Origin of the sequence: Deinococcus ficus (assembly GCF_003444775.1) — a bacterium.
GTDB lineage: Bacteria > Deinococcota > Deinococci > Deinococcales > Deinococcaceae > Deinococcus > Deinococcus ficus.
Map to the genome: position 1 here is coordinate 1640736 of NZ_CP021081.1, position 112784 is coordinate 1753519.

General features: G+C 70.9%; 105 protein-coding genes (2 of these 105 cut by a window edge). 65 read left to right on the forward strand and 40 right to left on the reverse strand.

What is annotated here, in order from left to right; all coding sequences use genetic code 11:
• The 3 genes from DFI_RS08025 to DFI_RS08035 form a co-directional block, all read left to right on the forward strand.
• Positions 1-483: the 3' portion of a nucleoside/nucleotide kinase family protein gene (locus DFI_RS08025; RefSeq protein ID WP_043776689.1), read on the forward strand. 309 nt of this gene lie to the left of the window's left edge; 483 of the gene's 792 nt are visible here — the last part of the coding sequence; the start codon falls outside the window, past its left edge; it ends in the stop codon at positions 481-483.
• A complete protein-coding gene (locus DFI_RS08030) occupies positions 474-1598 on the forward strand; it encodes an enolase C-terminal domain-like protein (protein WP_244940252.1) in 1125 nt (374 codons plus the stop codon). The genes DFI_RS08025 and DFI_RS08030 overlap by 10 nt, the downstream gene beginning before the upstream one ends.
• Positions 1599-1679: 81 nt before the next feature.
• Complete coding sequence (locus tag DFI_RS08035; RefSeq protein ID WP_027461710.1) at positions 1680-1943, forward strand: hypothetical protein; 264 nt, start codon at positions 1680-1682, stop codon at positions 1941-1943.
• A 66-nt stretch (positions 1944-2009) separates the two neighbouring features.
• On the opposite strand, the gene DFI_RS08040 is transcribed toward DFI_RS08035, so the two are convergent.
• From DFI_RS08040 to map, 6 genes are all read right to left on the reverse strand, one after another.
• Positions 2010-3365 carry a S8 family peptidase gene (locus DFI_RS08040; RefSeq protein ID WP_027461711.1) on the reverse strand — a complete coding sequence of 452 codons (1356 nt, stop codon included), beginning with the start codon at positions 3363-3365 and terminating at the stop codon, positions 2010-2012.
• A gap of 78 nt (positions 3366-3443) precedes the next feature.
• The gene (locus tag DFI_RS08045) at positions 3444-4550 is read right to left on the reverse strand and encodes a polyamine ABC transporter substrate-binding protein (RefSeq protein WP_027461712.1); all 1107 of its coding nucleotides are present in this window, start codon (positions 4548-4550) and stop codon (positions 3444-3446) included.
• Complete coding sequence (locus DFI_RS08050; protein ID WP_027461713.1) at positions 4547-5374, reverse strand: ABC transporter permease; 828 nt, start codon at positions 5372-5374, stop codon at positions 4547-4549. Before DFI_RS08050 ends, DFI_RS08045 begins: the two co-directional genes overlap by 4 nt.
• Entirely contained in the window at positions 5371-6198 is an 828-nt protein-coding gene (locus DFI_RS08055) for an ABC transporter permease (protein WP_022801820.1), read from the reverse strand. The genes DFI_RS08050 and DFI_RS08055 overlap by 4 nt, the downstream gene beginning before the upstream one ends.
• A gap of 10 nt (positions 6199-6208) precedes the next feature.
• Positions 6209-7339 (reverse strand): ABC transporter ATP-binding protein, encoded by a 1131-nt coding sequence (locus DFI_RS08060; RefSeq protein ID WP_027461715.1) that lies wholly within the window; start codon positions 7337-7339, stop codon positions 6209-6211.
• A gap of 126 nt (positions 7340-7465) precedes the next feature.
• Positions 7466-8227, reverse strand: coding sequence for a type I methionyl aminopeptidase (gene map, locus DFI_RS08065; protein ID WP_022801819.1), 762 nt, complete (start codon positions 8225-8227; stop codon positions 7466-7468).
• An 80-nt stretch (positions 8228-8307) separates the two neighbouring features.
• Here map and DFI_RS08070 point away from each other — a divergent pair, with 80 nt between their 5' ends.
• The 3 genes from DFI_RS08070 (at position 8308) to DFI_RS08080 (ending at position 10364) form a co-directional block, all read left to right on the forward strand.
• Complete coding sequence (locus DFI_RS08070) at positions 8308-9159, forward strand: M55 family metallopeptidase (protein ID WP_027461716.1); 852 nt, start codon at positions 8308-8310, stop codon at positions 9157-9159.
• A 43-nt stretch (positions 9160-9202) separates the two neighbouring features.
• Complete coding sequence (locus DFI_RS08075; protein WP_043776690.1) at positions 9203-9637, forward strand: hypothetical protein; 435 nt, start codon at positions 9203-9205, stop codon at positions 9635-9637.
• A 265-nt stretch (positions 9638-9902) separates the two neighbouring features.
• Complete coding sequence (locus DFI_RS08080; protein ID WP_027461718.1) at positions 9903-10364, forward strand: hypothetical protein; 462 nt, start codon at positions 9903-9905, stop codon at positions 10362-10364.
• Between the two features lie 102 nt (positions 10365-10466).
• On the opposite strand, the gene DFI_RS08085 is transcribed toward DFI_RS08080, so the two are convergent.
• Positions 10467-11735, reverse strand: a complete 1269-nt coding sequence (locus DFI_RS08085) for an MFS transporter (protein WP_051307396.1) — start codon at positions 11733-11735, stop codon at positions 10467-10469.
• 338 nt (positions 11736-12073) lie between these two features.
• Between DFI_RS08085 and DFI_RS08090 the strand changes: the two genes are divergently transcribed.
• From DFI_RS08090 to dxs, 7 genes are all read left to right on the forward strand, one after another.
• Positions 12074-13255, forward strand: a complete 1182-nt coding sequence (locus DFI_RS08090; protein ID WP_027461719.1) for a sugar ABC transporter substrate-binding protein — start codon at positions 12074-12076, stop codon at positions 13253-13255.
• A 286-nt stretch (positions 13256-13541) separates the two neighbouring features.
• The gene (locus DFI_RS08095) at positions 13542-14957 is read left to right on the forward strand and encodes an ABC transporter permease subunit (RefSeq protein ID WP_420810878.1); all 1416 of its coding nucleotides are present in this window, start codon (positions 13542-13544) and stop codon (positions 14955-14957) included.
• Complete coding sequence (locus DFI_RS08100) at positions 14954-16324, forward strand: sugar ABC transporter permease (protein ID WP_027461721.1); 1371 nt, start codon at positions 14954-14956, stop codon at positions 16322-16324. The genes DFI_RS08095 and DFI_RS08100 overlap by 4 nt, the downstream gene beginning before the upstream one ends.
• A gap of 161 nt (positions 16325-16485) precedes the next feature.
• Entirely contained in the window at positions 16486-17298 is an 813-nt protein-coding gene (locus DFI_RS08105; RefSeq protein ID WP_027461722.1) for a hypothetical protein, read from the forward strand.
• Positions 17299-17535: 237 nt separating this feature from the next.
• Positions 17536-18216, forward strand: a complete 681-nt coding sequence (locus DFI_RS08110) for a PspA/IM30 family protein (protein ID WP_027461723.1) — start codon at positions 17536-17538, stop codon at positions 18214-18216.
• 126 nt (positions 18217-18342) lie between these two features.
• On the forward strand, positions 18343-19047 hold the full coding sequence (locus DFI_RS08115) for a hypothetical protein (RefSeq protein ID WP_027461724.1): 705 nt from the start codon (positions 18343-18345) through the stop codon (positions 19045-19047).
• A gap of 4 nt (positions 19048-19051) precedes the next feature.
• Positions 19052-20947 carry a 1-deoxy-D-xylulose-5-phosphate synthase gene (dxs, locus tag DFI_RS08120; RefSeq protein WP_081425665.1) on the forward strand — a complete coding sequence of 632 codons (1896 nt, stop codon included), beginning with the start codon at positions 19052-19054 and terminating at the stop codon, positions 20945-20947.
• Positions 20948-21003: 56 nt separating this feature from the next.
• Here dxs and DFI_RS08125 read toward each other — a convergent pair whose 3' ends face one another.
• The 11 genes from DFI_RS08125 to DFI_RS08180 form a co-directional block, all read right to left on the reverse strand.
• Entirely contained in the window at positions 21004-22299 is a 1296-nt protein-coding gene (locus DFI_RS08125) for a glutamate-5-semialdehyde dehydrogenase (RefSeq protein WP_027461726.1), read from the reverse strand.
• Between the two features lie 83 nt (positions 22300-22382).
• On the reverse strand, positions 22383-23393 hold the full coding sequence (locus DFI_RS08130) for a GNAT family N-acetyltransferase (protein WP_043776691.1): 1011 nt from the start codon (positions 23391-23393) through the stop codon (positions 22383-22385).
• Positions 23394-23530: 137 nt separating this feature from the next.
• Positions 23531-25189 carry an RNA polymerase sigma factor RpoD gene (gene rpoD / locus DFI_RS08135; protein WP_081425666.1) on the reverse strand — a complete coding sequence of 553 codons (1659 nt, stop codon included), beginning with the start codon at positions 25187-25189 and terminating at the stop codon, positions 23531-23533.
• A gap of 252 nt (positions 25190-25441) precedes the next feature.
• Entirely contained in the window at positions 25442-26644 is a 1203-nt protein-coding gene (locus DFI_RS08145; RefSeq protein WP_027461729.1) for a class I SAM-dependent methyltransferase, read from the reverse strand.
• A gap of 233 nt (positions 26645-26877) precedes the next feature.
• Positions 26878-28032, reverse strand: coding sequence for a phenylacetate--CoA ligase family protein (locus DFI_RS08150; protein WP_051307397.1), 1155 nt, complete (start codon positions 28030-28032; stop codon positions 26878-26880).
• 76 nt (positions 28033-28108) lie between these two features.
• Positions 28109-28975: an ABC transporter ATP-binding protein gene (locus DFI_RS08155; protein ID WP_108912943.1), complete on the reverse strand. Its 867-nt coding sequence runs from the start codon at positions 28973-28975 to the stop codon at positions 28109-28111.
• A 59-nt stretch (positions 28976-29034) separates the two neighbouring features.
• Positions 29035-30231 (reverse strand): ABC transporter substrate-binding protein, encoded by a 1197-nt coding sequence (locus tag DFI_RS08160; RefSeq protein ID WP_244940253.1) that lies wholly within the window; start codon positions 30229-30231, stop codon positions 29035-29037.
• 133 nt (positions 30232-30364) lie between these two features.
• Positions 30365-31438, reverse strand: coding sequence for a branched-chain amino acid ABC transporter permease (locus DFI_RS08165; RefSeq protein WP_027461732.1), 1074 nt, complete (start codon positions 31436-31438; stop codon positions 30365-30367).
• Positions 31439-31477: 39 nt separating this feature from the next.
• Complete coding sequence (locus DFI_RS08170) at positions 31478-32374, reverse strand: branched-chain amino acid ABC transporter permease (RefSeq protein ID WP_027461733.1); 897 nt, start codon at positions 32372-32374, stop codon at positions 31478-31480.
• Between the two features lie 19 nt (positions 32375-32393).
• A complete protein-coding gene (locus tag DFI_RS08175) occupies positions 32394-34412 on the reverse strand; it encodes an AMP-binding protein (protein WP_051307398.1) in 2019 nt (672 codons plus the stop codon).
• The gene (locus tag DFI_RS08180; protein ID WP_051307399.1) at positions 34409-35227 is read right to left on the reverse strand and encodes an ABC transporter ATP-binding protein; all 819 of its coding nucleotides are present in this window, start codon (positions 35225-35227) and stop codon (positions 34409-34411) included. The genes DFI_RS08175 and DFI_RS08180 overlap by 4 nt, the downstream gene beginning before the upstream one ends.
• 316 nt (positions 35228-35543) lie before the next feature.
• Here DFI_RS08180 and DFI_RS08185 point away from each other — a divergent pair, with 316 nt between their 5' ends.
• The 5 genes from DFI_RS08185 to DFI_RS08205 are packed head-to-tail and all read left to right on the forward strand — an operon-like array spanning position 35544 to position 40100.
• Positions 35544-37091 carry an AMP-binding protein gene (locus DFI_RS08185; RefSeq protein WP_027461734.1) on the forward strand — a complete coding sequence of 516 codons (1548 nt, stop codon included), beginning with the start codon at positions 35544-35546 and terminating at the stop codon, positions 37089-37091.
• 34 nt (positions 37092-37125) lie between these two features.
• Positions 37126-37791, forward strand: a complete 666-nt coding sequence (locus tag DFI_RS08190) for a winged helix-turn-helix domain-containing protein (protein WP_027461735.1) — start codon at positions 37126-37128, stop codon at positions 37789-37791.
• 1 nt (position 37792) lies between these two features.
• Positions 37793-38878, forward strand: a complete 1086-nt coding sequence (locus DFI_RS08195) for a sensor histidine kinase (protein WP_027461736.1) — start codon at positions 37793-37795, stop codon at positions 38876-38878.
• A 29-nt stretch (positions 38879-38907) separates the two neighbouring features.
• Positions 38908-39567, forward strand: coding sequence for a ribonuclease HII (locus tag DFI_RS08200; protein ID WP_043776692.1), 660 nt, complete (start codon positions 38908-38910; stop codon positions 39565-39567).
• Complete coding sequence (locus DFI_RS08205) at positions 39564-40100, forward strand: MOSC domain-containing protein (protein WP_027461737.1); 537 nt, start codon at positions 39564-39566, stop codon at positions 40098-40100. Before DFI_RS08200 ends, DFI_RS08205 begins: the two co-directional genes overlap by 4 nt.
• A 7-nt stretch (positions 40101-40107) precedes the next feature.
• On the opposite strand, the gene DFI_RS08210 is transcribed toward DFI_RS08205, so the two are convergent.
• Entirely contained in the window at positions 40108-40929 is an 822-nt protein-coding gene (locus DFI_RS08210) for a GNAT family N-acetyltransferase (protein WP_027461738.1), read from the reverse strand.
• 61 nt (positions 40930-40990) lie between these two features.
• On the reverse strand, positions 40991-42334 hold the full coding sequence (locus tag DFI_RS08215) for a M28 family metallopeptidase (protein ID WP_051307400.1): 1344 nt from the start codon (positions 42332-42334) through the stop codon (positions 40991-40993).
• Positions 42335-42414: 80 nt separating this feature from the next.
• Between DFI_RS08215 and lepA the strand changes: the two genes are divergently transcribed.
• The 13 genes from lepA (at position 42415) to DFI_RS08280 (ending at position 57250) form a co-directional block, all read left to right on the forward strand.
• Positions 42415-44235, forward strand: coding sequence for a translation elongation factor 4 (gene lepA, locus DFI_RS08220; protein ID WP_043776693.1), 1821 nt, complete (start codon positions 42415-42417; stop codon positions 44233-44235).
• Between the two features lie 189 nt (positions 44236-44424).
• Positions 44425-45519: a sensor histidine kinase gene (locus DFI_RS08225; RefSeq protein ID WP_051307401.1), complete on the forward strand. Its 1095-nt coding sequence runs from the start codon at positions 44425-44427 to the stop codon at positions 45517-45519.
• Complete coding sequence (locus DFI_RS08230) at positions 45516-46100, forward strand: response regulator transcription factor (RefSeq protein WP_022801786.1); 585 nt, start codon at positions 45516-45518, stop codon at positions 46098-46100. Before DFI_RS08225 ends, DFI_RS08230 begins: the two co-directional genes overlap by 4 nt.
• Positions 46101-46200: 100 nt before the next feature.
• Positions 46201-46743 carry a hypothetical protein gene (locus DFI_RS08235; protein ID WP_155864494.1) on the forward strand — a complete coding sequence of 181 codons (543 nt, stop codon included), beginning with the start codon at positions 46201-46203 and terminating at the stop codon, positions 46741-46743.
• Between the two features lie 63 nt (positions 46744-46806).
• Positions 46807-47988 (forward strand): pyridoxal phosphate-dependent aminotransferase, encoded by a 1182-nt coding sequence (locus DFI_RS08240; RefSeq protein ID WP_027461741.1) that lies wholly within the window; start codon positions 46807-46809, stop codon positions 47986-47988.
• A gap of 41 nt (positions 47989-48029) precedes the next feature.
• A complete protein-coding gene (locus DFI_RS08245; RefSeq protein ID WP_027461742.1) occupies positions 48030-48803 on the forward strand; it encodes an AIM24 family protein in 774 nt (257 codons plus the stop codon).
• 98 nt (positions 48804-48901) lie between these two features.
• A complete protein-coding gene (gene murG / locus DFI_RS08250; RefSeq protein WP_022801782.1) occupies positions 48902-50107 on the forward strand; it encodes an undecaprenyldiphospho-muramoylpentapeptide beta-N-acetylglucosaminyltransferase in 1206 nt (401 codons plus the stop codon).
• 88 nt (positions 50108-50195) lie between these two features.
• Entirely contained in the window at positions 50196-51641 is a 1446-nt protein-coding gene (gene murC / locus DFI_RS08255) for a UDP-N-acetylmuramate--L-alanine ligase (protein WP_027461743.1), read from the forward strand.
• Positions 51638-52588, forward strand: a complete 951-nt coding sequence (locus tag DFI_RS08260) for a UDP-N-acetylmuramate dehydrogenase (RefSeq protein WP_027461744.1) — start codon at positions 51638-51640, stop codon at positions 52586-52588. Before murC ends, DFI_RS08260 begins: the two co-directional genes overlap by 4 nt.
• Positions 52581-53318, forward strand: a complete 738-nt coding sequence (locus tag DFI_RS08265; protein WP_244940254.1) for a cell division protein FtsQ/DivIB — start codon at positions 52581-52583, stop codon at positions 53316-53318. Before DFI_RS08260 ends, DFI_RS08265 begins: the two co-directional genes overlap by 8 nt.
• An 11-nt stretch (positions 53319-53329) precedes the next feature.
• Positions 53330-54673, forward strand: a complete 1344-nt coding sequence (ftsA, locus tag DFI_RS08270) for a cell division protein FtsA (protein ID WP_027461746.1) — start codon at positions 53330-53332, stop codon at positions 54671-54673.
• A 141-nt stretch (positions 54674-54814) separates the two neighbouring features.
• A complete protein-coding gene (gene ftsZ / locus DFI_RS08275) occupies positions 54815-55882 on the forward strand; it encodes a cell division protein FtsZ (protein ID WP_027461747.1) in 1068 nt (355 codons plus the stop codon).
• Positions 55883-56095: 213 nt separating this feature from the next.
• A complete protein-coding gene (locus tag DFI_RS08280; RefSeq protein ID WP_027461748.1) occupies positions 56096-57250 on the forward strand; it encodes a branched-chain amino acid ABC transporter substrate-binding protein in 1155 nt (384 codons plus the stop codon).
• Positions 57251-57320: 70 nt separating this feature from the next.
• Here the strand turns inward: DFI_RS08280 and pfkA are convergent, their stop codons facing one another.
• The 4 genes from pfkA to DFI_RS08300 form a co-directional block, all read right to left on the reverse strand.
• A complete protein-coding gene (gene pfkA / locus DFI_RS08285; protein ID WP_022801775.1) occupies positions 57321-58367 on the reverse strand; it encodes a 6-phosphofructokinase in 1047 nt (348 codons plus the stop codon).
• Positions 58368-58460: 93 nt separating this feature from the next.
• Positions 58461-59375: a 16S rRNA (cytidine(1402)-2'-O)-methyltransferase gene (rsmI, locus tag DFI_RS08290; RefSeq protein WP_244940361.1), complete on the reverse strand. Its 915-nt coding sequence runs from the start codon at positions 59373-59375 to the stop codon at positions 58461-58463.
• 47 nt (positions 59376-59422) lie between these two features.
• The gene (locus DFI_RS08295) at positions 59423-59653 is read right to left on the reverse strand and encodes a hypothetical protein (RefSeq protein WP_022801773.1); all 231 of its coding nucleotides are present in this window, start codon (positions 59651-59653) and stop codon (positions 59423-59425) included.
• Entirely contained in the window at positions 59650-60078 is a 429-nt protein-coding gene (locus DFI_RS08300) for a hypothetical protein (protein WP_027461750.1), read from the reverse strand. The genes DFI_RS08295 and DFI_RS08300 overlap by 4 nt, the downstream gene beginning before the upstream one ends.
• Positions 60079-60237: 159 nt before the next feature.
• On the opposite strand from DFI_RS08300, the gene DFI_RS08305 reads away from it, so the two are divergent.
• The 9 genes from DFI_RS08305 to DFI_RS08345 all read left to right on the forward strand — a co-directional run bounded on the left by DFI_RS08305 (position 60238) and on the right by DFI_RS08345 (position 68045).
• On the forward strand, positions 60238-60678 hold the full coding sequence (locus DFI_RS08305; protein WP_022801771.1) for a 23S rRNA (pseudouridine(1915)-N(3))-methyltransferase RlmH: 441 nt from the start codon (positions 60238-60240) through the stop codon (positions 60676-60678).
• A gap of 57 nt (positions 60679-60735) precedes the next feature.
• Positions 60736-61392 carry a GNAT family N-acetyltransferase gene (locus DFI_RS08310; RefSeq protein ID WP_027461751.1) on the forward strand — a complete coding sequence of 219 codons (657 nt, stop codon included), beginning with the start codon at positions 60736-60738 and terminating at the stop codon, positions 61390-61392.
• 34 nt (positions 61393-61426) lie between these two features.
• Positions 61427-61945 carry a hypothetical protein gene (locus DFI_RS08315; RefSeq protein WP_051307402.1) on the forward strand — a complete coding sequence of 173 codons (519 nt, stop codon included), beginning with the start codon at positions 61427-61429 and terminating at the stop codon, positions 61943-61945.
• Between the two features lie 124 nt (positions 61946-62069).
• Positions 62070-62999: a phospho-N-acetylmuramoyl-pentapeptide-transferase gene (locus DFI_RS08320; protein WP_027461753.1), complete on the forward strand. Its 930-nt coding sequence runs from the start codon at positions 62070-62072 to the stop codon at positions 62997-62999.
• An 84-nt stretch (positions 63000-63083) separates the two neighbouring features.
• On the forward strand, positions 63084-64046 hold the full coding sequence (locus DFI_RS08325; RefSeq protein ID WP_027461754.1) for a class I SAM-dependent methyltransferase: 963 nt from the start codon (positions 63084-63086) through the stop codon (positions 64044-64046).
• A 64-nt stretch (positions 64047-64110) separates the two neighbouring features.
• The gene (gene abxC / locus DFI_RS08330) at positions 64111-64755 is read left to right on the forward strand and encodes a monothiol bacilliredoxin AbxC (RefSeq protein WP_022801766.1); all 645 of its coding nucleotides are present in this window, start codon (positions 64111-64113) and stop codon (positions 64753-64755) included.
• Positions 64756-65021: 266 nt separating this feature from the next.
• Positions 65022-65882: a hypothetical protein gene (locus DFI_RS08335; protein ID WP_051307403.1), complete on the forward strand. Its 861-nt coding sequence runs from the start codon at positions 65022-65024 to the stop codon at positions 65880-65882.
• A complete protein-coding gene (locus DFI_RS08340) occupies positions 65879-66283 on the forward strand; it encodes a DUF8082 domain-containing protein (protein WP_027461755.1) in 405 nt (134 codons plus the stop codon). Before DFI_RS08335 ends, DFI_RS08340 begins: the two co-directional genes overlap by 4 nt.
• Positions 66284-66377: 94 nt before the next feature.
• The gene (locus DFI_RS08345; protein ID WP_027461756.1) at positions 66378-68045 is read left to right on the forward strand and encodes a HAMP domain-containing protein; all 1668 of its coding nucleotides are present in this window, start codon (positions 66378-66380) and stop codon (positions 68043-68045) included.
• Positions 68046-68114: 69 nt separating this feature from the next.
• Here DFI_RS08345 and DFI_RS08350 read toward each other — a convergent pair whose 3' ends face one another.
• The gene (locus DFI_RS08350; RefSeq protein ID WP_027461757.1) at positions 68115-68891 is read right to left on the reverse strand and encodes a VOC family protein; all 777 of its coding nucleotides are present in this window, start codon (positions 68889-68891) and stop codon (positions 68115-68117) included.
• A 131-nt stretch (positions 68892-69022) separates the two neighbouring features.
• On the opposite strand from DFI_RS08350, the gene ruvB reads away from it, so the two are divergent.
• The 9 genes from ruvB (at position 69023) to DFI_RS08395 (ending at position 78705) form a co-directional block, all read left to right on the forward strand.
• Complete coding sequence (ruvB, locus tag DFI_RS08355) at positions 69023-70027, forward strand: Holliday junction branch migration DNA helicase RuvB (RefSeq protein WP_022801761.1); 1005 nt, start codon at positions 69023-69025, stop codon at positions 70025-70027.
• Between the two features lie 370 nt (positions 70028-70397).
• On the forward strand, positions 70398-72203 hold the full coding sequence (locus tag DFI_RS08360; RefSeq protein WP_027461758.1) for a DEAD/DEAH box RNA helicase: 1806 nt from the start codon (positions 70398-70400) through the stop codon (positions 72201-72203).
• A 282-nt stretch (positions 72204-72485) separates the two neighbouring features.
• Positions 72486-74177: a biosynthetic-type acetolactate synthase large subunit gene (gene ilvB / locus DFI_RS08365; RefSeq protein ID WP_043776818.1), complete on the forward strand. Its 1692-nt coding sequence runs from the start codon at positions 72486-72488 to the stop codon at positions 74175-74177.
• Positions 74174-74797 (forward strand): acetolactate synthase small subunit, encoded by a 624-nt coding sequence (gene ilvN / locus DFI_RS08370; RefSeq protein WP_022801758.1) that lies wholly within the window; start codon positions 74174-74176, stop codon positions 74795-74797. The genes ilvB and ilvN overlap by 4 nt, the downstream gene beginning before the upstream one ends.
• A 53-nt stretch (positions 74798-74850) precedes the next feature.
• Complete coding sequence (gene ilvC / locus DFI_RS08375; RefSeq protein WP_022801757.1) at positions 74851-75861, forward strand: ketol-acid reductoisomerase; 1011 nt, start codon at positions 74851-74853, stop codon at positions 75859-75861.
• A gap of 86 nt (positions 75862-75947) precedes the next feature.
• Positions 75948-76136: a hypothetical protein gene (locus DFI_RS08380; RefSeq protein ID WP_027461760.1), complete on the forward strand. Its 189-nt coding sequence runs from the start codon at positions 75948-75950 to the stop codon at positions 76134-76136.
• A 269-nt stretch (positions 76137-76405) separates the two neighbouring features.
• Positions 76406-77971 carry a 2-isopropylmalate synthase gene (locus tag DFI_RS08385; RefSeq protein WP_027461761.1) on the forward strand — a complete coding sequence of 522 codons (1566 nt, stop codon included), beginning with the start codon at positions 76406-76408 and terminating at the stop codon, positions 77969-77971.
• Positions 77972-77979: 8 nt separating this feature from the next.
• Positions 77980-78300, forward strand: a complete 321-nt coding sequence (locus tag DFI_RS08390) for an antibiotic biosynthesis monooxygenase family protein (protein ID WP_022801754.1) — start codon at positions 77980-77982, stop codon at positions 78298-78300.
• A gap of 27 nt (positions 78301-78327) precedes the next feature.
• Positions 78328-78705, forward strand: a complete 378-nt coding sequence (locus tag DFI_RS08395; RefSeq protein ID WP_027461763.1) for a hypothetical protein — start codon at positions 78328-78330, stop codon at positions 78703-78705.
• A gap of 61 nt (positions 78706-78766) precedes the next feature.
• On the opposite strand, the gene DFI_RS08400 is transcribed toward DFI_RS08395, so the two are convergent.
• From DFI_RS08400 to DFI_RS08415, 4 genes are all read right to left on the reverse strand, one after another.
• On the reverse strand, positions 78767-80461 hold the full coding sequence (locus DFI_RS08400) for a VanW family protein (RefSeq protein ID WP_027461764.1): 1695 nt from the start codon (positions 80459-80461) through the stop codon (positions 78767-78769).
• 156 nt (positions 80462-80617) lie between these two features.
• A complete protein-coding gene (locus DFI_RS08405; RefSeq protein WP_027461765.1) occupies positions 80618-81868 on the reverse strand; it encodes an aminotransferase class III-fold pyridoxal phosphate-dependent enzyme in 1251 nt (416 codons plus the stop codon).
• Positions 81869-81948: 80 nt separating this feature from the next.
• On the reverse strand, positions 81949-82830 hold the full coding sequence (locus tag DFI_RS08410) for a DMT family transporter (RefSeq protein ID WP_027461766.1): 882 nt from the start codon (positions 82828-82830) through the stop codon (positions 81949-81951).
• Between the two features lie 57 nt (positions 82831-82887).
• Entirely contained in the window at positions 82888-83532 is a 645-nt protein-coding gene (locus DFI_RS08415) for a pyridoxamine 5'-phosphate oxidase family protein (protein WP_051307404.1), read from the reverse strand.
• 20 nt (positions 83533-83552) lie between these two features.
• Between DFI_RS08415 and pdxR the strand changes: the two genes are divergently transcribed.
• Positions 83553-85025 (forward strand): MocR-like pyridoxine biosynthesis transcription factor PdxR, encoded by a 1473-nt coding sequence (gene pdxR / locus DFI_RS08420; RefSeq protein WP_027461768.1) that lies wholly within the window; start codon positions 83553-83555, stop codon positions 85023-85025.
• Between the two features lie 6 nt (positions 85026-85031).
• On the opposite strand, the gene DFI_RS08425 is transcribed toward pdxR, so the two are convergent.
• Positions 85032-86102: a M42 family metallopeptidase gene (locus DFI_RS08425; RefSeq protein ID WP_027461769.1), complete on the reverse strand. Its 1071-nt coding sequence runs from the start codon at positions 86100-86102 to the stop codon at positions 85032-85034.
• A gap of 39 nt (positions 86103-86141) precedes the next feature.
• On the opposite strand from DFI_RS08425, the gene apaG reads away from it, so the two are divergent.
• Both apaG and DFI_RS08435 read left to right on the forward strand, forming a co-directional pair.
• Positions 86142-86549: a Co2+/Mg2+ efflux protein ApaG gene (gene apaG, locus DFI_RS08430; RefSeq protein ID WP_051307405.1), complete on the forward strand. Its 408-nt coding sequence runs from the start codon at positions 86142-86144 to the stop codon at positions 86547-86549.
• Positions 86550-86592: 43 nt separating this feature from the next.
• The gene (locus DFI_RS08435) at positions 86593-87135 is read left to right on the forward strand and encodes a flavin reductase family protein (protein ID WP_027461771.1); all 543 of its coding nucleotides are present in this window, start codon (positions 86593-86595) and stop codon (positions 87133-87135) included.
• On the opposite strand, the gene mutL is transcribed toward DFI_RS08435, so the two are convergent.
• Both mutL and DFI_RS08445 read right to left on the reverse strand, forming a co-directional pair.
• On the reverse strand, positions 87129-88799 hold the full coding sequence (gene mutL / locus DFI_RS08440; protein WP_027461772.1) for a DNA mismatch repair endonuclease MutL: 1671 nt from the start codon (positions 88797-88799) through the stop codon (positions 87129-87131). The genes DFI_RS08435 and mutL overlap by 7 nt on opposite strands.
• Before the next feature lie 62 nt (positions 88800-88861).
• Positions 88862-90241, reverse strand: coding sequence for an FAD-binding oxidoreductase (locus DFI_RS08445; protein WP_027461773.1), 1380 nt, complete (start codon positions 90239-90241; stop codon positions 88862-88864).
• Between the two features lie 49 nt (positions 90242-90290).
• On the opposite strand from DFI_RS08445, the gene DFI_RS08450 reads away from it, so the two are divergent.
• Complete coding sequence (locus DFI_RS08450) at positions 90291-91382, forward strand: alpha-hydroxy acid oxidase (RefSeq protein WP_027461774.1); 1092 nt, start codon at positions 90291-90293, stop codon at positions 91380-91382.
• 6 nt (positions 91383-91388) lie between these two features.
• Here the strand turns inward: DFI_RS08450 and DFI_RS08455 are convergent, their stop codons facing one another.
• Complete coding sequence (locus DFI_RS08455) at positions 91389-91985, reverse strand: TetR/AcrR family transcriptional regulator (RefSeq protein WP_027461775.1); 597 nt, start codon at positions 91983-91985, stop codon at positions 91389-91391.
• A 71-nt stretch (positions 91986-92056) separates the two neighbouring features.
• Here DFI_RS08455 and DFI_RS08460 point away from each other — a divergent pair, with 71 nt between their 5' ends.
• Positions 92057-92659: an NAD(P)H-dependent oxidoreductase gene (locus DFI_RS08460; RefSeq protein WP_027461776.1), complete on the forward strand. Its 603-nt coding sequence runs from the start codon at positions 92057-92059 to the stop codon at positions 92657-92659.
• Positions 92660-92686: 27 nt separating this feature from the next.
• Here DFI_RS08460 and mutS read toward each other — a convergent pair whose 3' ends face one another.
• Positions 92687-95218 (reverse strand): DNA mismatch repair protein MutS, encoded by a 2532-nt coding sequence (mutS, locus tag DFI_RS08465; RefSeq protein ID WP_027461777.1) that lies wholly within the window; start codon positions 95216-95218, stop codon positions 92687-92689.
• A 594-nt stretch (positions 95219-95812) separates the two neighbouring features.
• Between mutS and DFI_RS08470 the strand changes: the two genes are divergently transcribed.
• Both DFI_RS08470 and DFI_RS08475 read left to right on the forward strand, forming a co-directional pair.
• A complete protein-coding gene (locus DFI_RS08470) occupies positions 95813-96103 on the forward strand; it encodes a 4a-hydroxytetrahydrobiopterin dehydratase (RefSeq protein WP_027461778.1) in 291 nt (96 codons plus the stop codon).
• Positions 96100-96570: an acyl-CoA thioesterase gene (locus DFI_RS08475; RefSeq protein ID WP_338030613.1), complete on the forward strand. Its 471-nt coding sequence runs from the start codon at positions 96100-96102 to the stop codon at positions 96568-96570. Before DFI_RS08470 ends, DFI_RS08475 begins: the two co-directional genes overlap by 4 nt.
• Positions 96571-96592: 22 nt before the next feature.
• On the opposite strand, the gene DFI_RS08480 is transcribed toward DFI_RS08475, so the two are convergent.
• Positions 96593-97213, reverse strand: coding sequence for a cyclase family protein (locus DFI_RS08480; protein ID WP_043776697.1), 621 nt, complete (start codon positions 97211-97213; stop codon positions 96593-96595).
• Positions 97214-97270: 57 nt separating this feature from the next.
• Here DFI_RS08480 and DFI_RS08485 point away from each other — a divergent pair, with 57 nt between their 5' ends.
• The 5 genes from DFI_RS08485 to DFI_RS08505 all read left to right on the forward strand — a co-directional run bounded on the left by DFI_RS08485 (position 97271) and on the right by DFI_RS08505 (position 101502).
• Positions 97271-98482, forward strand: coding sequence for an amidase (locus tag DFI_RS08485; protein WP_027461781.1), 1212 nt, complete (start codon positions 97271-97273; stop codon positions 98480-98482).
• Positions 98483-98501: 19 nt separating this feature from the next.
• Positions 98502-98945: a hypothetical protein gene (locus DFI_RS08490; RefSeq protein WP_043776699.1), complete on the forward strand. Its 444-nt coding sequence runs from the start codon at positions 98502-98504 to the stop codon at positions 98943-98945.
• Between the two features lie 26 nt (positions 98946-98971).
• The gene (locus DFI_RS08495) at positions 98972-99412 is read left to right on the forward strand and encodes a hypothetical protein (protein WP_027461783.1); all 441 of its coding nucleotides are present in this window, start codon (positions 98972-98974) and stop codon (positions 99410-99412) included.
• A gap of 97 nt (positions 99413-99509) precedes the next feature.
• Positions 99510-100889 carry a tRNA (N6-isopentenyl adenosine(37)-C2)-methylthiotransferase MiaB gene (gene miaB / locus DFI_RS08500; RefSeq protein WP_027461784.1) on the forward strand — a complete coding sequence of 460 codons (1380 nt, stop codon included), beginning with the start codon at positions 99510-99512 and terminating at the stop codon, positions 100887-100889.
• Between the two features lie 106 nt (positions 100890-100995).
• Positions 100996-101502: a hypothetical protein gene (locus DFI_RS08505; RefSeq protein WP_022801731.1), complete on the forward strand. Its 507-nt coding sequence runs from the start codon at positions 100996-100998 to the stop codon at positions 101500-101502.
• Positions 101503-101562: 60 nt separating this feature from the next.
• Here the strand turns inward: DFI_RS08505 and DFI_RS08510 are convergent, their stop codons facing one another.
• The 4 genes from DFI_RS08510 to DFI_RS08525 form a co-directional block, all read right to left on the reverse strand.
• The gene (locus DFI_RS08510) at positions 101563-103662 is read right to left on the reverse strand and encodes a 3-hydroxyacyl-CoA dehydrogenase NAD-binding domain-containing protein (RefSeq protein WP_027461785.1); all 2100 of its coding nucleotides are present in this window, start codon (positions 103660-103662) and stop codon (positions 101563-101565) included.
• 170 nt (positions 103663-103832) lie between these two features.
• Positions 103833-104267 (reverse strand): hypothetical protein, encoded by a 435-nt coding sequence (locus DFI_RS08515; protein WP_027461786.1) that lies wholly within the window; start codon positions 104265-104267, stop codon positions 103833-103835.
• A 39-nt stretch (positions 104268-104306) separates the two neighbouring features.
• Complete coding sequence (locus DFI_RS08520; protein ID WP_027461787.1) at positions 104307-105314, reverse strand: tetratricopeptide repeat protein; 1008 nt, start codon at positions 105312-105314, stop codon at positions 104307-104309.
• A gap of 57 nt (positions 105315-105371) precedes the next feature.
• On the reverse strand, positions 105372-107630 hold the full coding sequence (locus tag DFI_RS08525; protein ID WP_043776701.1) for a RelA/SpoT family protein: 2259 nt from the start codon (positions 107628-107630) through the stop codon (positions 105372-105374).
• Between the two features lie 471 nt (positions 107631-108101).
• Here DFI_RS08525 and DFI_RS08530 point away from each other — a divergent pair, with 471 nt between their 5' ends.
• Positions 108102-109037, forward strand: a complete 936-nt coding sequence (locus DFI_RS08530; protein WP_027461789.1) for a nucleoside hydrolase — start codon at positions 108102-108104, stop codon at positions 109035-109037.
• Between the two features lie 52 nt (positions 109038-109089).
• A complete protein-coding gene (locus DFI_RS08535; RefSeq protein WP_043776703.1) occupies positions 109090-110427 on the forward strand; it encodes an MFS transporter in 1338 nt (445 codons plus the stop codon).
• A gap of 80 nt (positions 110428-110507) precedes the next feature.
• Here DFI_RS08535 and DFI_RS08540 read toward each other — a convergent pair whose 3' ends face one another.
• On the reverse strand, positions 110508-111782 hold the full coding sequence (locus tag DFI_RS08540; RefSeq protein WP_211235336.1) for an acetyl-CoA hydrolase/transferase family protein: 1275 nt from the start codon (positions 111780-111782) through the stop codon (positions 110508-110510).
• A gap of 89 nt (positions 111783-111871) precedes the next feature.
• Between DFI_RS08540 and pdxH the strand changes: the two genes are divergently transcribed.
• Complete coding sequence (pdxH, locus tag DFI_RS08545; RefSeq protein WP_027461791.1) at positions 111872-112516, forward strand: pyridoxamine 5'-phosphate oxidase; 645 nt, start codon at positions 111872-111874, stop codon at positions 112514-112516.
• 66 nt (positions 112517-112582) lie between these two features.
• Positions 112583-112784, forward strand: partial view of a four-helix bundle copper-binding protein gene (locus DFI_RS08550; protein WP_051307406.1) — the 5' portion only. It continues 161 nt past the right edge of the window; only the first 202 of its 363 coding nucleotides appear in the window; the start codon lies at positions 112583-112585; its stop codon lies beyond the right edge, outside the window.

Genomic DNA, 112784 nt, shown 5'->3' on the forward strand with positions numbered 1-112784 from the left:
CTGGGCGAGCTGCTGGCCGACACGGCCGTGTGGGGCCGGGGGCCGGTGTTCGACGGGCTGCGCGGTCTGGAGGAGGTGCAGTTCGCGGCAGATCACTACCCGGCGTGGCGGTTCGTGGCGCTGGGCGCCCCGGACAGCGTGCGGGTCCGGAGGCTGCTGGGGCGCTCCGACGCTTTCGATCAGGTGACGGTGGCCGGGGGTGGAGCGGCGGCCGACCTGCAGACGCGGCTGCTGGCCCTGCCCGGCGTGCAGGATGTCTTTCACCCGGACGAGGTGCGGGCCCTGGCCGATCTGACCGGGGAGGGCTTCACGGCCGACGACGTGCTGGCCCGCGTGAAGATCGTGGTCTCTGAACGCCGGAACTACGATCCCTTCGGGGCGGAGGCGTTCCTGCGCACCCTCCCGCCGGAGCGGGCGCTGGTGCTGGACACCGTGGCCCTCCCGCCGGCCGGGGTGGCGCAGGCCGTGGAGGCGTGGCTGTGACCGGCGTGCAGGACAGCGACGTGCCGCGCAGCGGCGTGACGGTCGTGAGGGTGGAGGGCCGGCCCTTCCGGCTGCCGCTGACGTCCGCGCTCGCGTGGGGTGCGGCGTCCGTGCTGAACGTGGCCGAGCATGTGCTGGTGCAGGTCACCCTGTCGGACGGCAGCGTGGGCGTGGCCGAGGCGACGCCCCGCCCGACCATCTACGGCGAGACGACCGCCAGCGTGCTGGGCGCCCTCACATACCTGGGGGAACGCCTGCGGGGCGTGGACATTCAGGACCGCCCGGCGCTGGACGCGGCGCGGAACAGTCTGGTGAACAACCACACGGCGCGCGGGGCGCTGGACATGGCCTCCTGGGACGCCCGGGCCCGCAGCGAGGGCCGGACGCTGTTCGACACGCTGCTGGGGCCGCGGCGGCGCGTCCGGCCGAGTTTCATTCTCGGCATCGCCGCCCGCGCGGACATGCTGGCTGAGGCCGAACGGGTCGTGCAGGCGGGCATGCGCTGCCTGAAGGTGAAGGTGGGCCGGAATGCCGCGCAGGACCTGGAGGTCGTGCGGGATCTGCGCCATGCCTTCGGGGACAGTGTGCTGCTGTACGCCGACAGCAACGAGACGCTCACGCCCGAGTCGGCGCCGGCGGTGCTGGCCGCCCTGCGGGGCGAGGGCCTGCTGTACGTGGAAGAACCCCTGCCGGTGCGGCAGCTCCAGGCCCGCGCCGAGTTGAAGGCCAGCGGCGTGCTGCCCGTCGTGGCGGACGACAGCTGCTTCACCCCGGCGGACCTGGAACGCGAGCTCACCTTCGACACCTTCGACGTGCTGAACGTCAAGTCCGCCCGCAACGGCTTCACGGACGGCCGCACGATGCTCGCGCGGGCCGCGGCGCACGGCAAGCGGGGCATGGTGGGCAGTCAGGCCAGCACGGGGCTGGGCACCCTGCACGCTGCGCTGCTGGCCTCTCAGGCCGAGGTGACCGAGCCGTGCGAGCTGGGCATGGTCCTGAAGCTTCAGGATGACCTGCTGGACCGGCCCATCCGGTTCGAGGACGGCTGGCTGGATGTCCAGACGCTCCGGGACCATACCCTGGACCCGGCGAAGCTGGCGCAGTACGCCCTGTGAAGCGGGTGGCTGTCTGGGCAGCCGCATTAATCCCGGGGCGCCTGTCATGGTTAGTTCAGAATTCAGGAGCAATCATGAAGCATGGATCAAGAAATCCTCAACGCCCTCATTCTCCCGCTGCTGTTCAGCCTGGCCGTCGGGGTCTACGGTTTCGTCCGCATGCCCGAGAAACGCGGCCCGCTGCTCCTGAACCTGATGCTGCTGCAGCTCGTCGGCGTGTACGGCCTGCACCTGGAACACAGCACCACCCTGTTCGGCCTGCTCAGCGTGCACTGCGCGGCCGTGTTCATCATGCTGGTCCGTCACCTGCAGACGCCTGAACCGCTCCCCCAGCAGCACAGCTGAACCCGCGTCCAGAAAAGAAGCGCGCCGATCCCTGTGCAGGACGGCGCGCCTTTCTGTGCTTCGGGCTCAGCGAGTGGCGGCCCGCACCGCGGCGTTCGCGTCCAGCAGGGGCAGTCCGGCGCTGCGGTCCACGGTCTGCAGGATCAGTGCTTTCGTCTGCGCGGCCGTCAGCCCGGGGTTGGCGGCGCGCATCAGGGCGGCCACGCCACTCACCTGCGGCGCCGCGAAGCTCGTCCCCGCCACCAGGCCGTACCCGCTGGCGGGCATCAGGGCCGGGACCAGTTCCGCAGGCTTGCCGCTGCAGTCCCCGCCGGGCGCCACGATGAAGTTACCCGCCACGGCCGTCTGGGAGGCGTCAGGTTTGGCGCTGTAGCAGGCCAGCGTGCCGTTCGTGTTCCCGACGGCGCCCACCGAGATCACGGCCGGATGGCTGGCCGGGAAGAACAGGCCGACCCCGGGGGTGTTGCCGGCCGCGGCGATCACCACGGCCTGTTTCGCGGCGTCGGTCAGGGCGCTGCTGACGGCGGTGTCGGGGTTGGCGCCCTCGAAGCCCAGACTCAGGTTGATGACCTTCGCGCCGGCGTTCATGGCGCGTTGCAGGGCCTGCACGAGCTGAGTGGTGGAGCCCTCGCCGGCCGCGTCGAGCATCCGGATGGACAGCATGTTCGTGCCGCCCCAGGTGAGGCCGGTCACGGCCACGCCGTTGTTGGTGGCCGCGCCGATGATGCCGGTCACGCCGGTGCCGTGCCGGGCGTCGTCCTGGGTGGCGGCGCCGCTGGTCACGGTCTGGGGCGTCAGCAGGCGGCCGGTGAGGTCGTTGTGAGAGGCGTCCACGCCGCTGTCGATCACGGCCGTGACCACGCCCTGCGGGGTTTTGCCGCAGGCGGTCAGGAAGTCCCAGGCGGCGGGGGCCTTGATGCGGTTCAGGTACGTCTGCGTGACGCGGGTGCCGCTGATGGGCAGGCCGGCGTTCACACCAGGGTCGTTGGGGAGCGCCTGGGCGCGGTACAGGTAGTTCGGCTGCACGCGCAGGCCGGCGGCGTGCAGGCTGGCGGCGAAGGCGGCGTCGTCCCGGCCGGCCGGGGTCGCGGCGAGCCTCAGGCCGGGCACGATTTCCTGCACGGTCACGCCGGCCAGGGCACTCAGGCTCTGAGCGCTGAGAGTACCGGCGGCCGGGCCGAGGATCAGGACCTCACCGGGCACGTGCGGGGCGGTCCAGTCGGCGGTGACGGTTCCGGCCGTGAAGTCCGGCTGGAAGGGCAGGAGCGCGGCCTGCGCGCTGGGGCCGCTGCTGATGCCCTGCGGGCAGACGCTGCCGGCCGGCGGGACGGGCGTGGGGGTCGGGGGCGTGCCGCCGCTGCCGCCGCAGGCGGTGAGCAGCGCGGTCAGGGTCAGCAGGGTGGGCAGGGCAGCAGAGCGCATTTCCCCCGTATACCGTGTGGACCTGATCTGAGCATGAAGGGCCGCGCCGCCCGGTCAGAAGGTGGGCGGAACAGCATCTCAGCGGCTTTTCAGGTCGGTCCAGATGCGGTCGTAGATGCGGGGCGTGGTGCCGGGCGGCAGTTCGTCGATGAACTCCACCCGGCCGCTGCGGAAGTCCTCGTCGGTAGGCATGGCCCCCCGCTGGGTGAGGAGCAGAGGATCGAGGAGCGGCCGGGCGGCGCGGTTGGGGTTGCCGTAGTACGTGTAGTTGCTGATGGCTGCGCTCACCTCGGCGTTCAGGACGTAGTTCAGGAAGGTCCGGGCGAGGCCGGGGTTGGGGCTGCCGCGCAGGAGGACGAGGGTGTCGGTGCTGATGGTGGTGCCCTCCCGCGGGAGGAACACCTTCAGGCGGTCGTCCTCGGCGGCGCCCTGCAGCAGGTCCCCGACGTAGATCTGCCCCAGGTCGATCTGGGCGGCGAGAAGCTTGTTGCGGATTTCGGGGCCGCCGGCGAAGGACTCGAACCCCTTCTTGCGTACGGTTCGGCGCAGCAGGTTGCGGGCCTCGCGGAGTTCCTCGACGCGGCCCGTGTTCACGCTGTACCCCAGGTACTTGAGGGCCGCGCCGATCACCTCGCGCGGGTCGTCCAGCAGCGCGAACTTCACGCGGTCGTCCGGGCCGAAGATCAGCGCCCAGCTGTCCACGGGCGGGGTGTACCGGCCGGCGTTGTACGCCAGGCCGGTCGCGGCGAACTGGTACGGGATGGTGTACACGTTGCCGGGGTCGAAGTTGGGGTTCAGGAACCCGGCGGCGAGGTTGCCGAAGTTGCGCAGTTCCTCCTTCCCGACGGGTTGCAGCAGCCGGGCGCGGACCATGGTCTGCACGACGTAGTTGCTGGGGTTGGCGAGGTCGTAGCTGGCGCCGCCGCCCTGGAGTTTGGCGAGCATGCTCTCGTTGCTCTCGAAGGTGTCGATCACGACCTTCACGCCGTGGCTCTTCTCGAAGGTCTTCACGACGGCCGGGTCGATGTAGTCGGACCACATGAAGATCCGCAGTGTGCGGCCGTCGTTGCGAGCTGTCGTGACGGGGCTGGTGGTGCCTTCAGGGGTGGGCTCGCTGTCGGCCACGCGGTGGCAGGCGCCAAGGAGCAGCGCGCCGGCCAGCAGGGTCACGGAGAGGCGTCTCACCGGGACTCCGGACCGGGGCGGGCCGGGCGGGGCCGCACGAGAAGGTACGACACCACCAGCGCGCCCACCGTGAACAGCACGAGCAGGGTGCTCAGGGCGTTGATGTCGGGCGTGACGCCCTTGCGCACGGCGGTGTAGATCAGCACGGGCAGCGTGCGGAACCCGGAGCCGCTGGTGAGGTACGTGACCACGAAGTCGTCCAGGGACAGCGTGAAGGCCAGCAGCGCCCCGGCAAGGATGCCGGGCCGGGCGAGGGGGAAGGTCACCTTCCAGAACGCCTGGGTGCTGCTGGCTCCCAGGTCGTGTGCGGCTTCCTCGAGTTCGCGGCCGTACCCGGCGAGGCGGGAGCGGACGGTGAGGGCCACGTAGCTGAGCTGGAAGGTGACGTGGGCGAGCGTGACGGTCCAGAAGCCGTTCTCGTAGGTCCAGCCGAAACGTTCCAGGGCGCCGCGCAGCAGGGCGTAGAACATCAGCAGCATCACGCCCAGCACCACGTCCGGGATCACGATGGGCAGCACCAGCAGCGCGGTCAGGGCGGTGCGGTGCTTCAGGGTGTAGCGCCACAGGCCCAGGCCGACCAGGGTGCCGAGGGCGGTGCTGACCAGGGTGCTGAGGGCGGCGACGGTCAGGGTGTTCACCAGGGCCGCGCGGACGTCTTCGCGGGCGAACAGCACGCCGTACCACTTCGTGGTGAAGCCCGCCCAGGTCGCCCCGAACTTGCTGTCGTTGAACGAGAACGCGATCAGCACCAGGATTGGCAGGTACAGGAACGAGAAGGTCAGCCACGCCCAGACGCTCAGGAGGGGGTGGGTGCGGCGGGTCACAGCAGGTCCTCCAGGCGGCGGCGCCCGGCGAGGCGGGTATAGGCGAGGAGGCCCAGCAGCACCAGGCCCATGAGCAGGAAGCTCAGGGCGCTGCCGTACGGCCAGTCGCCGGCCTGCCCGAACTGGTTCTGGATCAGGTTGCCTATCAGGGCGGTCCTGGCGCCGCCGAGCAGGTCACTGACCACGAACATGCCCATCGCGGGAATGAAGGTGAGAAGTGCCCCGGCGATCAGGCCCGGCAGCGTCTGGGGGAACACGCCCGCCAGGAAGGCCCGGGCGGGCGGCGCGCCGAGGTCCTGCGCGGCTTCCAGCAGCCGCCAGTCCACCTTCTCCACGCTGGCGTACACGGGCAGCACGAAGAATGGCAGGAAAGCGTACACCATGCCCAGGAAGGTGGCCGTGACGCTGGGCACCAGGTCGAAGGGCCGCAGGATCAGGATCCAGGCGTATACGCGGATCAGGAAGTTCGTCCAAAACGGGATGATCAGGAGCAGCAGCAGCAGGCTCCTGCGCCGCTCGTCCTGCCGGGCGATGTAGAAGGCCAGCGGGTAGCCCATGACGGCGCACAGCAGGGTGCTGAGGGCCGCCAGCCACACGCTGCGCCACAGCACGCGAAGGTTGTCCGGCACCCACTCGCGGAACAGCGCGTCGTACCCGAAGACGCGCTGCCAGTTCTCCAGAGTCCAGGGTCCGCCGACCTGCGCGAGGTCCGTGCGGGTCAGCAGAGAGTACGCGAGCATGATGCCCGCCGGGACGATCAGGAACGCCGCGAGCCACAGCACGCCGGGCGCCAGGGTGCCCAGGAAGCGCCGCAGGGTCAGCACGGGCCGCCCTTCACTCGTCCTCCAGCAGCACCAGGCTGGCGGGCGGCAGGTGCAGCGTGACCGGCTCGCCGTACCCGAAGTCCTCGTCCGCGCCGATGTCGGCGTTCAGCTGGAAGGCGATCAGACGCTGGTCGCCGGCGTGCAGCAGGTACTGGTTCTCGGCGCCGGTGTACACGATGTCGTCCACGCGGGCGGCGAGGTCGTTGCCCCAGCCGCGCGCCTCGCGGCCCAGGCGGACCTTCTCGGGGCGGATGCTCAGGACCACGGCCTGCCCCAGGCTCAGGTGCGCGCCGTGCAGGGTGGTCAGGGGGCCGAGGGCGGTCTGCACGACCGCGCCGTCCGGCAGCACCTCGCGGACGGTGCCGGGAATCAGGTTGCTGCTGCCCAGGAAGTTCGCCACGAACGCCGTGCGCGGCCGCTCGTACAGATCCTCGGCGCGGCCGAGCTGCTCGACCCGGCCGCGGTTCATCACGGCGATCCGGTCACTCATGACGAGCGCTTCTTCCTGGTCGTGCGTGACGAACAAGAAGGTCATGCCGAGCGTCTCCTGCAGGTGCGAGAGCTCCACCTGCAGTTCCTTTCTCAGCTTGAGGTCCAGGGCGCTGAGCGGTTCGTCCAGCAGCAGCACCTCGGGTTCGTTCACGATGGCGCGGGCCAGCGCCGCGCGCTGCCGCTGCCCGCCGGACAGCTGATCCGGGCGGCGGCTGCCGAGGTCCTGGATGCGGACGGTGTCCAGGGCGCGGTGCACGCGCTCGCGGACCTGCGTGGCCGGCACGCGCTTTTGCCGCAGGCCAAAGGCCACGTTGTCGAACACGGTCAGGTGCGGGAACAGCGCGTAGTTCTGGAACACGGTGTTCACGGGCCGCCGGTGGGCGGGCACGCCCGTCATGTCCTGCCCGCCGATCATCACGGCGCCCGCGTCGGCCGCCTCGAATCCGGCGAGTATGCGCAGCAGGGTGGTCTTCCCGCAGCCGCTGGGGCCGAGCAGACTGAAGAACTCCCCGCGGCGGATGTCGAGGTGCACGTCGTCCAGGACGAGGGTGGCGGCGCTGCCGGGCGTGCGGAAGCTCTTGCTCACGCCGGACACGCTCACGGCGGCGTCCACGCTGAGTTCGCGTGGACGCTTGCCCCTGAAGATCACATCGCTGATGAGCGGGCCCTCCCCTGCGCGGAAAACCGGGTGTTGGTCGGCATACGGAAGGGAGTGTACGGCAGCCGCGCCCGGGGGCGTGCCGCGCCTGCGGCCGTGCCCGGTCAGGGAACCGGCTTACAGCGTCAGGATCTCGTGACCTCTGGGCGTGATCACCAGGGTGTGCTCGAACTGCGCGCTGGGGGTGCCGTCGGCGGTCTCGACCGTCCAGCCGTCGTCCAGCAGTCGGGTCTCACCGCGCCCCAGGTTGATCATGGGTTCCACGGTGAACACCATTCCGGGCTGCAGTTTCAGGCCGGTGTACTTGGCGCCGTAGTGGTAGATGGTGGGTTCCTCGTGCAGCCGCTTGCCGATGCCGTGCCCGGTGTATTCGCGCACCACGCCGTACCCGCGACCCTCCGCGAGGGTCTGGATGGCGTGCCCGATGTCGCCGGTGCGGTTGCCGGGGCGGCACTCCGCGATCCCGGCGTCCAGGCAGGCGCGGGTGGTGTCCACCAGGCCCTGCACCTCGGCGCTGACCTGCCCGACCGTGTAGGTGTAGCAGGCGTCGCCGTACACGCCGTTCATCAGCACGCCGATGTCCACGCCGATGATGTCGCCGTCCTTCAGTTCGCGCGGGCCGGGGATGCCGTGGCAGATGACCTCGTTCACGCTGGCGCAGATGGTGGCCGGGAAGGGGTTGCTGCGCGGGCCGTACCCCAGGTAGGCGGGGGTGGCGCCCGCAGCGCGGATGTGCTCCTCGGCGATCCGGTCGAGGTCCTTGAGGGTCGCGCCGGGTTTCACGAAGGGTTCCAGCACGCGGAAGGTGTCGGCGACCAGGCCGCCCGCGCGGCGCATCGCTTCGATCTCCCGGGCAGATTTCAGGGCAACGCGACTCATAACGAATGAGACTAACACGCGCCTGCCCCGCTGTCCCCCGGCTGGGTCGGTGACGTGAGCGGGCCCGTAGACTCGGGGGCATGAAGGTCGTGATCAGCGTGGACATGGAGGGCGTGTGCGGCGTGGCGTCCTGGGTGCAGGTCAGCCCCCCGGAGTTCGGCGGGCTGGTGAACGCCGGCGAGTACCAGGCGGCGCGGGAACGCATGACCCGCGAGGCGGGCGCCGCGGCCCTGGGCGCCCTGGCCGGCGGGGCGACGGGCGTGCTCGTGAATGATTCTCACGACACGATGCGCAACCTCCTGCCGGAGCTGCTGCCGGAAGGCGTGCGCTTCTCCAGCGGGAACGACAAGCCGCTGAGTATGGTGCAGGGCGTGGACGAGGCCGGCGTGGGCGCGCTGCTGTTCGTGGGGTACCACGCCCGCGCCGGCAGTCAGCGGGGCCCGCTGGCGCACACCTGGAACGGGTTCATCCGCAACGTGCGCGTGAACGGCGTGGACACCGGAGAGTACGGCCTGAACGCCCTGGTCGCCGGGCATTACGGTGTGCCGGTGGTGTTCGCCTGCGGGGACGACGTGGCCATGGGTGAAATCCGCGAGGAGCTGGGGGATCAGGTCGTGACTGTGGCCGTGAAGGAGGGCCTGAGCACGTACTCGGCCATTCACCTGCACCCTCTGGAAGCGCAGCGTCTGATCCGGGAGGGCGCGGAGCGGGCCGTGCGGGCTGCCCGGGACGCCCGGCCCTACACGGCCGCCTGGCCGGCCGCGTGCGAGCTGAGCTTCGACCATCAGGCCCGCGCGGACCAGTGCGAGCGGGTGCCCGGCGTGCGGCGCGTGGACGCCGTCACGGTCGGCTGGGACAGCAGCGACGCCCTGCAACTGTTCGGCATGTTCCGCATGCTGGCCCGGGTCGCGGACGTGCGCCTGAACGCCTGAGGTTCCGCCTGGACGACTCATGCGGGCCGGGTACACTGCGCGCATGAACGTGAGAACCGGAATGCTGTCCCTCCTGGCCCTGGCGGCCGTGTCCACGCCGGCGTCGGCCGCGGCGCTGTGGGCGGGCGGGAACGTGACCACCGCCGGCGCCGGCGTGCACGCCGGCGCGGCCCTGCTGCCCATCCCCTTCATCGGGACGCTGGGCGTGGAAGGCACCGGCGAACGCGCCTGGAATGCCGACACCTACCGCTTCGCGGCCGGCTTGACGCTGCGGGACCTGAACGTGCCGCTCACGAACGTGGACCTGTTCGCCACGCTGGGCGCCGAGGTCCTGACCGGCGCGGCCAGTGGCGCGCACGCCTACACCGAGGCCGGGCTGCGCGGGCCGCTGTTCGGACCGGCCGGCTGGCGGGTTTTCGGGCGGGCCTCCACGTCCGGGCAGTTCGGCGCCGGGCTGGGTCTGGAACTCCGCTTCTGACGCCTGCGATCAGCGGCATTGAGAGCCCCTCCACCGAGGGGCTTTGTTGTTGCTTGAAGGGTCGGAGTAGCGCATGCGTCCGGTTGTCCGGGCTTGGTGGACTTCACGTTCTTGAGGCAATCCAAATTTTTCCCGCCGGAAGGAATGGATAAATGGCGCGGTACCTGAGTTGTTCCGGGCATCACAAAGTCCGTCGTCCGATCGTCGCTGAAGATGCCAGGCATCCCGGCGACCGCCTTCCCGCTCACTTCCAGGAGGACTGTCCATGCCCACCCTCAGCTCTCGCCTGCCCCAGGCGGCCCTGCTTGCCCTCACCGCCCTTCTCGTCACGTCCTGCGGGAACAGCACGCCGCCCACCGCGGGCACTGGCGCAGAACCCGCCGCCGGCGTGCAGGCCTCCGAGCCCGCTCCCTCCGGCAAGCTGGTGATGGCCAGCGGCGCGATGGACCTGATCTACAAGACCGAGTTCGGCGGCGGCCGCTGCGTCCTCAAGCACTTCCGGGAGATCGGGACGAACAGCAACTACTTCGAGGTGATACACCGCAACGGCAACCGCGTTCGCCTGGACGTGAAGATGTGGACGCCGTACCAGACGGCGACCTGGGATTACAACGACAGCACCGGCTCGATCTACCGCGGGTACAGCTGGGCGCTGTCGCTGGCCGTGCATGCGGCCTGCAAGGTTGACGGTGCGTGGGTGGACGCGCCCGTCCGCCGCGTGAACTAAGAGCAGAAAAGGCGGGCAGGTGGGAGATCACTCCCCACCTGCCCGCCCTGCGTTTTGGGGTACGCGAAGCCCGCTCTCCCCTCCGCCTTTCAGTGCCCGCTTTCAGTGCCCAGCTGCCGGGGTGGCCTGCGGGATGGGCGGGCGGGTGAGCAGCATCAGACCCAGCAGGGCCAGCAGCACGGCGCCGCTGACCACGTATGGCGCGCCGATGCTGACGTGCTGGTACAGGCCGGTGGCGAGCAGTGGGCCGGTCATGCGGCCCAGCGCCAGGGCGCTGCTGTTCAGGCCGGCAACGGCCCCCTGGTTGCCGTCCCCGGCGCTGAGGCTCAGGGCGGCGCTCAGGGTGGGACTCAGGATCGCGCTGCCCACGCCGACGAGGGCCAGCGCGGCCGTGATGGGCCAGTAGGCGTGCGCGGACTGGATGAGCAGCATGCCGGTGCCCATCACAGCCAGGCCCAGCAGGATCAGGGGGGTGGGCGCCACGCGGCGGCTCAGGGGGCGGATGGCGCCGCCCTGCACGGCGGCGGCCAGCAGGCCGAAGACGACGAGCATGCCGCCCACGGTACGCGCGGTGCCTTCCGGGGTGAGGCGCAGGGTGTCCTGCACGTAGAAGGCGATGGTCTGCTCCATGCCCACGCTGGCGAGGGTGGAGAGCGCACTGACGACCAGCAGCAGCGGGATGGCGCCGCGGGTGAGCAGGGTGCGGCGGTTCACGGCGTTCTCGTGCGGTTCGGTGGCGCGCCGCGTTTCCGGCAGGGTGAGCAGGGCGGCCACGGCGGTCAGGACGGCCAGGCCGGCGCTGAAGTACACGGGCGCGACGAGGCTGATGCCGGAGAGCAGCCCGCCGATGGCCGGGCCGAACACCACGCCCAAGCCGAAGGCGGCGCCGATCAGGCCCATGCTGGCGGCGCGGTCTTTTTCGGTGCTGAGATCGGCCATCATGGCCTGGGCGGTGGGCAGGGTGGCGCTGCTGAAGATGCCGCCCACGACGCGCGCGCCGACCAGCAGGGCGAACAGCGCGGGCCCGCCGAGCTGGCCGCCGAGGCCCAGGCTGGCGAACAGGCCGAACAGCCCGAAGGACACGGCGAAGCCGATGAGGCCCATGACGAGGATGGGGCGGCGGCCGAGGCGTTCGCTGCGGCTGCCCCAGATGGGGCTGAACAGGAACTGCATGAGGCTGTAGGCCGTGGAGAACCAGCCGATCTGGGCGGGCGTGAGCTTCAGTTCCCGGCCGAGGGGGCCGATGACGGGGAACAGCACGCTGAGGCCCAGCATGGCGATGAAGATGGTCAGGAAGAGCAGCAGCTTGGTGCGTTTGAGGGACCCGGCCTGCGGGCCCTGGGGGGCTTCGGTGGGGGTGGGGCGGCTCACAGCCCGAACTGTACCAGATGCCTGACCGACCGGTCAGAGCCTAGGTGGGGTGCGTTCTATGCGGGCCGACGCGGCCTTGCGGGGCCTGGAATGGGAATCCCGGCGGGAACGGGACAAAGCGGCCGCTGAAAGGCCGTACTTTCCCTGCGTGGGGGCCACGCTCCCGCGTCTGCGGAATGAAGTCCAGGGCATTGTCATGAACCGGGTTCACTTCTATACTGCGGCTGCACAATTGGTCTAGTCAAAACGGCCCTTACAGGCACTCTTTCCCCATTGTCCCCTTCACGGAAGCGCTTCCGATTTCAGGATTGAACGTGAACGCGCAAAGGAGCAAGTCAATGAAAAAAGCTCTGACGATCCTCTCCCTGGCCCTGCTGGGCAACGCCAGCGCCGCCACCCTCACCGTCTGGACCCACTTCGGCACCAGCGAACTGCAGTGGCTCAAGGACCAGGCCGCCGCCTACGCCAAGGCCAGTGGCAACAAGGTGGACATCGTGTCCGTCCCCTTCGACAACATCCCCGACAAGCTCATCCAGAGCGCCCCCAAGGGCCAGGGCCCCGACATCATCGTCACCCTGCCCCAGGACCGCCTCGGCCAGCTGGCCGCCGCCGGCGTGATCGAGCCGATGGACAAGTACGTCACCAGCCGCAGCGACTACGACAAGACCGCCCTGAGCGCCATGACCTACCAGGGCAAGCTCTTCGCGATCCCCATGTTCGCCGAGGCCGTGGCCGTCGTGTACAACAAGAAACTGGTCCCCAAGGCGCCCACCACCTGGGCTGAATTCCTGAAGACCGCCCAGGCCCTCCAGACCGGCGGGAACTACGGCTTCCTGGCCGACCTGGGCAACGCCTACATGAACTACGGCATCGTCAGCGCCTACGGCGGGTACGTGTTCAAGAACAACAACGGCACCCTGAACGTCAAGGACGTGGGCCTGTCCAACGCCGGCGCCGACAAGGCCAGCGCGTTCCTGAACGACCTGCGCTACAAGTACAACCTCGTCCCCGAAGGCGTCAGCGGCGACGCCGCCTCCAGCGCCTTCACGCAGGGCCGCCTGGGCATGTTCCTCACCGGGCCCTGGAGCATGGGCGACATCAAGAAGGCCGGCATCAACTACGGCATCATCCCCTTCCCCACCCCTCCCGGCGCGACCGGCAAGTGGAGCCCCTTCGTGGGCGTGCAGGGCACCATGATGAGCGCCTACAGCAAGAACAAGGCCGCCGCGGCCGCGTTCGCCAAGCGCATCAGCAGCGCCGACGCGCAGGTCGCCTTCAACAAGGCCGGTGGCCGCATCCCCGTGAGCCTCGCTGCCCGCACCAAGCTGAAGTCCGACCCGATCGTCGCCGGCTTCGGCAAGACCATCAGCATGGGCACCCCCATGCCCAACGTGCCCCAGATGGGCGCCGTGTGGGGCCCCTGGAGCAACGCCATCGCCCAGAGCGTCGCGAAGCCCAACCAGAACTACAGCCAGATCCTGGACAAGGCCGTTCAGGAAATCAACAGCAACATCAAGTAAGCATTCAGGCCCGCACGGCGGGCGAAAGGGGGTGGGCGGAAAGCATGAGGCGTTCCGCCCACCCCCCTGCCTTGCCGCCCGGCGAGCGGACTGAGCAGGACGCGTAACGACGCGTAAAGGCGCCCCGCCACACGGCCGCGCCAGGAAGCGTTAAATAAGCACAGTTCCCGCTTTTTCCCTGCCGGCCCGGAGTGCCCCCGTCCCGCCGCCCCCTGCCCCCCGGGTCCGCCGGAAGCGCCCCCACATTCCCGTTCACAAGGAGACCCCCGCCTACATGACCCAGCCGATGCTTCCCCCACCACCAACCAGACGCCTCACCCCGCCGGGCGGGGCCAGCGGGGTTCTGTACGCCATCCTGATCCTTCTGGTGATGTTCGCCGGGGCCGCGCTGATCGGCTGGCTACTCAGCGGCCTGACCGCGCGGCTCGCGCCCGGCGCCCCACCGTACCTGATCCTGGTGTACATGGTGGGGGCGCTGCTGCTGGCCATGCCGGTCGTGGCGCGGCTGTTCCCGTGGATTCAGAACTGGTACTACCTGTTCCCGGCCCTGGTGTTCCTGATGGCCTTCACAGTGCTGCCCATCGCCATGACCGTGTTCTACGCCTTCACGAACTACAGCGGCCAGAACAGCGGCGACCCGGACTCGGCGCTGCGCACGCCCGCCACGCTCTCCGCGGACCGGCGGATCGTGACGGTCCCCGAGATTCCCGAGGGGCAGCCGCTCGCCACGTACCTGAAGTGCCGCACCGACTCCTGCGCGGGCGACACGGTGGTACTGTTCGACGAGGAAGCCAGCACGCCCGTGCGCGCGAAGGTCGCCAGCATTCAGGGGAACGCCATCACGCTCCGGACGGCCGCGCCGGACACGCTGGAAGTCGCGCAGATCACCCGCCTGAACCGCTACGAGGGCGTGGGCCTGGCGAACTTCCGCGAGATCTTCAGCAAGGCCAGCTCCGCGCTGTGGCCGGTGTTCCTGTGGACGATCACCTTCGCGTTCCTGACCGTGATCCTCAACGCCCTCGCCGGATTGATCCTGGGCGTGCTGCTGTTCAACAAGCGCCTCAAGGGCCGCAACGTGTACCGCACGCTGCTGTTCCTGCCGTGGGCGGTGCCGGCCGTGATCAGCGCCCAGATGTGGGGCGCGCTGATGAACCAGCAGTTCGGGATCGTGAACAAGAGCCTGGGCCTGCTGGGCATCGGCGCGATTCCTTGGCTGCAGGACCCGCTGTGGGCGAAGGTCGCGGTGATCCTGGTGAACCTGTGGCTGGGCTTCCCGTACATGATGACCGCCACCATCAGCGCGCTGTCCACCATCAACGAGGACCTCTACGAGGCCGCCAGCATCGACGGCGCCAGCCGCTGGCAGCAGATCACCAACATCACCCTGCCGCTGCTGCGCACCAGCTTCACCCCCATCCTGCTGTCGGGCTTCGCGTTCAACTTCAACAACTTCGGCATCATCTACCTGCTCACCCGCACGTCCCCCAGCGGGTCGGGCGGGCCGCCCGTGGAAGGCCAGCTGAGCACCGCGGGCGCCACCGACATCCTGCTCACCTGGGGCTACAACACCGCCTTCGCCGCGAACGGCGGGCAGAACTTCGCGCTGGCCAGCGCCATCGCGCTGATCATCTTCTTCCTGACCCTGCTGATCAGCCTGGTGAACTTCAAGGCCGCCGGCGTGTTCGAGGAGGCCCGCCGATGACGCACACCCCCCTGCCCAACGACCCAGGCGCTTACGTGCACCACGAGCCCAGCCTGCTGCGCCGCGCCCTGCCCTGGGTGATCGCCCTGGCGGTCCTGATCGGCCTGATCGTGCTGGGCGTGAACCTGGGCCGCAGCGTCGCCGAGCGGCAGCGCAGCTTCACGATCTTCTTCGTGGAGGGCGGCTGGAAGAGGTTCCTGCTGTTCCTGCTGGGCGCCAGCGGCGTCCTGGCCCTGCTGAGCCTGATCGGGCAGCGCCTCGGGCAGGCGCGCACCGGCCGGAAGATCAGTTACCTCGCGGTGCTGGGCGACCAGCTCACGCATCTGTTCCTGATGCTGGTCGTGCTGATCGCCGTGTACCCGCTGTTCTACGTGCTGCTGGCCGCGTTCGATCCCAAGAACAGCCTGTTCGCCTTCCCGGACTTCCAGCAGACCAACATCTTCTACAAGACCGGCCTGCTGCCGCGCCTGGACAGCCTCAGCACCGAGAACTTCGCCAAGCTGTTCGAGGGCGTCACCATTCCCGGCTGGCAGATCGCACTGGCCGTGGTCGTCGGCGCGGCCCTGGCGGCCCTGCTGGTCCTGGCCCTCCTGAGCCGCCTGAACCAGCCGGGCGAGCGCCTGGACCGCACCCGCACCTGGGTGATGCGCGCCATGCTGGCCGCCCTGGTCCTCCTGATCGTGTTCATGACCCCGGCGCAGTTCCAGGGCAACACCAACGAGAGCAAGTTCATGCTGTCCGTGCGCAACACCCTGCTGGTGTCGGGCCTCACTGGCCTGATGGCGATCCTGCTGTCCACCACCGCCGGGTACGCCATGGCCCGCCTGCGCTTCCCGGGCCGCTTCCAGACGCTGCTGTTCTTCATCTTCGTGCAGATGTTCCCGGTGTTCCTGGCCCTGGTCGCCATCTACGCCCTGATGTACCTGCTCGGCCTGAACAACACCTTCACCGGCCTGATCCTCGCCTACTCCGGCGGCGCGATCGCCTTCAACACCTGGATCTTCAAGGGGTACGTGGAGTCCCTCCCGGAATCCCTGGAGGAAGCCGCGCTGGTGGACGGCGCCAACCGCTGGCAGACCTTCTGGCGGGTCATCATGCCGCTGTCGGGCAGCATGCTGGTGTTCATCTTCCTGAACCAGTTCATCGGCACGTACGCCGAATTCATCCTGGCGAACGTCCTTCTGACCGGCGTGGACAAGTGGACGGTCGGCGTGATGCTGCTGTCCTTCACGCAGGGGCAGTTCAGCACCAAATGGGGCGTGTTCGCGGCCGCCGCCACCCTGGGCGCCCTGCCGATCATCGCGATGTTCTACGGCTTCCAGCAGTACTTCGTGGGCGGCGCGACCGCCGGCGGCGTGAAGGAATAACCTCCCCCGCTTCTCCCGGCCCGGGCCTCCTGCACAGGGGGCCCGGCTTCCTTAGTCAGGAGGAACAGCTCAGGCCCAGTCTGAACTGCGCACCCCGAGCTGACGCCGTACGTCAGCTTTCAAAGTGAAGGCTCATGCAAGGCCCGTAGGATGCTGGGCGTATGTCACTGACCTTCAAGGGTTCCCTGTTCGCCGTGCTGACCGCCGGCCTGCTCGCCAGCGCCACGGCCCAGACAGCCCCCGCCACCCCGCCCGCCACCGGCACCCCCGCGGCCACGCCTGCCAAACCGGCCGCTCCGGCCGCCCCGGTGTCGGCCGCCACGTCCAAGGCCGCCAGTGAGATCGCTGTGACCGTCAGCGGCGCCGTGAAGGGCCAGATCGTGCGCTGCCCCGCCAGCCTGAAACTCTCCGCGCAGGCCGTGTGCCTGTACGTCAAGTCCGAGCAGGCGCTGCTGCGCCCCATCGTGAAGGCGAAATTCCCGGGCCGTGTGGCCGGGGACTGGAAGGTCATGGGCAAGGCCGCCAGCCTGGTCGTGAATGACCGCGCCGGCGGCACTCCGGCCGCGCTGGTGCTGCTGAACTCCATGACTGCCACCGAGACGCTGGTCGTGGTCGAGGCCGTGAAGGCCAGCCCGGCCGCCGCGAAGCCCGCCACGCCCGCCGGCGTGGTGAAGGGGTACGCCTACGTGCTGGACACCGACCTGACTGGCGTGGTCACCGTGACGGCCCTGGGCGGCGGGAAGTACCGCCTCGCGGCCGGAAGCGAGACGCTGACCGTGACGGTGGGCAGCAAGACCGCCCAGCTGGCGAGCGGCGCGGTGGAGCTGCCGCAGGTGCCCGCCACGGACGGCAAGCGCCTGATCTTCCCTCTGGCCGGCCTGCGGGCGCTGGGCTGCACGGTCACGCCCACCGACACGGCTGTGACGGTCGGCTGCGGCGCGCAGAGCGTGGGCCTGAAACCCATCGTGTTCTGATCCCTGCCTCCTGCCGGGACCCCCGTGAGCCTGCCGCTCCGGGGGTCGGTTCGTTTCTGGGCTCCAGCCTGCCTCTCACCGGGGCTTGAGGCGACCTTAGGGTTTCCTTGCCGCGCCTTGAGACGGCAACCCCGGGGCGGGCCCGTGCGTAATGATGGTCGGGCATCCCACGGCGGCCCGGCCCCTGGCCTGCGGCCGCACGCACGACCCGCTTTCAAGTCCAAGGAGGACCTCCCCATGAGCATTCTTGACCGACTGTCCCGCCTGCTCCGCGCCAACGTGAACGACCTGATCAGCCGCGCCGAGGACCCCGGCATGATCATCGAGCAGGCGCTGCGCGACATGCGCGCCGCCTACGGCGAGGCCCGCAGCGAGGTGGCCGAGGCGATGGCCCAGAACGCCAAGCTGGAGCGCGAGGCCAACACCAACCGCACCCTCGCCACCGAGTACGAGAAGAAGGCCGAGGAGGCCCTGCGCGGCGGCAGCGAGGACCTCGCCCGCGAGGCGCTGCGCCGCGCGCAGAACCACAAGGACCTCGCCAAGGGCTTCGATGAGCAGCGCAGCACCCAGCAGAGCACGGTGGATCAGCTCAAGACCCAGCTGCGCGCGCTGGAAGCGAAGATAGACGAGATGGAGAGCAAGAAGAGCCTGCTCGCCGCGCGCCAGAGCACCGCGAAGGCCGGGCAGACGCTGGACCGCGTGAGCGGCTTCGACAAGGCCGGCGGCGCCATGGACGCCTTCGAGGACATGGAGCGCAAGGTGGCCGGCATGGAAGACCGCAACCGGGCCATGACCGAGCTGCGCAAGGAAAGCAGCCTGGACGAGCAGCTCAAGGACCTGGGTCGCAACAAGGACGTCGAGGACGCCTTCGCTGCCCTGAAAGCCAAGGTGCAGGGCGGTTCTCAGGGCGGAAGCTGACCGACAGCGCGTCCACCCACCCTGATGTGAAGGGAAGGCCCCCGGGTCTTCCCTTTCCTGTTGTCCTCCGTTCTGCCTGGGAGGTGACCTACAGGTGAATTCACGGATTGCTGACACAATAGGCGCATGACGTTCGTGTCCTCCTTCCTGACCCGCCGCGCCGCGCCGCTGGGCGGCGTGCTGCTCGCGGGCCTGCTCGCGGCCTGCGCGCCCACTCAGCAGGCGGCCCCCCCGACCGTGACGGCCCGCACCGCGGCGTCCAGCGTGTCCTTCTACCCGCGTGAGGCCGGGCTGGCCTGGTCGTACCTGCCGGAAGGCGAGGCGGCCGGCAGCGACCCCTACGTCCTGCGGACCCTGGGCCCCACGCTGTACAACACGCAGCAGGTCGAGGCGCTGGAACTGCGGGGGCGCGGGGCGAGCACGCAGTGGTACCGCCGCTTCGACGCGGCCGGTGTGACCCTGCTGGGCATCGCCAAACCCGGCGTGAACGTGATGCTGGAGCCCGGCTGGCAGGAATGGCCTGCCGAGAACGCCTGGCGGCTGGGCGCCACCTGGGGCGGCGAGACCCGCGCCACCGTGCGTGACGACGCGGGCACCGTGAAGGCGCAGGGCACCGTCACCTACCGCTACCTGGTGCAGGAGCGCCGGCGGGTCACCGTCCCGGCCGGCAGTTTCGACGTGTGGGTGGTCACGCGCCAGGTTTCTGACACGCTGGGGGGCCTGTTCCCCGCCACGCAGCAGGTGTGGTTCGCGCCGTTTATCGGCGAGGTCCGCACGCCGGAGGGCCTGCTGCTCACCGGCCGCAACTACGCCTCCGGCGAGGGGAAGTGACGCCGTGACCGAGCCCCGTGCCCTGCCCGGCAGCGCCACGCCGCTGCTGGACCGCATTCACAGTCCCAAGGACCTCAAGGCCCTGTCGCGCGAGCAGCTGCCCGCCCTGACCGGGGAACTGCGCGACGAGATCGTGCGGGTGTGCTCGGTGGGCGGCCTGCACCTGGCGAGCAGTCTGGGCGCCACCGACCTGATCACGGCGCTGCACTACGTGCTGAACAGCCCCCGCGACCGCATCCTCTTTGACGTGGGTCACCAGGCGTACGCGCACAAGATCCTCACCGGCCGCCGCGCGCAGATGCCGACCATCAAGAAAGAGGGCGGGCTGAGCGGGTTCACGAAGGTCAGCGAGTCCCCGCACGACGCGATCACGGTGGGACACGCCAGCACCAGCCTCGCCAATGCGCTCGGCATGGCAATGGCCCGCGACGCGCTGGGGCAGGACTACCACGTGGCCGCCGTGATCGGGGACGGGTCCCTGACCGGCGGCATGGCCCTGGCGGCGCTGAACACCATCGGGGACAAGGGCCCGCGGATGCTGGTGATCCTCAACGACAACGAGATGAGCATCAGTGAGAACGTCGGCGGGATCAACAAGTTCATGCGGGGCCTGCAGGTGCAGAAGTGGTTCCAGGAGGGCGAGGGCGCCGGCAAGAAGGCCGTGGAGACTCTCAGCCGGCCGCTGGCCAGTTTCATGAGCCGCGCGAAGAACAGCACCCGGCACTTCTTCGACCCGGCCAGCGTGAACCCCTTTTCCGCCATGGGCCTGCGGTACGTGGGCCCGGTGGACGGCCACAACGTCGAGGAACTCGTGTGGCTGCTCGAACGCCTGGTGGACCTGGACGGGCCGACGGTCCTGCACGTGGTCACCAAGAAGGGCAAGGGCCTGAGCTACGCCGAGGAGGACCCCATCTACTGGCACGGCCCGGCGAAGTTCGACCCGGCGACCGGCGAGTATGTGCCCAGCAAGTCGTACTCGTGGAGCGCGGCCTTCGGGGACGCCGTGACGGAACTGGCCCGCACCGACCCGCGGGTGTTCGTGATCACGCCCGCCATGCGCGAGGGCAGCGGGCTGGTGGAATACAGCCGCATTCACCCCAACCGCTACCTGGACGTCGGCATCGCCGAGGAAGTCGCGGTGACCACGGCGGCCGGCATGGCCCTGCAGGGCCTGAAGCCCATCGTGGCGATCTACAGCAGCTTCCTGCAGCGCGCCTACGATCAGGTGCTGCACGACGTGGCGATCGAGAACCTGGACGTGATCTTCGCCATCGACCGGGCCGGGATCGTGGGGGCGGACGGCGCCACGCACAACGGCGTGTTCGACCTGAGCTTCCTGCGGACCATCCCGAACGTGGACATCGCCCTGCCGAAAGACGCCGCCGAACTGCGCGGCATGCTGAAAGCGGCGCAGGGCGTGGGCGGCCCGGTGGCGATCCGCTACCCGCGCGGCAGCACCGAGCAGGTCCCCGACGGCACCTGGCCGGACCTCACCTGGGGCACCTGGACGCGTGAGCGGCCCGGGGACGACGTGGTGATCCTGGCGGGCGGCAAGGCGCTGGAGTACGCCCTGAAGGCCACATCTGACCTGCCGGGCGTGGGCGTGGTGAATGCCCGGTTCGTCAAGCCCCTGGACGCGGTGATGCTGCGCGAGGTGGCCGGCCGGGCGCGCACGCTGATCACGGTGGAGGACAACACCGTGCTGGGCGGGTTCGGGAGTGCCGTTCTGGAATTCCTGAATGCCGAGGGCCTGACCGTGCCGGTGCAGGTGCTGGGCATCCCGGACGAGTTCCAGGAGCATGCGACCGTGGAGAGCGTGCACGCCCGCGCGGGCATCGACGCGCAGGCGATCCGGACGGTGCTGGCCGAACTGGGCGTGGCCGTACCGACCGGCGTGTAAACGCAGAACTTGGGGAGAGGGGGGGCGATCGCCCCCCCTCTCCCCTGTTCGTGGTCTCAGGCGCGGACGTGCCCGTCGCCCTCCACGACCCATTTCGTGGTGGTGAGTTCCCGCAGACCCATCGGCCCGCGCGCGTGCAGCTTCTGGGTGCTGATGGCGACCTCGGCGCCCAGGCCGAGCTGCCCGCCGTCGTTGAAGCGGGGGCTGGCGTTCACCATGACGGCCGCCGAGTCCACGTCCTGCACGAACCGCCGCGCCTGCGCGTCGTCTCGGGTGAGGATCACGTCCGTATGGTTGCCGTGCGCCGCGATGAAATCCAGCGCCTCCTCCAGGCTGTCTATGGTGCGGAGGCTGGCGGTCAGCGCCAGGAACTCCTGTCCGTAATCGGTGTCCGCGGCGGGAGTGGCCGGGAGGCCGGCGGCGTGCAGCACCTCCAGGCTGGCCGGGTCGGCGCGGAGGTCCACGCCCTCCCGCACCAGCGCGCCCGCGATGGCGGGCAGGGCGGGCAGCGCCCCCCGGTGCACCAGCAGCGTGTCCAGGGCGTTGCAGGCGCTGGGCTTCTGCACCTTGGCGTTCACGAGCAGCTCGGCGGCGCGCTGCACGTCGGCCGGGTCACGCGTGAAGCTCTCGTCCAGGTACACGTGCACCACGCCGATCCCGCCCACGATCACGGGCACGGTGGCGTTCTCCACGCAGTAGCGGTGCAGGCCCGCCCCGCCGCGCGGAATGATGGCGTCCACCAGGTCGTCCAGACGTAGCAGGTCCCGCACGCGCTCCCGGTCCGGGTCGTGAATCACCTGCACCGCGCCCGCCGGCAGGCCGCAGGCGGCCAGGGCCGCGTGAATGCAGCTTTCCAGTGCGGCGTTCGTGTGCACAGTCTCCTTCCCGCCGCGCAGGATCACGGCGTTCCCGGTCATCAGGGCCAGGGCAGCCACGTCCACGGTGACGTTCGGGCGGGACTCGTAGATCACGCCCAGCACACCCAGCGGCACGCGCAGCTGCGACACGCGGACGCCGCTGGGCAGGGTGCGCGCGGCGGTGCGCTCCCCCACCGGGTCCGGCAGGGCGGCCACCGCCTGCACGTCCAGGGCCAGGGCGGCCAGGGCCGCGGGCGAGAGGCGCAGGCGGTCCAGCATCGCGGCGGGCAGCCCGGCGGCTTCCGCCTGCTGCACATCCCGGGCGTTCGCCTCCAGAATCAGGTCGGCGTGGGCGTGCAGTTCCTGCGCGAGTCGGTGCAGCGCGGCCTGCTTCTGCGCGGTGTCCAGGGAGCGCAGCGTCCGGGCGGCCTGCCGTGCCCGTACGCCCAGGTCACGGACGGTGGGCGGCGTGGGGGTGGGGTCGGCTCCGGTCATGGGTGCAGCGTATGCGGCCCGGCCTGCCTGCGCGGTGGGTCGCGTAGGCAGGCCGGGCCGGAAGGCGGGTCAGGCGGCGTGGTTCAGGAGAGCTCGGGGAGGCGCAGCTGCCACTCGGTGAACTGCGCCCACGGCTGGAAGCCCAGCGCCACGTTGATGCCCAGCATCGCCGCGTTCACGTTCGCGTTGTTCGTCTGCACCCAGTGGATGCCCGGGCATTCCTGGGCCGCGTGCTCCAGCATGGCGGCCTTCAGCCATTTGCCCAGGCCCAGTCCGCGGGCTTCGGGACGCACGGCGGTGGCGCCCTGGTACAGCAGGGGCGCGCGGTGCTGGTCCCAGAAGACCTCGGTGTAGCCGTCCAGCCGGCCGCTGGGGAGGTGCTCGGCGGCCATCAGCAGGCGGGTCTCGCCGGCCTCGACGATCATGGCCTCCCACTCGCGGACCATCTGGGGCGTGATCACCCAGTCGTCCATGTCCAGGTCGCCTTTCGGGGCGGTGTTCATGACCATCATCATGTCCACGACGCGCTCCAGGTACTCGTCCGGCACCACGGTCCAGACGTGCAGGCGGTATTCGTCGCCGTCCGGGCGGGTCTGCCAGGCGCGCAGCTGCGCGGCGTCCAGGGCGGTCATGTCCAGCCGGCTGACGCGCATGGGCAGGGCCGGCTGCGCGCCCAGGTGCCGGGCGAAGGCCTCGCCGTCCGGGTTGCGGTCGGTGGTGCCGAAGGTCACGGTGGTGCGCGCCTCGCGCCGCGCGACGCGTTCCAGTTCACGGGCGACCTGGGTGCCCAGGCCGCGGCCGCGGGCCTGGGGGTGCACGGTCAGGCGGGCGTGGGCGTTGTGGAGGTTCTGCTCGGTGTCCCAGCTCAGGCGGCCCCAGGCGAGCACCCGGGTGCCGTCGCGGATCACGAACTGGGCGTCGCGTTCGGTGGAGTTCAGGTGGGTGAGGCTCACGGCCTCCTGCTCGGGCCGGAGGGGTGGGTCCTCGGGGAAGGCGTGGAGGAAGCCGGCGGCGAGCAGCTCACCGACGGCCAGCCGCTCCTCCTGGAAAGCGGTCCGGGCTTCAAATGGTTCAACGGTGAGGGTCAGGGTCATGTGAACAGTGTGCGCCGTCTCCATTCAGCGTGCATCGGCCGTGCAGCGCAGGGCACCGGCCCGGGCGTTAGGCCAAATGGACGAGGCACAACAGAAGACCCCCGCCACGGCGGGCGGGGGCAGTCGGGTTCCTTGGTTCAGTCGAGGAAGTCGCGGAGTTTGCGGGTGCGGCTCTCGTGGTACTTGAGCTTGCGCAGCGCCTTGTTCTCGATCTGGCGGATGCGTTCACGCGTGACGTTGAAGCGCTGCCCGACCTCCTCCAGGGTGTGCTCACGGCCGTCCACGAGGCCCTTGCGGAACTTCAGGACCATCGCCTCACGCTCGGTGAGCTTGCTCAGGGCCTTTTCCAGTTCCTCGGAGAGCAGGGTCTTGGCGGCGTTCTCGACGGGGCTGTCCAGGTTCTCGTCGGGGATGAAATCACCGTAGAAGCTGTCCTTCTCGTCCCCGATGGGCGTTTCCAGGCTGACGGGCTCCTGGCTGACCTTCTGCACTTCCTCGACCTTCGCGGCGTCCCAGCCGGGGCCCATCGCCTCGGCGATCTCCTCGTGCGTGGCCTCGCGGGACAGTTCCTGCTGCAGCTGCCGGGCGGTGCGGGTGAGCTTGTTGATGGTCTCGACCATGTGCACCGGAATGCGGATGGTGCGGGCCTGGTCGGCGATGGCGCGGTTGATCGCCTGACGGATCCACCACGTGGCGTACGTGGAGAACTTGTAGCGGCGGCGGTACTCGAACTTCTCCACCGCGCGGATCAGGCCCTGGTTGCCTTCCTGAATCAGGTCCAGGAAGCCCAGGCCGCGGCCCGTGTACTTCTTGGCGATGCTGACGACCAGGCGGAGGTTCGCCTCGATCAGGCCCTGGCGGGCGGCGGCGCCGTCCTCCATCTGCCGCATCAGGCGGCGGCGGCCCCGGTCGTCCAGTTCCACGTCCTCGTCCAGGAGCTTGCGGGCCTCCTCGCCTTCCTCGATGCGGCGGGCGAGCGCGATTTCCTCTTCCAGGGTGAGCAGCGAGACGCGGCCGATCTCGTGCAGGTACTGGCGCACCGGGTCGTTGGACACGGCACGGGGCATGTCGTCGAAGTACTTCTCCTCGTCGTCGTCGCTCTGCGCGCGGGTGCCGGGGACGTCGTCCTCGGTCTCGGCGTCGTCGGAGTCGGTGTCCTCATCGTCCTCGTCGACGTCCTGCACCTCGATCTGCTGTCCGGCCAGGAACAGCTGCATGTCCTCGAAGGCGTCCGGGCTTTCCGGGTCCAGGCCACTGGCTTCCAGCGCGACGCCCAGGGCGGCGGCGACCTCCTCGCTGGAGAGCACGCCGGCGGCCTTGCCGGCCTTGAGCATCTCCTGGATGCTGGGGTGCGCGTAGTAGGGTTTGTCGGTGGCGGCGCCCTTGGCGGGCGCGGCCTTCGCGGTGGCCTTGGCCGGCTTGGCGGCCTTGCCGGCCTTCTTGGCCGGTTCGGCGGGGCCTTCCGCGCTGTCTGCGGCGGCCTCGGCCGGCTTCGCTTTCGCCGGGGCCTTCTTCGCGGGGGCCTTGGCGGCCTTCGGGGCGGCCGTGTCGTCCGCGGCCTTCTTCTCGGCGGCGGGCTTGTCCGCCTTCGGCGCGGCCTTCGCGGCCGGTTTGGGCTTGGCGGCGGGCTCGGCGTCCACCCGGGCCGCGGCGGCCGGGGCGGTGGGGGCCGCGCCGGGGGCGGCGGCCTTCACGCGGGTGCGGGGCTTGGTGGATTTGGCGGGGGCGTCCACCTTGGCGGGGGCATCGGTCGCGGCGGCTTTGGTGCTCTTGGTGGGCTTGGTGGAATCTGCCATGCGGCCTCCTCGGGGACGGATATCAGTGGTCAGGAACGTCAGAAACGCAGGAATCTCGGGCAGGAACAGGCTGGAAAGCGGCGGCTCCGGTCAGGAGGGGACGGCGCCCGGTCAGGCCGCGGCGGGCCGGGGGTCGCCAGTCAGAACGCGTCAGTCTAGCAAACGGCGCCAGCAACCGAATACTTTACCATCTCCAGAGCTGGGGCGCGCCCTGAACGCGCACAGAGAAGGTGTACACAAGCGGGCCGTGCCTCAGGCGGGGCGCTGGGCGCGCAGGCCCTTGAACCCGCCCTCACGGAACAGGACCTCGACCGGGCCGACGCCCGCCATCGCCTGCTCGTACGGCAGCGGGTCGTTCGCCACGAGGTACAGCGTGCCCCCAGGATTCAGGCGGCGCTGCGCCGCGGCGATGAATTCCCGCGCGACGTCCAGCACCACGCCGCGGCCCACGTGGAAGGGCGGGTTGGTCAGCACCACGTCGAAGGTCCGGTCCGCCAGGGCCGCGTCCACGTCGCTGTGCACCACCTCGCCGCTCAGGCCGTTGGCGTCCAGGGTGGCCTGCGCGCTGCGCACGCTCTGCAGGTCGCCGTCCACCAGAGTGACCTGCGCACCGCGGCGCGCCGCCCACGCGCCGATCAGGCCGGTGCCGCAGCCCAGGTCCAGCACACGCTTCCCGTTCAGGTCCAGGCCGTCCAGGGCGGCCAGCAGCAGCGCCGTGGCCTTGTCGGGCTTCGCGGCGCTGAACACGCCGGGCAGGCCCACCACCGTCAGGTCGCCGGTCTCGTACCGGTCGGCGTCCGGGTAGGCGGGGGTGGGGCCGGGGCGGCGCACGAGTTTCGCCACGCGCATCCCGCCGTCCCGGGCGATGGTCTCCCCCGTTCCGAAGGCCGCGCCGGCCGCGCGGACATACCGGTCGAAGCCCTTGTCGCGATCCCCGGCGAGGAACAGCGTGCCGCCGGGCGGGGTGTTCGCGTGTGCCCAGGCCACCTGGGCCATCGCGTAGGCGGTCCCGCGGTCCCCGGCGAGCACCAGGGCCACCGTCCGGGCGCGGTCCGGCCAGCGGTCCGTCAGGGGGTCGCCGGGCACCGCCGCGTGGGCGTCCAGGCCGGCGGCGGCCAGGGTCGAGAGCGCGGCCGCCGAGCCCTCCACGGCCCGCAGGGTCACGCCCGGCAGGCTGGCGAGCAGGCCGCCCATGGCGGTGAGGTCCAGCACCTCCCCGCGCACCTTGCCCTTGCGCATGGTGTGGGCCAGCAGGGCCTGGGCGGCGTCCACGTCGGAGAAGCCGCGCACGCCGGGTTTGGTCAGGGCGTGCAGGCCGTCCAGCCGTTCGGGCAGCAGCGCAGGGCGCGGCGCGGCGTAGCCGGGGTCGGCGGGGGCCGCAGGCCGGGCGGCCGGGGCGGGCTGCGGGTCGCGCTTCCCGGCGAAGCGGATCTTCTGGCGGCGTGGTCCGGTCATTGCCCTCCGTGCTATCACACCCCGCCGGCGCTGCATGAAGGGACGCCCGGGGCAGGGGGCGGCCGGTCGGCAGGGGATCTCAAGCGGGGTTCATGCGCGGCAAATCGTTGGTGTACGGACGACGCGTATTCTTCAGGCGTTCCACAATCTCCGGCCGACCGGGTGAAGTCGGCTCTGCCGTCCCGCTGTCCGGCTCACCCCGCAGAGCGGGGCTTTTTCTGACTGCCCGTCGCTCAGTGGCGGTCGTCCTGCACGCCCGCCCCCACGTGCCCGGGCTGCACCTCCAGCTGATCCACCCGCACGGCGAAGCGGCGCTGGAAGTCCGCGCGCAGGTCGTCCAGGTCCGGGGAGGTTTCCCCGGCGACAGTCAGGGCGATGCGGTCCGCGCCGTTCACGGAATGCAGGCGCAGGGTGTGCTGCGCGTGGTCCAGGCCGTGCCCCGCCAGCCAGAAGGCGACCTCCCGCGGGAACAGTTTCACGCCCTTGACCTTCAGCATGCCGCCCACGTTCCCGAACACCCCGCCCGGCAGCACCGCGCCGCCCGGCCGGCGCTCCAGGCGCGTCAGGTCCCCGGTGCGGAAACGCAGCAGCGGCATGGCCTGCTTGCTCAGGTGGGTGACCACCAGTTCCCCCCGCTCGCCGTCCGGCACGGGCTGGCCGGTTTCCGGGTCGATCACCTCCACGAACACCCAGTCGTCCAGCACCCGCAGGCCGTCCTTGGCCGGGGTTTCCAGCGCGATCAGGCCCGCCTCGCTGGTGGCGTAACAGTCCAGCGCCAGGCCGCCCAGCGCCGCCTCGACGCGCTCGCGGCGCCCGGCGATGCTGGTGAAGGGTTCTCCGGCGGCGATCAGGAGTTCCACTCGCGCGCCGGCCTCCCCGAGTTTCTGCGCGAAGCTCGGCGCGGACACCAGCACCCGCACGTTCAGGCGCCTCAGGGTGTCGAGCTGCGCCTCGGTCTCGCCCGGGCCGAAGGGCAGGGTCTTGGCGCCCAGGGCCTCCAGGCCGTCCTGCATGAGCCAGCCGCCGGCGAAGCGGTGGTACCCGAACGCCACCTGCGCGTGGTCGCCGGGCCGCACGCCCGCCCGCGCGAAGGCTGCCGCGCTCGCCCGGCCGTGGGCGTCCACGTCGGCGCGGGTGGCGTACTCCGGCAGCCAGCCGCCGCCGGGGTGCGGGGTGAGGTGCACGCGCACGGCGTCCGGGTGCACGAGCTCGCCCGCTTCGAAGGCGGCGGTGAGGCGGTCGCGGGTGAGGAAGGGCACCTCGCTCCAGGGAGCGTCGTCCGGGAGGTGGGCCAGGGCAGCGCGGTACAGCGGCAGGGCGCGCAGGCGCGCGAGCAGGTCGGGCACGCCGTGCGGCGCGGCGGCCTGGGGGGTCAGGGTGTGGGTCATGGGCGACTCCAGGCCACGCGCGGGTGGCCCCGTCCCGGCCGGAGCGGCGGGAGAGGAAAGGGGACAAAGGGCGGGGTTACATCCAGCGTTTGCGGCGCTTGTAGCTCTTGACCTCGCGGAAGCTCTTGCGGCTGCCGTGCTCGGTGACGCCCAAGTAGAACTCCTTGACGTCCGGGTTGCTGGCGAGTTCCGCGCTGCGGCCCTCCATCACGATCCGGCCGCCTTCCATCACGTACCCGTAATCGCTGTTGCGCAGGGCGATGTTGGCGTTCTGCTCCACGACCAGAACCCCCAGGCCCTCGGCGCGGTTGATGTGCCGGACGTTCTCGAAGATCTCCTGCACCAGCAGCGGCGCCAGCCCCAGGCTGGGTTCATCCAGCAGCAGCACCTTCGGGTGGGCCATCAGGGCCCGGCCGATGGCGATCATCTGCTGCTCCCCGCCGGAGGTGTACCCGGCCTGCTTGTGCCGCAGGTCCCGGAGTTTCGGGAAGTAGGTGTAGATGCGCTCCAGGTCGGCCTGCCAGTTGCCGCGGCCCAGAATCGCGCCGGCGCGCAGGTTCTCCTCGATGGACAGGTGCTTGAACACCCGCCGGCCTTCCGGGACCTGCACCACGCCGCTTTTCACGACGTCCGTGCCGGTCATGCCGGAGAGCGTGCGGCCCTCGAAGGTGACGGTGCCCTCACGGATCTTGCCGTTCTCCGGCTTGAGCAGCCCGGAGATGGCGCGCAGGGTGGTGGTCTTCCCGGCGCCATTCGTGCCGAGCAGGCTGGTGATGCTGCCCGCCCGGACCGTCAGCGACACGCCGCGCAGCACCTGAACGATGTCGTGGTACACGACCTCCACGTTGTTCACGGTCAGGTCGCTCGCCATGGCCGTCTTCACCGGCGCGGGCGGCGCGGCGTGCACGGCCGGGGGTGGGGGAACGGGGGTGGGTGCGGTCAAGGGAACCTCCAGTGGAACGGAGGGGCCATGAACGCGGGGGGTTCATGGCCCGGGGGCGCTTACTTCAGGGGGTGGACCAGGGGGAACAGCTTGCTGCGCTGCGCGCCCGTGATCGCCTGGAAGTTCCCGGTCGCGTCGGCCTGCAGCAGGCGCAGGCTCTCGGCGCCCACGTGGTCTTTCGCGCTGAAGCTCACCGGGCCCACCGTGAAGCCGGGGTTGAAGGCCCTGCTGCCGTTCATGCCAGTCAGCGCCTTGAACACCGTGCCGGCGTTCACGTCCTTCCCGGCGCGTTTCATGGCTTCCACCGCAATGCTCGCCACCAGCATGCCGCTGGTGTAGTGCACGCTGCGGATCGTGTCGGCCTTGCGGCCGTACTGCGCGCCGATCTTCTTCACCAGCTGGATGCCGGGCTTGTCGGCCTCGTCGTACATGTAGTAGCTGGTCGCCCAGATGAACTTGTTCGCGGCGTCCCCGGCAAGTTTGGTCAGGTCCTCCCCGCCGGTGTAGTGCGCGCCGAGGTGCTGCATCTTCCCGAGCAGGTTCAGGCGTTTGGCGTCTTTCAGGATGTTCGCGACCGGCCCGGCGGTGTTCTGGTGAATCACGTACTCCACGCCCGCCGACTCGAAGCGCTTGAGGAGCGCGGTGTTGTCCAGGTTGTTCCCGCCGACTTCCTGAACGTCCACGATCTTCACGCCCAGGCGCGCGGCGGCCTTCTTCACGTCGTCCACCGGCGCGCGGCCGAAGGGGCTGGGGTTCACGACCAGCGCGACCTTGGCGCCTTTCTTCTTCGCGCCGATCCACTCCACCAGGCTCACGAGCTGTTCGCTGTACGAGCTGATCGGCAGGAACAGGTAGTCGCTGTCGGCCCCGTCGATGTTGCCGATGTGGTAGCTGCCGGGCAGGGTGGGGATCTTCGTTTCCTGAATGGTGCCCTTGAGCTGCAGGGTTCCGCCGGTGCTGTAGCCCAGGAACATCGCCACGTTCATGTTGCCCACGTAGTCCTCGAAGTTCCGCTGCGTGTTCGCGTTGTTGTACTGGTCGTCGCGGACCACGCAGTTGAGCTTCGTGCCGGGAATCATGTTCTGCGCGTTGGCGTACTTGCAGTAGTCCTCGATGCCTGCCGCGTAGCTCGCGCCGGCGTCACTGGTGGGGCCGGTGATCGCTCCGGACCACCCCAGCGTCACGGTCTTCTGGGCCACGGCGAGAGAAACGGTGACCAGAGCAGCCAGCGGGATCATTTTCTTGACGTTCATCATGGGGTTCCTCCAGGAACAGGCGCCACCGGCGCGAAGAAAGGGCGAATAAGAAGGGGGACGTTGGGAAAGATGGAGAGGGGTAAGGGGGTAGAATCGTTTACGGTGTGCGGCGCCGTCTCGAGCCGCGTCCGGGTCAGAACTTGTACGGCCACTTCTTGAAGTACATGCGCGTGAGGCGCCACCAGTTCGCCAGGCCGCGCGGTTCGAACATCAGGAACAGCACGATCGCCAGGCCGAAGGTCAGGGGTTTCATGGCGGAGGCCACGTCCACGCCTTCCGGGAAGATGCTCGCGCTGCCCAGCGATTCACTGGCGGTGCCCATCAGGCGGTCCAGCGTCACGATGAACATGGGGCCCAGGAACGCGCCCGGCAGGCTGCCCAGGCCTCCCACGATGGCCATGGCGAGCAGCTGCACGCTGGTGTGGAGCATGTAGTCCTCGATGACCACGGCCTTCTGGAAGTACGCGAACAGGCCCCCGGCGATGCCGGCGTACAGGCTGCCGAGCATGAAGGCGGTGAGTTTGGCGGTGCCGGGGTTGATGCCCATGGCGGCGGCGGCGCGGTCGTTGTCGCGTACGGCGATCATGCTGCGGCCGTGTTTGGTGCGCAGCACGTTGCGCCACAGCAGCGCGAGGAGCACCAGGACGGGCAGGATGATGTAGTACCAGAAGATGTTGTGGTTCAGGAACGAGTCCTCGATGCCGAACACGACGGGTTTGGGCATGCTGATGGACCCGCCCTGTTCCAGCAGCGGGGAGTGGCCCACGCCCCACTCGAAGATCACCTGGAAGGCCAGCGTGGCGACCGCGAGGTACAGGTACTTCAGGCGCAGGCTGGGCAGGCCCACGATGGTGCCGACCAGCGCGCCGGCCAGACCGCCGATGGGAATGGCAAGGAAGAACGGCAGGTTCAGTTTCGTGGCGGCCAGCGCGGTGGCGTAGGCGCCCACGCCCATGAAGGCCGCCTGGCCGATGTTGATCAGGCCGGTGTAGCCGGTGGTGATGTTCAGTCCGATCACGGCGATGGCGTAGATCAGGATCATGTTCACGTCGCGCAGCATGGTCTTGGGCAGGATCAGCGGGAGCAGCAGCAGCAGCCCCAGGCCCAGGATCAGGCTCGCCTGTTCGGCATACGTGGCGAAGATCGTCTGGTCCTGCTGGTAGCGCACGCGGTAGTTGCCGGTCTGCGTGAAGCGGGAGGCGGGCATCAGCGGCGCTCCTGAGGGTCGCGCCCGGTGGCGGGGAGGTTACACACGTTCGATCTCCTTCGTGCCGAACAGGCCGTAGGGTCGGATCAGGAGCACCGCGATCAGGATCAGGAAGGGGAACACGGTGCGGGTGCCGCCGCCCGGCACGTACTGGTCCAGGTACCCGGCCGCGAGGTTTTCCAGAATGCCGATCAGGATGCCGCCCACGATGGCGCCCAGCACACTGTCCAGCCCGCCGAGAATCACGACCGGGAAGACCATCAGGCCGATGGCGGTGAGGCCCCCGAGGCTGAGGCCGGTCATCATGCCCAGGATCACGCCAGCGGCGGCGGCGCTGAGGCCGGCGGCGGCCCAGGCGAGCGCGAACACGCGTTCCACGCTGGTGCCGACGCTCATGGCGGCCATCTGGTCGTCGGCGACGGCGCGCATGGTGATGCCCAGGGTGCTCTTGTTGAAGAAGTACGTGAACGCTCCCAGCAGGCCCAGCGAGGCGAGCACCCCGGCGATCTGCACGCGGGAGAGCTGCGCGCCCAGCACGGGAATGCTGTCGCCGGTCAGGGCGGCGGGCGTGGGGAAGTTGAAGTTCCCGGCGCCGTACGGGGTGAGGTGCAGCAGGCCGTCGATGACGCTGGCCAGGCCGATGGTGACCATGATGACGCTGATGATGGGTTCGCCCACCATGCGCCGCAGGAACACCCGCTCGATCAGCATGCCCAGCAGGAAGGTGCTGACCATGCTGATCAGCCCCGCCACCCAGAAGTTCACGCCGGCCTGCGTGAGGGCGTAGGCGATGAAGGCGCCGGTGGCGATCACCTGCCCGTGCGCGAAGTTGATGACGCGGCTGGACTTGTAGATGAGCACGAAGCCCAGCGCCGCCAGGGCGTAGATGCTGCCGATGACCACACCGGCAATCAGGAGTTGGGGAAGCAGGTCCACGTCTCGGTCTCCTTGGGGCTCAGGCGCTCGCCTGGGGGCGGCGGGGCGGGGCAGGAACGGCGGGGCCTTCGCCGGGCACGTCGTGAACGGTGATGCGGGTCTGCACGCGCTGTTCCTGGCCGTCCTGGTACTTGAACACGGCCTCCACGGCCTTCTCGCGGCTGCCGTCGTACAGCGCCTCGACGATGGGCGCGTACTTGGCGCCGATGGTCTTGCGGCGGACCTTGCCGGTGCGGGTGAGTTCGTCGTCGTCGGCGTCCAGGAGCTTGTACAGCAGCACGTAGCGTCTGATGCGTTCGTGCGGTTCGAGGCGGCCGTTGGCTTCCTGCACCTCGCGGGCGATGAGCTCGGCGACTTCGGGTTTGCTGCTCAGGTCCATGTAGGTGGTGTAGGCGATCTGTTTTTTCTCCGCCCACTGCCCGACGGTCATGGGGTCCACGTTCAGGATCGCGGTGACCTCGTCGCGGCCGTCGCCGAGGGCGACGGCTTCCTTGATGTACGGGCTGAACTTCAGGCGGTTCTCGATGTACTGGGGGCTGAACTGCTCCCCGCGGGCGCTGCGCATCACGTCGCTGAGCCGGTCGATGACCTGCAGGTGGCCGTCCGGGGTGAGGCGGCCGGCGTCGCCGCTGTGCAGCCAGCCGTCTTTGATGGTCTCGGCGGTGGCGTCGTCCTTCTTGTAGTAGCCCTTGCACACGGCGGGGCTGCGGCTGATGATCTCGCCGTCCTCGGTGATGCGGCACTCCCCGCCGGGCAGCGGCTTGCCGACCGTGTCGAAGCGGATGTCGCCGTCGCGGTGCACGTACGCGATGCCGATGTTCTCGGTCTGGCCGTAGATCTGCTTCAGGTTCACGCCGAGGCCGTGGTAGAAGCGGAACACGTCCGGGCCGAGCGCCGCGCCGCCGGTGTAGGCGTGCGTGAGGCGCAGGAACCCGAGCTGGTCGAGCAGCGGGCGGGTCAGGCCCCAGTACGCCACCCAGCGTTTCATGGCGGCCAGGCCGGTGGGCTTGCGGCCGGAGAGGGACGCGTCGGCGGCGTCCGTGCTCCATTTCATCAGGGTGCGGTACAGCGCGCGATTGGGGCCGTAGCTTTCCTGCATCTTGATGTACATCTGGCTCTGGATGCCTTCCCACACGCGGGGCGGGGCGAACATGAAGTGCGGGCCGATCTCCACGAGGTCCTGCATGGCGGTATCGGTGCTCTCGGGGAAGTTCACGGTGATGCCGCCCGCGAGCGCCACCCCGATGGTCATCATCTGTTCGCCGATCCACGCCATCGGCAGGAAGCTCAGGTAGTCGCTGCCGGGTTTGAAGCGCTCGACCTCGCCCAGGGACTTGCCCATGTACAGCAGGTTGCGGTGGCTGAGCATGGCGGCTTTCGGCAGGCCGGTGGTGCCGGAGGTGAGGCTGAAGTGGCACACGTCGTCCGGGTGGCCCTTGGCGCTCTCGGTGCCGAAGATGTCGGTGGGCTGCTGCCGGCCCAGGCTCAGCAGGTCCTCGAAGCTCATGAACCAGGGATCACCGGCGTGCTTGGCCATGCCGCGTGGGTCCTCGTAGATGACCTTGCGGACCTTGCCCCCGGCGGCGGCGTCCAGGTCGGCGCGGTGTTCGAGGAGTTTGTCCACCTGCTCCTCGTCCTCGGCCAGGACGACCACGGCGTCGGTGTACTCCACGACGTACTTCACCTCGCTCGCGACGCTGCTCTGGTACACGCCCACGCTGATGGCGCCCAGGGCCTGCGTGCCGACCTCCATGAACACCCAGGCGGGGATGTTCTCGGCGATCACCGCGACCTTCTCGCCGCGCGTGACGCCCAGGGCGTGCAGGCCGGCGGCGACCTCGCGGGCGCGTTCCAGGTACGTGAGGTTGGTGGTCTCGTTCCAGATGCCGAACTCCTTGTGGCGCAGGGCCACGCCGTTCGGGGAGAGGCGGGCGCGCTCGGTCAGGAGTTGCGGGATGGTGAAGCGGGTCACGTCCCCCAGCAGACTGGGGTTGGCGAAGATGTTCGGAGCGGCGGGCGCGGCAGGCTGGGCGGTCATGCGGGCACCACCTGCGCGGCCGCACCCGTCACGCTGTCCTCGAAGGGCCGCTGCTCGGCCACGCCGGTGTACGCCTCGATCACGCGGGGGTTGGCGCTGACTTCTTCGGGGGTGCCCTCGGCGATCTTCTGCCCGAAGTCCAGGACGTACACGCGGTCGCTGATGTCCATGACCACGCCCAGGTCGTGCTCGATGAGCACCACGGTGATGCCCTGTTCCCGCTGGATGTCCAGGATGAAGCGGACCATGTCCTCCTTCTCCTCGACGTTCATGCCGGCCATAGGTTCGTCCAGCAGCAGCAGTTTCGGCGCAAGGGTCAGCGCCCGGGCGACCTCCACGCGCTTCTGGATGCCGTACGCGAGCGTGCCGACCGGGTGGTGGCGGTGCTCCTCCAGTTCCATGAAGTCGATGACGCGCTCCACGTACGCGCGGTTGTACGCCTCCTGCTTGCTGGCCTTGCCGTAGTACAGGAGGCTGTGCAGCAGGCCGTAGCGCAGGTGCGTGTGCCGGGCCAGCAGGAGGTTTTCCACGACGCTCAGGCCGCGGAACAGTTCCAGGTTCTGGAAGGCGCGGGCGATGCCGTAGCTCGTGACGATGTTCGGCGCGGAGCGGCTGAGGTCGTGGTCGCCGAAGGTGATGCGGCCCTGGGTGGGGTGGTAGAAGCCGCTGATGCAGTTGAGCATGCTGGTCTTGCCGGCGCCGTTCGGGCCGATGATGCTGACGATCTCGCCTTCCGGCACGACCAGGCTGACGTCCGTGAGGGCCTTGAGGCCCCCGAACTGCAGGGTCACGTTCTCGACGTGAAGTTGTGGCATGGGGGCCTCCGGCCTGCTGGGGGGTGAAACCCGGGCGGTAGGGACGGTGAAGGGACGCCTGAAGCGCCGGACAGGGGGCCGGGCGCGGGACAGCGGGTGTGTTTTCGGTGGGTTGATTATGTGGGGTCGGGCCGGGGCTCATCCGTAAATTCGTCTAGACTTCTCTGACGATCTGCTCATTCTTGATAAAGTTGGCTAGACAGATTTGGGGTGGATTGAGGATCATCCGGGGCTGGTCCGGCACACTGAACCCACCCGATATGTCCCCTGTGTCCCCCTCCCCGACCTTCCCGCCCGGTCAAGGAGCCGCCCCCACGTGAACACGCCCCTGACCCCTCTGGAGCCCGTGCTGCGCGCCCTGCACCTACACGCCGACCGGACGGCCCTGCGGTGCGGCGACATGACCCTCTCCTACGCGGAGCTCGCCCGCCGCACGGCGCAGATGGTCACTCTGCTGCATGAGGCCGGCCTGCGCCCCGGCGGGCACGTCGCCCTGGTCTCCCCGAACACCCTGGACGCCCTGATCGCCTTCCACGCCGTGCCGCTGGCCGGCGGCGTGATCGTGCCGCTGAACACGGCCTTCGACGACCACGACCTGAATTTCCTGCTGCGCCACGCCGACCCGGTGGGCGTGTTCGTGGACCGCGCGCAGCTGCCCCGCGTGGCCCACACCCTCGAGGCGCTGCGCCTCCCCTACCGCGCCACCGGCCCCGACGCGGCCCTGGCCGCCGAACTGGACACCCACGCCCCCGCCGAGCTGCGACTCCCGGAGGGCCTCAAGGAAGACCAGCCGATCAGCGTGAACTACACCAGCGGCACCACCAGCGACCCGAAGGGCGTGATGCTCACGCACCGGAACATGCACACCAGCCTGTGCAACCTGCTGTACCACCTGAACCTGCGCCCCGGGCACGCGCACCTGCACGCGCTGACGCTCTCGCACAGCAACGGCTGGGGCATGGCCTGGGCGGTCACGGCCGCCGGCGCCGAGCACGTCCTGCCCACCCGCCCACAGCCGCTGGGCGCCGCCGACCTGCGCGCCGAACTCGCCGCCGTGACGCACCTGACGGCCACGCCCGCCCTGCTGGCCCCACTGGCCGACATGCCGCAGGCCGCTCCCCTCCCCCGCCCCGTGCGGGTGCTGCTGGCCGGCACGACCCCCACCCTGCCGCTGATCACCGGCCTGCAGGCGCAGGGCTTCGAGGTGCTGCACGGCTACGGCCTGACCGAGACGAGCGCCGTGCTGACCGTCACGGACCTCGGCGCGCAGCCCGGCGCGGACGCGGCGCTGCTGCGGCGTCAGGGGCACGCCATGCTGCACGGCGGCGAGATCCAGGTGGTGCTGGAGGACGGCACGCCCGTGCCCGCCGACGGGCAGACTCCCGGCGAGGTGGTGATCCGCAGCAACCAGGTCATGAAGGGCTACTACAAGAACCCCCGCGCGACCCGCCGCGCCATCAAGAACGGCTGGCTGCACACCGGGGACCTGGCGGTCCTGCACCCCGACCACCGCCTGGAGATCCTGGACCGCGAGGGCGACCTGCTGAAACTGGCCGGGCACCCGATGTCCAGCGTGCAGATCGAGGCGGTGTTGTACCGGCACCCCAGCGTGCGGGAGGCCGTGGTGGTGGCCGCGCCCGGCGAGGACGGCGACCAGCCGGTCGCGTTCCTGACGCTGCACCCGGGCGCGCAGGTGACCGGCCGAGAGATCCTGGGCTTCTGCACGCCGCACCTGCCGGCGTACGCCCTGCCGCGCCGGGCGGTGATCACCACCGACCTGCCCAAGACCGCCAGCGGGAAGGTCCTGAAGCACGTCCTGCGGGCCGAGGTGAAGGACAAGCGCCTGGGGCACAGCGCGGACTGAGGGGGTGGGCCCGGCCGTGCCACACTGAAGCGGTATGCCCAACGTCCTGATCGTGGATGACGACCCGGCCATCCTGGAGATTCTGGGCGCGTACCTGCGCGCCGAGGGCCACACGGTGCTGGAGGCCGGGGACGGCTGGCAGGCGCGGGAACTGCTGCCGCGGGCGGACGTGGCGGTGCTGGACTGGATGCTGCCCGGCGTGAGCGGCGTGGACCTGGCCCGCGAGGTCCGGGCGGGCGGGTCCAGCCTGCCGATCCTGATGCTGACCGCCCGGGGTGAGGAGGAGGACAAGCTGCGCGGCCTGGACGGCGGCGCGGACGATTACGTGGTCAAGCCCTTCAGTCCGCGCGAGGTCGTGGCCCGCGTGCGGGCCCTGCTGCGGCGGGTGGGCGTGGCGGACGTGCTGGTCAGCGGCGGGCTGCGCATCGACCTGCGGGCGCGGGCGGCCAGCCTGAACGGCGCGGCCCTGGAACTCTCGAAGCTGGAATTCGACCTGCTGTCAGCCCTGGCGCAGCACGCGGGGATGGCGTGGCCACGCGAGCGGCTGCTGGAGCGGGTGTGGGGCAGCGACTACCTGGGCACCGAGCGGGTGGTGGACGTGCACATCACGGCGCTGCGCCGCAAGCTGGGCGACACGTCGGACACGCCGCGGTTCATCGAGACGGTCCGCGGCGTCGGGTACCGCTTCCGGGAGGACTGACGTGCGCTTTCTGCCCCGGCTGCTCCTGTCTCACCTGCTGGTGATCGCGCTGGCGGTCGCGGGCCTGTTCGTGGCGGCCGAGCTGTTCGCACCGAACTTCTACCGCGCGCACGTGGACGAGATGGTGCAGACCCTCGGTCCGGCCGGGGCGGAACTGCGCGGGAACCTGGAGCACGGCATGCGCCTGACGCTGACTCGGGCGCTGGGCGCGTCGGTGCCGCTGGCGGTGCTGGTGGCGATCGGGGCGGCGCTGCTGTCGTCGCGGCGGGTGGTGCGGGGCGTGGAGGCCCTGCGGGCCGGCAGCGAGGCCCTGGCGGCCGGCGAGTACCACGCCCGGCTGCAGGCCGGCGGCCGCGACGAGCTGAGCGACCTGGCGCACAACTTCAACGTGATGGCCGAGCGGTTGGAGCGGGTGGAGCAGGGCCGGGTGGAGTTGATCTCGAACGTCGCGCACGAATTGCGCGCGCCCCTGGCGGCGCTGCGCGGGTATGCCGACGCGATCACGGACGGCGTGATGGCGCCGGAGCACGCGGCGGGCGCGATCACGCGGGAGGTCGCGGCGATGGAGCGGCTGGTGCAGGACCTGAGTCTGGTGTCGCGCGTGGAGGCGGGCCGGATCGAGCTGCGCCTCCAGAGGCTGGACGTGGCGGGGGTGCTGGCCGGCGTGCAGGAGCGCTTCAGTCTGGCGTTCGAGGAACGCGGTGTGGGACTGGTCGTGCCCGCCGGGCCTTTCCCGGCGGTGCGGGCCGACGGGGAGCGGCTGGCGCAGGTGCTCACGAACCTGCTGGGCAACGCCCTGCGGCACACGCCCCGGGGCGGGCAGGTGAGCTTGGGCGTGCGGGTGGACGGCGGCGCGCTGCGCGTCGAGGTGACGGACACCGGGCCGGGCATCGCGCCGGAGCACCTGGACCGGGTGTTCGAGCGCTTCTACCGGGTGGACGCGGCCCGCGCCCGGGCGGACGGCGGGAGCGGCGTGGGCCTGACCATCGCACGCGGCCTGACCGAGGCGATGGGCGGGCGGCTCAGCGTGGCCTCGCAGGTGGGGCGGGGCAGCACGTTCGCGTTCACGGTGCCGCTGGCCGGCTAGGCGCGGGCGGGGCTGCTACGCTCCGGGGTATGGCCCTTTCCCCCGTTCCTTCCACCACGCCGGACTGGGCGTTCGAGCGCGAGCACTGGCGGCGCGGATACTTCCGCGTGGCGGGCGTGGACGAGGCCGGGCGGGGCGCCTGGGCGGGTCCGGTGACGGTCGCGGCGGTGATCCTGCCGGGCCTGGCGCGGGACTACCCGTTCCGGGACAGCAAGCAGCTCTCGGCCGCGCAGCGGGAGGTCCTGGCGGCCGAGGTGCGCGCGGTGGCGGTGAGCTGGGCGGTGGAACACGCCTGGCCGGAGGAGATCGACCGGCTGAACATCCTGGGCGCGACGCACGCGGCGGCGCTGCGGGCGCTGGCGCGGCTGGATCCGGCCCCGCAGGCGCTGGTCACCGATTACCTGAAGCTGCGGGTGGACGTGCCGCTCAGTGCACCCCCGAAGGCGGACGCCCTGAGTTACAGCGTGGCGGCCGCCAGCCTGCTCGCCAAGACCGAACGGGACCGCGTGATGGCCGAACTGGACGGGCAGCACCCGGGGTACGGGTTCGCGGGGCACAAGGGGTACGGCGCGCCGGCCCACCGGGCGGCGCTGCGGGAGCTGGGCGTGTCGGAGGTGCACCGGCGGTCGTTCGCGCCGGTCCGGGCGCTGCTGGGCGCGCCGGCGCCACTGTTCGGGGACGCGGAATGAGGGTGGAATCGGTGAGCGCGGCGCCGGGGCACACGTTCAGCAAGGCGGTTCTCCCGACTGTCCGGCTGATTGCAGGGGTGGGCGTGGAGGGGGACGCGCATGCGGGCGCGACTGTGAAGCACCGCTCGCGGGTGCGGCAGGACCCCACGCAGCCGAACCTGCGGCAGGTTCACCTGATTCACGCCGAACTGCTGGACGAACTGGCCGCGCAGGGCTTCACGGTGCGGCCCGGCGACCTCGGGGAGAACGTCCTGACCTGCGGCGTGGACCTGCTGGGCTTGCCGCGCGGCGCGCAGCTGCACCTGGGGCCGGAGGCGGTGGTGGAGGTCACGGGCCTGCGCAATCCCTGCGCGCAGATCGAGGCGTTCCAGCCGGGGCTACTGCGGGCGGTGCTGGACACCGACGCCCAGGGAAACCCGGTGCGCAAGGCCGGGGTGATGGGCGTGGTCTTGCGGGGTGGGGAGGTCCGGCCCGGGGACGCGGTGCGGGTGGTCCTTCCGGCCGGACCGCACCGCCCGCTGGACCGGGTGTAGCCCGGGGTTACTCGGCGGGGCGTTTCTCCAGGCCGGTCTGCGTTTCGGTGGGTGCGAAACCCACGCTCTCGTACAGCACCTGGGCGTGGTACCCGGGGTCGGCGACGATCACCAGTTGCCGGATTCCGTGGTGCTCGCGGGCCCACTCGGCGGCCGTGTGCACCAGCGTGCCGGCCAGGCCGCGCGCGCGGTACTCCGGGTGCGTCTCCACGCTCTGGTAGCGGGCCACGCCGTCCCCGCAGTCGAAGATGCCCAGGCCGCTCAGCGCCCGGCCCTGGTCGTCGAAGGCGGCGAGGTACGTGCCGTGCCCGCCTTCCTGAAGGCGGCGGTAACTGCCGAGTTTCCCCTGGGCGAAGGTGCGGTACCCGTCCGGGGCGTGGCCGTGCGGGTCGGCGGCGTTCACGGCCATGCGCAGCTCCAGCACGGCCGCCCAGTCGGCGTCGGTGCTTGGGGGGCGCAGCTGCGCGTCGCGGTTCAGGGTGCGGGGGGTGTGCGTGCACGCGGCGGTCAGGACGGTGTCCTGGTACGCGCCGTACCCGCGGGCCCGCAGGTGCTCCAGGTCGGTCAGCTCGGCGGCCGGCAGGTTCACGCCGAAGGTGGTGTGGGCGGCCTCCGGGAAGATCCTGCGGAATTCGGTCTCCCAGGCGTCCAGGGTGCCGGCGGTGGGCGCCTCGTCCAGCAGCAGGTAGTTCCCCCACCAGAAGCTGGGGTTGAAGGGGCTCTGGACGCTGGTGTGCTGCCGGTGGCGGGTCACGGTGGCGCCCTCGTGGCGGCGCAGGGCGACGTCCGTGAAGTAGCCCAGGGAGCGGGTGTGTGGTGAGGCGGTCATGCGGTCAGGGTAGGGTGGGCCGCCGGGGCGCGGCATCGGCCGGATGGCGGACCGGCCGGGGTCAGAACCGGCAGTTGCGCTGCTGAATGCCGCAGGATTCGGACGGCCGGAACGGCTGGGCGAGCAGCGCGGCAGAGATGCGGGCGGCCTTGTCGGCAGTGTCCTGCACCAGGGTCAGGTCGGGCCGGGTGTCCTGCGGGGTGTGGTAGTGCGCGTCCAGGCCGCGGTGGAAGAACAGCGTGCGGATGCGCAGGCCCTTGAAGGGCACGTGATCGCTGCGTCCGGTGAGGTAGCCGCTGCGGCCGAAGTCCTGCACGCCGCCCGGCGGGTCCTCGGTGAAGGCGCCCAGGCCGGGCACGGCGGTCTGCGCGGTGCGGATCACGTCCACGTCTCCGGCGACCTTCAGCGGGGTGGCCGGCACGCCCACCATGTCGAAGTTCAGCATGGCCCGCAGGGGCCGCAGCTTCGCGGAGTGGGTCTTTACGAACAGCCGGGAGCCGATCAGGCCGTCTTCTTCCAGGTCGAACAGCACGAACCACACGCGGTCGGCGGTGGGCGTGCCGGCGTGCTGCCGGGCGAGGTTCAGGACGGTCAGGACGCCGCTGCTGTTGTCGTTCCCGCCGGGGCTGCCGTTCACGGTGTCCAGGTGCGCGCCGTACAGCAGGTCCGGGGTGGCGTTCACGCGCCGGACGATCAGGTTGTGCCCCGTGACTGGGCGGATCTCCACGCGCGAGGTCAGGGTGACGGTCTGCCCCGCCAGGGCCAGCACGCGGGCCTTCTCGGCGGCGGGCACGGTGACCAGCGGGAAGGGCGTGGCGTCCACCCTCTGCAGAGCGCGGCCGGGGCAGTCGTCGATGAGCAGCAGCCCGAAGCCCCCGGCGCGGTTCACGCGCTCCGCGAGGTCCCGCCAGCTTCCGCTCGGACAGGTGGTGAGGGCCAGCTGGGCGCGCAGGCCCTGCGCTTCCATCACGTCCGGGGTGGCGTCCGGGTCCACGTGGACGAGTCGGGCAGTCTGCTCCCCGCCGGCCGCGCCGTAGATGGCCTTGACCGGCAGGGTGAACCCGGGGGCCTTGAGGGTGCCGCCCTGGTCGAAGGGCCGGGTGGCGGTCACCTCCTGCCGGGTGACGTGGTACCCCAGGGCCGTGAACTGCGTGTCCAGCCAGTCCACGGCGCGGTCGTGGCCGGGGGTGCCGACCGGGCGGGGCCCTAAGGCCGCCAGGGCCGCCCAGTCCTGCGCGGTGGTGCGGGTGCGGGCCGCCTCGGCCAGGGCGGGGTTGCGGGGGCGGGTCAGTTCCTGCCACCCGGCCCACACGGCTCCGGCGGCCAGCAGTGCGGGCAGCGCGCGCTTCCAGGCGGGCGGGGCGGGCTTGGTGGGCAGTGGGCGGGGAGAGCGCCGGGGCAGCATGGTTCAGGGTACGCGGGCGGGGGCGGCGCGGTTGCCAAGGGTGACCGGGTGGCGGGCGGGACCAGGCGGGACACGGTAGACTGGAGGGTGTGACCGACCCGCGCACCGCCCATATTCGAAATTTTTCCATCATCGCCCACGTGGACCACGGCAAGTCCACGCTGGCGGACCGCATCCTGGAGAAGCTCGGCGCGATGGGCGAACGCGACAAGCGCGACCAGACGCTTGACACGCTGGAACTCGAACGTGAGCGCGGCATCACCATCAAGTCCACCCCCATCCGGCTGGAGTACGTGCAGGAGGGCGGCGAGCGGTACGTGTTCAACCTGATCGACACGCCCGGCCACGTGGACTTCAACTACGAGGTCTCCCGGTCCCTGGCGGCGTGCGAGGGCGTGCTGCTGCTCGTGGATGCCTCGCAGGGCGTCGAGGCGCAGACCATCGTGAACGCGTACCTCGCCATCGACAACAACCTGGAGATCGTGCCGGTCATCAACAAGATCGACCTGCCGGCCGCCGATCCGGAAGGCGCCGCGGCGGAACTGGAGGAAGTGATCGGCATTCCGTCGGACAACGCGGTGTTCGCGTCCGGCAAGACCGGGCAGGGCGTGCCCGAGATCCTGGAAGCGATCGTGAAGCACGTCCCGCCGCCCACCGGCGACCCGGACGCGCCGCTCAAGGCCCTGATCTTCGATTCCTTCTACGACGCGTACCAGGGCGTGATCCTGTTCGTGCGCGTGCTGGAAGGCACCTTGAGGCCCAAGGACGCCATCCGGATGTTCAGCAACGGCAAGGACTTCGACGTGGACAAGGTCGGCACCTTCACCCCCGGGCTGGTCGTGGGGCAGGAACTGATCGCCGGTAGCGTGGGCTGGGTGGCGGCCGGCATCAAGGACATTCACGACGCGCAGGTGGGCGACACCCTAACCAGCCGCGAACACCCCACCGACGAGCCCTTCCCGGGCTTCAAGCCCGCGCAGCCGGTGGTGTTCTCGGGCCTGTACCCCACCGACACCGAGGACTACCGCAAGCTGCGCGAGGCGCTGGAGAAACTGAAGCTGAACGACGCGGCCTTCAGCTTCGAGCCGGAGACGTCCGAGGCGCTGGGTTTCGGGTTCCGCTGCGGGTTCCTGGGTCTGCTGCACGCCGAGATCATTCAGGAACGCCTGGAACGCGAGTACGACCTGGACCTGATCGCCACGGCGCCCGCGGTGGTGTACCGCGTGACCCTGACGAACGGTGAGATCTTCGAGACGCAGAACCCGGCCGAATTCCCCACCCGGGACCGCATCACCCTGATCGAGGAGCCGTACATCAAGCTGCACATCATGCTGCCCGAGACGTACGTGGGCACCGTGATGCAGCTGCTGCAGGAGCGCCGCGGCGTGATGCAGACCATGAACTACCTGGGGCACCACGGGCGCGTGGAGCTGATCTACGAGGTGCCGTTCGCGGAGATCCTGTACGACTTCCACGACCGCCTGAAAAGCATCTCGCGCGGGTACGCCAGCATGGACTACGAGCAGATCGGGTACCGCGAGGGCGACCTGCGCAAGGTGGACATCATGGTGAACAACGAGGTGATCGACGCGCTGGCCGTGATCGTGCACGACACCAAGACGTACTCGCTGGGCCGCAAGATCGTGGACAAGATGGCCGACGTGATCCCGCGGCAGATGTTCCCGGTGCCGGTGCAGGCCGTGATCGGCGGGAAGATCATCGCGCGCGCCACCGTGAAGGCCTACCGCAAGGACGTGCTCGCCAAGTGTTACGGCGGGGACATCAGCCGCAAGAAGAAGCTGCTGGAAAAGCAGAAGAAGGGCCGCGCCCGCATGAAGCAGTTCGGGACGGTGGAGGTCCCGCAGGAGGCGTTCCTGGCGGTGCTGAGCACCGAGGAATAAGGCGAAAGTGATCGGAACAGGGCCGGCCCGGTGGATGCACGCAGCCTCACCGGGCCGGCCCTTGCAGGCCTCCCACTGACCCCGGCCCGTCATGTCGGGTTCTTTACGTTTCGGGGGGCGGGCTTGACAATCGGGCGCCTGAAGGCCACGTGAGGGTTCTGTCATAGGAACGGGCCTAGTCTGAGAAGCGTGAACCCCCCGCCGTCCGTCCCGGCGCCCCTGGTCTCCCCCAGGCGGCGGCCGCTGACGCTCCGGGCACAGTTCACGCTGGTGATCTTCCTCCTGGCCTTCCTGCCGAATCTGGTGCTTACTTTGAGTGCCGGCAGCGCTTGGCCGCTGGAATCGCTGGTGCTGTGGATGGCGCTGGTCGGGGTGCTGTGCGCCCTGATCGGGTACTTCCTCAGCGGCGCGCTGCTGCGCTCCCTCAGCCGCCTGGCCCAGGAGATCCGGGCCGGCGAGATCGGCGGGGCGCACGCCGACGACCCGGCCGAGATCGTCGCGCTGCGCGGCGCCTTCACCGGCCTGGTGGGCCGCCTGGGCACCGAGCAGCAGCGCCGCAACGCCTTCATCGCGACCCTGGTGCACGACCTGAAAACGCCCCTGATCGCCACCGGGCACCTCACGCAGGCGCTGACCACGCTGCCCCTCCCGGACGCCGAACGGCGCGAGGTGGGCGCCCAGATCACGCAGGAAACCGAACGGCTCCTGCAGCTGGTGCAGCAGATGGCCGACGCGCACCGCTTCGAGCGGGAGGACGTGCAGGTGCAGCCGGCCCCCACCGACCTGCGCGCCCTGCTGGACGACGTGGCCCGGCGCGTGCAGCCGCGCGTGCAGGCCCGCGGCCTGACCCTGGTCGTGACCGGGCACGGGCACGCCAGCGTGGACCGGGGCGTGCTGGAGCGCGCGGTGATGAACCTGCTCGACAACGCGCTGCGCTACGCCCGGGCGCACATCGAACTGCGCGTGGACACCCGCGGCCTGAGCGTGCTGGACGACGGCCCCGGCCTGAGCGCCCCGCTCGAGAACCTCGCGCAACCGTTCAACGCCCAGCCCACCCTGATCGCCGGGCAGCAGTACACGTCCGGTACCGCCGGCCTAGGGCTGTTTATCGCCCGCCGCATCGCCGAGGCGCACGGCGCGCAGCTCACCTACCACCGTGAACCCCTCTCACCCCTTGCCGTTTCCCGTCCCGCTTCTCCGTCCGCCCTTCCTGTTCCCGCTTCCTTTCCCGACGACGTGGCCCGCAGCGCGTTCACGGTCGTGCTCCCGGAGGTTCAACCATGAGAATCGTGATCGCCGATGACCACCCCCTCTTCCGCATGGGCCTGAAATACGCCCTGATCCAGCAGGGCTTCGACGTGGTCGCCGAAGCCAGCGACGGCGTCAGTGCCCTGGACGCCTGCCGCCGCTGGCAGCCGGACGCCGCCCTCCTGGACGTCAAGATGCCCGGCATGACCGGCATCGAGGTGTGCGAGAAGCTGCGCGTCCTGCATCCGGAGGTGGTCGGCGTGCTGATCACGACCTTCACCGAGCCGGCCATCGTGCAGGCCGCCCGGGCCGCCGGCGCGCGCGGGTACGTCAGCAAGGAAACCGATCCGGAATCCCTGGCCCGGCAGCTGCGTGACATCGTGGCCCACCCGGACGTGGACCGCCTGCCGCAGGTGGACGTGCCGCGCCTGACCCCCCGCGAGTCCGAGGTGCTGCCCCTGCTGGCGCTGGGGTACAGCAACAAGGAGATCGCCAAGAACCTGGGCGTCAGCCCCGACACGGTCAAGGACCACCTCGCGCGCCTGTACTCGAAACTGAACGCCGGGGACCGCACGGAAGCGGTGAGCCGCGCCCGCAGCATCGGTCTGCTGAACTGAGAGGCGGCATGGAGCGCCCCGGACCATATGGTCCGGGGCGCTTGGCGATTCCGGTCAGATGAGGCAGCCCGGTTGCCACCACGGCCTTAATATGAGCTTCATGAAAAGAGCTCTGCTGTTGGGCTGCCTGCTGCTGGCCTCCCCTGCCCTGGCACAGGGCAGCGAAGCGTCCACCGCCGCACCGACCACCTCCAGCCCCGATCTGAACGCCCTGCCGGACCTGAGCACCCCGGACACGATCTTCACGACCGCCACGCTGTGGGGCGGCCCGGCCACCGAGGTGTATATACTTCCTGGCCTGAGCGCCGCCTTCAGCTTCCCGGTCATGCCGGACACGGCCCTGCGCCTGGGCGCGGAAGCCATCCTGGTTCCACTGTCGGACGTGAACCTGCCGCTGCCCGTAGTGAACGCCGATGTGCTATTCGGCGAGCACTACGGCGACACCGTTCTGTACGCCGGCCCCAGTGTGGGCACGGTGCTGGGCGCCGCGTGGCTGCTGGGCGGGGTGGCCGGCGTGCAGCGGCCGTTCGGGGACAGCCCGGTCGGCTGGTACGCCGAATCCCGCCTGCGGTTCGGCACGGACTTCCGCAACGCGTTCATCTTCCTGCCGGGCGTCAGCGTGGGCCTCACCGTGCGGTTCTGACCCGTCTACCTCTCCTCTACACGTCCCCCCCGGCCGGCGCGCCGGGGGCATTACGTTCAGGGCATGGGCAGCGCGGCGCAGGCTGAGGTGTGGGCTCTTTCCGGGCGGGCGCGGTCGCTGCGGCCGTCCGCGACGGTGGCGGTCACGTCCCGCGCCCTGGAACTGAAGCGGCAGGGCGTGGACCTGATCAGTCTGAGCGTGGGCGAGCCGGATTTCGACACGCCGCCCCACATCCGCGACGCCGCGGTCCGCGCGGTGCAGGCGGGCGGCACGCGGTACACGGCGGTGAGCGGCCTGCCGGAACTGCGGGAGGCGATCAGTGAGAAGTTCCGGCGGGAGAACGGCCTGACGCACGCGCCGGACGAGGTGACGGTCACCAGCGGCGGCAAGCAGGCGCTGTTCAACGCCTTTTTCGCGCTGCTGAACCCGGGGGACGAGGTGCTGATCCCGGCGCCGTACTGGGTGTCGTACCCGGAGATGGTGGCGCTGACGGGCGCGGTGCCGGTGCCGGTGCCGACCACGGCCGGGTCGGGGTTCGTGCTGGACCCGGAGGCGCTGGCGGCAAGGATCACCCCGCGCACGCGGATGATCGTGCTGAACAGCCCCGGCAATCCCACCGGCGCGGTGTTCCCGCCGGACGTGCTGCGCGCGGTGGCGGACCTCGCGGTGCGACACGGACTGATGATCGTGACCGACGAGATCTACGAGCATCTGGTGTACGACGCCGAGCAGGTCAGCATCGGGACCTTCGCGCCGGAGCACACGCTGACCATCAACGGGGCGAGCAAGGCCTACGCGATGACCGGGTGGCGCATCGGGTACGCGGGGGGCCCGCGGGCGGTGATCGCGGCCATGAACGCCCTGCAGTCGCAGAGCACCAGCAATGCGTGCAGCGTGAGCCAGTACGCGGCGCTGGCCGCCCTGACCGAGCACGCGCAGACGGCCGCGTTCGTCGAGTCGGCGCGCGCGGCGTACCGGGCGCGGCGGGACCTGCTGGTCGCGGGCCTGAACGCGCTGGGCCTGCCCACGCCCACGCCGCAGGGCGCCTTCTACGCCCTGGCGGACACGCGCGTGCTGCACCCGGACGAGCTGGAGGCCGCCCGGATTCTGCTGGAGGAGGCGCGGGTGGCGGTGGTGCCCGGCACGGACTTCGGCGCGCCGGGGCACGTGCGCCTGAGTTACGCCGCGGGCCTGGACACGCTGCGGGAGGTGCTGGCCCGGATCGAGGGCGCGCTACCAAGGTGACGATGGGAACCTTTGGGCGGGGCGCGTCGTAACCTGGGCGTATGACGAACATGCACCCCGGCCAGGACGGCACGTACAGCCTCCGTGACTTCATCGCGCAGACCGCCGAGCGGGACAACCCGGGCGAGGTCTTCGAGCTGGAGTCCAGCAAGATGCTGGAAGTGAAGGTGAACGGCACCCGCATCTGGAGCAAGCTGGGCGCCATGATCGCCTACAAGGGCAACCTCAGCTTCAAGCGTGAGGGCACTCTGGAAGGCGGGCTGATGAAGGCCCTGAAACGCGCCGTGACGCAGGAGATGAGCCCCCTGGCGAAGATCGAGGGCCGCGGCGTGGCGTACCTGGCCGACCAGGGCAAGGAAATCCAGATCCTGCGCCTCGCCGGGGACAGCCTGAACGTGAACGGCAACGACCTGCTCGCCTTCGAGGACAGCGTGCAGTACGACATCACCATGATGCGCCGCATGGCCGGCATGGCGGCCGGGGGGCTCTTCAGCGTGCGGGTGCAGGGGCACGGCATGGTGGCGATCCTGTCGCACGGCAAGCCGCTGACGCTGCGGGTCACGCCGAACGAGCCGGTGTTCACCGACCCGAACGCCACCATCGCCTGGAGCGGCAACCTGCAGCCGCAGCTGCGGATGGATTCCTCGCTGCGCAGCATCCTGGGCCGGGGCGGCGGGGAGACCTACCAGATGGCGTTCCAGGGAGACGGGTTCGTGGTGGTGCAGCCGTACGAGGAGTTCGAGGCCGGGATGCTCGGCAGCGACGACAGCCACGGCGGCGGGATCGGCCGGACCATCGGCGACCTGTTCGACTGAACCTCAGCGGTCACTTCCCTGCGCGTGGGCCCCTGACCGGGGTCCACGTTCTGCGTTCCGGCCCTGCCGGCGGGCGTCAGGGTCTACACTTCCGGGCAATGAGTCTCGTGGTGATGGCGACAGGTGGCACGGGGGGCCACATCTACCCGGCGGTGGCGACCGCCCGGGAACTGGTCCGGCGGGGCCACACGGCGCTGCTGCTGGGGCAGCGGGGCGGCATGGAGGAACGCGTCGCCCGCGAACAGGACCTGGAGTTCGTGGGCGTGGACGCCGGGAAGCTCGCGCGCAGCGGGCAGGGCCGCCCGGACCCGCGGGAGTTGCTGCGCGCCGGGAAGGGCATCCTGGAAGCGCGGCGGGTGCTGCAGCAGCGCCGGCCGGGCGTGGTCGTGGGGTACGGGGGCTTCGCGAGCCTGCCGGGCGTGCTGGCCGCGCAGAGCCTGCGGATTCCCACGGTGCTGCACGAGCAGAATGCCCGGCTGGGCCTCACGCAGCGGCTGGCGGTCCGGCAGGCGCGGGCGATCGGCACGGCGTACGAGACCGTGATCGGCCTGGACCCGGCCCGGGCCACGCTGGTGGGCATGCCGGTGCGCGAGGACCGCCTGGACCGCGCCGAGGCGCTGGCCCGCCTGAAGCTGCGCGAGGGCCCGCTCACGATCTTCGTGATGGGCGGGTCGCAGGGGTCGCTGTTCCTGAACAACACCGTGCCGGACACGCTGCGGCACGTGCTGGGCGCCGAGGGCCTGCTGGACGCGACCGGCGCGGGCCGCGGCACCCGGGTCAGCGAGACGGGCCACCACCTGCCGGCCATCGACCTGGATTTCGTGCACGGCACGCACGCCGCGCCGGGCACGGGCGGCGCGGCGGTGCAGGTGCTGCACTCCACCGGACCGCGCTGGCTGCCGGAGGTGGCGCCCGGCGTGAAGGACCTGGAGTGGTACCACCCGGTCGGGTACGTGGACGCCGTGGCGGCGTGGTCGGTGGCGGACCTGGCGATCACCCGGGCGGGCACCAGCACCCTGGCGGAGGCCGCGTTTCACGGGGTGCCGCTGGTCATGGTGCCCCTGCCGGAATCCTCGGAAAACCACCAGTTTCACAACGGCAAGAGCGTGGAGGCGGCGGGGGCGGGCGTCGTGGTGGAGCAGCGGGAGGCGCAGGGAACGCTGGGACCGGCGGTGTTAGAGTGTGCCGAACCGCGCCGGCGGGCGGCCATGCAGGCTGCGGCGCGGGCCCGGGCGCAGGTGGGCGCGGCCGCGCGCTTCGCGGACCTGATCGAGGCCCAGCTGTCCGGCCCCCGGGCGGACTGAGTGCCCGGGGAGCGGCCAGTGGACGTGAACCGGTTCCACCGGCCGCCCTGCACCTCCCCTCTCCCTGATCTTTTCCATGTGACCTGCCATGACTGAATCCCTCCCTGCTTCTGAATCCGTTCCGACCGGCGCGCCTGACGCGGCCGTCCATTCCACTGCCGGCCACTCGGGCCTGCACTATCACCTGCTGGGCATCGGCGGGATCGGCATGAGCGCCTTCGCGCGGCTGCTGCGTGCCCGCGGCCACACCGTGAGCGGCTGTGACGCCTCGTCCACCGACCTGACCGCGCAACTGAAGGCCGAGGGCATTCCGGTCGCGCCCGGCCATGATGCCGCGCACGTGACCGAGCGCCCGTTCGGCCGCGTGGACGTGCTCGTCGCGTCGGAGGCCGTGCCGAAGGACCACCCGGAACTGCGGGCTGCGCGTGAGGCCGGCATCGAGGTCCGGCCGCGCATGGCGCTGCTGGACGACCTGCTGCGGGCCGGCCCCAGCGTCGGCGTGATCGGCACACACGGCAAGACCACCACGACCAGCATGGTGGCGGTGGCGATGCAGGGCGCGGGCCTGGACCCGTCCGCGTTCGTGGGCGGCATCGTGCCGGAGTTCGGCAGCAACGCCCGGGTGGGCCAGGGGCCGTTCGTGGCCGAGGTGGACGAGTCCGACCGGGCCTTCGCGGACTTGCAGTGCGAGACGGTGGTGTTCACGAACGCCGAGGACGACCACGTGGGCGGCGACCAGCCCACCTACTGGCGCACGGTGGAGGAGCAGCACGCCGGGTTCCGCCGCTTCGTGGGCGCGGCCCGGCAGGTGCTGTCGTGCGCCGACTGGCCCGGCCTGGACGAGCTGAGCGACGGCGCGGCCGTGCACCTGCGTTACGGGCAGGCGGAGCGCGCCGATTACCGCGCGGTGGACCTCCGCCCGGACGAGGAGGGCACGACCTTCACCGTGACCTTCCGCGAGGCGGTGCTCGGCGAGGCGCGGGTGGCGCTGCCCGGCACCCACAACGTCCTGAACGGGCTGGCGGCCCTGGCGGTCACGCACCTGTACGGCGGGGACTTCACGCGCGCCGCGGCGGCCCTGGCCGACTTCCGCGGGCCGGGCCGCCGCTGGGAGCGGGTCGGGGAGTACGCGGGCGCGCTGATTGTGGACGATTACGCGCACAACGCCACGAAGGTCGCGTCGGCCGTGCAGGCCGCGCGGCAGACCGGGCGCCGGGTGCGGGTGGTGTTCCAGCCGCACCGTTTCCTGCGCACGCAGCAGAGCTGGCCGCGGCTGGCGGACGCGCTGATGGACGCCGACGAGGTGTTCGTGCTGGACATTGCCGCGGCGTCCGAGGACCCGATTCCCGGCATTCACGCCACGCTGATCAGCGACCGGATGCGCGCCCAGGGGCACGGGCATGTCACCTACCACGCGGACCGCGAGGAGGTCGTGACCGCCTTGCGGGAGAGCGCGCAGCCCGAGGACCTGATCGTGACCATGGGGGCCGGCGACGTGTGGAAGATCGCGCGGACCCTGGCGGGCCGGGCATGACGGGCGCCAGCGCGGGCGCTCCTGTCCGCCCGCCCGCTGCCCTCAGCCGCACCGGGGCGCGCGTGGAACGCCAGCCGCTGGCGCGCTTCACCACGCTGGGCGTGGGCGGCGAGGCCGAGGTGTGGTTCGTGGGCACGCACGAGCAGCTGGCCGAGGCGATGGAGCAGCCGTACCGCGTGCTGGGCGGCGGCAGCAACCTCGTGATCGCGGACGAGGGCGTGCCGGAACGCGTGATCCGGCTGTCCGGGCCGTTCGCGGAGCGGGACCTGGAGCTCGACCCGGCCCTGAGCGCCGGGGACGGGGTGGTAACCGGCTGGGTGGGCGGCGGCGTGCCCCTCCCCGGCCTGCTCCGCGCGCTCCAGAAACTGGGCCTGAGCAACCTGGAGGGCACGGTGGGCATTCCCGCGCAGGTGGGCGGGGCGGTGTGGATGAACGCCGGCACCCGCTACGGGGAGATGTTCGACGGGCTGCACACCATCGAGATCGTCACGCCGGCCGGGGTGCGGCAGGTCACGCCGGACGACCTGAACTGGGGGTACCGCAACAGCGGCATTCCCCGCAACCACGTGGTCACGCAGGTGCGCCTGAAGCTGCGGCGCAGCACCCCGGAGGCCGTGCTGGAACGCATGGAGCACGCAGACGTCGCCCGCAAGGGCCAGCCGAAGATGAAGACGCCGGGCTGCGCGTTCAAGAACCCCCGCACGCCGGAGTTCCCGGACGGCGTGAGCGCCGGGCGGCTCATCGATCAGGCGGGCCTGAAGGGCACGCGGGTGGGCAACGCGATGATCTCCCCGGACCACGCGAACTTCATCGTGAACCTGGGCGGCGCCACGGCCGCGGACGTGCATGCGCTGCTGCACCTGATCCGCGAGCGGGTGGGCGTGGCGATGGAACTGGAGTACGAACTGTGGCCCGAGCAGGCCCTGAGCGCCCCGGAGCGTGCCTGACGTGACCGGCCCGGAGGGAACGCTGCCCCGCAACGAGCGGGTGGTGCCTGTGCCCCCCGCCGAACCCATGAACACCCTGCCGGACGCCCCGGCCGAGCTTTCCCCATCCCCCCGGCGGGGGTGGCCGCGCTGGGCCCGCGCGCTGGTGGGGCTGGCCGCCGTGGGCGCGCTGGCCGCGTCGTGGTTCGCGCTGCCGGTGCGGACCGTGACGGTCTCCGGGCAGCGCATGCTGAGCCCGCAGCGGGTGCAGGCCCTGGCCGGCGCGCCGGCAGGATTCGGGTGGTTGTACTACGGCGCGTGGCGGGCCCGCGGCCTGCTGGACAGCCCCTGGGTGGCGTCGGCGGTCGTGACCCGGCGCTTCCCGGACCGGGTGGAGATCACCGTGCAGGAGCGCACCCCGGCGGTCCGCTGGCGCGAGCCGGGGGGCCGCGTGGTGGCGCTCTCGGCGGGCGGGGTGGCGCTGCCCGGCGCGACCGGCACGGAGAAGCTGCCCCTGGTGTCCGGGTGGGGGCCCGACCGGTTGCCGGACGCCCTGCGGGTGCTGTCGGCCCTGCGCGGGTACAATGTGCAGTCGGTCATGTATTCGCCCTCGGGCCTGACCGTGAAACTGGAGAAAGGTTCCGTCTGGAGCGGTGACCTCCCCTCCCTCCTGAAGTATGCTGGGAGCATCAGCATGTACCCAAATCAACACATCAGCATCTACCCCTGGGGGGTGAGCGTCCAGGAATGAAAGGGACAGGAATGAAAGACAGTCCTATCATCGTGGGCCTGGACATCGGCACCACCAAGATCACCACGGTGATCGGCGAGGTCTCCGACAACGGCACTGTGGACATTATCGGCGAAGGCAGCGTGCCCAGCGAGGGCATGAAACGCGGCGCCGTCGTGAATCTGGAACGCGCCACGCACGCCATCCGGCAGAGCGTGGCGGCGGCCGAACGCGTCAGCGGCGTGCGGGTCGGCAGCGTGTACGTGACGGTCGCCGGCAACCATGCCAAGGCGATCACCAGTCACGGACTGGCCGCCATCCGCCGCAACCAGGAGATCAACGCCGGGGACGTGGACCGCGCCATCGAGAATGCCCGCGCGGTGCCGCTCGATCCCAACCTGGAGATCATCCACACCCTCCCACAGGAGTACGTGGTGGACGGCCAGGAGGGCATCAAGAGCCCGGTCGGGATGCACGGGGTGCGCCTGGAGGTGGACGTCCACATCGTGGCCGGCACCGCCGGACCGCTGCTGAACCTGCGCCGCTGCGTGCAGGAGGCCGGACTGCGGGTGGAGGGCTTCGTGCTGCACTCCCTGGCCTCTGGCCTCGCCACGCTGGAAGCGGCCGAGCAGGCGCAGACGGTGATCGTGGTGGACATGGGCGGCGGCACCACCGACGTCGGCGTGTTCAAACGCGGGAACCTCGCGCACAGCGCCAGCATTCCCATCGGCGGTGAGCACGTCACCGCCGACCTTGCGCAGATCCTCAAGATCCCCATGGAGGAGGCTGAGGACGTCAAGCGCCGCTACGGCGCCGCCCTGCCGGAACTCGCCGATCAGGACGTCACGCTGGAGATCACCACCGCCTCCGGCAGCACGCACGCGATCACGGCCTTCGAGCTGTCGCGGATCATCAAGCCGCGCCTCAGTGAGATCTTCAGCCTGATCCGCGACGAGATCGACCACACCCTCGGACCCGTAGAACTGGTCGCGCAGGGCATCGTCCTGACCGGCGGGGCCGCGCAGCTGCGCGGCACGCCGGACCTCGCCCGGGACCGCTTCCGCCTGCCGGTGCGGGTGGGGCAGCCCCGCGGCATCGGGGGCCTCACGGATATCGTGAGCGGCCCCGCGCACGCCGCGAGCGTGGGCCTGGTGCTGTACGGCATCGGCGAGGACGGCAAGGTGCCGGCCAGCGTGTTCACGGAAGCGCCCCAGCCGGCCGCGCCGGTCCCCCCGGCAGTGCCGGTCCCGGACGCTGCGGCGGGCACGGGCGTGGCGCCGGTGGTGGTCTCTCCGCCCCCGCCCGCCCCGGCCCCGAAGAAGGACGGCGTGAGCCTCGTGGACCGCCTGCGGAACATGTTCAAGGACTGGATGTAACACGCGCCGCGGCGCACTCCGGTCTCCGCCCGGCCGGCGGGTCACTGCGACCCTCACTAGCCGGGCGGGTGCGGTACACTACCCCGAGTTATCACGGCCCCCAACGCACATCCGGGGACTGCCGTGTCGTAAGGAGACATGATGCAAGCGGCCAGAATTCGCGTGATTGGCTTGGGCGGGGCGGGGAACAACGCCGTGAACCGCATGATCGAATCGGGACTCGAAGGTGTCGAGTTCATCGCCGGGAACACCGACGCACAGGTACTCGCCAAGAGTCACGCGGAAGTCCGCATCCAGCTCGGTGACCGCCTGACCCGCGGCCTGGGCGCCGGCGCCGACCCGGAAATCGGGGAGAAAGCGGCCCTGGAAGACCGCGAGCGCATCAAGGAGTACCTGGACGGCACCGACATGCTGTTCATCACCGCCGGCATGGGCGGCGGGACCGGCACCGGCAGCGCGCCTGTCGTGGCCGAGATCGCCCGCGAGATGGGCGTGCTGACGGTCGCCATCGTGACCCGGCCCTTCAAGTTCGAGGGCCCCAAGCGCCTGCGCGTCGCCGAGGAAGGCATCAGCAAGCTCGCCGAACGCGTGGACGGCATGATCGTCGTGAACAACGAGAAGCTGCTCAGCGCCGTGGACAAGAAGGTCAGCTTCCGCGAGGCGTTCCTGACCGCCGACCGCGTGCTGTACTACGGCGTGAAAGGCATCAGCGACGTCATCAACGTCGAGGGCATGATCAACCTGGACTTCGCGGACGTCCGGAACCTGCTCGCGAACAGCGGCACGGTCCTGATGGGCATCGGCGCGGGCCGCGGCGAGAAGCTTGCCGAGGAAGCTGCCATGAGCGCCATTCACAGCCCGCTGCTGGAACGCGGCATCGAGGGTGCGCGCCGCATCCTGGTGAACGTGACCGGCAGCTACGACCTGAGCATGAACGACGCCAACGAGATCGTCGAGAAGATCCGCGAGGCGACCAGCTTCGAGGACCCGGACATCCTGTTCGGCATCACGCCCGACGAGGCGGCCGGGGACGAGGTGCGCGTCACCGTGATCGCCACCGGGTTCAACGACACGCCGGTCAGCATTGCCAGCGGGATCGGCGGGCGCGGCAGCAGCATCGAGACGATCGTGACGACCAAACGCGGCTCGGTCAGCGCGTACGACCCCAAGGACTACGACATTCCCGCGTTCCTGCGCAACGTCGACTGATTCGGGCATTACAAACATTCCAGAGGGCCGGAGCATCTGCTTCCGGCTCTTCTCCTTTCCCAGGCACCCGGTCAAGGTCAGGCGGACCACGTTCGGGCGGGGAGGCGCGGGGTAGGCTCGCCCCTCCCCTGCTGTCTTCCGCGCACCCGGCGTGGAGGCCCGACCTATCCGCCCCGGCGCTGCCCCGATTGGGGACGCTTCGAAGGAGACCTCATGACCGCATCCCGCACCCTGCTGCTCGCCGCGGCCCTCACGCTGGGCCAGGCCGGCGCCCTGACCATCATCAAGATCGCGACCATCGGCCCGCTCTCCGGCCCGCAGAGCTTCATCGGCACGCAGCAGCGCGACGGTGCCCGCATGGCCGTGAACGAGTACAAGGCGCAGTTCAAGAAACTGGGGTTTGACCTGCAACTCGTGCCGTACGACGACCAGGCCGATCCGGCGACCGGCACGGCCGTGGCCCGCAAGATCGCCGCGGACCGCTCCTTCCTGGCGGTCGTGGGGGCCGTGAACAGCGGGGTGTCCATTCCCGTGAGTCTGGCGCTCCGGCCCGCCCGGCTGGCGATGGTGACCTCCAGCAGCACCGCGAACGAGTTCACGGACCGCGGCCTGAGCAACGTGAACCGCATCGTGCCGCGCGACGACGCGCAGGGCCCGGCCGGCGCGGACTTCCTGGCGGGAACGCTGAAGGCCAAAAGCGTGTACATCATCAACGACCGCACCGCCTACGGCGCCGGGCTGGCCGGGGAGGTCGCCAAGCGCCTCACGGCCCGCGGCGTGAAGGTGATCACCAACGAGGGCACCGAGGAGAAAAGCGACTTCTCCAGCCTGATCGCCAAGATCAAGCTCCGCCGGCCGGACGCGATCTACTTCGGCGGCATCTACAGCCAGGCGGGCGTGTTCCTGAAACAGCTGCGCGAGGCGGGCCTGACCCTGCCGATGGTCGGCGGGGACGGGTTCGACGCCAGTGAACTCGCGAAGATTGCCGGGAAGTCGGCGGACAACGTGTACTACACGACCATCGCCGCGCCCGTGGAGTCCCAGCCGGCCACGAAGGCCTTCGGGCAGCGCTTCAAGGCCGCGTACAAGGCCGACGCGCAGCCCTACGCGGTGTCCGCGTACGACGCCGGGCGGGTGGTGGCGCAGGGCGTCCTGAACGCGGTGAAGGCGGCGGGAAACAAACTGCCCAGCCGCGCGCAGGTGGAAAGCGCCGTCCGCAGGGGCAGTTACGGCGCCGGGCTGCTGTCCGGGCCGGTGCAGTTCAACAGTGCCGGGGACCGCAAGGCCGCGAAGCTGTACGTGATCCGGGTGAGCGGCGGCAAGGCCACCCTGAGTACCACCGTGACCGTGAAACCGCCCAAGCCGTAACGGCGTTCAGGCGGAGGGGCGCCCGAGCCGACCATGCGTGGTCCAGCCCGGGCGCCCCGTCCTGTAGGTCTTACACGCTGAGGGTCTTGGCGCAGCGGTACAGGTCGCGGTTCACGTCCTTGCTCCGCTCCCAGGTCACGTGCAGGGGCGTGTGCGTGATCTGGCCGCAGGTGGTGCCCACCATCTCGCCGCGCCGGCCTTCCATCAGCGCGAACACGGCCGCCTCGCCCAGGCGGCTGGCGAGGATGCGGTCGCTGGCGACCGGCGTGCCGCCCCGCTGGATGTGGCCCAGGATGGTCACGCGGGTTTCCAGGCCGGTGCCGGCGGTGATGGCGTCCCCGACCGCCTGCGCGCCCCCGGCGTACCCCTCGGCGACGATGATGATGCTGCCGCGCTTGCCCTTGGCGACGCTCTCCTGGACGGTCTGCACCACGTCCGAGACGGGCTTGCCGTCCTCGGGAATGAAGACCTCCTCGGCGCCGCCGGCCACCGCGACGTCCACCGCGATGTGCCCGGCGTGGCGGCCCATCACCTCGATCACGAAGATCCGCTCGTGGCTGGCGCCGGTGTCGCGCAGCTTGTCCACCGCGTCCAGAGCCGTCTCCACCGCCGTGAAGTACCCGATGGTGTAGTCCGTGCCGTACAGGTCGTTGTCGATGGTGCCGGGAATGCCGATCACGGGAATGCCGTGCTCTTCCTGCAGGAAGTGCGCGCCGTGGAAACTGCCGTCCCCGCCGATCACGACAAGGCCGTCCACGTCCCACTCCCGCAGGTACTTCGCGCCCAGCGCACGGCCTTCCGGGGTGCGCCAGGTGCGGCTGCGGGCGGTGAGCAGGGTGGTGCCGCCGCGCTGGATGATGTTCGCCACGTCGCGCGGGCCGAGCAGGCCCAGTTCGCCCCGGTGCAGGCCGGCGAAGCCCCGCCGGACGCCGACCACCTCGATGCCCTGGTGGGACGCGGTGCGGACGACGGCGCGGATGGCGGCGTTCATGCCGGGGGCGTCGCCGCCGCTGGTGAGCACGGCGATGCGCCGCACCCCGGCCGGGTTCGGCGAGGCGCAGGCGCCCGGGTCGAGGAGGGGGTGGGGGGCCGTCTGGGGGGGGGTCGCGTCAGTCATGGCAGGTTCCCTTTCTTGCGTGCTCGGAGCGGGCAATTCCGCGCCGCGTTCAGTGTAGCGGCCCGGGCGCGCTAAGTGTCCCCCTGACACTTTCTAGACAGGCGACCTGGGCGCCTCGCCGCCATCATCTGCTTCCTGTTCCTCGGCAGCCGCCAGCGCCAGCGCGTACGCTTCTTTCTTGCGCAGGCCCAGCCCGGTCAGCCGGTCCCGCACCTCGCGCACGCTCAGGCCTCCGGCCAGCCAGGCCCGCGCCTGCGCCGCGTGATCCGTGGGTTCCTCTGCCCCCGGTAGCGCGTGGTCACCGGCCGGCCGCCCGGCCACGACCACCACGAGCTCGCCCCGCACCCCGGCCGCGAAGTGGGCGGCCAGTTCCGCCAGCGCGCCGCGCCGGGTCTCCTCGAAGCGCTTGCTGAGTTCCCGCGTCACGCTTGCCGGGCGCCCCTTCCCGCACGCCGAGGCGAGGTCCAGCAACGTGGCGTGCAGGCGGTGGGGGCTTTCGTACAGCACGCTCGTCTCCTCCCGCGCCGCCAGGGCCTGCAGCCGCTCCCGGCGGTCCCGGCCGCCGCGCGGCAGGAAGCCCTCGAAGGTGAAGCGCGCGTTCGGCAGGCCGGAGAGCACCAGGGCCGGCACGAAGGCCGTGGCGCCGGGCAGCACCTCGACGGGAATGTCCGCCGCGACGGCCGCCTGCACCAGTTCCGCGCCCGGGTCGCTGATGCCGGGCGTGCCCGCGTCGGACACATACGCCAGCCGCGCGTGGCGTTCCAGTACGTTGCCGGCGCGGTGCATGGTGTGGGCGTCCAGCCGCACCAGCGGCTTGCTGAGGCCCAGGTGCCGCAGGAGCAGCCCGGTGCGGCGGGTGTCCTCGCACGCCACCGCGTCCGCGGCCTTCAGGACCTCCAGGGCCCGCAGGGTGATGTCGCCCAGGTTCCCCACGGGGGTGGGCACCAGCCACACCCGCGCGCCCTCCGGCACGCGGACGGGCTCCAGGTCCAGAGGGGCAGCGTCCAGCGGGTCAGGGGAAGCGTCGGGGACCGATGTCAGTTCGTCCGGCACGCTCACTCGGTCTCGGGGCCGCCGGCCGGGTCCAGGGGCGCGCCCTGCATTGCCAGGCCGGGGTCGGGTTTCAGGCGGATGCGGATCTTGGGGGACCGGCGCAGCACGTCCGTGATCTTCGCGCGCAGCAGTTCCCCCTCGCCGACCGTGACGGTCACGACCGTGCCCTCCGGCAGGCGGGCGCCGACCAGCACCACCACGCCGTTTTCCACCACGCCGCGGTAGGCCCTCACGCGTGGCCTCCCCGGGCACGGCGCTGCCGGCGTTCGGCGCTGGACAGCGCCTCCTGCAGGCGGATGATCTCGGATTCGCGCGCGCCGCCCAGGCGGGCGTAGCGGTCGATCACCTCGGCCGCCTCGCGGCGCCGGCCGACGCGCAGCAGCATGGCCGCGAGGTGCTCGCCGTTCAGGAAGTACGAGCGGGGGTCCTCGGGTTCGGCCATCACCTGCGCGCGGGCGGCCGTGAGGTTCGCCATGTGGGCACGGTGGCGGTTGACCTGCTCGCGCACGATCAGGGCCGCCAGGCCGAAGGTCATCAGGGCGCCCAGGGTGGACGCCACGACCGCTTCCGGGATGCCGAGCTGCGCGCCCAGGCGTTCGGACAGCGGGAACCAGAAGGCCAGGACGACGAGGACGGCCAGCGTCGCCGCGTAGTTCAAGACGTCCTCCCGAGGGTCGCCCGGGGGGGCAGTGGGGCGCCGATCATGCCGCCCAGTGTACCCGCCATGGTGCGCCGCTGCGTGCGAGGCGCGCTGGGCTGGCATTGAGGATTTCTATGGGCCGGCTGTCCGGGCGGGCGGCGGTGTAGGATCCAGGCCATGCGTCTGCACCTGATCACCGTGGGCGAGCCGAAACTGGCGTACGCCCGCGCCGGGTGGGACGAGTACGAGAAACGGCTGCGCCGCTACCACAAACTGCAGGTCACGCGCGTGGCCGGCCGCACGCCGGAGGCCGAGAGCGACGCGGTGCGCCGCGCCGCCGGCCGCGCCCCGCTGATCCTGCTGGACCCGCGCGGGCGGCAGTTCACGTCCGAGGGCCTGAGCGCCTACCTGGACGCCCAAGCGCTGGGCGGCACGGGCGAACTGGCCCTGGCGATCGGCGGGCCGGAAGGCCACACCGACGCGCTGCGGGCGGACGCGCGGCTGCTGTGGAGCCTGGGAGAACTGACACTCCCGCACGACCTGGCGATGGTGGTGCTGCTTGAGGCGCTGTACCGGGCGGCCACCATCAGTGCGGGTGAGCCGTACCACCGCGGCTAGGGCCGGTTGCCTGACACGGCCGGCCCGCCCGGGAGAGCGGGAGGGTACGCTCGGGGCATGACCGACCTGCCTCCCGCCGACCCTGCCGCCCGCCCCTCTCCCGCGCCGGCCGCCGAGTGGCTCGCGGCGCCGGTGCTGCGCGGCTGGGGCCTGACGCTGGAACCCATGGGGACCCGGCACGCGGAGGACATGAGCATCGGCGCGGACGAGCAGACGCTGCAGTTCCTGTCGCGGGGCGGGCCGGCCACCCACACGCTGGAGGACTGGGCCACGTACCTGGAGGGCCTGAACGCCCTGCCGCACCGGGTGAACTGGGCGGTGCGGCCGGACGGGGAGGCGCGGGTGGTGGGGCGCATCAGTTTCAGCGAGGTGAACGTCGCGGACCGCTGGGTGGAGATCGGCACGATGCTGCTGCCGGCCGCGCAGGGCACGGGCGTGAACCCGCGCGCGAAACTGCTGCTGCTGGCCCGGGCGTTCGAGGTGCTGGGGGCCGGGCGGGTGCATTTCAAGGTGGACGCCCGCAACGAGCGCAGCCTGCGGGCCATGACGAAGCTGGGCGCGGTGCGTGAGGGCACCCTGCGGCGGTATCAGGTACGCCCGGACGGGTATGCGCGCGACAGCGTGATCTTCAGCGTGCTGCCGGAGGAATGGCCGGAGGTGCGCGCCCGGCTGGAGGCGCGCGTGCAGGCCGACGCGAACATGAAGAACGGCTGAAGAACTTCATGAGCCGGGTGGTAGGCTGGTGCGGATGCCCACGCGCCGTCTGTCCCTTCCCCGTCAGAACGTGCCCTCCCCCGCCCGGGGGCTGCTGAAGTCCGTGGCCCTGGCCTCACTGCTCACCGCGGGGCAGGCGGCGGCATTGATCGTGCCGATGGAAGGCTGGGCGCCCCTGAACGGCGACGCGAACCGCTGGACGGACGCCGGGGGGGCGTGCCTGCTGCAGGAGGAACGCCACACGCAGACCTTCCCGGCCTTCGACACCTTCGAGAAGGCCAGCAGTTTCGCCGCGCAGATGCAGAAGACCCTGGCGGCCCGCGGGAAGACGCAGTCGGTGAAGAACGTGGCGGTACAGGCCGTGGACCGGGAAGGGGCGTGGGGCGTGCTCGCCTCGTACACCTTCGTGAAGGCGGGCGTGACCTACCGCGTGTCGCAGCTGTATCTGAGTGACAGCGGCAAGCTCCGCACCGTGACCGGCAGCGCCGAGGCGGCCAAGGCCAGCCCCTGCGTGAGCGGCATGCTGGAGTTCGTGCGCTACATGGCCGACTGACACCCGGCTGACCGGGCCTGGCGCTCCGGGGGCCGGGCGGGGGCTGCGTGGTACCCTCACCGCTTGAGATGACGTTTCCTACGCTGAAGTTCGTGCGCGCCGCGGCGCCCGCCGGGGGCCGCGCATGATGGTCGTCGCGGCCCTGCTCTCCTGGTTCCTGGTGGGCCTGTTCATCCGCATGAGCAAGGCGCGCGGCTGGGGGCAGCCGGTGCGGCAGGACGGCCCGCAGACCCACCTGGTCAAGGAGGGCACGCCCACCGCGGGCGGCGTGCCGTTCGTGCTGGCGCTGGCCGTGGTGTTCTTCGGCCTGTACGCGGCCGGGCGGGCCGGCGCGGGCCTGAACGCGCAGCGGGAGCTGCTGATCATGCTCACGGCCCTCGCCATGGGCGTGATCGGCGGGATCGACGACTGGCTGAAGGTTCAGTCCCGGATGCGGGGCGGCGGCAAGAAGGAACTGCTGGCGCGCGAGAAGTTCCCGGCGCAGCTCCTGGTGGGGCTGGCGTTCGCGTTTTTTGCCGCGCCGCTCGCCGCGCATGAACTGGTGCCCAGCCTGGGCCGGGTGCCCGACATCCTGCTGCTCACGCTGGTGATGGTGGGCAGCGTGAACGCCTTCAACTTCACGGACGGGCTGGACGGCCTGCTGGGCGGCGTGGCGGTCATCGTGCTGCTGCCGCTGCTGGCCGTCTCGCCCGTGTCGGCGCTGATGGTGGCGGTGCTGCTGGGCTTCCTGTGGTTCAACGCGCACCCGGCGCGGGTGTTCATGGGTGACATGGGCAGCCACGCGATCGGGGCGGTGGCGGCCGGGGCGTATGTGCTGTACAGCGACGTGTGGCTGCTGCCGCTGGCGGCGATCATCCCGGTTGTGGCGGTCCTGAGCGTGGTGATTCAGGTGGTGTCGTTCAGGACGCGCGGCAAGCGGGTGTTCCGCATGAGCCCCATCCAGCATCACTTCGAGCTGAGCGGCTGGCCGGAAACGCACGTCACCATGCGCTTCTGGGTGGTCACGGCCCTGGCGACTGCGCTGGTGTGGTACCTGATGGGCGGCCGGCCCTAACCGGTCAGGGCGGAAAGCGGGCGTGGGCGGCGGCTCACGCCCGCTTCCGTGTTCCGGCCGGGTGGGGCGCGTACACTCGGCAGCGTGTCCGCCCTGCCGCCCGACCTGACCGCCCTGCTGGCCCGCTGCGTGGCCGGCCGCGCCCACCTGCCGGCCGAGGGCACGACCGTGTACCGCGCCGCGCACCTCACAGAGACCGGGGGGCTGTTCACGCTGGACGTGGCTGGAGACGCCGGGATGCTCAGCCTGTACGCCGAACTGGACCCGGCGGCGGAACAGGCACTCGCCCAGGCGGGCGCGCAGGCGGCGGGGCTCGCGGGCGTGTACCTCAAGCGCCGGCCGGTGGAGGCGCGGCACGAGGCGAACGTGAACCGCGAGTACCTCTCTCCGCCCGACCCGGTGTGGGGCGAGGCGCGGCCGGAGGTGGTGGGGCTGGAGGCGGGCGTGCCGTTCCTGATCCGGCCGGGCGCGGACCTGAGCACGGGCCTGTTCACGGACGCGCGCCCGGCCCGGGCGTTCGTGCGCTCGGCGGGGGCGGTGCGGGTGCTGAACACCTTCGCGTACACCTGCGGGTTCGGGCTGAGCGCCGCGCTGGGCGGGGCGGAGGTGGTGAAGAACGTGGACCTGTCCCGCAAGGTGCTGGCCTGGGGGCAGGCGAACTACGCCCTGAGCGGCCTGCCGGCGCCGGACACGGATTTCCTGTACGGGGACGTCTTCGACTGGTTCGCGCGGCTGCGCAAGCGCGGGGACCTGTTCGATCTGGTGGTGCTGGACCCGCCCAGTTTCGCGCGCGGCAAGAGCGGGGTGTGGCGCTCCGAACGGGACTACGCGCGCCTGAGCGCCCTGGCCGCGGGCGTGACCGGGCCGGGCGGGCGGGTGCTGGCGCTGGTGAACCACGCGGGGGTGAGCGCGGCGGCCTTCGACCGGATGGCGCTGGCGGGGTTCACGCAGGCGGGGCGACGGGCGCGGCCTGAGGCGCGGCTGGGGGCGGGGGCGGACTACCCGGGGGCCGGGCACCTGAAGGTGGTGTGCTGGGCCCTGGACTGAGCGGGGCCGGTGCAACGGAAGCTCGCTCACTTGGTTTTCTAAAGTATCCGGGTATGCTGGGGGCATGACGCAGACCGCACAGAACGAACAGCAGGTCCTGGTGCCCCTCACCACCCCCGAGGACGTCGACAGCTTCCTCAGGGAGTATCCGCTGGCCGCCGTCTTCAAGGCCGGCACCTGCCACAAGACCATGCAGGGCTTCGGCGTGGTGGAAACCTTCCTCCAGCGCCACGACCTGCCCGTGGGCTTCATCCGCGTGGTGGACTGGCGCCCCGCTAGCAACCACGTCGCGCAGCTGACCGGCATCACGCACCACAGCCCGCAGTTCATCCTGTTCCGCGACGGCCAGGCGCAGTTCGAGGTGAACAACTGGGACATCACCCCCGAGACGCTGGGGCCGGTGTTCTCCGCGCACGTGCCCGAACGCGCCGACAGCCAGGGCGAGGTGGCGGGCGGCGGCCTGGAACCGTACCGGCGCCTGATGACCGCCTATATCAACGGCGAGCTGAGCGACTGGGCCTTCCAGGACCAGTACGTGGCGATGTTCCGCAACGACGGCTCGCTGCGCAGCCAGCGGGAATTCGACCTGCTCTCCCGCCTGTTCGGGGACCCGGACGCCTACCACGGCGGCCTGCACCAGCTGGGCGCGCCGCAGGAACGCGGGGACCTGAAGGCCCGCGTGCAACAGCTCCTGACTGAACTCGGCTGATTCTTAGTCGTTCCCTGAACTCCGGCCCCCTAATGGGGCCGGAGTTCTCATCTGCCCTGTAAGGGCCCGAGCGTGCGGGAATGCTGGGCCGCGTGTGGCACGGCCGGAGCGCGCGGTAAGTGCGCAGTAAGACCTCAGAGCGTTTGATGAAGGTAAGCTGAGGGCAGGAAGGCGCCCGGCCTCCCATGGGGCGACGCGCCTGCCCGGCCAGCGCGACCCGCTCCGTTCCCGCCCCGCCCTGCCTCCCCCTTACTCTGAGAGCCTGCATGACACAACTCCGCGTCAGTGATCCTCCCCTGTTCCCCAACCGCCCGCCGCTCCCGAGCGGCACCAGCGTGTACCAGAACCTCAGCACCGACCATTACCCGTGGACGGAAGTGAACAGTGACCTCCAGGCCCGTCAGGTCCAGGGGTTCAGCGGCGTCGTGGACCTGTGGCAGGGACCGCGCTGGGCCCGGTACGTGGCCCTGCCCGGCCAGCCGCTCGTCGGGTACACCACCGGCGGGCAGGAGGTCAGCTGGGACGCCGGGCTCCAGGCCATGCCGCGCGCCCAGGTCACGGTCGCGGCCCTGCCGGCCGAGCAGTGCCAGCTGCTGTGGAACCTGCGCGGCGTGGCCGACGCCCCGGGCCGCGTGCCCTGGCCGGCCGGCCGGGCGCAGTTGCAGGCCGCGCGTTTCACGGGCGTGCTCGCCGCCGGGCCGCGCGTGAGCCTGTGGCAGGCTGGCGCGCCCGTGGCCGGCGAGGCCCCAGCCGCTGGGGACGACCCGGTGGCGTTCATGGTGCCGGTCGTGGAGAACCGGGACGACATCCTGGCGTTCTGGCAGGAGGTGTACGGCCGGGCTGCGCAGCAGGTGCCCATGGCGGACCTGTGGCCGCTCGCCGCGAACACGCTGATGAACACCTTTCCGGCCCTGGACCCCTTCGGCATGGAGATCGTGTGGCAGGGCGGCGCGCTGAACGTGGACCCTGACGTGACCATCCCCGAACTGCGCGAGGCGCTGGCCGCCGCCCTGCAGTTCGTGCTCTCGCGCGGCGCCGTGCGGATCTCGGACCTGCCGATCGGGCACCTGCGGGACCGCGCGGAGTGGGCGCACCTTGAGCCGCAGCCGGCTGGGCGGGCCGAATGAGCCCCCTGACCTGGCCGGACGGCCTGACCCCCCAGACGCCCCTGCCGTACAGCATGTGGCGCGTCATGGACGCCATCGACGGGAAACGTGACGCGGCCGCCGTGGCCGCTCAGACCGGGCTGCCGGAGGCGGAGGTCACCAGCGTGCAGGCGCAGGTGACGCGGCTGGTGCAGCGCGTCACGGCCCGCACCCAGCCGCTCACGGACGAACTGGAAAAACGCGTCACGCAGTGCCTCGTCTCCGTGGTGGGCCCGATGGCGTCGGTGATGATCGACGAGGTCTTCGAGGACCTCGGCGACACCCTGACGCTCGACGACCTGCTGAGCCATCTGCGCACGCAGCTGAGCCCCGCCCAGACCGAACAGTTCACGCGCCAGTTGCAGGTTCAGGGCGTTACCTGAGCCGCCTCCCCCGCCTTCCCGTCCCGGACCGCCGGGCTGCCCTCCGCCCCCCGTTCAGACCCGACCGCCTTTTTTGAGTTAAGGGAGACACGCCATGAAGTACACCGTCCTCATCCGCCAGCCCGTCCCGGAAGACGCCCGGCTGGACCTCGAACAACAGCTCGCGGACCGCTTCGGCCTGAGTGCCGAGCAGGCCCAGCGTCTCGCCAGCCGCCGCTCGGGCCGCCTGATGAAACCCACCGGCCGTACCCGCGCGGAACTGCTGCTGGGCGTGTTCGAGAAGGCCGGTGCCGGCGTCACCCTCGAGGAGGTCCGCGAGGAGACCGGGCTGCTCAACGAACCCTTCGAGGGCCTGGGCGCCACCCGCGCCGGGGCCAGCGCCGTGTTCGGTGCTGAGACCTCCCTCTCGGCCACGCCCGGCCTGGGGGACGCGGCCTCCACCTCCGCCGAGTGGCCCGCGGCCCTGGGCGGCAGTGTCACGGCCAGCCCGGCCGCCAGCGGCGTGATGGTGCCCGACGACGCCGACACCGGCAGCACGAGCGCCGACTGGCCGGCCATGGACATCGGCCAGCCGGGCGGGCTGGGCGCCGCAGCCAGCAGCGCCGGCACGGCCACGGCTGTGCTGACCGCCGATCCCTTCGCGGCCCGGCCCGGCACCCCGGCGCCCCGCCCGGCCCCGGTGGCCGCCGCGCCGATCGCCGAGGTGCCCGAGGTGATGCCCGCCCCGGCGGACGTGTCGGACGTCTGGTCGGACTTCACGGGCGCGCTGACCATTCACGATTCCGGACCGAAGCCCGAGGACGCCGCGGCGCCCGCCGTGGTGCTGGCCGCCGACGAACCCGCCGCGGAGGCGGTGGCCTCGACCCGGCCGCGGCGCAGCCTGGCGCAGCAGGTGACGATCAGCTCGCTGGTGCCGCTGGCCCTGGCGACCGGGATCACCATGGCGCTGCTGGGCCTGCTGCTGCCGAACCTGCAGCAGCAGCTGATCCGCCAGAACGCGCAGGCGGTGGCGGCGGCGGTGGGCACCAGTATCGACGTGACCAACCAGGCGGCCGTGAACTCGCAGCTGGACTCGCTGCTGGGGAACTCATCGGTGGGCTTCGTGCGCGTGGAACTGCCGGACGGCACGGGCTTTTTCCGCAGCCGCAACGCCGCGATGGACAGCACCCTGCAGACGACCGTGGCGAACTTCCTGAAAGACAGCCCGGACGGTGAGGTGCTGCGCTTCAACCTCAGCCCCGCCGCCGCGTACAAGGAGCAGCTGCAGCGCCTGGAGGACGTGGGCGCCGGCGAGACGCCGCAGGCCGAAACGCTCCGTCAGCAGATCGCCGACCCGGCGAACAGCCGCGTGGACCGCGACAACTACGTGGTGAGCCGCCTGGGCGTGTTCAGCAACGACCAGGGCCAGCGTCTGGCGAGCAACGAGAGCGAGGAGAACGGCACGCTGCTGTACCGCGTGGCGGTGGGCGTGTCGAACGCGCAGGGGCAGGCGAACCTGCGCAACACCCTGCTGCTGATCTTCGGCGTGTCGCTGCTGGCATTGGCGCTGGGGGCCCTGCTCGCGCAGCGCACCGCGCGCCGCCTGACCGCGCCGATCGAGCGTCTGGTGAAGGCCGCCGACGCGATCAGCATGGGCGACCTGAGCCAGCCGGTGCGCGCGGAGCGCAACGACGAGATCGGGGACCTGTCGCAGGCCCTGGAGCGCATGCGCCTGAGCCTCGAAGCGGCGATGGAACGCCTGCGCCGCCGCAAGCGCGGCTGAGCCACAAGGAACATGAAGGAGGGCGGCCAGACCACGGCCGCCCTCCTTCATGTTGTTGAAATGGCCCGCTCAGGACAGCTGAATCACGCTGAAGGTGGCGCCGTCCGGATCGGCGAGGATGGCGATGGTGCCGTACGGCGAGCCGAAGGGCGTCACCTGCACGGCGCCGCCGTGCTCGGCGGCGGTGGTCACGGCGGCCTGAACGTCGTTCACGGCGAAGTACGGCATCCAGTGGGGCGGCACCGAGTCAGGCCAGTGGGCGTCGTCCATCTGCATGATGCCGGCCACCACGTCCGTGCCCGGGGCCACGTGTAGCGTGTGGTAGGTCATGGGTCCGGGCATGGGTTCGCTGGTCAGGCCGAACAGGTCGGTGTAGAAGGCGCGGGCCTTCGCGGCGTCGCGGGTCAGGACTTCCTGCCAGGTCATGCTGCCGTGCTCGTTCTCCAGTTCGCTGCCCTGGAAGTCCAGGGGCTGCCACAGGCCGAAGGGGTCACCGGTGGGGTCGGCGGCGACCACCATGCAGCCGAGCTGGTCCACCTGCATGGGCTCGGCCAGGACCTGTCCGCCCAGGTCGCGGATGCGCGCGGCGTCGGCGTGGGCGTCCTGGCTGGCGAGGTACACCGTCCAGGTGCTGGGCAGGCCGGCCATGCTCTCGTCCTTGGACATGAACCCGGCCACGTTCCGGCCGCCCTTTCTAATCTGCACGTACCCGCCGTGTTCGCCGGTGGAGTCCGGAATGGTCCAGCCGAACAGGTGCCCGTAGAAGTTGCGGCACTCGTCGGGGCGGCCGGTGGTGAGGTCGTACCAGGTGGCGGTGCCGGGGGTGGGCGGGGCTTTCACGGACATGACGGGTCCTCCTTGGGGCGGGGGCGGATTCGTGACCTGTGTTGCCTTTCCAGCGTAGACCCACTGTCCGCCCCTGTCAAATTCACATGGCATTATTCCGTTCACAGCGGAATCCTGCTACACTGGCTGACATGACCGACCCCGCCCTGAACCAGGACGCCGCGCTGCGCCCCAAGACCCTGACCGAGTACGTCGGGCAGGCGAAACTCAAGGACAAGCTCGGCGTGTACCTCCAGGCCGCGCGGGGCCGCCGCGAGGCCCTCGACCACACCCTGCTCTTCGGCCCGCCCGGACTGGGCAAGACCACCCTGGCGCACATCATCGCCGCTGAACTCGGCGTGAACATCCGCGTGACCAGCGGCCCCGCCATCGAGAAGCCCGGCGACCTCGCCGCCATCCTCACCAACAGCCTGGAAGAAGGCGACGTGCTGTTCATCGACGAGATCCACCGCCTCGGCCGCGTGGCCGAGGAACACCTCTACCCGGCCATGGAGGACTTCAAGCTCGACATCGTGCTCGGCCAGGGCCCTGCCGCGCGCACCATCGAACTGCCCCTGCCGCGCTTCACGCTGGTCGGCGCCACCACCCGCCCCGGCCTGATCACCGCGCCCATGCGCAGCCGCTTCGGGATCATCGAACACCTCGAGTACTACACCGCCGAGGAGATCGCCACCAACCTCCTGCGCGACGCGCGGCTGCTGGGCTTCGGGCTGGAAGAGGAAGCCGCCCTGGAAATCGGCGCGCGGTCACGCGGCACCATGCGTATTGCCAAGCGCCTCCTGCGGCGCGTGCGCGACTACGCGGACGTGGCCGGCGAACCCGTGATCGGCCTGGACCGCGCCCACGACGCCCTGGACAAACAGGGCCTGGACAGCGCCGGCCTGGACGACCGCGACAAGAAATACCTGGAAACCCTGATTCACCGCTTCGCCGGCGGCCCGGTCGGCGTGGACACCCTGGCGACCGCCATCAGCGAGGACGCTCTGACGCTGGAAGACGTGTACGAGCCTTACCTGATCCAGCTGGGCTTCATCAAGCGCACCCCCCGGGGCCGCGTGGCCACCGCGCACGCCTACGACCACCTGGGCCTGCCGGTGGGCGGTGCCGACGGCGACCTGGGCATGTACGTGAACTGAGCAGGAGTCTCTTGCACACCTGGGCGGTCCTTCGGGGCTGCCCAGTTTGGTTTCCGCGCTGGTCCGGTCTGCCCGTACACGACTGGGGACAGACCCAATCACCTGCGGCCTCCAGGAGGCTCCCTTGACGATCAGGGCCCTGGTCCAGATTCAAGGCTCTGGTCCAGATGCGGATTGCTGCCGGCATGACCCCGACCCCTTCCCTCTTGCATTCCTGCGCGGGATAAAGTATATTTTCTTTTCGTGCGCCGCTTCGGGAATCACCCGGCGGCTGGAGAGTACCCCCGCTCATGGACGAGCTTTCGGGATGCAAGGGTTGCATCGGAGGCGTTTGGAGTTCTCAGGGGCCTTTCCCCACAAAGGACGACAAATGAACTTTGATCAACTGATCGCGCCCGAACTCGCGGCGCGTCTCGCCGAACGCGGCATTACCGAAGCCACCGCCATTCAGGTGGAAAGCCTGCCCCAGACCATGCAGGGCCGCGACATGATCGGCCGCGCCCGCACCGGGACCGGCAAGACCCTGGCCTTCGCGCTGCCCATCATCAGCAAACTGGAACCCAGCCGGGAACGCGCCCGCCTGCCCCGCGCCATCGTGATCGCCCCGACACGAGAACTGGCCAAGCAGGTCGCGGACGAGTTCAGCAAGAGCGGCGTGGGCCTGACCACCGTCACCGTGTACGGCGGCGCCGCCTACGGCCCGCAGGAAAATGCGCTGCGCCGCGGCGTGGACGTCGTGGTGGGCACCCCCGGGCGCCTGATCGACCACCTGGAGCGCGGCAACCTGGACCTGAGTGCCGTGCAGTTCGCCGTGCTGGACGAGGCAGACGAGATGCTCAGCGTGGGCTTCGCCGACGCCATCGAAACCATCCTTCAGAAAACGGCGCCCGAGCGTCAGACGATGCTGTTCAGCGCCACACTGAACAACGACATCAAGCGCCTGAGCCGCAACTACCTGAAAGACCCCGTCGTCGTGGACGTGGTCGGTGAGGGCAAGAGCCAGGCCGCGCAGACCGTCGAGCACCTCAAGGTGCGCGTGGGCCGCAGCCGCACCCGCGTGCTGGCCGACCTGCTCACCGTGTACAACCCCGAGAAGGCCATCGTCTTCACCCGCACCAAGCGCGAGGCGGACGAACTGGCGAACGAACTGATCCACCGCGGCCTGGAAGCCGAGGCGCTGCACGGCGACCTCGCGCAGACGCAGCGTGAACGCGCCCTGGGCGCCTTCCGCAGCGGCCGCGTGGGCGTGCTGGTCGCCACCGACGTGGCCGCCCGCGGCCTGGACATCCCGGAAGTGGACCTGGTGGTGCAGTACCACCTGCCGCAGGACCCCGAGTCCTACGTGCACCGCTCGGGCCGCACCGGCCGCGCCGGGCGCACCGGCACCGCGATCATCATGTACGGCGACCGCGAGAACCGCGAGGTGGCCGGCCTGGAACGCATCACCGGCGTGCGCTTCACCGAGCGCAGCCTGCCCACCCCCAAGGAAGTGGCCGAGGCGAGCAGCCGCGCGAGCGCCGACATGGTGCGCCGCGTGGACGAGAACGCCGCGAAGGCCTTCCAGGGTGAAGCCGAGCGCCTGTTCAGCGAACTGGGTCTGGAGGCCCTGGCCCGCGCCCTGGCGAAGATCAGCGGCGTGACTGAGCCCGCCAAGGCCGCCAGCCTGCTGAGTGGTGAGGAAGGCCTGACCACCCTGGTCCTGCACGGCGAGCGTCTGGGCGTGGCCCGCACGGTGGCCCTGCTGGCCCGCAGCAGCGACCTGGACACCCGCCGCCTCGGCAAGGTCCGTCAGTGGCGCGGTGGCGCGGTCGCGGACGTGCCCAGCGAGTTCGTGCAGAAGATCCTGGCCGCCTCGCCCCTCGAAGGCGAGATCCAGGTGGAGATCGCCCAGGAACTGCCCGAACTGTTCGAGCAGCCCACCCGGGAACGCCGTGAGGGCGGGTACCAGGGCGGCAACCGCGGCTACCGCGACGAGGGCGGCTACCGTGGCGGGAACCGTGGCGGTCAGGGCCAGGGCCGCTGGAGCCGGGACCGCGAAGGCGGTCAGGGCCAGGGCGGCTACCAGGGCCGTGACGGCGGAAACCGCGGCGGCGGCCAGGGCGGCCGCTACGGTCGGGACAACGACCGCCCGCAGCGTCAGGGCAGTGACTTCAGCGACCGCGAATTCCGCGGCTGAACAGGCTGATACCCCGGGAACCCCGTCTTCGTGACGGGGTTTTTCCGTGGCGCGCCCCCTCCCCCGTTCTCTCCCCTATCTAGACGCTGCGCCGGATCGCGGCTCACCTCACGTTTAAGGTGGGGGCATGCAAAGCGCGGCGCTCGTGATCGTAATTCTTAGTCCCGGGGAGTTCCGAGGCTAAGCGTTCCGCGTTGCCGCACTCCCCGCCCGAATCACCGGGCGGGGTTTTTTCATAGGGGGGAGATGGTGGGAACCGAAGCAAACACGGCGCGGGGCGACATGACAGGCGCGAAGGCGCTCTGGGCGACCCTGGCGAACCACGGGATTCACACGGTGTTCGGGTACCCGGGCGGGGCGATCATGCCGGTGTACGACGCGCTGACCTTCTACCCGGAGATGCGGCACATTCTCGCCCGGCACGAGCAGGGCGCCATTCACGCGGCCGAAGGCTGGGCGAAGGCGAGCGGGGAGATCGGGGTGTGCCTGGCGACCAGCGGCCCCGGCGCCACGAACCTGGTCACGGGCCTGGCGGACGCCATGCTGGACAGCGTGCCGCTGCTGGCGATCACCGGGAACGTCGCCTCGCACCTGATGGGCACGGACGCCTTCCAGGAGGCGGACATCACCGGGATCACCATGCCGGTCACGAAGCACAACTACGTGGTGCGGGACGTGGCGGACCTGCCGGGGGTGATCGCCGAGGCGATCCGGATCGCGCGCAGCGGCCGTCCGGGCCCGGTGCTGGTGGACATTCCCAAGGACGTGCAGCTGGCCGCGTACAGCGGCCCGATTCCGGCGCCGCATGCCCGGCCGGAGATGCCCGCCCCGAACCCGGACGCGGTCGCCGCAGCGCGGGACCTGCTGCGCGGCGCGCAGAAGCCCGTGATGATGGTGGGCGGCGGGTCGGTGGACGCCGCGGCGGAACTGACGGCCCTGGCGCGCGCCTGGGACATCCCGGTGATCACCACGCTGATGGGCCTGGGGAGCTTCCCGGCCAGTGATCCCCTGTGGCTGGGCATGCCGGGCATGCACGGGTCGGTGGCCGCGAACCGCGCGATCAGCGAGGCGGACGTGCTGCTGGCCGTGGGCCTGCGCTTCGATGACCGGGTGACGGGCCGCGTGAATGGGTTCGCGCCGCACGCGAAGGTCATTCACGTGGACCTGGACGCCGCGGAGATCGGCAAGATCGTGCGGGCGCACGTGCCGGTCCGTGGGGACGCGGCGGTGGTGGCGCGTGCGCTGCTGGAGGGCGCGCAGCCGCAGGCGCGCCCGGTGTGGAAGGCGCAGCTGGAGGTCTGGAAGGCCCGCACTGCCCTGCCGGAAACGTACGGCGCGGGGTACGGTGTGAAGGCCGTGGTGGACCGCCTGCGCCCGGACGACATCCTGAGCAGCGACGTGGGGCAGCACCAGATGCTGGCCGCGCAGCTCGCCCGGTTCGAGCGGCCGCGCCGCTGGGTGAATTCCGGCGGGCTGGGCACCATGGGCTTCGGCTTTCCTGCCGCGATCGGGGCGGGGCTGGCCGAGCCGGGCGTGCGGAGCGTGGTGATCGCCGGGGACGGCGGGTTCCAGATGACGCTGCAGGAACTGGCGACGCTGAAGATGTACGACATCCGCAACGTGAAGATCTGCATCATCAACAACAGCTTCCTGGGCATGGTGCGGCAGTGGCAGGAGCTGTTCCACGGGAAGCGCTACTCCGAGGTGTGGCTGGGCGACAGCAACCCGGACTTCGTGAAGCTGGCGGGGGCGTACCGCGTGCCCGCTTACCGTGCCACGAGCGCCGAGGACCTGCCCGGGGCCATCGACGCGTGGCTGAACGACCCGGATTCCGCGCTGCTGGAGGTGGTGGTGCCGCACGAGCACGGGGTCTTCCCGATGGTGCCGGCCGGCGCCGCGCTGAACGAGATGATCGAGACGGAACCGCCCCGCGCGCCGGCCGCGCGGGTGACCGAGGAGGCGAGCCAGGCATGAGCGTCACGGACACCCAGGACCCGCATTTCCCCCAGGCCGGGGATCACCTGCTCAGCCTGCTCGTCCGGGACGAGCCGCGCGTGCTGACGCGCATCACGGCGCTGTTCGGGCGGCGCGGGTACAACATCCGCAGCCTGTCGGTGGGCGCGACCGAGCACCCCGGCGTGTCGCGCATGACCATCGTGGTCAGCGGGGACCGCGGCGTGGTGGAGCAGGCGATCCGGCAGCTGGACAAGCTGCACGACGTGATTCACATCATCGACCACGGGCTGGAGAAGTTCGTGGACCGCGAACTGGTGCTGGTGAAGGTGAGCATCACCCCGGACTCGCGCGTGGAGGTGCGGCAGGTCGCGGAGGACTTCCGCAGCCGCATCGTGGACGTGGGCCGGCACGCCCTGACCTTCGAGGTGACCGGCGACGAGGGCAAGATCACCGCGTTCATCGAGCAGATGCGGCCCTTCGGAATTCTGGAGACCATGCGCACCGGCCGGGTGGCGCTCACGCGCGGCAGCAACGCCGACATTCCCGCGCAGGTGTACCACGACGGTGAGACGGCGGCGCTGGTGCCGGCCGTGGAGCCGCGTGAGGAACGGGCGCGCGAAGTGCCGAACCTGTTCTAGTCCTGCCCTAGCCGACAATCCCACCTGCATCACTTTTTAGAGGAGAATCCAGCATGGCTGCAACGATGTACTACGACCGTGACGTGTCCACCGCCCCCATCGAGGAAAAACTGATCGCGATCATCGGCTACGGATCGCAGGCGCACGCCCACGCCCAGAACCTGCGCGACAGCGGCTTCAACGTCGTGGTGGGCCTGCGTGAGGGCAGCGCCAGCCGCCAGAAGGCCGAGCAGGCCGGGCTGCGCGTGGCGAGCATCGAGGACGCCACCCGCGAGGCGGACGTGATCATGCTGCTCATTCCCGACGAGCAGCAGCCGAAGGTGTACGCGGAGAGCATCGCCCCGCACCTCACGGCCGGCAAGGCCCTGGCGTTCGGGCACGGCTTCAACGTGCACTTCGGGCGCATCACCCCGCCCGCTGACGTGGACGTGTTCCTGGTCGCGCCCAAGGGGCCGGGGCACATGCTGCGGCGCCTGTACGCCGACGGCAGCGGCATGCCGGGCATCTTCGCGGTGGCGCAGGACGCGACCGGGCACGCCCGGGACGTCGCCATGGCGTACGCCCGCGGGATCGGCTGCGCGAAGGCCGGCATTCTGGAAACGACCTTCAAGGAGGAGACGGAGACCGACCTGTTCGGCGAGCAGAGCGTGCTGTGCGGCGGCGTGACGCACCTGATCCAGGCGGGCTTCGAGACGCTGGTGGAGGCCGGGTACCAGCCGGAGATCGCGTACTTCGAGACGGTGCACGAGGTGAAGCTGATCGTGGACCTGATCTACGAGAAGGGCTTCCAGGGCATGCGGCACAGCATCAGCAACACCGCGGAGTTCGGGGATTACGTGACCGGGCCGAGGGTGATCACGGCCGAGACGAAGGCCGAGATGAAGCGCGTGCTGGAGGACATCCAGCAGGGCCGGTTCGCGGAGCGGTTCATTCAGGACGCCGAGAGCGGCTTCCCGTTCATGGAGGAGCAGCGCGCGAAGATGCGCGGGCACACCGTGGAGCAGGTGGGGCAGTCGCTGCGGGACCAGATGCCGTTCATCAGCAAGAAGGCGCTGGAGGTCTGACCCCGCCCGTCCCGCGCGTCCATACCCTATGGACGCGCGGGACAATTCGCGTTCCGTCCCCGCAAGGGCGGGCGCATCCTGTGGGCATGAAAGTTGCGTCCTTTCTGGAAACCCTGAACGCCCGCATGCGCCGAGGCCATCATCACTCCGGGTCCATGAAGTGGGAGTACCGCGGCGAGCAATTCACGAACGCCGACTACGAGGTCAGCGAACGCGAGGTGAAGGTGCACGACCTGATGCAGGCCCGCAGCGCCGTGGAGCGCTACGCCGACTGAGCCCCCAGCCGACAGCCAGGCCCACCCCACACCCCAGGGGTGGGCTTTTTCATGCCGACTGGAGAATCGCGGCAGGGCAGGTAGACAGGTCCGGCCTGCCCAGGCCCCCGGCCCCGTACAGTGAGGCCATGCAAGCGTACGGGCTGCTTCTTCTTCGTCGTCCTCCGGTGGAGTGAACGGCAAGAAAGCGTATTGCCCGACCCCCCCGGAGGAGTTCCCTCCGGGGGATTTTCTTTTCCCGCCGCCCCACCTGCCACAGGAGACCCTGCATGACCCAGCCCACCCAGCACGACGAAGGCCGCATCATCATTTTCGACACCACCCTGCGCGACGGCGAGCAGTCCCCGGGCGTCGCCCTGAACCACACACAGAAACTGGAGATCGCCCACCAGCTCGCCCGCCTGGGCGTGGACGTCATCGAGGCCGGCTTCCCCATCGCCAGCCCCGGCGACCTGGAAGGCGTCTCCCGCATCGCCCGGGAAGTGCGCGGCCCCATCATCGCCGGGCTGGCCCGCGCCGGCCGCGCCGACATCGAGGCCGCCGCCCGCGCCGTGGAGCACGCCGGGAAACCCCGCATTCACACCTTCATCGCCACCAGCCCCATCCACATGGCCAAGAAACTGAACCTGGAACCGGACGCCGTGGTGGAACGCGCCGTGCAGGCCGTCACCCTGGCCCGCTCCTTCGTGGACGACGTGGAGTTCAGCGCCGAGGACGCCACCCGCAGCGACTGGGACTTCCTGGTGCGCATCTTCCAGGCGGCCGTGGAGGCCGGCGCCACCACCATCAACGTGCCGGACACCGTGGGCTACACCACCCCGGACGAGATGCGCCGCCTGTTCGCGCACCTCAAAGCGCAGCTGCCCGCGCACGTGATCCTGAGCAGCCACTGCCACGACGACCTGGGCATGGCCGTGGCCAACAGCATCGCCGCGGCGGAAGGCGGCGCGCGGCAGATCGAATGCACCGTGAACGGCATCGGGGAACGCGCCGGGAACGCCAGCCTGGAAGAGATCGTGATGGCCTTCCACACCCGCCGCGACGCCTACCCGTTCGCGACCGGCATCCGCACCCGGGAGCTGTACCGCTCCAGCCGCATGGTCAGCCGCCTGAGCGGCATGCCCGTGCAGCCGAACAAGGCCATCATCGGGGACAACGCCTTCGCGCACGAGAGCGGCATCCACCAGGACGGCGTGATCAAGGCCCGGGAAACGTACGAGATCATGAACGCCGAACTGGTCGGCCGGGAAGCCGCCGTGCTGGTCATGGGCAAGCACAGCGGCCGCGCCGCCTTCCGCAAGGCCCTGACTGACCTGGGCTACGCGGACCTGCCCGACGACAAGGTCCAGTACCTGTTCAGCCGCTTCAAGGACCTCGCCGACCGCAAGGGCCAGATCTACGCCGACGACCTGCGCGCCTTGGTCGAGGCCCGCACCGACGTGCCGCAGACCTTCGCACTGGAAGGCTTCCAGATCACCAGCGGCATGAACATGACCCCGGTCGCGTTCGTGCGCCTGCACACCCCCAACGGCCCCGTGGACGCCACCGCGCACGGCGACGGGCCCGTGGAGGCCGCTATCCAGGCCATCAACCGCATCACCGGCATCACGCCCAGCCTGGAAAGCTACCGCATCCAGGCCGTCACGAAGGGCGGCGACGCGCTCGGCGAGGTCAGCATCGGCGCCCGCTACGGCGAGACCAGCCTGCACGGCAGCGGCGTCGCCACCGACATCGTGGAGGCCAGCGCCCGCGCCTGGGTGCGCATCCACAACATGGTCGTGGCCGGCATGGGTGCCGAACGCCGCCAGGGCGAGTTCGCCCCCGGCCGCCTCTGAATCTGGGCGTGCGACTGACCGGTACCCCCGTCCTGGAGGTCGCGCTCCTCCAGGTCCGGCCCGGGCAGACGGCCGCCTTCGAGGCCGCCTTCGGGCAGGCACGGGCGCTCATCACGTCCCAGCCCGGCCACCTGCGCCACGAAGTGCAGCGGTGCCTGGAAGACGACCACCGGTACGTCCTGCTGGTGTGGTGGGCCACCCTGGAGGACCACACCGTGGCGTTCCGGCAGAGCGCCGCCTACCAGGAGTGGCGCGCCCTGCTGCATCACTTCTACGACCCCTTCCCCACCGTGGAGCACTTCGTCCCGGTGCCCGGCCTGGCCGGGTAGACACGCAGGGCAGCGGTACACTGGCCGGTGTCCCACACGCCGCTGACCACGCTGTGCCTCGCGCTGGGGCTGCTCCTCGCGGGCAGCCTGATCGCCGGGCCGCCCGACCAGCTTCCCACGTGGTCTCTGCTCGCCGCGCTGATCGGGGCGCCCCTGTCCGCTTTCCTGCTCTCGCGGCCGGAGCGGCAGGCGGGCCTGTGGGGGCCCGGAGCCCACAGGCCCGCCTGGGCTCTGGGTCAAGTCATGGGGCCGCTGCTGGGGGGATTGCTCCTGTACTTGCCGGTGCGGCTACTGTCCCTCACCGTGCACTTGCCACCTTCAGGGAACACGCTGCTGACGGAAGCCTTGAAGGTCGTGGCCGGATGTGTGGTGATGGCATTGGCGCTCGCTGCACCCCGCCGCTGATCCACAGGAAACGGACCGGGGCATAAAGGCTCCTGGTCCGTTTCCTGTTCCTCCTTCGATTTCAGCCTCGGGGGCCGACCTCGTACACGGCCTGCCAGGGCTTGTAGCTGGTGCGGGTCACGTCCGTGCGGGGGCCCTTTTCGTCCTTGATGGTGCGGGTGATGTACAGGTTGTACCCGTCCTGCGCCCAGTCCACCTGCACGGTCTGCCCGGGGCGCAGGCGGGGGTTCACCACGTACTTCGGTGCGGGGTGGGGCGTGCGCGAGAGGATGCGTGCGGCGCTGACGCTGACGGTGCGTTTGGGTTTGATGCCCCAGACCTGCACCTCCACGCGGCTCTGTTCGGGGTGGTTCACGGTCTTGATCAGCAGGGGGCCGCTGGTGTCGTTCTTGAATTTCAGGTCCACGCCCGGGTCGTACACGGCGGCCTCGTACCCCACCTGGGGTTCGTAGTACCCGACGCGGTAGCTGTGCTGGTTGCGTTCCACGACCGGGAGGCCCGCCTGGTACATGGCGCGGAAGACGGTGGTGCTGACCTGGCACACGCCGCCGCCCAGGCCGTCCACGGTGCGGCCACCGCTGATGATCTTGCCGCCCACGAAGCCGTTGCCGGGGCTGATGCTGCCCAGGGTGTTCAGGAAGCTGAAGATCTCGCCCTGCGGGACGACCGCGCCGTGAATCTTGCGGGCGGCCACGGCGACGTTCGTGCGGCGTTCCGGGCTGCTGCCGTAGTAGGTGCTCTGGCCGGTGGCGATCAGTTCCAGTTTGGCGGCGTCGGGCAGCTCGGCCAGCGTCAGGGTGGGTTTGCTGGCCTTGCTGGGGAAGGTGGTGGTCTTCACGGCCGGGTCCAGGACCGTGGTCTTGAAGTGCGCGAATGCGGCGGCGCGGTCGGTGACGACGCCGCTCTGCTCCTTCACCTTGGTCAGCCCGTCGCCTTTCACGGCGTACCGGGCGTTCTGCGCGGGCTGGTCGATGTAGCCGGTCAGGCGGCCGAAGGCGACCTGCAGGGCCTTCTCGTCCGGGAGGATGCCGCCGGGTTTCACCCAGTACAGATTGGCGACTTCCAGCGGCGTCAGGGCGCCCGCGCGGTCCGTGCCGGCCAGTTTCACGGTGAAGGTGCGCATCAGGGCGTTGCCGCGGTCCGCGTGGACTTTCAGGGCGGCGGCCGTGTACTGCGCCCTGGACTCCGTGACGGGCACGGTCAGGTCCCGCAGGTCCGGCGCCTGAGCGAAGCGCTGCGCGGCGGCGGCGGTGTTCAGGCGCCGGCCCGGCACGTCCGCCTTCACGACGTACCGGCGGAGTTTACTGTCGAAGGCGACGGTGGCGTTTTTCGGCTGGCTGTTCAGGCCGCCGGTCAGGACGTCCAGGGTCGCCTGGGCGCGGGCGGCGTCCACGCGGACGGGCACCGGGAAGTCCTGCGTGTCGGCAGTGCCGATCAGGTCCTGCAGGCGGTCGAGCACGGAGCGCTGCGCGGCGGCCTGTTCGGCGGCGGCGACCGTGCCGGCCACGTCTGCCGTCCAGCCGAGGCGGTCGGCGTCCACCGTCCAGCTGCCTCCGGCCGCCCGGACCGTCACCTGCGGCACCGGCAGGCTGGCCTTCACGGCCTGCACCGCCTGCTCGCGGGTCATGCCGCCGATGTTCACGCCGTTTACCCGCACGTCCGCCTGCACCGCCGTCCCGGACTGGGACGCAACGGCCATTGCCAGCGCACCCCCGAGCAGTGCCAGCAACGATCCCCCTGCCAACCAGACCTTCATGCCGCACAGTCTAGGGAAGGGAGCGCGGCCATGTCTGAAACTTGTGCACGCCCCAGGGAACGATTAACCCCGGGCGAAACCCACGTGAGGGCCGCAGAAAGGCGGGGCGGGGGAAGTTGACCCCCTCCCCCGCCCCGCCCGGTGCTGCCGGGTCCGTCAGTCGGTCGTGGAGGCCGCGGCGCCCTCGCCCTGCGCGGCCAGTTCGGCGCGGCGTTCAGCGCGCGGGTCCACGCGGGCGAGCACCCGCTCGAAGGCCGCGACCACCTGGTCGATCTGTTCTTTCGTGATCGTCACCGGCGGCAGGAAGCGCACGACGAGCGGCGTGGCCGGCAGGGTCAGCACGCCCTCGTCGTGTTCCAGGGCGGTGATGTACGGCGCGCTCTTCTCCTTGAGTTCCACGCCGATCATCAGGCCCAGGCCGCGCACCTCGCGGATCTTCGGGGAGCCAATGGCACGGAGTTTCTCCATCATGTACGCGCCCTTCTCGCGGGCCTGTTCGGCCATGCCCTCGCGTTTCATGGCGCGCAGGGCGGCCACGCCGGCCGCCATCGCCAGCGGGTTCCCACCGAAGGTGCTGCCGTGCCCGCCGGCCGGCATGCGGTCCGCGACGGCCGCGGTCATGGCGAAGGCGCCCACCGGCACGCCGCCCGCCATCGCCTTGGCGAGGGTGATGCCGTCCGGGGTGACGCCGTAGTGCTCCACGCCGAACATCTTCCCGGTGCGGCAGAACCCGGTCTGGATCTCGTCGATGATCAGGAGCGCGCCGCGTTCCTGCGTGATGCGGCGGGCCTCCTGGATGAATTCCAGGCTGGCGGGGCGCACGCCGCCCTCGCCCTGCACGACCTCCAGGATCAGGGCGGCCGTCTCGCCGGTCACGGCGGCGCGCAGTTCCTCGACGCTGCCGTACGAGATGAAGTCCACGTGGCGGTTGTCCACGGCGTCCCCGAACGGCTCGCGGTACTTGGGTTCCCAGGTGAACGCCAGCGCGCCCAGGCTGCGGCCCGCGAAGCCGCGTTTGGCGGCCACGAAGCGGTGGCGGCCCGTGCCGGTGATGGCGAACTTCTTGGCGGCTTCCATGGCCTCGGTGCCGCTGTTGCACAGGAACACGCGGTCCAGGCCCTGGGGGAGCACGCCGACCAGCTCGGTCAGGAACTCGCTGCGGCGGTCGTTGGGCAGCGTCTGGGCCAGCACCATCAGTTTCGCCGCCTGGTCCTGCACGGCCTTCACGACGTCCGGGTGGCTGTGCCCGACGTTCGCCACGCCCGCCCCCACCATGCAGTCGATGTACGCGCGGCCGTGCTCGTCCCAGACCTGCGCGCCCAGGCCGCGTGTGATGACGACCTGATGCTTGTTGAACACGCCGCTGTCGTACTTCAGTTCGGCGTCCAGCCACTTGCTTTGCGTCATTCCCGTGTCCTCCTGAGCATTCCCGGACAGTGTACGTGCCCGGCGCCCACGCAGCCCGTCGCCATGCATAACTATGCGCGTTACGTCTGCAGCGGTGCCGGGCGGGGGGCGGGCCGGCGGGCGTTCATCAGCACCAGTCCGGAGAGAATCACGGCCACACCCAGCAGCGACAGCCCCGTGATGGGCTCCCCGGCCAGCGCGCCCCAGAACAGCCCCCAGATGGGCAGCAGGTACGTCACGGCGGTCGTCTGCGTGGGCGACACGCGCGCGAGCAGACGGTAGAACACCAGGTACGCCAGCCCGCTGCCCACCACGCCCAGCACGGCCACCGCCCCCCACGCCCGCACGGACACCTCGGCCGGGTGCGGGCCAAAGGCCGCGAACGGCAGCAGGAGCAGCGCGGACAGGGTGAGCTGCGAGGTCGCCACGCTGATGGGTTTCAGGCCGGCGGTGGTGCGCTTGGCGAGCACCCCGCCGATGCCGTAACTGAGGGACGCCATCAGGATCACGGCCACGCCCACCGCGGACGCCTGCCCGCCCTGCATGCCGCCCAGCACCGTGACCGCCACGCCCGCCAGGCCCAGCAGCACGCCCAGGCTCATGCGGGCGTGCAGCTGCGCGTCGCGCAGGCCCCAGGCGATCAGCAGCGTGAACAGCGGCGTGGTGGCGTTCAGGATGGACGCCACGTTGCTGCTCACCGTCTGCTCCCCGATGGCGAACATCAACCACGGGAAGGCGTTGTTCAGGGCCGCGACCAGCACCAGCAGCGGCCACGCCGACCGGGGTGGCAGCACGTCCCGGCCCAGGCGCAGCGCGGCGACCAGCACCAGTGCCCCGAACACGCTGCGCAGGAACGCCACCCACACCGGCGGGAAGTCGTGCCCCGCCCACTTGATCAGCAGGAAGGAAATCCCCCAGAACGCCGAGAGCAGGAACAGTTCGAACACGTCGCGGCGGGTCACGGCGTCACCAGGGGCAGGGAGGTGGGGGCAGGCACGCGCCCAGCGTACGCGCCGGCGTTACTCACGCCCGGACCCCAGGGCCGGGCGCAGCCGTGCCAGTGCGGGGGTCAGGGCGGGCCAGCCGTCCTCCTGCGTGGCGGCCGGAGCCCAGTTCTCCTTGCCGCTCCAGTGCTCGATCTTCAGGGCGTACACGCTGGTGCGCTTCAGGTCGGCGTCCGTGATGGGCCGCGTCTGCACGCCCACCCGCAGGTCCGGGAAGCAGCGTTCGGTCAGGGTGGTCAGGGCCTCGCGGGCTTCGTGCGGGTCGGTGAGCCGGTGCGCGCGGCCGAACACGATCACGCTGCGGTACTGCACGCTCAGTTCCAGGGGCGAGTTGCTGGGCAGCAGCTGCCCGATCTGCGAGACCTCCAGCGTGGCGCGGTGGCCCTGCCCGGTGTTGGCGCGCAGGCGGCCGGTGATGTTCGTGTGGTACACGATATCCCGCCGCTCCGGGCGGTAGGCGTACGCGAGCGGCGTGATGAACGGGAAGGCCTCGCCGTCGTCGGCCTGCCACAGCGTGGCGACCCGGGCGATCCGCTCCTGGAGCAGCAGTTCGGCGATCCAGCCCTCGTCCCGGCGGTTCTGCGGGCGGCGGCTCACGCTCATGTCCCGCTGCCGGGGGTCGTAGATGTCAGGGACGCGGGGGTGGGTGGACTCACTCATGCTGCTACGCTAGGGGTCAGGTGGCCCGCAAAGAAGCTCCACTTTCAGACGAGACCGGGGGTCCACTCCTGGACCTGCCGGTCTCCCTCACGCTGGACCGCACGGGCCCGGCGCTGCACGCGCAGCTGGCCCGGCAGCTCCGGGCGCACGTGCTCGGCGGGCGCCTGCCGGCCGGGTTCCGCCTGCCGGGGACGCGGCCGCTGGCGGCAGCACTGGGCGTCACGCGCGGCGTGGTGGCCGAGGCGTACGCCGCCCTGGTCGCCGACGGCACGCTGGAGGCCGTGGTCGGCAGCGGCACGCGCGTGCCGGCCGGCGCGGCGCAGTCCCCGGCACCCCGCGCGGCGCGGACCCCCGGATGGTTTCAGGCGGCGCCCCCCGCCCCGGTCAGCACCTTCCGCCCGGAAGCGGGCATCTTCTTCCAGCACGGCGTGACCACCGGCCTCACGCTGGACGCCCGCGCGTGGCGGCAGGCCTGGGCGCACGGCGCGGCGCGCTCCCTGACCGGCGAGTACGGGGACGTGCAGGGCGAACCGGACTTCCGCGCGGCCCTGGCGGCCTTCGCGGGCCGTTCACGGGGCCTGACAGCCGGCGCGGAGGACGTGACCGTGATCTCCGGCACGCTGCAGGGCCTGAACCTGATCGCGCGGGGCGTGCTGCCGCCCGCCTCCACGGTGCTGTTCGAGCACCCGGGGTACCAGGCGGCCCGGCAGGTGTTCCTGGACGCCGGGCACACGGTGCTGCCCCTGAAGGTGGACGAGGACGGCCCGGTCGTGACGCCGGACCTGCCCGCGGCGCGCCTGGTGTACGTGACCCCCAGTCACCAGTTCCCGCTGGGCGTGCGCATGAGCCTGCCGAGGCGGCTGGCCCTGCTGGAGTGGGCCGCGCGGCACGACGCGCTTATCGTGGAGGACGACTACGACAGCGAATTCCGGTACGGCGCGCCGCCCCTGCCGCCGCTGGCGGGCCTGGACGTGGGTGGTCACCGGGTGCTCTACCTGGGCACCCTGAGCAAGGTCCTCACGCCGGGCGTGCGGGTGGGGTTCGTGATCGCCCCGCCGGCCATCCGGGCAGCCCTGGTGCGGGAGCGCACGCTGCTGGACGCCGGCAGTCCGCTGCCCGTGCAGCACGCCCTGACATGGCTGCTCACGCACGGGGAACTGGACCGGCACATCCGCCGCTCGCGCCGCTGGCACGCCCAGGTGCGCGAGGCGCTCACGCGGGAACTGGCCGGCCTGGAGCCCCACGCGAGGCTGGGCGGGATCGAGGCCGGGCTGCACGTGTGCCTGCGCCTCTCCCCCGCCCTGCACGCCGGCGAGGTGCAGCAGGACCTGGCGCGGCGCGGCGTGCACGTGTCCACCCTGGACGCCTTCATGCCGGGAGACACGCCGCCGAACGCGCTGCTGCTGGGGCACGGCGGCCTGACCGCCACGCAGGCGGCCGGGGGTGCGCGCACGATCCGGGACGTGATCGTCGCGCGCGCCCCCGGCCGGTAAGTTCGCTCAGCGCAGGAAGCTGCCCTCGGCCTCCAGCCGGCGGACCCACGCGGCGATGATGTCGATGCAGGCCTTCACGTCGCGGGCGTCCACCATCTCGTTGGGGCTGTGCATGTAGCGGTTGGGAATGCTGACCACCGCGCTCGGCACGCCCGCGCCGGACAGGATCATGGTGTCGGCGTCCGTGAAGGTCAGGCGGGGGCTGGCGGTGACGCTGTAGGGAATGCCGTCCTGATCGGCGGCTTCCTTCATCTGCCGTAAGATCACCGGGCTGACCATCGCCCCGACCGTCAGGTTCGCGCCGCTGCCGAACGGCACCACGCCGTACTTCTCAGGTTTCACGCCGGGCTGCTCGGTCTCGTGCGTGACGTCCACGGCCACGCCCGCCACGGGCTTCACGCGGTACGTGGCGGTCTTGCTACCGTACGACCCGATTTCCTCCTGGCTGGTGCCCACCGCGACCACCCGGTGCTTCAGGTCGTGGCCCTTCAGGGCGCGCAGGGCCTCCAGGACCACGAAGCTGCCCACGCGGTTGTCCAGCGCGCGGCTCACGATCTTCTGGCCCACGGTCACGGTCGGCTGCTCGATCACCGCGACCGTGCCCACCGGAATCTGCGCGCGGGCCTCATCGGCAGTGAGGTCCAGGTCGATCCACAGGTCCTCCAGGCGGCTGGCCTTCTTGCGGTCCTCGTCGTCCATGACGTGAATGGCCTTCTTGCCGATCACGCCGATCAGGTCCCCGCCGGGCGCGAGCACGCGCACGCGCTGCCCCACCAGCACCTGCGGGTCCCAGCCGCCCAGCGGCAGCACGTGCAGGAAGCCCTTGTCGCCGATGTGGCTGACCATCAGGCCGATCTCGTCCAGGTGCCCGGTCAGGATGATCGCCGGGGCGCCCTCCGGGCCGAGTTCGGCGTACACGTTGCCGTAGTGGTCCTCATGGGTGCGGTCCGCGAAAGTGCGGGCTTCGTGAAGCCACACGTCCGCCGCGCGGCGCTCGAACCCGCTGGGCGCGGCCTGCGCGAGCAGACGGAACAGGAACTCCTGGTTGATGGCGCTGATCGGACTGTCGGTGGTCACCGCGCGAGTCTACGCCGCAGCGCGGGTATCCTGAGTGGGATGTCCCGCGTTCCGCCCGGCCTTCCAGACGACCCCGCCGCGCCGGACGTGCGGGTGAGCGTGCAGGTGCAGCACCTGCCGCAGCACAGCGTTCCAGGCCGGCAGCTGTTCACGTACGTGATCGTGATCGAGAACCACGCCGACGACACCTGGCAGGTCATGGCGCGCCAATGGTCCATCACGGACGGCGCGGGCCGCGTGACGGAGGTCGAGGGTGAGGGCGTGGTGGGTGAGCAGCCCATCATTCCGGCCGGGGGAAGTTTCACGTACGACTCGTTCGTGACGGTGGAGGCCACGCCGGGCCGCATGCGGGGCTGGTACACGCTGCGCAACGCCTGGGGGCAGGGCGCGCGGGTGCCGATTCCGGAGTTCCTGCTGGACGTGCCGGGCCAGCGGGTCCTGAACTGAGCGGGGGACGCGGGGCCCGCCGCGCGGCGTCTATGCTCCGCTGATGCTGACCGAGTCTGATCTGAGTGCGTTTCTGGCCTCGCCCGTGCCGGTGGTGGCGGTCACCGCCCGGCACGCGGGCGTGCGCAATGCGATGGCGGCGGGCTGGAGCATGCCGCTGAGCATGACCCCGCCCCTGTACGGCGTTCAGGTGGGCAAGGAGCGTGGCACCCACCCGCTGATCACGGGGAGTGGGGAGTTCGGCGTGAACTTCCTGCCGCTGGCGCGCGCCCGGACGGTGCATGGCGCCGGGTCCTTTCACCTGTACGACGGGGTGGACAAGTACGCCCGCGTGCCGCTGACCGAGCATCCGGACGCGCCGCTGGCGCTGGCGGAGGCGTTCCTGCACTACACCTGCCGGGTGGTGAACGTGGTGGAGACCGGCGACCATGACCTGTTCGTGGGCGAGGTGGTGCGGGTGCTCCGGGACCCGGAATTCTACGATGCGCAGGGGGTGTTCCGCGGGTCCGCGGCGCTGCACAACGGGCGGGGCCTGTACGTGGGCAGCGGGCAGGAACGGCTGGCCTTCCCGAAAGACCGTTACTGAGTTCGGCCGGCGGCGGCGACGACTGCGGCGCGGGCGGTCTCGTCACGGCCCCGGGCGACGTCCCGCACGCCCCGGCGCCCGAAGGCGTGCGCGAGGTCGCGTTCGGAGAGGCGCAGCACGGTGGGCCGGCCGTGCGGGCACGACCACGGCTGCTCGCAGGCGTTCAGGGCGGCCAGGATGCCCCGCCCGGCCGTCAGGGTGATCTCCCCGGCCTTCAGGGCGGGCGCGCAGGCGAGGCGGCCCAGCACGTCCCGGCGGGGGTCCGGGTGGTCCCCCAGGGCCGCTTCCACGATCAGTTCGTGCAGCCGGGGCACCGGCAGCGGCGCCAGGGTGGCGGGCAGGGTGCGCAGCCGGGCCAGGCCGGCGCCGAACGCCTCGATGGTCAGGCCCCAGGCGCGCAGCTCGGCGTCGCGTTCATGCAGGCGGGCGGTCTGGGCGGGGGTCAGGTGCAGCAGTTCGGGTTCCGGCAGTTCGTGGGGCGACGCGCTTCCCAGGTCGCGGGTGAACTGCTCGAACAGCGCGCGTTCGTGCGCGGCGTGGGCATCCACGATCCAAAGGTCGCCCTCGGCCTGCGCGAGCAGGTACAGGTCCTGGTACAGGCCCAGCAGTTCCAGCGCCGGGAAGGCCGGGTGCTGCGGGGCGTGCGCGGGGTCCGTGACGGGCAGCGGGGCGGGGGCGTGCCGGGCCAGCGGGTGCGCCGCGAGGGCCTGCGCCACGGCGTCCCGCACCCGGCCGGTCAGGGCGGGCAGGTCGGCCAGGGCCACGACCTGTTTCGCGGGGTGGACGTTGGGGTTGTGGTCCTCGGGGTTCACGGTGAGGTTCAGCACGCACAGGGGCGCCGCGCCGGCCGGAAGCAGTTCGGCGTACGCGTCGATCACGGCCTTCTCCAGTTCGGGTGGGGCGAGGATGGGCCGGCCGTTCACGCTGAGGTGCATGCGGTCGCGCCGCGCACGGGTGAGTTCAGGGCGGGACACGACGCCGGTCACGCCGGGGGCGTCCACGGGCAGCACGCGGTTGGCGTTCAGGGAGCCGTACACGCTGGCGACCGCGCCGCGGTGATCGGCGGGCGCGTGCGTGAGGCGCGCCTCGCCGTCCACCACCAGCCGCCAGTGAAGTTCGGGGTGGTGCAGCACGTACCGGGACACCAGCGCCGTGACCTCGCGAACCTCGGTGGGGGCGGGGGCCTGCGTGCGCCGCCGGGCGGGAAGTGCCGCGAACAGGTGCCGGACGGTCACGGTGGTGCCGGCCGGCGCGGACGCGCGGCGCACCGTCACCGTCTCCCCCTGGGCGTGCACCTCGGTGGCGCCCACCTGCGCGGCGGGGCGGGTGACGAGGTGCAGGTCGCCGGCCTGCGCCGCGGCCCACAGCGCCTCGCCGCGGAAGCCCAGGGTGGTCACGTGGTCCACGGCCTGCACGTCCGGGGCAAGTTTGCTGGTGGCGTGCCGCACGGGGGCCAGCGCGGCCGCCCCGGCGGGAATGCCGGCGCCGTTGTCGCGCACGCGGATCAGGGTCAGGCCGCCGCCGTCCAGGTCGATCTCCAGGCGGGTGGCGCCGGCGTCCAGGGCGTTCTCCACGAGTTCCCGCACGACGTCCAGCGGGCGGGACACGACCTCGCCCGCCGCGATCAGCCGCGCGACGTGGGCGGGGAGGACGTGAATGGTCATGTCGCGGGCAAGGCTAGCGCAGGGAGCGGGCCGGGACAGGGACGGAATTCACCACCGGCACGTCACCCCGCCGGGTCCGGGAGGATCTTGCCGGGGTTGAGCAGGCCGTGCGGGTCGAACAGGCGCTTGAGGTCCCGCATGACGTCCAGGGTATCCCCGTGCTCCTGCGCGAGGTACTTCTGCTTGTGCAGGCCGACGCCGTGCTCGCCGGTACAGGTCCCGCCGGCCGCCAGGGTGGCCTGCATCAGCTCGTCGTAGGTGGCGTGAATGGCGGCCCAGGTGGCGTGGTCGTCCGGGGGCGCGTGGAACAGCACATGGAAGTTCCCGTCCCCGACGTGCCCGACGAAACTGGTGTTCAGGCCGCGGTCCAGGCAGCGCTGGCGGGTGAAGTCCAGCACGTCCGGCAGGCGGTGCAGGGGCACGCAGGCGTCCGTGCTGAGCTGCGCGTGCCCGGGGTACTGGGCGCTCATGGCCGTGTAGGCCTTGTGGCGGGCCTCCCACAGGGCGCGGCGTTCCTCGGCGGCGGTGGCGGTGGCCACGTCCTGTGCGCCGGCGTCCAGGCACAGGGCGCGGCACACCTCCAGCGCGTCCTGCAGGGCAGCGGGGCTGGCGGCGGCCAGTTCGATCCACAGGGTCGGCTGCTCGGGGTACGTGCGGCCCAGGTGGCGGTTCACGGCGGCGATCATGGGCTCGTCCATCAGTTCCAGGCGTTCCGGGTTCAGCGCGGCGCCCATCACCAGCACCGCGCACTCTGCGGCCTCGCGGACGGTGGGGAACGTGCAGCGCAGCGCCAGCAGTTCCTCCGGCAGGGGCCACAGCCGCACGGTGAGTTCCGTGATGACGCCCAGGGTGCCCTCCGCGCCGATGAACAGGTGTTTCAGGTCGTACCCGGCGCTGGTCTTGCGGGCGCGGCTGCCCACCCGGATCATCCGGCCGTCCATCAGCGCGACCCGCATTTCCAGGACATTGTCGCGGGTGGTGCCGTACCGCACCGCGCCGGTGCCGCTGGCGTTCGTGGACGCCATGCCGCCAAGTGTGGCCTCCGCGCCCGGGTCCACCGCCCAGAACAGGCCGTGCCGCCGCGCCTGCCGGTTGAGTTCCGGGTAGGGCACGCCGGGCTGCACGGTCGCCTGGAACCCGCCCGGTTCGATGCCCAGCACGGCGTTCATGCCCGTGACGTCCAGCGACAGGCCGCCGTGGACGGGCACGATCTGGCCTTCCAGGCTGCTGCCCGCCGCGAATGGCGTGACCGGGAAGCGGTGCTGCCGGGCCAGGGCCAGGGCGTCCACCACGTCCTGTTCGCTGCGGGCGTGCAGCACGCCGTCCGGCAGGTGGAAGTCCAGGCGGCTTTCGTCCCGCGCGTGCGCCTCGCGCACGGCGGCGCTGACGCTGAAGGCTTCCCCGAACCGGGCGCGCAGCGCCGAGAGTGCCGTTTCCTGCATGCCTGATTGTGCACCCCGCACCCGCCGGCGGCCCGGTGCAGAATCAGGCATGTCCTCTCCCCTGCCCGGCCCGCCTGACCTGAACGCCCTGCTGAACCTCGCCGAGATCGAGGCGGCCGGGCGCGCGCGCATGACGCTGGAGGCCATGACGTACTACGCCGGCGGCGCGAACGACGAGCACACCCTGCGCGCCAACCGCGAGAGCTTCGCGCGGCTGAAACTGCTGCCGCGGGTGCTGGTGGACGTCAGTGAGATCGACACGCGCGCCGCGGTGCTGGGACAGATGCTGAGTTTCCCGGTGGGCATCGCGCCCAGCGCCATGCACGGCCTCGCCCACCCGGACGCCGAACTGGGCACCGCGCGCGCCGCCGCGCAGGCCGGCAGCCTGATGACGCTCTCCACCATGAGCACCAGCACCATCGAGGACGTCGCCCAGGCTGCGGCCGGGCGGCTGTGGTTCCAGCTGTACCTGTACCGCGACCGCGAGGTGAGCCGCGAGGTGGTCCGGCGGGCCGCGGCGGCCGGCGCGCGGGCGCTGGTCCTCACCGTGGACGCCCCGCAGCTCGGCCGGCGCGAGGGCCTGAAACGCCACCCCCTGTACCTGCCCGACACCCTCACCCTCCCCAACGTTGGGCCGCGCCGGCCCGGCACGGAGCACCTCACGCCCATCGACCATTTCAACAGCCTGCTGGACCCCAGCCTGTCCTGGCAGGACCTCGACTGGCTGCGCGGCGTGACGGACCTGCCCATCGTCCTGAAAGGCATTCACTCGCCGGCCGACGCGGAGCGGGCCGCGGAGCGCGGCTGTCACGTGTGGCTCAGCAACCACGGCGGACGGCAGCTCGACACCGCCGTGACGCCCCTGGACGTCCTGCCCGAAACCCGGCGCCGCGTCGGCGACCGCGCCGAGGTGTACCTGGACGGCGGCGTCACCCGCGGCACGGACCTCGTGAAGGCCCTGGCCCTCGGCGCGGACGCCGTGTTCCTGGGCCGGGCGGCGCTGTGGGGCCTCGCGGCCGGCGGGCAGGCCGGCGTGGAACACACCCTGGCCCTGCTGCACGACGAATTCCGGCTGGCGATGGCGCTGTGCGGCGTGACCCGCGTGACCGACCTGACCCCCGACCTGATCTGGCGAGAGTAAGGGGCGTCAGGGCCGGGGCAGCAGGGCGGCCAGCAGCGCGGGGGCGCGGCTGGCGGGCAGATGCCCGAGGATCACCAGGTCCGCGAGGCCGTGCACGGTGGCCCACAGGGCGTCCGTGAGGTCCGGCACGGGCCGGTCGGGCAGGCTGCCCTCCTGAATGGCGCGGGTGACCAGCGCGCGGCGCTGGTCGTGGCTGTGCTCGATGATCGGGGTGAGGGGGCTGGGCTGGCCGGGCGTGCAGATGGCCGGGTCGAAGATCAGCTGGAAGGCGTGGGGGCGGGCGGCGGCGTAGGCCACGTATGCCTCGCCGATGGCGAGAATGGCCTGCGCGGCCGTGGGCTGCCCGGAGGCCGCGGCCTCCTGAGCCTCGTTGAACTGCACGAGGCAGCGTTCGGCGACCGCCTGCAGGAGGTGCTGTTTGTCGGGGAAGTGATGGTAGGGGGCGGCGTGGCTGACGCCGGCGTGCCGGGCGATCTCGCGCAGGCTCAGCGCCGCGGCGCCCTGCGCGTCGAGGATCTCGTGGGCGGCGTTCAGGAGGGCCTCGCGGAGCTGGCCGTGGTGGTAGGTCTTCTCGCGGGTGCCGGGGCCAGCCGATCTTGACATCGGCAACATCCTAGATTAACTTGACACTGTCAAGAATCCAGGCACCGTTAACATCCCCCGGAGGCTTCCCCGTGCGCACCCTTGTCATCCTCGGCCACCCCAACCCCGACAGCTACTGCGCCGCCCTCGCCCGCAGCTACGCCGACAGCGCCCGCCAGGCCGGCGCGCACGTGGACCTCCTCGACCTCTCCTCCCTTCACTTCGATCCCCACCTCCACGGCGGCTACCACGCCGACCAGCCCCTGGAGCCCGACCTGCAGCGCGCCCAGCAGCTGATTCGGCAGGCCGACCACCTGTGCCTCGTCACCGCCACCTGGTGGAGTTCCATGCCCGCCCTGCTCAAGGGCTTCATCGACCGCGTCTTCCTGCCCGGCTTCGCGTTCCGCTACCGGCCCGGCCGGATGCTTCCCGAACAGCTTCTCCGGGGCCGCAGCGCGCGCGTGATCGTCACCACCGACACCCCACCTCTGCTGCTGCGCACCCTGCTGGGCGACCCCACCCTGCGCAGCCTCAGCCAGGGCGTGCTCGCCTTCTGCGGCTACCGCGTCCGCAGCACGCGGCTCGGGCCCATTCGCGGCAGCAGCGACATGCAGCGCGCCGCCTGGCTGGACCGCACCGCCCGGCTGGCCCGGCAGGACCACGCCAGACGAGCCGCCCGGCCCGCCCTCGCCTGAGCGCAGCAGGCCACAGCAGGCGCAGCGTCAGGCCGGAAGTTCCGCGCCCTCGCGCAGTTCACGCTGCCAGGCGTGCAGCAGTTCCAGCGCCTGCATGGGCGTGAGGCGCCCCAGGTCCAGCGCGGCGAGTTCCCGCACGAGTTTCCGGTCGTCGCCCTGGGTGTTCAGCGCGGTGAGCAGCTTGCCGGCGCGCGCCACCACCGGCGCGGGCAGGCCGGCCAGCCGGGCGACCTCCACGCCGTAACTCTGCCGGGCGGCGCCGGGAATCACCTGGTGGTAGAAGGTCAGGCCCTGCCGCTCGTCCTCCTCGGCGGCCACGTGCAGGTTCACGAGGCCGGGCAGGTCGTTTTCCAGGCGCGTGAGCTCGAAGTAGTGCGTGGCGAACAGGGTGTGCGCGCCGGTGGTGTGCAGGTGTTCCAGGGCCGCCTGCGCGATGGCGAGGCCGTCCAGGGTGCTGGTGCCGCGCCCGACCTCGTCGAGGATCACGAGGCTGCGGCGGGTGGCCCCGTGCAGGATGGCGGCCAGTTCGTTCATCTCGACCATGAACGTGCTGCGCCCCCCGGCGAGGTCGTCGGAGGCGCCGATGCGGGTGTGGATGGCGTCGTACACGGGCAGCTCGGCGTGATCGGCAGGCAGGAAGGACCCGATCTGGTGCAGCAGGGCGCACAGGGCCACGGTGCGCAGGTAGGTGCTCTTGCCGGCCATGTTCGGACCGGTGAGCAGCAGGGCGTGCCGGGTGTCGTCCAGGTGCGCGTCGTTGGGCACGAACGGCGCGGCGCTGGCGTGCTCCACGACCGGGTGCCGCGCCTGCGTCAGGCGGGCGTGGGCACTGGCGGTCTGGGGTCTCACCCAGCCGCGCTCGGCGGCAAGCTCCGCCAGGGCGCCCAGCACGTCCAGGTCCGCCAGGGCCCCGGCGGCTTCCAGCAGCGCCTCGGCGTGCGCGCCCAGGGACGCGCGCAATTCCGTGAACACCTCCGTCTCCAGTCGGGCGGCAGCGGCGTCCAGGCGCGCGATCTCCCGCTCCCGTTCGCGCAGGTCCGGGCGGGTGAAGCGCGCGCGATCCTTCAACGTGGCGATCTGGCGGTAGTCGGCGGGCACCTTGCCCAGGTGCGGGCCGGTCACCTCCAGGTAGTAGCCGAACACGTTATTGAACCCCACCTTCAGGCTGCCGATCCCGGTCCGCTGGCGTTCGCGGGTTTCCAGGTCCGCCATCCAGGCGCGGTGCCCCAGGGACTCGGCGCGCAGGGCGTCCAGTTGGGCGTGGAAGCCCTCGCGGATCAGGTCCCCGTCGCCCAGGCGCAGGGGCGGGTCGTCCACCAGGGCCGCGCGGATCTGCGTCACCACGTCCGGCAGGCCGCCCAGCCGCGCACGCACGGCGCCCAGCAGCCCATCCTGCCCGGAGAGCAGCGCCACCGCTTCCGGCAGCAGGTCCAGCGTGCGGGCCAGGGCCGCCACCTCGCGCGGCGTGGCGCGGCCGGTGGCGACGCGCGCCGCGAGACGTTCCAGATCGTGCGCGCGGTACAGCAGCGCCCGCACGCCCCCCCGCAGGTCCGGGGTGCGGGTCAGGCCCTCCACGGCGTCCAGCCGGGCGCGGATGCTCAGCTCGTCGAGCAGCGGCGCCCGCAGCCACGCCCGTAGGCGCCGGCGCCCCCCGGCGGTGCGCGTACCGCCCAGGACGTCCATCAGCGTCAGGCCCTGCGGGGACTGCGCCTGGAAGACCTCCAGGGCACGCACGGCGGCGTCCGGGAGGCGCATGTGCGCGCCCGGCTCGAAGCGCACCACGCGGCGCACCATCTCCAGGTGCCCCTGCTGCGTCACCCGCGCGTAGCCCAGCACTGCGCCGCATGCGCGGAGCAGCGCCGGGGTGCCCAGCGTGCCCGGCACGTCCCCCAGCACGGTGGACAGCTCGGTGCGGGCGGCCGCCTCCTCGAAGTTCGCTGGGGACAGCATGACCGGAAACCGCGCTTGAAAGTCCGCGAGCAGCGCCGCGTTCCCCGACAGTTCCGGCGCGAGCAGCACCTCCCGCGCGCGGTGCCGCGCCAGTTCGTCATACAGCGCGGTACGGGTGTGGAAGGCCGCGCAGCGGAACTCCCCGGTGCTGACGTCCAGCAGCGCCAGCGCGTACCCGTCCCCCGTGGCGACCGCCGCCAGGAAATTCTCGTCCGCCGTCAGGTGCCGCTCCTCCGTGACGGTGCCAGGCGTGAGCAGCTGCGTCACCTTACGGTCCACGAGTCCCGCCCCGGGCTCCTCCACCTGATCCGCCACCGCCACCCGCACGCCCTGCGCAAGCAGCCGCTCCACGTGCTGGTCCAGCGCCCGCACGGGAATCCCGGCCATCGGCGTGCTGAAATCCTTGCTGCTCTTGTGCGTCAGCGCCAGGCCCAGCAGCCGCGCGCAGCGTTCGGCGTCCTCACCGAACGTCTCGTAAAAGTCGCCCACCTGAAACAGCAGCAGGAAATCCGCGTGCTCGTCACGCAGCGCCACGTACTGCTCCAGCATCGGGGGAAGCGCGCCCCGCCCGGTGCCCTTCAGGACGCTCTGTGCCCCACCAACAGCCATACCCTCCAGCATACCGGGCCGCCGCAAACGCACACTGTCACGCGAAACGGGGTTGAAGGCACGTGGTCATGGAGGTGGCAACGCAGGTTCAGACGCCCCACTGAATTCAGGTTCTGACCTTCAGCGTAGGGACGCGACTTCAGGGCGGTCAGGAAACAATCTATGGTCCTCAGTGAAAGCGCAGGCGTGTACCACGCACCCCTTCAGAATCGAATCCAGGGGCTGAGGGCACGACGAGCGACCCCGAGGTGTGGCTGGGGCGCAGCGGCGTTCCCCGGAACAGGAGTCGACGTGTCCCCGAAATCTCTTCCGGAGGACACGCCGTTGTGGGTCGGGTTCGGTGCAGACGGCGGGGGCGGACTGGGGTTACAGGTCGCAGCCGAGGGCGCGGAGGAGGTCCAGTTCGCTGATGGGTGGCGTCGGCCGTGCGCAGGGGGGGACGGGGCGACGGCGGCGGGTGAACAGTTGACGGATCAACGAACGCATGGAGCACCTCCTTGTCTGATGTGAGAAATATCCTACATGAAGATGTCTTAACTTTTTGTCACTGTCCTGACTTTTCGGCCAGCCGCCGCCGTCCCGTACGCTGGGGGCATGTCCCGCCGCCGCCTGACCCCCGACGAGATCGCCGCCCAGCTGCCCGAGGCGTGGACCGCGCACGACACGTGGCTGGAGCGCACCCTGACCTTTCCCACATACCGGGCGGGCCTGGAGTGCGCGGTGAGGATCGCGGAGCACGCTGAGGCGGTGGACCACCACCCGGACCTGCTGCTCGGGTACCGGGTTCTCACCGTGCGGTACACCACGCACGACCGGGGCGGCGTGACCAGTCACGACGTCGCCGGCGCCGCGTTCGTGAACGGTCTGCTCGGGGCGGCCGGGTGAGCCTGCCCCGTGAGGAGTTCACGCTGGGCGCGCTGGACTGGGCGGCTTTCCCGGCGTTGCGGCAGCACGAGATCACCCTGACGGCCACGGCGGCGGACCTGGACGATATGGGGCACGTGAACAACACGGTGTACCTGGGGTGGTGCGAGGCGGTCGCCCGCGCGCATGCGGCCAGCCAGGGCATGGACACGCCGGCGCTGATGGCGCTGGGGGCGGTGCCGCTGGCGCGGCAGCACACCATCCGGTATCTGCGCCCCGCGCTGCTGGGTGACAGCGTGCGCGTGCGGACGCTGCTGCTGAATCACAGTGGCCCCCGCAGCACGCGCGTGTACACCGTGGACCGCCTGGGTTCCGGGGAACCGGAGCGGCTGGCGGAGTGCCGCACCGACTGGGTGTGGGTGGACCCGGCCACCGGCCGCCCGAAGCGCGCGCCGGTGGAGGTCGCCCGGCGTTTCGGGCTGGCGTGACCCCTCCGCCCGGGGCGACGGGTTACAGGGGGCGCAGAATCGCGCGGGCGGGCGCGCCGTCCGCACCGTGCAGGGGCAGCGGCAGGCAGGTCAGTTCGTAGTGGCCGTCCGGGACGCCGTGCAGGTTCAGGCCTTCCAGGATCAGTGTGCGGGTTTCGCGGCAGGCGTGGTGGGCGTCCAGGGTCTTGCTGTCCAGGGGGTCCACGCTGGGGGAGTCCGTGCCGATCAGGCGCACGCCGCGCCGCGCCGCTTCGCGGATGAAGGCGGGCGTCAGGGCGCGGAAGTCGGTGGGGAAGGTGGCCCAGTGGGCGGGCTGGCCGGTGTTCAGCAGCAACCGTGGGGGCAGGGTGGCCGGGAGGTTGCGCAGCGCGGCGGCGTCCACGGCGTCCGTGCCGTACACGGTGAGCACCTGGCAGGGCCCGACGTACACGTCCAGGGGCAGTTCGTGCAGTCGGGCGCCGGCGTCGTCGTAGTGCCAGGGGGCGTCCACGTGCGTGCCGGTGTGCGTGCTGGTGCGCAGGATGCCGGTGTTCACGCTGTCTCCGGCATCGATGCGCATGCCGGGGTCCACGGTGAAGTCGGCGTCGCCGGGCCAGTTCGGGTGGCCGGGCGTGAGGGTGCGCGAGATGTCCAGCAGCGTCATGCGGGCAGTGTACCCACCCGGCGTTCCCTCCGGCTGGCCGGGCGCTAGCCTGCGCGCATGACCGGTTCCGCGCCTCCCTTCCCCCCCGCCCTTCCGGACGATCCGCAGCGTGCCTGGGCGTACCGACCGGCCTCTCCCCTGCCGGGCGTGCCGGGCGGGCCGCTGTCGGGCCTGACCTTCAGCGTGAAGGACCTGTACGGCGTGCCCGGCTGGCCGCTGGGGGCGAGCACGCGCGCGCCTGTCCCGGACCCCGGCGAGAGCGTGCTGGTGCGCCGGCTGCTGGACCTGGGCGCGGCGGCAGTGGGCAAGACGCACCTGCACGAGATCGCGCTGGGGATCACCGGCCTGAACGGCTCTGGCGGCACGGCGCACCCGGCCGATCCGGAGCGGGTGCCGGGCGGCAGCAGCAGCGGCGCGGCCGTGAGCGTGGCGCTGGCGCAGGTGGACTTCGCGCTGGGCACGGACACGGGCGGCAGCATCCGCATTCCGGCGGCGTGGTGCGGCGTGACCGGGTTCAAGCCCACGAAACGCCACCCGGCGTGGAGCACGGAGGGCGTTCTGCCCCTGTCGTGGACCTGCGATCACGCCGGGCCGCTCGCGCGGGACGTGCGGACGGTGGTGCGCGTGCACGAGGCCCTGACCGGGCAGCGCGTGTCAGCGCGTGACTGGGCGGGGGTACGGGTGGCCCTGTGGCTTCCGGACGGCTGGGTGGACGACGCCGTGCACGCGGCGGTGCGGGCCTTCGCCGCCGACCTGGAGGGCGGGGGCGCGCAGGTCACGCGGGTGGAGTTGCCGGAGATGTTGGACGCCTACACCCCCATCGTGATCAGCGAGGCCGCGCAGGTGCACGCCGAGGCGCTGCGACTGGAGGACCCGGGGTTCCTGCCGTTCACGCTGGCGACCCTGCGGCAGGGCGCGGCACTGGAACCCGCCGAGGTGCAGGCGGCCTTCGGGCGGCGCGAGGAGTACCGGGCCCGGCTGGACGGCGTGTTCACGGCCTTCGACGTGCTGCTCGCGCCGGCTGTGCCCACCCCGCCGCCCCTGGCCGGGCAGGACGAGGTGGAGCTGCGGGACGGTCGCCTGCCCCTGCGCCGCGCGGCGCTGCGCCTGACCGCGCCGTTCAGCCTGCTGGGCCTGCCCACGCTGGCCGTGCCCGCCGCCACGCCGTTCGTGGGCGTGCAGCTCGTGGCGCCGCAGGGCCACGACGACCGCCTGCTCGGGCTGGGCCTGGGCCTCCAGCGCGCGGAGGACGTCAGGTCCGGTTCATGAGCCCGGCCTACGCTCGGGCATGCCCGCCCGCCGCCTGTTTCCCCTCCTGGCCCTGACGCCCCTTCTCAGCGGCTGCGCGCTGCTGGGCGCGGAGCTCACGCCCGTCACCGCGCTGGAACGTCAGCTGAACGGCACGTTCGAGGGCTACGCCACGGGAGTGACCGGCCGCGTCCCCTACCGCCTGACGCTCGTGTACACGCAGCGCAGCGCCCAGGCGACCGGCGTGCTCCTGAACCTGCAAAGCCGCAAGGCGTACTCCGTCACCGGGCGCTTCACGTGGGGCGGGCAGAGCGGAAGCCTGGACCTGAACGGCTACGAGGGCAGCGCGTGGCGCGCCACCTTCCGCGGTGAGATGACGGCCGGGCAGGTCACCGGCCGCCTGAACAGCGTCGTGCTGGGCCGCGAGGTGCTGCCTTTCAACCTCACCCTGAACCGCGTGACGGACCTGGAGCGCGCGCCGTAAGCCCGCCCCGGTACCATGCGGGCCTGATGACCCGCGCCGCCCGCCTGCCCCTCAGTGCCGTCCTGCTGCTCACGGCCACCGCCTGCGTGCCCGCCCCGCAGGTCCAGCCGGTGGAGGTCTGGGAGGGGCACGCCCAGGTGCTCCTGACCCGGCAGCAGTACCGCCTGACCTTCACCGTGAACGGCGGCACCCACGACCTCAGGGGCACGCTGGAAAACCTCTCCAGCCGCGACCGCTTCCTGGTCGCCGGGACCGCCCTGCCCGCCGGGGACGGGCGTGAGGTCAGCATGACCGTCACCGCGCAGGACGGCGTGCGCCTGAACGCGTCCATTCTGGGCTTCGGGTTCACGAACCTCAGCCTCAAGGCGAACGCGGTCCTCAGCGCCCGGCAGACCGGGCGGACCATGACCGGGAAACTCAACGTGAACGGCCTGGGCTATCCCATCACCCTCACCCGCGTGCAGTAACCCGCCCCTGGTACACTCTCCCCTGTTCGCCGGCCCCCGCGCGGGGCGGGCGGGAAAGGCCCCGGGATCCCCCCGTCCGGCTGAGAGGAGGCAGGACATGAAAGCGACCGTCGTGACCTACGGCTGTCAGATGAACGAGTACGACACGCACCTCGTGGAATCCCAGCTGGTGTCCCTGGGCGCGGACCTGGTGAGCAGCGTGGACGAGGCGGACTTCGTGCTGCTGAACACCTGCGCGGTGCGCGGCAAACCCGTGGAGAAGGTCCGCAGCCTGCTGGGCGACCTGCGCAAGGTCAAGGCGCAGCGGCCCCTGGTGGTGGGCATGATGGGCTGCCTCGCGCAGCTCGAAGAAGGCCAGCAGATGGCCCGCAAGTTCCAGGTGGACGTCCTGCTCGGCCCCGGCAGCCTGCTGGACATCGGCGCGGCGCTGGAAAGCAACGAGCGCTTCTGGGGCCTGCAGTTCAAGGACGAGCTGCACGCCCACATCCCGCCCGCCCCGACCGGGAAGCTGCAGGCGCACCTGACGATCATGCGCGGCTGCGACCATCACTGCACGTACTGCATCGTGCCCACCACCCGCGGCCCCCAGGTCAGCCGCCACCCCGACGACATCCTCCGGGAACTCGACAGCCTCCTCGCGGCCGGCGTGCAGGAAGTCACGCTGCTGGGGCAGAACGTGAACGCCTACGGCGTGGACCAGGGCGCCAGACTCGCCGGGTACCCCACCTTCGCCGAACTGATCCGTATGGTGGGCCGCAGCGGCGTGCAGCGCGTGAAATTCACCACCAGCCACCCCATGAACTTCACCGAGGACGTCGCCGCCGCCATCGGCGAGACGCCCGCCATGTGCGAATACATTCACCTGCCCGTGCAGAGCGGCTCCAACCGCGTGCTGCGCCGCATGGCCCGCGAGTACACCCGCGAGAAGTACCTCACGCACATCGAACAGATCCGCCGGCACGTCCCCCACGCCGTGCTCGCCACGGACATCATCGTCGGCTTCCCCGGCGAGACCGAAGAGGACTTCCAGGACACGCTGAGCCTGTACGACGAGGTCGGGTACGACAGCGCGTACATGTTCATCTACAGCCCCCGCCCCGGCACGCCCAGCTACACGCACTTCCAGGACCTGCCGCGCGAGGTGAAAACCGAACGCCTCCAGCGCCTGATCGTCAAACAGAAGGAATGGAGTGCGCGCAAGAACGCCGCGAAGGTCGGCACCGTGCAACAGGTCCTGCTGCGCGGCGACGCGCACGACCCCGCCTTCCTGGAAGGCCACACGAGCGGCAACCACCCCACCGTCGTGCCCAAGGCCCTGGGCGCCGACCGGCCCGGCATCTACCCCGTGCGGATCGGGCACGCCACGCCGCACATGATGTACGGCACCCTGCTCGGCCCGGACGGCCAGCCCCTCCCGGAGCTCCCGCGGCACACGCCGGAAGCCGCCGCGCTCAGCAGCCCCCTCCAGATGGCCTGACGGACCCACGCCTCGTGAGGGCCGTCTTCATTCATTTGCTCTGCCCTCACGAACCTTCAAGACCATCATCACCGGGCGGTCAGATTCGCACGGCACAGTGAGAGGCATGAAAAAGATGCTGCTCGCCGCCATCAGCATGACCGGACTCCTCGCCAGCTGCGGAGGAGGCTTCATCTCCGCGCCCGTGGACGTCACGGCCGTGAACGGCTTCACCTCCAACTGGACCCGCACGAACAGCCAGGGCCAGCAGGAGTACATCATCTGCGACGACCGCGACACGACCGTCACGATGGACGTGAGCTGGACGGGACCCCTCGCCAAACTGGACGCCTACTTTGACGGCGCCCAGGGCACCCGCTTCCCCGAAGGGAAACTTCAGACCACCGGCTGGTTCGCTCCGGACACCAGCGGGCGCGACACGTTCACGTACACCTTCGGCCCGGGCATGGCGCCCCTCAAGACGAGCAGCGGCGTGAAGGCGCAGGCCATCGTCATCAACCCCGTACAGAAGGGCACCACCTTCGTCACGGTCACGGGCTACAACCCGGACGGCCAGGCCGACAGCGTGCAGGCCCCCGGCGGCATCCCCGTGTACGACTGCGGCGCCCTGTAATCCACCAATCAAGTGAGAGCCGCTCCCGTGGGGCGGCTCTCCTTCCGGCTTCATCGAGACTCAGGTTTGGCTTTTGGCGCGTTCGGCGTCGTACTGGGCGAAGGTTTTGCCCTCCTGCGCGAGTCGGCGCAGCAGGGGGGCGACTTCCAGGCCGTGACGTTCCAGGGTCTGGACGACGGTGGTCAGGCCCTGTTCGCTGGCGTAGTGCATGGGCCCGCCGCGGTAGGCGGGGAAGCCGTACCCGTAGGTGTAGATGGTGTCGATGTCGCTGGCGCGCAGCGCGATGCCTTCTTCCAGGATGCGGGCGCCCTCGTTCGCCAGGGTGGCGGTCAGGCGGGCGATCAGGTCGTCCTGCGTGGCCTCGCGCGGCTGGACGCCCTTCTCGGCGCGGTACGCCTGGATGAGGTCGTCCACGGCGGGGCTGGGGACGGGCGTGCGGCTGCCGTCGGGGTAGTCGTACACGCCGGCGCCGGTTTTCTGCCCTTTGCGGCCCAGCTGCACGACCCGGTCCACCCAGTCGTCGGGCATGGGTTGCCCGGCGCGTTCCGCAGCGGCGCGGCGGGCCATGTACCCGATGTCGAGGCCGGCCATGTCGCTCATGGCGTAGGGGCCCATGGGGAGGCCGAGGGCGTTCATGGCGGCGTCCACGGCCTGCGGGGTGGCGCCTTCCAGCACGGCCTTGCTGGCCTGTTCGCGGTAGGCGTACAGCATGCGGTTCCCGACGAAGCCGTTGCACACGCCGACGACCACGCCGACCTTGCCGATGGTGCGGGAGAGTTTGAGGCTGGTCGCCAGGACGCTGTCGCTGGTCCTGTCCGCGCGGACGATCTCCAGGAGTTTCATGATGTTCGCGGGGCTGAAGAAGTGCAGGCCGATCACCTGCTCCGGGCGGGAGGTGACGGCGGCGATCTCGCCCACGTCCAGGGTGCTGGTGTTCGTGGCGAGAATCGCGCCGGGTTTGGCGACGGCGTCCAGGCGCGTGAAGATGTCCTTCTTCACGGCCATGTCCTCGAACACCGCCTCGATGATGAGGTCGGCGTCCCCGAGGTCGTTCATGCTCAGGGTGGGGGTCAGGAGGTCCAGGCGCTTCTGCACGTCCTCGAGCTTGAGGCGGCCCTTGGCGGCGCTGGCCTCGTAGGTTTTGCGGATGGTGTTCAGGCCGCGGTCCAGGTTCTCCTGCGCGGTTTCCACGATGGTGACGGGAATGCCGGCGTTCAGGAAGTTCATGGCGATGCCGCCGCCCATGGTGCCGGCGCCGATCACGCCTACGCGGCGGATGTCGGTGGTGGGGGTGGTCTTGTCCAGGCCGGGAATCTTGGCGGCCTCGCGTTCGGCGAAGAACATGTGCCGCATGCCGCGGGACTGGGGGCTGTCCTTGGCCTGCACGAACTTCACGCCTTCCTCGGCGTGGCCTTCATTGAAGGGCGTGCGGGTGGCGAGGTCCACGAGGTCCACGATGAACTGCGGCGACAGCTGGCCGCGGTGCGTTTTCCTGATGCTCTGCCGGGCCGCCTCGATCGCTTCGGGGTCAGGCTGCGCGGGGCGCTCGCTGATGCGGGGCAGGGGGCGCACGTCCGCCACGCGCCGCGCGAAGGCGACGGCGCCCGTGAGCAGGTCGCCCTCGACGATCTCGTCGATCAGGCCCAGGTCGCGGGCCGGCGCGGCGCCGACCGGGGTGCCGGACAGGATCAGGTCCAGGGCCTTTTTCACGCCCACCACGCGGGGCAGGCGCTGCGTGCCGCCCGCCCCGGGCAGCAGGCCCAGTTTCACTTCCGGCAGGCCGACCTTGGCGCCGGGCGTGGCGACGCGGTAGGTGCAGCCCAGCGCCAGTTCGAACCCGCCGCCCAGGGCGGTGCCGTGCAGGGCGGCCACGGTGGGCTTGGGGAAGGCGTCCAGTTTCGCGATGGTGCCGCGCAGGTCCGGCGCCTGTTCGCGCGGGAGGTTGAAGGTGCGGATGTCCGCCCCGGCGATGAAGGTGCGGCCTCCGCCGATGATGACCACGGCCTTCACGGTGTCGTCGGTCGCGGCGGCGTCCAGGCCGGCCTTGAGGCCCTCGGGGACGCCGGGTGAGAAGGCGTTCACGGGCGGGTTGTCGATGGTCAGGATCAGGACGTCGCCGTCTCGGGACGTGCGGATCAGGTGGGGGGTGGGGTCGGTCATGGGGGAACCTCCGGGCGGGGCGGGGGGACGGGGGCGGAATCGGGCCCATGGTTCCATGCGCGCCCGGGTTGCCGCAAACGGCGGGTGGGACGGGGCCGCAACTGCGGGCGGAACAGGGGCGGAGGCGCGGCCAGAGCAACTGGCCGCGCCTCCTTTTGCCCCTGCCGGGTTTACTGCGTGAACAGGCGCAGCAGCGGGCGCCACCAGGGGATCATCAGCAGGGTGAGCAGCATGGCGATGCCGGTCCAGGAGGCCGCCGCGCGGAACTTTGCGGCGTCGCCCTCGGCGCGTTTGCTCAGGCTGTTCGCCAGGGTGGCGGCCACGGCGATCAGCACGCCCACGCCCAGGTGCTCCCACTGAAACGACGGGCGGCTGGCGTCCGCGAAAACGGGGATGCGCTGCATGCCCGTCACGGCGAAAAGCAGCAGGCCCAGCAGCAGCTGAAGGTGCACGGCGCTCATGAACGACGCGACCGAGCGGCGCTCGGCGGCGGTGAAGACGCGGTTGCCGCCCAGGCCGGGCAGGGTGCGGACCAGGGCGATCACGCCCAGGATCAGCACCGCCCAGCGGACGAGGTTATGCAGGGTGAGCAGGGCCAGGAACATGACTCACAGCGTACCGCAGCGGCGTTGGTGACGCAGCCCTCACTCCGCGCCGGGCTCGTCCGGCAGTTCCAGCGTGAACGGCGTGGTCAGGCCCAGGTCGGCCGTTTCCCGCGCCACCTGCGGCACGTGCGAGAGCGCCAGCACCGCCCGGTAGGTGCGCAGCGCGAGGTCGCGGTCGCCCTGCGCGTCCCGCACCTGCCCCAGCCGGGCCAGGACCAGGCCCGGCAGGCTGCGCGGCTGGTCGTCCGTGAGGGCGTGCGCGGCGCGTTCCAGCAGCGTGCGGGCCGCCGCGAGGTCCCCGACCGCGAGGTAGATGCTGGCGGCCGCGGCGTCCAGTTCCGCCCTGGGGGTCACGCGGTCGCCGGTCTCGCGCGTCAGGGCTTCGAGCAGGGCATTCAGGTCGTCCTCGTCGCGCAGCTGCCAGGCCCGGTCGGCCAGGGCGCGCACGCGGCTGAGTTCGCCGGGGGCGGCGGCGTGCAGGTCGGCCAGGGCCGCGCCGGGCAGGCGGTCCAGCAGGCCCGGCAGGTCGTCCAGCGCGGCGATCACGGTGCCGGTCTCGCCGGTCAGCCGCGCGGCGAGTTCGTCCAGCCGCCGGGCGTGCCAGCGGGTGCCGGGGCCCTCGTCCAGGCGGTCTTTCAGGGTGGCGTGGTAGGTGCGGGCGGCGTCGAGCAGCGCGGGGATGCGGGCGGCGGTGAGGGGCGCGGTGAGCTCGTCCGCGAAGGCCTGTTCGGCGCGGGCGGCGTCGCGCATGCGCTCGCGGCCCTGCGGGTACTGCTGCAGGTACGACTGCAGTTCGGCGTGTTCGGCATCCGCCCAGGCCCAGTCCGCCGTGAAGCCCTCGCGGATGGCGATGCCGGCGGCGGGCAGCGCGTCGCGCAGGGGGTGGTCCGGGTCGGGGCCACTGGCCCACAGCACCTCGCGCACGTTCCGGGCCCGCAGCAGTTCCACCACGGTGCCCGCGTTGAACTGCGGCTGCAGGCGATACAGGTCCCCCAGATCCGGGAACAGGGTGAGGGTCGGGCGGTCGGGCGTGGGGGCGTCGGTCACGCGCCGAGCTTAGCGCCGCGCCGCCTCACCTCGCCCCGGAACGGCCGGGGGGGTGGGTCAGGCGGTGCCGGCGGCCTTGCTGGCGTTCAGCCGCACGACGTCCGTGACGCTGGGCACGCGGCGGATGGCGCTGGTGATGCCCAGCAGTTCGGTGTTGTTGCGCACGCTGACGCGCAGGTAGATGTGCGCGATCTCCTCCACGCTCACGGCCGCCTCGATCTTCAGCGGGCTGACCTTCATGCGGGTCAGGACGCCCAGCACGTCGGCGAGCAGGCCGCTGCGGTCGCGGGCGATGACGTCCAGGTCGGCGGTCATGTGGCCGCCCTCGGTGGCGCTCCAGGAGGCCGCCACGCAGCGTTCCGGTTCGTCTTTCAGCAGCCGGATCATGTTGGGGCAGTCGATGCGGTGAATGCTGACGCCGCGCCCGCGGGTGAGGTAGCCCATGATCAGGTCGCCGCGGATGGGCGTGCAGCAGTTGCTGAGTTTGGTGGTGGTGGTGAAGCCCTCCACGTACACGCCGCCCGGCGTGGGTTCCTGGGGGCCCTGGCGGCGGCGGGGGCTGGGTTTCTGCTCCTCGGCGAGGCTGGGGGACAGGATGCGGGCCACGACGGCGGGGGTGGTCTTGCCGGCGCTGAGGGCGTGGTACAGGTCGTCCGGGTTGCGGCTGCCGAGGAGTTTCTGGGTGGCTTCTTCCAGCAGTTTGGTGCGCATGAGCTGCCGCACGGCCATCTGGCGCTTGCGCAGGTAGCGTTCCAGCAGGTCGTGGCCGCGCTTGAGGGCTTCCTCGCGTTCCTGGGTGCGGAAGTGGTGGCGGATTTTCGCGCGGGCGCTGCGGGTCACGGCGAAGTTCAGCCAGTCCTTGCTGGGCCGGCCGTTCTTGCTGGTGACGATCTCGACCATGTCGCCGTTGCCAAGTTTGTGGCTCAGGGGCACGATGCTGCCGTTCACGCGGGCGCCCACGGTGGTCTCGCCGATGCGGGTGTGAATGTGGTACGCGAAGTCGATGGTGGTGCTGCCGGCCGGGAGGCTCACGGCCAGGCCCTTGGGCGTGAAGACGCGCACGCGCTGGGAGAGGATGTCGGTCTTCACGGCGTCCAGGTAGTCGGACGCGTCGTTGATCTCATTCTGAAGTTCGCGCAACTGCGCGATCCAGTTCTCGCGGTCCTTCTGGGCCAACTGGGCGCCCTGCTTGTACATCCAGTGGGCGGCCACGCCGAACTCGGCGACCTCGTGCATGCGCCGGGACCGAATCTGCACCTCGATGGGCTGCCCGCTCTGGCTGATCACGGTGGTGTGCAGGGACTGGTAACCGTTGGGTTTGGGCACGGCGATGTAGTCCTTAAAGCGGCCTGGCAGCGGCGTCCACATGCTGTGCACGATGGACACGGTGTGGTAGCAGATGCGTTTCTCGCGGGTTTCCTCGGCGCGTTCGCGGCGGCTCTCGTCGGTGCCTTCCGGCACGCGCAGTTCCCGCGGCGTGAGGATCACGCGGATGGCGAGCAGGTCGAAGATCTGCTCCAGGGCCTTGCCCTCGCGTTTCATCTTGTTGTGGATGCTCCACAGGTGCTTGCTGCGCCCGGCGATGTCGATGTCCTGCACCCAGTCGGGCAGTTCCAGGTCGTCTTCCAGCGCCTCGCGCAGCTGTTTCACGGCGCCCTGGATCAGGGTGTCGCGTTCCTCCTGGCGGGTGCGCAGGCGGCTTTGCAGGTAGGCGTACTCGTCGGGGTGCAGGTACTGGAAGCTCAGGTCCTCCAGTTCCCACTTGATCCGCCCGATGCCGAGGCGGTGCGCGAGCGGCGCGAAGATATCCATGGTCTCGCGCGCGATCCGCTGCTGCTTCTCGGGCTTCATGGATCCGAGGGTGCGCATGTTGTGCAGCCGGTCGGCGAGTTTCACCACGATGATGCGGATGTCCGCCGTCATGGCGACCAGCATCTGGCGCAGGTTCTCGGCCTGCATGTCGCGGCCGGAGTGGGCGATCTCGGCCTGCTGGCTGCCCTGCTTGGAGAGCTTGCTGACTTTCGTCTCGCCTTCCACGATGCGGCGCACGTCCGGGCCGAATCTGGCCTCGATGGTCTCGAAGGTCACGCCCTCGACGTCCTCGACGGTGTCGTGCAGCAGCCCGGCCATCAGGCTCTCGGTGTCCATGCCGAGTTTCGCGAGGATGACGGCCACGGCGACCGGGTGGGTGATGTACGGCTCGCCGCTCTTGCGGTTGACGCCGTCGTGCGCGTCGCGGGCGAAGTCGTAGGCCGCGTCCACGCGGTCCCGGTCGGTCTGGTCCCGATCGGCGATCAATGCGCGCAGTTCACTCATACCATGATCGGACGGCCAGGACACGCCCCGCAGAATAGCGTGGTGGCGGGCCGCCACAGTGAGCTGCGCCGGTCCTGTACCGCGCGGCGGAACAGCGGCAGGAAAGCGCCCGCCGGTCGGGGCGGGCGGTGATCATGAAGGGTCCGCGGTCGGGTGGGACTCTGGGAAACCTGTCAGGAATTCGGGGGTAGGAGAAACTTGCCGTTACATGCGTTCTGGAGGCGAAGTGGGGCCGATGTCAGCCGCGTCTGACGCGCACGGGCACCGGGACCGGCTGAGGCTGGGGTTGGGCGGCGCCTTTCAGCGCTTCCCGCAACCAGTCGATGAACTCACGCAGGCCCTTCATGGAGCCATGCTACGCCCCGGTATCTGACGGAGATGGCACGGAGCTGACAATCACTTTAGACAGCAGCGACCTAAGGAAACCCACAAGATGCGCGCCCCGCCCGGGCCGGGTGCCACAATGGCCGGATGCCGCAGCCTCAGCGCGTGATTCTGGACATGGACCCCGGCCACGACGACGCCGTGAACCTCCTGCTGGCCCTGGCCAGCCCGGAACTGGAGGTGCTTGGCGTGACGGTCGTGTTCGGGAACGTGGGCCTGGAGCGCACCGTCCGCAACGCCCTGGTCACCCGGGAGGTCGTGCGCTCGGGCGTGCCGGTGTACGCCGGAGCGCACCGGCCGCTGGTGAACCCCCGGATCAGCGCCGAGGCGGTGCACGGCGCCAGCGGCCTGGACGGCCCGCACCTGCCCGCTCCCACCCGCGGGGTGGAGGAGGGGCACGCGGCGCGCTTCATCATCGAGCAGGTGCGCGCCCGGCCGCACGAGGTGACGCTGGTGCCCACCGGGCCGCTCACGAACCTCGCCCTGGCCTTCCGGCTGGCGCCGGACATCGTGCCCCTGGTCCGGCAGGTGGTATGGATGGGCGGCAGCACCGACACCGGCAACTGGACGCCCGCCGCCGAGTTCAACGCCCTGGCCGACCCGCACGCCGCGCGGGTGGTGTTCGAGTCGGGCGTGCCGCTGGTCATGTTCGGCCTGAACGCCAGTCACCAGTGCATCGCCGGGCCCGCCCGCGTGCAGAGTTTCCGGGATCTGGGCACGGACGTGGGCGAGTTCGTGGCGGCGCTGCTGGAATTCTTCGCGGAGCATCACCTGGACCGTTACGGCTGGGACGGCGGCGCGCTGCACGACCCGCTGACGGTGGCGTGGCTGCTGCGCCCGGACCTGTTCGGGATGCAGGCCATGCACGTGCAGATCGACACGACCGACGGGCCCGGCGCGGGCCGCACCGTGGCGGACGTATGGCGCGTGACCGGGCAGGCGCCGAACGCGCAGGTGGGCGTGAAGGTGGACGCGGACGGGTTCTTCGACCTGATCCGCGAGCGGATCGCCCGCCTGCGCTGAGGTCTCCGCCGCACGCCCGGGCCCAGCTGGAAGCGCCGCCTATACTCGCGCCGTGACGACCGCCGTGACCCGCCCCGCCCCCACCCTGTCCCCGCTGCTGGGGCCCGGCCTGCTGCTCGCCATCACCATCGTCGCGCTGGAATCGGTGGCCATGAGCACCGTGGCGCCCGAGATCGCCCGGGACCTCCGGGGCCTGAGCCTGTACGGGTGGGTGTCCAGCGCGTTCATGCTGGCCTGCCTGACCGGCGCGGTCCTGACCGGCCTGGTCGCCGACCGGCGCGGCCTGGCGGGCAGCGCGGGCCTGGCGCTGGGGCTGCTGGGCGCGGGCCTGGTGCTGGTGGGGTTCGCGCCGGGCATGGAGGTCCTGATCGCCGGGCGGGTGCTGGAGGGCCTGGGGGTGGGCGGCCTGAACGCCCTGCCGTTCGCGGTGATCGGCCGGGCGTACCAGGGGCCGGCGCAGGCGCGGATGCTGGGCGCCGTGGCGTTCGCGTGGATGATCCCGGGGCTGGTGGGGCCGTGGCTGGCCGCGCAGCTGGCCGAGGTGTGGACCTGGCGGGCCGTGATGTGGAGCCTGGGGGCGCTGCTGGCCGTGGCCGCGCCGCTGTGCGTGCTGCCCCTGCGGTCCCTCCCGGCAGGAACCGGAGACCGTGGCGGGAAGCGCCTGCTGATCTACGCCGTGACGCTGCCGGTCGCCACCGGTCTCTTGCTGGAGGGTCTGCGCCGCGCCGACCTGCTCAGCGTGCCGCTGGTGCTGCTGGGTGTGCTGGGCACCGCCTGGGCGGCCCGGCCGCTGTTCCCGCCCGGCATCCTGAGCCTGCGCCCCGGCCTGAGTGCCGCGCTGGGCCTGCGCGCCGCGATGGCCTGGGCGATGATGGGCACCAGTCCCTTCCTGACCCTGGCCCTGCAACAGCTGCACGGCCTGAACGCCACGCAGGCCGGCCTGATCCTCACAGTGGGCGGCATCAGCTGGACCCTGGGCGCGAACCTGCAGGCCTGGATCGAACGCCAGTACGGCGAGGACACCCGCCGCTCCCGCGTGGCGTGGGCCGCGGTGGTGCTCAGCGGCGGGGTGCTGCTCACGCTGGGGGGCCTGACCGGGCCGCTGCCGCTGTGGACGGTGTTCGCCGGGTGGTTCATCGCGGGCGTGGGCATGGGCGTGGGGTACAACAGCAACAGCCTGTACGCCATGAGCACCGCGCCGCAGGGGCAGGGCGGGGCGCTGTCCGGGCAGCTCGCGAACGTGGAAGTGCTGGCCGTGGCGGCCGCCGCCGGGCTGGGCGGGGCGCTGATCGCGCAGGTGCAGCCCACCGCGCAGGCCCTCACACTGATCCTGCTGCTGAACCTGGGCGTGTCCCTGGTGCCATGGCTGGCGGTGCGCCGCCTGCGCTGAAACGAACGACGGAAAGAGGAAGGCCACCCGGAGGAGGACAGGTTCCCCGGGTGGCCTTCCTCCCTGGATGCCTTGGCGGCTCAGGTCAGGCCGAGGCGGCGGGCCTCGTACCACAGGTGCTCGCGGGCGTTGGGGTGGGCGGCGTGTTCGATCAGCATGGCCGCCTGGCGTTTCTCGTCGTATCCGAAGATCTCGGCGACGCCCTGCTCGGTGACCACCGCGGTCGGCTGGAAGCTGGTGGTGGGTTCCCCGAGCATGCCGACGATGGTGCTGACCTGGGCCTTGGGGTGCCAGCTGCGCAGCGCCATGATGGCCTGCCCGCCGGGGGCGTGGCTGGCGCCGACGATGAAGTCGGTCTGGCCGCCGAAGCCGCTGAAGATGCGCGCGCCGATGCGGCTGGCGTTCGCCTGCCCGAACAGGTCGATCTGCAGGGCGGTGTTCACGCTGGTCATGCCGGGCTGCTGGGCGATCTGGGCGGGGTCGTTGGTCTTCTCGGTGCGGAGCATGACGATCCGGTCGTTCTCGTGAATCCAGTCGTACAGCGCCTGACTGCCGAACGCGAAGGACGAGATGATCTTGCGGCTGGGATCCAGGGCGCCGGCGGCGTCCAAGGCAAGGACGCCGTCGCTGAACATCTCGCTCCAGACGCCCAGGTTCTTCAGCCTGGTGAGGCCGAGCAGCACGGCGTCCGGGACCTCGCCGATGCCGAGCTGCATGGTGGCACCGTCCCGGATGCGGCTGGCGACCAGGGCGCCGATCTGCGCGGCGCTGTCTCCGCGCGCGTCGGTGCTGCCGGCGGCGGGCGCCTCGCGGGGCGGGAGGGCGGGGAGGAACTCGTCCACTTCCAGCACGCCGTCGAAGACGTCCACGTCGTACTCGCCGTCGCCGAAGGTGTAGGGCATGCGGCTGTTGGCCTGCGCGAGGATCAGCGCGCCGCGTTTCTGGGCGGCCTCAATGGCGGCGGGCAGGATGTTCACCTCGACGCCCAGGGAGACCTTGCCGTTCCGGGGGGCGCTGGTGTGCAGCAGCAGCACGTCCGGAGCGCGGGTGGTGCCGAACAGCAGGGGCACCATGCTGAGGCGCGCGGGGGTGTACACGAGGCGGCCGCTGCCGCGCATGCCGGCGCCCACGAAGGACGTCTCGTAGGTGACGCCGTCGCGGCGGGGCAGGCCCTTGGGGGCATTCAGGGCGTTGATGCGGTACTCGGGCAGGGTCTCGTCGAGGAGGCTCAGGAGCTGCCAGGGAATGGCCTGGTTGCCGCTGACAACCACGCGCGGGTTCACGAGGTTGCGGCCTTGAAGGAGCGTGGCGATCTGGGAGGCGTTCAGGCTCTTCATGCCTGCATTGTGCTTCATGTCCAGAGGACACTATTTCCGGCCTGTCCCGGCCGCCGCGCGGGGTGTCCGGCCTGGGTGGTCAGCCGGGCGGCGGGTATCCTGCCGGCATGACCGACCTGACGTCCATGCGCGTGTCGTACACGCGCGCGGCCCTGCGGCGCACGGACCTGCACCCCGACCCCCTGGAGCAATTCCAGGCCTGGTTTCAGGAGGCCCTGGCCGCCGACGTGCCCGAGCCGTACGCGATGAGCGTGGCGACCGCCAGCGCGCAGGGCCGCCCCAGCGTGCGCACGGTGCTGCTGCGCGGCGCCGCGGACGGTGCGCTCACCTTCTACACGAACTTCGAGTCGCACAAGGGCCTGGACCTGAGCGCCAACCCGGAGGCGGAGGTGCTGTTCTACTGGGCGGAACTGGAACGGCAGGTGCGCGCGTACGGCCCCGTGACCCGCGTGCCGGACGAGGAAGCCGACCACTACTTTCACGTGCGCCCCCACGACAGTCAGCTGGCCGCGCACGCCAGCGACCCGCAGAGCGCGCCCATCCCCAGCCGCGAGGCGCTGGAGGAGAAGTTCGCGGCGCTTCAGGCGCAGTACCCGCGCGGCGCGGTGGTGCCCCGCCCGGCCTTCTGGGGCGGGTACCGGGTGACCGTGCAGGAGTGGGAGTTCTGGCAGGGCCGCCCGAACCGCATGCACGACCGCTTCCGGTACGTGCCGGAGGGAAGCGGCTGGCGCACCGAACGCCTGATGCCCTGAGGCGCCCGCGCAAATGCCTTGAGCGGATTCCCACGCTTCTTCGCGCGGCCCGGCGCACCCTGAGGCATGACCACCCCAACGAACCCGGCGGCCCTGAACGCCGCGCTGATGCGGGAGTGCATCGACGCCTGCCTGACCTGCCTGAAGGCCTGCGAGAACTGCGCCGCGGCCTGCCTGCAGGAGCCTGAGCTGCAGATGTTCCGCGACTGCATCCGGCTGGACCGGGACTGCGCGGACGCCTGCGACCTGACGGCCCGGCTGCTGCTGC

What these genes read in the sequence shown, in the direction of transcription:
- apaG (WP_051307405.1), top strand. Translation starts at nt 86,142, where the DNA reads ATGTCCCGCGTTCCGCCCGGCCTTCCAGACGACCCCGCCGCGCCGGAC.
- DFI_RS08350 (WP_027461757.1), bottom strand. Translation starts at nt 68,891, where the DNA reads ATGTCCGTGAAAGCCCCGCCCACCCCCGGCACCGCCACCTGGTACGAC.
- DFI_RS08505 (WP_022801731.1), top strand. Translation starts at nt 100,996, where the DNA reads ATGAAAAAGATGCTGCTCGCCGCCATCAGCATGACCGGACTCCTCGCC.
- DFI_RS08515 (WP_027461786.1), bottom strand. Translation starts at nt 104,267, where the DNA reads ATGTTCCTGGCCCTGCTCACCCTGCATAACCTCGTCCGCTGGGCGGTG.
- DFI_RS08405 (WP_027461765.1), bottom strand. Translation starts at nt 81,868, where the DNA reads ATGACGCAAAGCAAGTGGCTGGACGCCGAACTGAAGTACGACAGCGGC.
- mutS (WP_027461777.1), bottom strand. Translation starts at nt 95,218, where the DNA reads ATGGCTGTTGGTGGGGCACAGAGCGTCCTGAAGGGCACCGGGCGGGGC.
- DFI_RS08530 (WP_027461789.1), top strand. Translation starts at nt 108,102, where the DNA reads ATGCCGCAGCCTCAGCGCGTGATTCTGGACATGGACCCCGGCCACGAC.
- DFI_RS08385 (WP_027461761.1), top strand. Translation starts at nt 76,406, where the DNA reads ATGACCCAGCCCACCCAGCACGACGAAGGCCGCATCATCATTTTCGAC.
- map (WP_022801819.1), bottom strand. Translation starts at nt 8,227, where the DNA reads ATGAGTCGCGTTGCCCTGAAATCTGCCCGGGAGATCGAAGCGATGCGC.
- DFI_RS08510 (WP_027461785.1), bottom strand. Translation starts at nt 103,662, where the DNA reads ATGACCGACCCCACCCCCCACCTGATCCGCACGTCCCGAGACGGCGAC.
- DFI_RS08160 (WP_244940253.1), bottom strand. Translation starts at nt 30,231, where the DNA reads ATGATGAACGTCAAGAAAATGATCCCGCTGGCTGCTCTGGTCACCGTT.
- DFI_RS08340 (WP_027461755.1), top strand. Translation starts at nt 65,879, where the DNA reads ATGAGCCCCCTGACCTGGCCGGACGGCCTGACCCCCCAGACGCCCCTG.
- ilvB (WP_043776818.1), top strand. Translation starts at nt 72,486, where the DNA reads ATGACAGGCGCGAAGGCGCTCTGGGCGACCCTGGCGAACCACGGGATT.
- abxC (WP_022801766.1), top strand. Translation starts at nt 64,111, where the DNA reads ATGACGCAGACCGCACAGAACGAACAGCAGGTCCTGGTGCCCCTCACC.
- DFI_RS08100 (WP_027461721.1), top strand. Translation starts at nt 14,954, where the DNA reads ATGACGCACACCCCCCTGCCCAACGACCCAGGCGCTTACGTGCACCAC.
- DFI_RS08435 (WP_027461771.1), top strand. Translation starts at nt 86,593, where the DNA reads ATGCTGACCGAGTCTGATCTGAGTGCGTTTCTGGCCTCGCCCGTGCCG.
- ilvN (WP_022801758.1), top strand. Translation starts at nt 74,174, where the DNA reads ATGAGCGTCACGGACACCCAGGACCCGCATTTCCCCCAGGCCGGGGAT.
- DFI_RS08230 (WP_022801786.1), top strand. Translation starts at nt 45,516, where the DNA reads ATGAGAATCGTGATCGCCGATGACCACCCCCTCTTCCGCATGGGCCTG.
- DFI_RS08210 (WP_027461738.1), bottom strand. Translation starts at nt 40,929, where the DNA reads ATGACCGCCTCACCACACACCCGCTCCCTGGGCTACTTCACGGACGTC.
- DFI_RS08380 (WP_027461760.1), top strand. Translation starts at nt 75,948, where the DNA reads ATGAAAGTTGCGTCCTTTCTGGAAACCCTGAACGCCCGCATGCGCCGA.
- DFI_RS08040 (WP_027461711.1), bottom strand. Translation starts at nt 3,365, where the DNA reads ATGCGCTCTGCTGCCCTGCCCACCCTGCTGACCCTGACCGCGCTGCTC.
- DFI_RS08215 (WP_051307400.1), bottom strand. Translation starts at nt 42,334, where the DNA reads ATGCTGCCCCGGCGCTCTCCCCGCCCACTGCCCACCAAGCCCGCCCCG.
- DFI_RS08095 (WP_420810878.1), top strand. Translation starts at nt 13,542, where the DNA reads ATGCTTCCCCCACCACCAACCAGACGCCTCACCCCGCCGGGCGGGGCC.
- DFI_RS08090 (WP_027461719.1), top strand. Translation starts at nt 12,074, where the DNA reads ATGAAAAAAGCTCTGACGATCCTCTCCCTGGCCCTGCTGGGCAACGCC.
- DFI_RS08075 (WP_043776690.1), top strand. Translation starts at nt 9,203, where the DNA reads ATGAACGTGAGAACCGGAATGCTGTCCCTCCTGGCCCTGGCGGCCGTG.
- DFI_RS08190 (WP_027461735.1), top strand. Translation starts at nt 37,126, where the DNA reads ATGCCCAACGTCCTGATCGTGGATGACGACCCGGCCATCCTGGAGATT.
- DFI_RS08205 (WP_027461737.1), top strand. Translation starts at nt 39,564, where the DNA reads ATGAGGGTGGAATCGGTGAGCGCGGCGCCGGGGCACACGTTCAGCAAG.
- DFI_RS08470 (WP_027461778.1), top strand. Translation starts at nt 95,813, where the DNA reads ATGTCCCGCCGCCGCCTGACCCCCGACGAGATCGCCGCCCAGCTGCCC.
- DFI_RS08200 (WP_043776692.1), top strand. Translation starts at nt 38,908, where the DNA reads ATGGCCCTTTCCCCCGTTCCTTCCACCACGCCGGACTGGGCGTTCGAG.
- pdxH (WP_027461791.1), top strand. Translation starts at nt 111,872, where the DNA reads ATGACCGACCTGACGTCCATGCGCGTGTCGTACACGCGCGCGGCCCTG.
- DFI_RS08480 (WP_043776697.1), bottom strand. Translation starts at nt 97,213, where the DNA reads ATGACGCTGCTGGACATCTCGCGCACCCTCACGCCCGGCCACCCGAAC.
- DFI_RS08490 (WP_043776699.1), top strand. Translation starts at nt 98,502, where the DNA reads ATGCCCGCCCGCCGCCTGTTTCCCCTCCTGGCCCTGACGCCCCTTCTC.
- murC (WP_027461743.1), top strand. Translation starts at nt 50,196, where the DNA reads ATGACTGAATCCCTCCCTGCTTCTGAATCCGTTCCGACCGGCGCGCCT.
- DFI_RS08495 (WP_027461783.1), top strand. Translation starts at nt 98,972, where the DNA reads ATGACCCGCGCCGCCCGCCTGCCCCTCAGTGCCGTCCTGCTGCTCACG.
- DFI_RS08115 (WP_027461724.1), top strand. Translation starts at nt 18,343, where the DNA reads ATGACGTTCGTGTCCTCCTTCCTGACCCGCCGCGCCGCGCCGCTGGGC.
- DFI_RS08070 (WP_027461716.1), top strand. Translation starts at nt 8,308, where the DNA reads ATGAAGGTCGTGATCAGCGTGGACATGGAGGGCGTGTGCGGCGTGGCG.
- DFI_RS08305 (WP_022801771.1), top strand. Translation starts at nt 60,238, where the DNA reads ATGCGTCTGCACCTGATCACCGTGGGCGAGCCGAAACTGGCGTACGCC.
- DFI_RS08540 (WP_211235336.1), bottom strand. Translation starts at nt 111,782, where the DNA reads ATGAAGCACAATGCAGGCATGAAGAGCCTGAACGCCTCCCAGATCGCC.
- murG (WP_022801782.1), top strand. Translation starts at nt 48,902, where the DNA reads ATGAGTCTCGTGGTGATGGCGACAGGTGGCACGGGGGGCCACATCTAC.
- DFI_RS08125 (WP_027461726.1), bottom strand. Translation starts at nt 22,299, where the DNA reads ATGACCGGAGCCGACCCCACCCCCACGCCGCCCACCGTCCGTGACCTG.
- DFI_RS08445 (WP_027461773.1), bottom strand. Translation starts at nt 90,241, where the DNA reads ATGCAGGAAACGGCACTCTCGGCGCTGCGCGCCCGGTTCGGGGAAGCC.
- DFI_RS08180 (WP_051307399.1), bottom strand. Translation starts at nt 35,227, where the DNA reads ATGCCACAACTTCACGTCGAGAACGTGACCCTGCAGTTCGGGGGCCTC.
- DFI_RS08240 (WP_027461741.1), top strand. Translation starts at nt 46,807, where the DNA reads ATGGGCAGCGCGGCGCAGGCTGAGGTGTGGGCTCTTTCCGGGCGGGCG.
- DFI_RS08035 (WP_027461710.1), top strand. Translation starts at nt 1,680, where the DNA reads ATGGATCAAGAAATCCTCAACGCCCTCATTCTCCCGCTGCTGTTCAGC.
- DFI_RS08450 (WP_027461774.1), top strand. Translation starts at nt 90,291, where the DNA reads ATGTCCTCTCCCCTGCCCGGCCCGCCTGACCTGAACGCCCTGCTGAAC.
- pfkA (WP_022801775.1), bottom strand. Translation starts at nt 58,367, where the DNA reads ATGACTGACGCGACCCCCCCCCAGACGGCCCCCCACCCCCTCCTCGAC.
- DFI_RS08415 (WP_051307404.1), bottom strand. Translation starts at nt 83,532, where the DNA reads ATGAGTGAGTCCACCCACCCCCGCGTCCCTGACATCTACGACCCCCGG.
- DFI_RS08280 (WP_027461748.1), top strand. Translation starts at nt 56,096, where the DNA reads ATGACCGCATCCCGCACCCTGCTGCTCGCCGCGGCCCTCACGCTGGGC.
- miaB (WP_027461784.1), top strand. Translation starts at nt 99,510, where the DNA reads ATGAAAGCGACCGTCGTGACCTACGGCTGTCAGATGAACGAGTACGAC.
- DFI_RS08485 (WP_027461781.1), top strand. Translation starts at nt 97,271, where the DNA reads ATGACCGGTTCCGCGCCTCCCTTCCCCCCCGCCCTTCCGGACGATCCG.
- DFI_RS08320 (WP_027461753.1), top strand. Translation starts at nt 62,070, where the DNA reads ATGATGGTCGTCGCGGCCCTGCTCTCCTGGTTCCTGGTGGGCCTGTTC.
- DFI_RS08175 (WP_051307398.1), bottom strand. Translation starts at nt 34,412, where the DNA reads ATGACCGCCCAGCCTGCCGCGCCCGCCGCTCCGAACATCTTCGCCAAC.
- ftsZ (WP_027461747.1), top strand. Translation starts at nt 54,815, where the DNA reads ATGCAAGCGGCCAGAATTCGCGTGATTGGCTTGGGCGGGGCGGGGAAC.
- rpoD (WP_081425666.1), bottom strand. Translation starts at nt 25,189, where the DNA reads ATGGCAGATTCCACCAAGCCCACCAAGAGCACCAAAGCCGCCGCGACC.
- DFI_RS08165 (WP_027461732.1), bottom strand. Translation starts at nt 31,438, where the DNA reads ATGCCCGCCTCCCGCTTCACGCAGACCGGCAACTACCGCGTGCGCTAC.
- DFI_RS08150 (WP_051307397.1), bottom strand. Translation starts at nt 28,032, where the DNA reads ATGACCCACACCCTGACCCCCCAGGCCGCCGCGCCGCACGGCGTGCCC.
- DFI_RS08110 (WP_027461723.1), top strand. Translation starts at nt 17,536, where the DNA reads ATGAGCATTCTTGACCGACTGTCCCGCCTGCTCCGCGCCAACGTGAAC.
- DFI_RS08105 (WP_027461722.1), top strand. Translation starts at nt 16,486, where the DNA reads ATGTCACTGACCTTCAAGGGTTCCCTGTTCGCCGTGCTGACCGCCGGC.
- DFI_RS08315 (WP_051307402.1), top strand. Translation starts at nt 61,427, where the DNA reads ATGCCCACGCGCCGTCTGTCCCTTCCCCGTCAGAACGTGCCCTCCCCC.
- DFI_RS08335 (WP_051307403.1), top strand. Translation starts at nt 65,022, where the DNA reads ATGACACAACTCCGCGTCAGTGATCCTCCCCTGTTCCCCAACCGCCCG.
- DFI_RS08260 (WP_027461744.1), top strand. Translation starts at nt 51,638, where the DNA reads ATGACGGGCGCCAGCGCGGGCGCTCCTGTCCGCCCGCCCGCTGCCCTC.
- DFI_RS08310 (WP_027461751.1), top strand. Translation starts at nt 60,736, where the DNA reads ATGACCGACCTGCCTCCCGCCGACCCTGCCGCCCGCCCCTCTCCCGCG.
- DFI_RS08130 (WP_043776691.1), bottom strand. Translation starts at nt 23,393, where the DNA reads ATGACCCTGACCCTCACCGTTGAACCATTTGAAGCCCGGACCGCTTTC.
- mutL (WP_027461772.1), bottom strand. Translation starts at nt 88,799, where the DNA reads ATGACCATTCACGTCCTCCCCGCCCACGTCGCGCGGCTGATCGCGGCG.
- DFI_RS08360 (WP_027461758.1), top strand. Translation starts at nt 70,398, where the DNA reads ATGAACTTTGATCAACTGATCGCGCCCGAACTCGCGGCGCGTCTCGCC.
- DFI_RS08235 (WP_155864494.1), top strand. Translation starts at nt 46,201, where the DNA reads ATGAAAAGAGCTCTGCTGTTGGGCTGCCTGCTGCTGGCCTCCCCTGCC.
- DFI_RS08400 (WP_027461764.1), bottom strand. Translation starts at nt 80,461, where the DNA reads ATGAAGGTCTGGTTGGCAGGGGGATCGTTGCTGGCACTGCTCGGGGGT.
- ruvB (WP_022801761.1), top strand. Translation starts at nt 69,023, where the DNA reads ATGACCGACCCCGCCCTGAACCAGGACGCCGCGCTGCGCCCCAAGACC.
- DFI_RS08245 (WP_027461742.1), top strand. Translation starts at nt 48,030, where the DNA reads ATGACGAACATGCACCCCGGCCAGGACGGCACGTACAGCCTCCGTGAC.
- DFI_RS08525 (WP_043776701.1), bottom strand. Translation starts at nt 107,630, where the DNA reads ATGAGTGAACTGCGCGCATTGATCGCCGATCGGGACCAGACCGACCGG.
- ftsA (WP_027461746.1), top strand. Translation starts at nt 53,330, where the DNA reads ATGAAAGACAGTCCTATCATCGTGGGCCTGGACATCGGCACCACCAAG.
- DFI_RS08455 (WP_027461775.1), bottom strand. Translation starts at nt 91,985, where the DNA reads ATGTCAAGATCGGCTGGCCCCGGCACCCGCGAGAAGACCTACCACCAC.
- DFI_RS08345 (WP_027461756.1), top strand. Translation starts at nt 66,378, where the DNA reads ATGAAGTACACCGTCCTCATCCGCCAGCCCGTCCCGGAAGACGCCCGG.
- DFI_RS08080 (WP_027461718.1), top strand. Translation starts at nt 9,903, where the DNA reads ATGCCCACCCTCAGCTCTCGCCTGCCCCAGGCGGCCCTGCTTGCCCTC.
- DFI_RS08145 (WP_027461729.1), bottom strand. Translation starts at nt 26,644, where the DNA reads ATGACCGGACCACGCCGCCAGAAGATCCGCTTCGCCGGGAAGCGCGAC.
- ilvC (WP_022801757.1), top strand. Translation starts at nt 74,851, where the DNA reads ATGGCTGCAACGATGTACTACGACCGTGACGTGTCCACCGCCCCCATC.